Source organism: Puniceicoccus vermicola (assembly GCF_014230055.1).
Taxonomy (GTDB): domain Bacteria; phylum Verrucomicrobiota; class Verrucomicrobiia; order Opitutales; family Puniceicoccaceae; genus Puniceicoccus; species Puniceicoccus vermicola.
In genome coordinates this window covers 1-115065 of record NZ_JACHVA010000127.1, presented here as the reverse complement: position 1 = coordinate 115065, position 115065 = coordinate 1, and the positions used below count along the sequence as shown (strand labels likewise).

General features: G+C 55.4%; 104 protein-coding genes, 3 tRNA genes and 1 riboswitch (1 of these 108 only partly in view). Of the genes, 57 read left to right on the top strand and 50 right to left on the bottom strand.

The window, feature by feature from the left end; genetic code table 11:
- A protein-coding gene (locus H5P30_RS17375; RefSeq protein ID WP_185694180.1) for an efflux RND transporter permease subunit crosses the window boundary here: on the top strand, positions 1–2446 show its 3' portion. It extends 614 nt beyond the left edge of the window; the window shows 2446 of its 3060 coding nt (coding positions 615–3060); its start codon lies off the left edge, out of view; its stop codon occupies positions 2444–2446.
- A complete protein-coding gene (locus H5P30_RS17370) occupies positions 2443–4074 on the top strand; it encodes a TolC family protein (protein WP_185694179.1) in 1632 nt (543 codons plus the stop codon). Before H5P30_RS17375 ends, H5P30_RS17370 begins: the two co-directional genes overlap by 4 nt.
- A gap of 343 nt (positions 4075–4417) precedes the next feature.
- Here the strand turns inward: H5P30_RS17370 and H5P30_RS17365 are convergent, their stop codons facing one another.
- Positions 4418–4837 carry a hypothetical protein gene (locus H5P30_RS17365; protein ID WP_185694178.1) on the bottom strand — a complete coding sequence of 140 codons (420 nt, stop codon included), beginning with the start codon at positions 4835–4837 and terminating at the stop codon, positions 4418–4420.
- Between the two features lie 533 nt (positions 4838–5370).
- On the opposite strand from H5P30_RS17365, the gene H5P30_RS17360 reads away from it, so the two are divergent.
- From H5P30_RS17360 to H5P30_RS17330, 7 genes are all read left to right on the top strand, one after another.
- Positions 5371–5688: a contact-dependent growth inhibition system immunity protein gene (locus tag H5P30_RS17360; RefSeq protein WP_185694177.1), complete on the top strand. Its 318-nt coding sequence runs from the start codon at positions 5371–5373 to the stop codon at positions 5686–5688.
- A gap of 23 nt (positions 5689–5711) precedes the next feature.
- On the top strand, positions 5712–6347 hold the full coding sequence (locus H5P30_RS17355; protein WP_185694176.1) for a RipA family octameric membrane protein: 636 nt from the start codon (positions 5712–5714) through the stop codon (positions 6345–6347).
- Positions 6348–6390: 43 nt separating this feature from the next.
- On the top strand, positions 6391–6696 hold the full coding sequence (locus H5P30_RS17350; protein WP_185694175.1) for a hypothetical protein: 306 nt from the start codon (positions 6391–6393) through the stop codon (positions 6694–6696).
- A gap of 344 nt (positions 6697–7040) precedes the next feature.
- Positions 7041–8393, top strand: a complete 1353-nt coding sequence (locus tag H5P30_RS17345; protein WP_246459911.1) for an IS5 family transposase — start codon at positions 7041–7043, stop codon at positions 8391–8393.
- A gap of 16 nt (positions 8394–8409) precedes the next feature.
- Positions 8410–9051 (top strand): hypothetical protein, encoded by a 642-nt coding sequence (locus H5P30_RS17340; RefSeq protein WP_185694174.1) that lies wholly within the window; start codon positions 8410–8412, stop codon positions 9049–9051.
- Between the two features lie 477 nt (positions 9052–9528).
- On the top strand, positions 9529–9762 hold the full coding sequence (locus tag H5P30_RS17335) for a DUF4160 domain-containing protein (RefSeq protein WP_185694173.1): 234 nt from the start codon (positions 9529–9531) through the stop codon (positions 9760–9762).
- Positions 9746–9991, top strand: a complete 246-nt coding sequence (locus H5P30_RS17330) for a DUF2442 domain-containing protein (RefSeq protein ID WP_185694172.1) — start codon at positions 9746–9748, stop codon at positions 9989–9991. The genes H5P30_RS17335 and H5P30_RS17330 overlap by 17 nt, the downstream gene beginning before the upstream one ends.
- A 131-nt stretch (positions 9992–10122) precedes the next feature.
- On the opposite strand, the gene H5P30_RS17325 is transcribed toward H5P30_RS17330, so the two are convergent.
- The 3 genes from H5P30_RS17325 to H5P30_RS17315 form a co-directional block, all read right to left on the bottom strand.
- Positions 10123–10209 (bottom strand) — tRNA-Leu (locus H5P30_RS17325).
- 108 nt (positions 10210–10317) lie between these two features.
- Positions 10318–11553 carry an NnrS family protein gene (locus H5P30_RS17320; RefSeq protein ID WP_185694171.1) on the bottom strand — a complete coding sequence of 412 codons (1236 nt, stop codon included), beginning with the start codon at positions 11551–11553 and terminating at the stop codon, positions 10318–10320.
- A 49-nt stretch (positions 11554–11602) separates the two neighbouring features.
- A complete protein-coding gene (locus tag H5P30_RS17315) occupies positions 11603–11857 on the bottom strand; it encodes a YecH family metal-binding protein (RefSeq protein WP_185694170.1) in 255 nt (84 codons plus the stop codon).
- 162 nt (positions 11858–12019) lie between these two features.
- On the opposite strand from H5P30_RS17315, the gene H5P30_RS17310 reads away from it, so the two are divergent.
- The gene (locus tag H5P30_RS17310) at positions 12020–12451 is read left to right on the top strand and encodes an RrF2 family transcriptional regulator (protein ID WP_185694169.1); all 432 of its coding nucleotides are present in this window, start codon (positions 12020–12022) and stop codon (positions 12449–12451) included.
- 664 nt (positions 12452–13115) lie between these two features.
- On the opposite strand, the gene arsB is transcribed toward H5P30_RS17310, so the two are convergent.
- On the bottom strand, positions 13116–14111 hold the full coding sequence (arsB, locus tag H5P30_RS17305) for an ACR3 family arsenite efflux transporter (protein WP_246459941.1): 996 nt from the start codon (positions 14109–14111) through the stop codon (positions 13116–13118).
- Between the two features lie 367 nt (positions 14112–14478).
- A complete protein-coding gene (locus H5P30_RS17300) occupies positions 14479–14862 on the bottom strand; it encodes a S4 domain-containing protein (RefSeq protein ID WP_185694168.1) in 384 nt (127 codons plus the stop codon).
- Between the two features lie 103 nt (positions 14863–14965).
- Between H5P30_RS17300 and dtd the strand changes: the two genes are divergently transcribed.
- From dtd to H5P30_RS17220, 16 genes are all read left to right on the top strand, one after another.
- Positions 14966–15421: a D-aminoacyl-tRNA deacylase gene (dtd, locus tag H5P30_RS17295; protein ID WP_185694283.1), complete on the top strand. Its 456-nt coding sequence runs from the start codon at positions 14966–14968 to the stop codon at positions 15419–15421.
- A 380-nt stretch (positions 15422–15801) separates the two neighbouring features.
- Positions 15802–17247 (top strand): NAD(P)H-binding protein, encoded by a 1446-nt coding sequence (locus H5P30_RS17290; protein WP_185694167.1) that lies wholly within the window; start codon positions 15802–15804, stop codon positions 17245–17247.
- A 98-nt stretch (positions 17248–17345) separates the two neighbouring features.
- Complete coding sequence (locus H5P30_RS17285; RefSeq protein ID WP_185694166.1) at positions 17346–18899, top strand: bifunctional GNAT family N-acetyltransferase/carbon-nitrogen hydrolase family protein; 1554 nt, start codon at positions 17346–17348, stop codon at positions 18897–18899.
- 166 nt (positions 18900–19065) lie between these two features.
- A complete protein-coding gene (locus tag H5P30_RS17280; protein ID WP_246459908.1) occupies positions 19066–19473 on the top strand; it encodes a type II secretion system protein in 408 nt (135 codons plus the stop codon).
- Positions 19474–19548: 75 nt separating this feature from the next.
- Positions 19549–20328 carry a DeoR/GlpR family DNA-binding transcription regulator gene (locus H5P30_RS17275; RefSeq protein WP_185694165.1) on the top strand — a complete coding sequence of 260 codons (780 nt, stop codon included), beginning with the start codon at positions 19549–19551 and terminating at the stop codon, positions 20326–20328.
- Positions 20329–20898: 570 nt separating this feature from the next.
- Positions 20899–21582, top strand: coding sequence for a phosphate propanoyltransferase (pduL, locus tag H5P30_RS17270; protein WP_185694164.1), 684 nt, complete (start codon positions 20899–20901; stop codon positions 21580–21582).
- Between the two features lie 16 nt (positions 21583–21598).
- On the top strand, positions 21599–21868 hold the full coding sequence (locus H5P30_RS17265; RefSeq protein WP_185694163.1) for a BMC domain-containing protein: 270 nt from the start codon (positions 21599–21601) through the stop codon (positions 21866–21868).
- Positions 21869–21885: 17 nt separating this feature from the next.
- Positions 21886–22167, top strand: a complete 282-nt coding sequence (locus H5P30_RS17260; protein WP_185694162.1) for a BMC domain-containing protein — start codon at positions 21886–21888, stop codon at positions 22165–22167.
- Positions 22168–22206: 39 nt separating this feature from the next.
- Complete coding sequence (locus H5P30_RS17255) at positions 22207–23391, top strand: acetate/propionate family kinase (protein WP_185694161.1); 1185 nt, start codon at positions 22207–22209, stop codon at positions 23389–23391.
- A 101-nt stretch (positions 23392–23492) separates the two neighbouring features.
- Positions 23493–23801, top strand: a complete 309-nt coding sequence (locus H5P30_RS17250) for a BMC domain-containing protein (protein WP_185694160.1) — start codon at positions 23493–23495, stop codon at positions 23799–23801.
- 9 nt (positions 23802–23810) lie between these two features.
- Positions 23811–24140, top strand: a complete 330-nt coding sequence (locus H5P30_RS17245; RefSeq protein WP_185694159.1) for a EutN/CcmL family microcompartment protein — start codon at positions 23811–23813, stop codon at positions 24138–24140.
- Between the two features lie 13 nt (positions 24141–24153).
- Entirely contained in the window at positions 24154–25617 is a 1464-nt protein-coding gene (locus H5P30_RS17240; protein WP_185694158.1) for an aldehyde dehydrogenase, read from the top strand.
- A gap of 3 nt (positions 25618–25620) precedes the next feature.
- Positions 25621–25899, top strand: a complete 279-nt coding sequence (locus H5P30_RS17235) for a EutN/CcmL family microcompartment protein (RefSeq protein ID WP_185694157.1) — start codon at positions 25621–25623, stop codon at positions 25897–25899.
- A complete protein-coding gene (locus H5P30_RS17230) occupies positions 25896–26186 on the top strand; it encodes a EutN/CcmL family microcompartment protein (protein ID WP_185694156.1) in 291 nt (96 codons plus the stop codon). The genes H5P30_RS17235 and H5P30_RS17230 overlap by 4 nt, the downstream gene beginning before the upstream one ends.
- Positions 26187–26197: 11 nt before the next feature.
- Entirely contained in the window at positions 26198–27319 is a 1122-nt protein-coding gene (locus H5P30_RS17225; protein WP_185694155.1) for a class II aldolase/adducin family protein, read from the top strand.
- Between the two features lie 18 nt (positions 27320–27337).
- Positions 27338–28264, top strand: a complete 927-nt coding sequence (locus H5P30_RS17220; RefSeq protein ID WP_185694154.1) for a lactate/malate dehydrogenase family protein — start codon at positions 27338–27340, stop codon at positions 28262–28264.
- Positions 28265–28456: 192 nt separating this feature from the next.
- Here H5P30_RS17220 and H5P30_RS17215 read toward each other — a convergent pair whose 3' ends face one another.
- A complete protein-coding gene (locus H5P30_RS17215) occupies positions 28457–29527 on the bottom strand; it encodes a LacI family DNA-binding transcriptional regulator (protein WP_221774396.1) in 1071 nt (356 codons plus the stop codon).
- 83 nt (positions 29528–29610) lie between these two features.
- Here H5P30_RS17215 and H5P30_RS17210 point away from each other — a divergent pair, with 83 nt between their 5' ends.
- Genes H5P30_RS17210 through araD form a run of 3 tightly spaced genes read left to right on the top strand, consistent with a single transcriptional unit; the run spans position 29611 to position 33528 of the window.
- Positions 29611–31278: a ribulokinase gene (locus H5P30_RS17210; protein WP_185694153.1), complete on the top strand. Its 1668-nt coding sequence runs from the start codon at positions 29611–29613 to the stop codon at positions 31276–31278.
- A 37-nt stretch (positions 31279–31315) separates the two neighbouring features.
- The gene (araA, locus tag H5P30_RS17205) at positions 31316–32818 is read left to right on the top strand and encodes an L-arabinose isomerase (RefSeq protein WP_185694152.1); all 1503 of its coding nucleotides are present in this window, start codon (positions 31316–31318) and stop codon (positions 32816–32818) included.
- Between the two features lie 11 nt (positions 32819–32829).
- Entirely contained in the window at positions 32830–33528 is a 699-nt protein-coding gene (gene araD / locus H5P30_RS17200; RefSeq protein ID WP_185694151.1) for an L-ribulose-5-phosphate 4-epimerase AraD, read from the top strand.
- A gap of 193 nt (positions 33529–33721) precedes the next feature.
- Here araD and H5P30_RS17195 read toward each other — a convergent pair whose 3' ends face one another.
- From H5P30_RS17195 to guaB, 6 genes are read right to left on the bottom strand one after another with little or no spacing between them, the layout of a single operon-like run.
- Positions 33722–35002, bottom strand: coding sequence for a serine hydroxymethyltransferase (locus H5P30_RS17195; RefSeq protein ID WP_185694150.1), 1281 nt, complete (start codon positions 35000–35002; stop codon positions 33722–33724).
- A gap of 49 nt (positions 35003–35051) precedes the next feature.
- Positions 35052–35543 carry an arsenate reductase/protein-tyrosine-phosphatase family protein gene (locus H5P30_RS17190; RefSeq protein WP_185694149.1) on the bottom strand — a complete coding sequence of 164 codons (492 nt, stop codon included), beginning with the start codon at positions 35541–35543 and terminating at the stop codon, positions 35052–35054.
- 32 nt (positions 35544–35575) lie between these two features.
- A complete protein-coding gene (locus H5P30_RS17185) occupies positions 35576–36286 on the bottom strand; it encodes a ribonuclease HII (protein ID WP_185694148.1) in 711 nt (236 codons plus the stop codon).
- The gene (locus tag H5P30_RS17180) at positions 36286–37398 is read right to left on the bottom strand and encodes a helix-hairpin-helix domain-containing protein (protein ID WP_185694147.1); all 1113 of its coding nucleotides are present in this window, start codon (positions 37396–37398) and stop codon (positions 36286–36288) included. Before H5P30_RS17180 ends, H5P30_RS17185 begins: the two co-directional genes overlap by 1 nt.
- A gap of 17 nt (positions 37399–37415) precedes the next feature.
- A complete protein-coding gene (locus H5P30_RS17175) occupies positions 37416–38969 on the bottom strand; it encodes an adenylosuccinate synthetase (protein WP_185694146.1) in 1554 nt (517 codons plus the stop codon).
- 3 nt (positions 38970–38972) lie between these two features.
- A complete protein-coding gene (guaB, locus tag H5P30_RS17170; RefSeq protein WP_185694145.1) occupies positions 38973–40529 on the bottom strand; it encodes an IMP dehydrogenase in 1557 nt (518 codons plus the stop codon).
- Positions 40530–40675: 146 nt separating this feature from the next.
- Between guaB and H5P30_RS17165 the strand changes: the two genes are divergently transcribed.
- On the top strand, positions 40676–41635 hold the full coding sequence (locus H5P30_RS17165) for a transposase (RefSeq protein ID WP_185694144.1): 960 nt from the start codon (positions 40676–40678) through the stop codon (positions 41633–41635).
- Between the two features lie 69 nt (positions 41636–41704).
- Here H5P30_RS17165 and H5P30_RS17160 read toward each other — a convergent pair whose 3' ends face one another.
- The 3 genes from H5P30_RS17160 to H5P30_RS17150 all read right to left on the bottom strand — a co-directional run bounded on the left by H5P30_RS17160 (position 41705) and on the right by H5P30_RS17150 (position 45667).
- Positions 41705–44170: an FAD-dependent oxidoreductase gene (locus H5P30_RS17160; protein WP_185694143.1), complete on the bottom strand. Its 2466-nt coding sequence runs from the start codon at positions 44168–44170 to the stop codon at positions 41705–41707.
- Positions 44171–44229: 59 nt separating this feature from the next.
- Entirely contained in the window at positions 44230–44583 is a 354-nt protein-coding gene (locus H5P30_RS17155; RefSeq protein WP_185694142.1) for an ArsR/SmtB family transcription factor, read from the bottom strand.
- Positions 44584–44704: 121 nt separating this feature from the next.
- Complete coding sequence (locus H5P30_RS17150) at positions 44705–45667, bottom strand: alpha/beta fold hydrolase (protein WP_185694141.1); 963 nt, start codon at positions 45665–45667, stop codon at positions 44705–44707.
- A 238-nt stretch (positions 45668–45905) separates the two neighbouring features.
- Positions 45906–46020: riboswitch (TPP riboswitch) on the top strand.
- Positions 46021–46083: 63 nt separating this feature from the next.
- Between H5P30_RS17150 and thiC the strand changes: the two genes are divergently transcribed.
- From thiC to thiD, 8 genes are all read left to right on the top strand, one after another.
- Positions 46084–48018, top strand: coding sequence for a phosphomethylpyrimidine synthase ThiC (thiC, locus tag H5P30_RS17145; RefSeq protein WP_185694140.1), 1935 nt, complete (start codon positions 46084–46086; stop codon positions 48016–48018).
- Positions 48015–48218 (top strand): sulfur carrier protein ThiS, encoded by a 204-nt coding sequence (thiS, locus tag H5P30_RS17140; RefSeq protein ID WP_185694139.1) that lies wholly within the window; start codon positions 48015–48017, stop codon positions 48216–48218. Before thiC ends, thiS begins: the two co-directional genes overlap by 4 nt.
- A 124-nt stretch (positions 48219–48342) precedes the next feature.
- Positions 48343–48945, top strand: coding sequence for a thiamine phosphate synthase (locus H5P30_RS17135; protein ID WP_185694138.1), 603 nt, complete (start codon positions 48343–48345; stop codon positions 48943–48945).
- Positions 48942–49583: a thiamine phosphate synthase gene (gene thiE, locus H5P30_RS17130; RefSeq protein WP_185694137.1), complete on the top strand. Its 642-nt coding sequence runs from the start codon at positions 48942–48944 to the stop codon at positions 49581–49583. The genes H5P30_RS17135 and thiE overlap by 4 nt, the downstream gene beginning before the upstream one ends.
- 4 nt (positions 49584–49587) lie before the next feature.
- Entirely contained in the window at positions 49588–50367 is a 780-nt protein-coding gene (locus H5P30_RS17125) for a thiazole synthase (RefSeq protein ID WP_185694136.1), read from the top strand.
- Between the two features lie 24 nt (positions 50368–50391).
- Positions 50392–51546, top strand: coding sequence for a 2-iminoacetate synthase ThiH (gene thiH, locus H5P30_RS17120; protein WP_185694135.1), 1155 nt, complete (start codon positions 50392–50394; stop codon positions 51544–51546).
- A complete protein-coding gene (moeB, locus tag H5P30_RS17115) occupies positions 51543–52631 on the top strand; it encodes a HesA/MoeB/ThiF family protein (protein ID WP_185694134.1) in 1089 nt (362 codons plus the stop codon). The genes thiH and moeB overlap by 4 nt, the downstream gene beginning before the upstream one ends.
- A gap of 18 nt (positions 52632–52649) precedes the next feature.
- The gene (gene thiD / locus H5P30_RS17110; RefSeq protein WP_185694133.1) at positions 52650–53429 is read left to right on the top strand and encodes a bifunctional hydroxymethylpyrimidine kinase/phosphomethylpyrimidine kinase; all 780 of its coding nucleotides are present in this window, start codon (positions 52650–52652) and stop codon (positions 53427–53429) included.
- Positions 53430–53609: 180 nt separating this feature from the next.
- Here the strand turns inward: thiD and H5P30_RS17105 are convergent, their stop codons facing one another.
- The 18 genes from H5P30_RS17105 to argA all read right to left on the bottom strand — a co-directional run bounded on the left by H5P30_RS17105 (position 53610) and on the right by argA (position 72643).
- Positions 53610–53843, bottom strand: a complete 234-nt coding sequence (locus H5P30_RS17105; RefSeq protein ID WP_185694132.1) for a hypothetical protein — start codon at positions 53841–53843, stop codon at positions 53610–53612.
- 124 nt (positions 53844–53967) lie between these two features.
- Positions 53968–54600, bottom strand: coding sequence for a peptidase E (locus H5P30_RS17100; protein WP_185694131.1), 633 nt, complete (start codon positions 54598–54600; stop codon positions 53968–53970).
- A gap of 82 nt (positions 54601–54682) precedes the next feature.
- Complete coding sequence (locus tag H5P30_RS17095; protein ID WP_185694130.1) at positions 54683–55192, bottom strand: DUF7000 family protein; 510 nt, start codon at positions 55190–55192, stop codon at positions 54683–54685.
- Between the two features lie 1249 nt (positions 55193–56441).
- Positions 56442–56846 carry a hypothetical protein gene (locus tag H5P30_RS17090; protein WP_185694129.1) on the bottom strand — a complete coding sequence of 135 codons (405 nt, stop codon included), beginning with the start codon at positions 56844–56846 and terminating at the stop codon, positions 56442–56444.
- 256 nt (positions 56847–57102) lie between these two features.
- Positions 57103–58740 (bottom strand): ABC1 kinase family protein, encoded by a 1638-nt coding sequence (locus tag H5P30_RS17085; RefSeq protein ID WP_185694128.1) that lies wholly within the window; start codon positions 58738–58740, stop codon positions 57103–57105.
- A 755-nt stretch (positions 58741–59495) separates the two neighbouring features.
- On the bottom strand, positions 59496–59852 hold the full coding sequence (locus H5P30_RS17080) for a hypothetical protein (RefSeq protein WP_185694127.1): 357 nt from the start codon (positions 59850–59852) through the stop codon (positions 59496–59498).
- 426 nt (positions 59853–60278) lie between these two features.
- Entirely contained in the window at positions 60279–60848 is a 570-nt protein-coding gene (locus H5P30_RS17075; protein ID WP_185694126.1) for a hypothetical protein, read from the bottom strand.
- Positions 60849–61233: 385 nt separating this feature from the next.
- On the bottom strand, positions 61234–62091 hold the full coding sequence (locus tag H5P30_RS17070) for an aldo/keto reductase (RefSeq protein WP_185694125.1): 858 nt from the start codon (positions 62089–62091) through the stop codon (positions 61234–61236).
- 249 nt (positions 62092–62340) lie between these two features.
- Positions 62341–62826: a DUF5069 domain-containing protein gene (locus H5P30_RS17065; RefSeq protein ID WP_185694124.1), complete on the bottom strand. Its 486-nt coding sequence runs from the start codon at positions 62824–62826 to the stop codon at positions 62341–62343.
- Positions 62827–62832: 6 nt separating this feature from the next.
- Positions 62833–64821, bottom strand: a complete 1989-nt coding sequence (gene tkt / locus H5P30_RS17060; RefSeq protein WP_185694123.1) for a transketolase — start codon at positions 64819–64821, stop codon at positions 62833–62835.
- Positions 64822–65132: 311 nt separating this feature from the next.
- A complete protein-coding gene (locus H5P30_RS17055) occupies positions 65133–65654 on the bottom strand; it encodes a hypothetical protein (RefSeq protein WP_185694122.1) in 522 nt (173 codons plus the stop codon).
- A 425-nt stretch (positions 65655–66079) separates the two neighbouring features.
- Positions 66080–67120, bottom strand: coding sequence for a LacI family DNA-binding transcriptional regulator (locus tag H5P30_RS17050; protein WP_185694121.1), 1041 nt, complete (start codon positions 67118–67120; stop codon positions 66080–66082).
- Positions 67121–67230: 110 nt separating this feature from the next.
- Positions 67231–68235, bottom strand: coding sequence for a glycoside hydrolase family 130 protein (locus H5P30_RS17045; RefSeq protein ID WP_185694120.1), 1005 nt, complete (start codon positions 68233–68235; stop codon positions 67231–67233).
- Positions 68236–68447: 212 nt separating this feature from the next.
- Positions 68448–68666 carry a hypothetical protein gene (locus tag H5P30_RS17040; RefSeq protein ID WP_185694119.1) on the bottom strand — a complete coding sequence of 73 codons (219 nt, stop codon included), beginning with the start codon at positions 68664–68666 and terminating at the stop codon, positions 68448–68450.
- Between the two features lie 134 nt (positions 68667–68800).
- Complete coding sequence (locus H5P30_RS17035) at positions 68801–69409, bottom strand: YqgE/AlgH family protein (RefSeq protein WP_185694118.1); 609 nt, start codon at positions 69407–69409, stop codon at positions 68801–68803.
- Entirely contained in the window at positions 69393–69911 is a 519-nt protein-coding gene (locus H5P30_RS17030) for a deoxycytidylate deaminase (protein WP_185694117.1), read from the bottom strand. Before H5P30_RS17030 ends, H5P30_RS17035 begins: the two co-directional genes overlap by 17 nt.
- A gap of 6 nt (positions 69912–69917) precedes the next feature.
- Positions 69918–71279 carry an MBL fold metallo-hydrolase gene (locus H5P30_RS17025; RefSeq protein ID WP_185694116.1) on the bottom strand — a complete coding sequence of 454 codons (1362 nt, stop codon included), beginning with the start codon at positions 71277–71279 and terminating at the stop codon, positions 69918–69920.
- A 17-nt stretch (positions 71280–71296) separates the two neighbouring features.
- Positions 71297–72643, bottom strand: a complete 1347-nt coding sequence (argA, locus tag H5P30_RS17020; RefSeq protein ID WP_185694115.1) for an amino-acid N-acetyltransferase — start codon at positions 72641–72643, stop codon at positions 71297–71299.
- Between the two features lie 607 nt (positions 72644–73250).
- Between argA and H5P30_RS17015 the strand changes: the two genes are divergently transcribed.
- Positions 73251–73748, top strand: a complete 498-nt coding sequence (locus H5P30_RS17015) for a transposase (RefSeq protein WP_185694114.1) — start codon at positions 73251–73253, stop codon at positions 73746–73748.
- A gap of 336 nt (positions 73749–74084) precedes the next feature.
- Here H5P30_RS17015 and H5P30_RS17010 read toward each other — a convergent pair whose 3' ends face one another.
- The 6 genes from H5P30_RS17010 to H5P30_RS16985 form a co-directional block, all read right to left on the bottom strand.
- A complete protein-coding gene (locus H5P30_RS17010) occupies positions 74085–74513 on the bottom strand; it encodes a Fur family transcriptional regulator (RefSeq protein WP_185694113.1) in 429 nt (142 codons plus the stop codon).
- A gap of 73 nt (positions 74514–74586) precedes the next feature.
- Positions 74587–75306 (bottom strand): type II secretion system protein, encoded by a 720-nt coding sequence (locus tag H5P30_RS17005; RefSeq protein WP_281388092.1) that lies wholly within the window; start codon positions 75304–75306, stop codon positions 74587–74589.
- Positions 75307–75311: 5 nt separating this feature from the next.
- Entirely contained in the window at positions 75312–76067 is a 756-nt protein-coding gene (locus tag H5P30_RS17000; protein ID WP_185694111.1) for a choice-of-anchor M domain-containing protein, read from the bottom strand.
- Positions 76068–76451: 384 nt separating this feature from the next.
- Positions 76452–77351: a sugar phosphate isomerase/epimerase family protein gene (locus tag H5P30_RS16995; protein ID WP_185694110.1), complete on the bottom strand. Its 900-nt coding sequence runs from the start codon at positions 77349–77351 to the stop codon at positions 76452–76454.
- 2 nt (positions 77352–77353) lie between these two features.
- Complete coding sequence (locus H5P30_RS16990; protein ID WP_185694109.1) at positions 77354–78403, bottom strand: Gfo/Idh/MocA family protein; 1050 nt, start codon at positions 78401–78403, stop codon at positions 77354–77356.
- A gap of 130 nt (positions 78404–78533) precedes the next feature.
- Positions 78534–79619 (bottom strand): GntR family transcriptional regulator, encoded by a 1086-nt coding sequence (locus H5P30_RS16985; protein WP_185694108.1) that lies wholly within the window; start codon positions 79617–79619, stop codon positions 78534–78536.
- Positions 79620–79923: 304 nt separating this feature from the next.
- Between H5P30_RS16985 and tilS the strand changes: the two genes are divergently transcribed.
- The 3 genes from tilS to H5P30_RS16970 are packed head-to-tail and all read left to right on the top strand — an operon-like array spanning position 79924 to position 84440.
- Entirely contained in the window at positions 79924–81318 is a 1395-nt protein-coding gene (tilS, locus tag H5P30_RS16980) for a tRNA lysidine(34) synthetase TilS (protein WP_343075452.1), read from the top strand.
- Between the two features lie 44 nt (positions 81319–81362).
- Positions 81363–83393, top strand: coding sequence for an ATP-dependent zinc metalloprotease FtsH (gene ftsH / locus H5P30_RS16975; RefSeq protein ID WP_185694106.1), 2031 nt, complete (start codon positions 81363–81365; stop codon positions 83391–83393).
- Positions 83394–83438: 45 nt separating this feature from the next.
- Positions 83439–84440: an agmatine deiminase family protein gene (locus H5P30_RS16970; protein WP_185694105.1), complete on the top strand. Its 1002-nt coding sequence runs from the start codon at positions 83439–83441 to the stop codon at positions 84438–84440.
- Here H5P30_RS16970 and rlmF read toward each other — a convergent pair whose 3' ends face one another.
- Positions 84441–85313, bottom strand: coding sequence for a 23S rRNA (adenine(1618)-N(6))-methyltransferase RlmF (rlmF, locus tag H5P30_RS16965; protein WP_185694104.1), 873 nt, complete (start codon positions 85311–85313; stop codon positions 84441–84443).
- Between the two features lie 601 nt (positions 85314–85914).
- Here rlmF and H5P30_RS16960 point away from each other — a divergent pair.
- Positions 85915–86301, top strand: coding sequence for a pyridoxamine 5'-phosphate oxidase family protein (locus H5P30_RS16960; RefSeq protein ID WP_185694103.1), 387 nt, complete (start codon positions 85915–85917; stop codon positions 86299–86301).
- Between the two features lie 127 nt (positions 86302–86428).
- On the opposite strand, the gene H5P30_RS16955 is transcribed toward H5P30_RS16960, so the two are convergent.
- A complete protein-coding gene (locus H5P30_RS16955) occupies positions 86429–87448 on the bottom strand; it encodes a hypothetical protein (RefSeq protein ID WP_185694102.1) in 1020 nt (339 codons plus the stop codon).
- Between the two features lie 316 nt (positions 87449–87764).
- On the opposite strand from H5P30_RS16955, the gene H5P30_RS16950 reads away from it, so the two are divergent.
- A tRNA-Leu gene (locus tag H5P30_RS16950) sits at positions 87765–87849 on the top strand.
- An 888-nt stretch (positions 87850–88737) separates the two neighbouring features.
- Here H5P30_RS16950 and H5P30_RS16945 read toward each other — a convergent pair.
- Positions 88738–89130, bottom strand: coding sequence for a polysaccharide biosynthesis/export family protein (locus H5P30_RS16945; RefSeq protein ID WP_185694101.1), 393 nt, complete (start codon positions 89128–89130; stop codon positions 88738–88740).
- 298 nt (positions 89131–89428) lie between these two features.
- Positions 89429–89505: transfer RNA gene (locus H5P30_RS16940), tRNA-Val, on the bottom strand.
- 146 nt (positions 89506–89651) lie between these two features.
- Here H5P30_RS16940 and rplS point away from each other — a divergent pair.
- The 9 genes from rplS to H5P30_RS16895 all read left to right on the top strand — a co-directional run bounded on the left by rplS (position 89652) and on the right by H5P30_RS16895 (position 97304).
- Positions 89652–90017, top strand: coding sequence for a 50S ribosomal protein L19 (rplS, locus tag H5P30_RS16935; protein ID WP_185694280.1), 366 nt, complete (start codon positions 89652–89654; stop codon positions 90015–90017).
- A 203-nt stretch (positions 90018–90220) separates the two neighbouring features.
- Positions 90221–91048 carry a tryptophan synthase subunit alpha gene (gene trpA / locus H5P30_RS16930; protein ID WP_185694100.1) on the top strand — a complete coding sequence of 276 codons (828 nt, stop codon included), beginning with the start codon at positions 90221–90223 and terminating at the stop codon, positions 91046–91048.
- A 64-nt stretch (positions 91049–91112) separates the two neighbouring features.
- On the top strand, positions 91113–91943 hold the full coding sequence (locus H5P30_RS16925; RefSeq protein ID WP_185694099.1) for a hypothetical protein: 831 nt from the start codon (positions 91113–91115) through the stop codon (positions 91941–91943).
- On the top strand, positions 91940–92734 hold the full coding sequence (locus H5P30_RS16920; RefSeq protein WP_185694098.1) for a thymidylate synthase: 795 nt from the start codon (positions 91940–91942) through the stop codon (positions 92732–92734). Before H5P30_RS16925 ends, H5P30_RS16920 begins: the two co-directional genes overlap by 4 nt.
- A 62-nt stretch (positions 92735–92796) precedes the next feature.
- A complete protein-coding gene (locus tag H5P30_RS16915) occupies positions 92797–93234 on the top strand; it encodes a dihydrofolate reductase (protein ID WP_425504938.1) in 438 nt (145 codons plus the stop codon).
- Positions 93235–93843: 609 nt separating this feature from the next.
- Complete coding sequence (locus H5P30_RS16910) at positions 93844–94431, top strand: histidine phosphatase family protein (RefSeq protein ID WP_185694096.1); 588 nt, start codon at positions 93844–93846, stop codon at positions 94429–94431.
- Positions 94432–94549: 118 nt separating this feature from the next.
- On the top strand, positions 94550–96124 hold the full coding sequence (locus H5P30_RS16905) for an MFS transporter (RefSeq protein ID WP_185694095.1): 1575 nt from the start codon (positions 94550–94552) through the stop codon (positions 96122–96124).
- Between the two features lie 148 nt (positions 96125–96272).
- A complete protein-coding gene (locus H5P30_RS16900) occupies positions 96273–97049 on the top strand; it encodes a hypothetical protein (protein ID WP_185694094.1) in 777 nt (258 codons plus the stop codon).
- A 21-nt stretch (positions 97050–97070) separates the two neighbouring features.
- Positions 97071–97304, top strand: coding sequence for an FmdB family zinc ribbon protein (locus H5P30_RS16895; protein WP_185694093.1), 234 nt, complete (start codon positions 97071–97073; stop codon positions 97302–97304).
- A gap of 405 nt (positions 97305–97709) precedes the next feature.
- Here the strand turns inward: H5P30_RS16895 and uvrA are convergent, their stop codons facing one another.
- Positions 97710–103220 carry an excinuclease ABC subunit UvrA gene (gene uvrA / locus H5P30_RS16890; protein WP_185694092.1) on the bottom strand — a complete coding sequence of 1837 codons (5511 nt, stop codon included), beginning with the start codon at positions 103218–103220 and terminating at the stop codon, positions 97710–97712.
- A 235-nt stretch (positions 103221–103455) separates the two neighbouring features.
- On the opposite strand from uvrA, the gene H5P30_RS16885 reads away from it, so the two are divergent.
- Both H5P30_RS16885 and feoB read left to right on the top strand, forming a co-directional pair.
- Positions 103456–103737 carry a FeoA family protein gene (locus H5P30_RS16885; RefSeq protein ID WP_185694091.1) on the top strand — a complete coding sequence of 94 codons (282 nt, stop codon included), beginning with the start codon at positions 103456–103458 and terminating at the stop codon, positions 103735–103737.
- Positions 103727–105922: a ferrous iron transport protein B gene (gene feoB, locus H5P30_RS16880; protein ID WP_185694090.1), complete on the top strand. Its 2196-nt coding sequence runs from the start codon at positions 103727–103729 to the stop codon at positions 105920–105922. Before H5P30_RS16885 ends, feoB begins: the two co-directional genes overlap by 11 nt.
- Before the next feature lie 440 nt (positions 105923–106362).
- Here the strand turns inward: feoB and H5P30_RS16875 are convergent, their stop codons facing one another.
- Positions 106363–106953 (bottom strand): transposase, encoded by a 591-nt coding sequence (locus tag H5P30_RS16875; protein WP_185694089.1) that lies wholly within the window; start codon positions 106951–106953, stop codon positions 106363–106365.
- A 353-nt stretch (positions 106954–107306) separates the two neighbouring features.
- Complete coding sequence (clpB, locus tag H5P30_RS16870; protein WP_185694088.1) at positions 107307–109919, bottom strand: ATP-dependent chaperone ClpB; 2613 nt, start codon at positions 109917–109919, stop codon at positions 107307–107309.
- Between the two features lie 223 nt (positions 109920–110142).
- Here clpB and menD point away from each other — a divergent pair, with 223 nt between their 5' ends.
- Complete coding sequence (gene menD, locus H5P30_RS16865) at positions 110143–111939, top strand: 2-succinyl-5-enolpyruvyl-6-hydroxy-3-cyclohexene-1-carboxylic-acid synthase (RefSeq protein ID WP_185694087.1); 1797 nt, start codon at positions 110143–110145, stop codon at positions 111937–111939.
- Here the strand turns inward: menD and H5P30_RS16860 are convergent, their stop codons facing one another.
- The 3 genes from H5P30_RS16860 to H5P30_RS16850 all read right to left on the bottom strand — a co-directional run bounded on the left by H5P30_RS16860 (position 111940) and on the right by H5P30_RS16850 (position 114307).
- Positions 111940–112518 carry an MOSC domain-containing protein gene (locus H5P30_RS16860; protein ID WP_185694086.1) on the bottom strand — a complete coding sequence of 193 codons (579 nt, stop codon included), beginning with the start codon at positions 112516–112518 and terminating at the stop codon, positions 111940–111942.
- Between the two features lie 54 nt (positions 112519–112572).
- Positions 112573–113217, bottom strand: a complete 645-nt coding sequence (gene msrA, locus H5P30_RS16855) for a peptide-methionine (S)-S-oxide reductase MsrA (protein WP_185694085.1) — start codon at positions 113215–113217, stop codon at positions 112573–112575.
- Positions 113218–113305: 88 nt separating this feature from the next.
- The gene (locus tag H5P30_RS16850; RefSeq protein WP_185694084.1) at positions 113306–114307 is read right to left on the bottom strand and encodes a metal ABC transporter substrate-binding protein; all 1002 of its coding nucleotides are present in this window, start codon (positions 114305–114307) and stop codon (positions 113306–113308) included.
- 195 nt (positions 114308–114502) lie between these two features.
- Here H5P30_RS16850 and H5P30_RS16845 point away from each other — a divergent pair.
- The coding region (locus H5P30_RS16845) for a transposase (protein ID WP_185691332.1) at positions 114503–115065 on the top strand (563 nt) is incomplete at its 3' end.

Genomic DNA, 115065 nt, shown 5'->3' with positions numbered 1-115065 from the left:
CATTGAGCGGGCAAACCTCGATCTCCCGGCCGGAAAGATCGAGGAAGGGCGCTATGAAGTGACCTTGAGGGCTCCGGCCGAGTTTAAGGATTTGGAAGAAATCCGGCAAACCGTGATCGGCACGCCCGACGGGAGTTTCGTCCGGATCGGGCAGATCGCGGAAGTGAGCGACACCTTCAGCAAACTCACGCGAAACATTCGGATTAACGGGGAGCGGGGTATCCGGATTGCCATCCGGAAAAAGGCCGGGGCAAACACGGTGGAAGTCGCCCGCCAAATCCTTGATGAGATTGACGAACTCAACGAATCCTTCCCGCAGATCAAAATCATCCCGGTCATCAATCAGGGGAACTTCATTCAGCGTTCGATCGAGAATGTGGGGCGATCCGTTCTCTACGGGGGAGGATTGGCGATCCTCGTTCTTCTCTTTTTCCTTCGAAACTTCCGGAGTACGATCATCATTTCGCTCGCGATCCCCATCTCCATTCTCGCGACCTTTACCCTGATCTATTTTCTCGGGTTTACGATCAACTTGATGACTCTAGGAGGGCTGGCCCTCGGGGTGGGGATGATGGTCGATAGTTCGATCGTGGTCCTGGAGAACATCTTCCGCCGACGCGAGGAGGAGGGGGAGACCCGGCATGTGGCGGCGGCAGAGGGGACGATGGAAGTGGCCACGGCGATCGTCGCGAGCACGATCACGACTCTGGTCATCTTTCTCCCGGTCGTTTTTGTCCAAGGAGTTTCAGGGGTTCTTTTTCGGGACCTTGCTTCGGTCATCGTCTTTGCTCTCGTCTGTTCTTTGCTCGTTTCCCTGAGTCTGGTGCCGATGCTTTCCTCCCGGTTCCTCCGCAGTCGCGTGGAAGAAGCCGAGCGGCGGAAGGGATGGGTCGCGCGGATGGTCTCGGCTTCGGAAAAAGGATTGGGGTGGCTGGAGAGTCACTACAAAGGTTGCCTTGGCGGTGTCTTGCGTCATCGCTGGGGGGTGCTGGTGGTATCACTGCTCCTCCTCGGCGCCTCGCTATTTCTGGCACCTTTTCTCGGCACGGAGTTTCTCCCCTCAAGCGATGAGGGGGAGGTGCGAGTAACGGGTGAGATGGAGGTGGGCACTCGGCTGGAGCTGGTCGATCAACAGACTCGGAAGATGGAGGAGATCGTTTTCGGGGCGGTTCCGGAGAAGGTTTCCTCGGTGGTCAGCGTCAGTGAAGGCGAAGGGAGTATCCGAATTTCGCTGACTCCCGCGAGCGAAAGGGATCGGTCGAATGTCGAGATCGCGGAAGATTTGCGACAGCGGTTGGAGGGGCAGATCCCCGGTATGGAAATCCGTACCCGGGCTCCGCAGGGACAGTTCCTGCTCGACCGCCTGCTCGGTGGCGATGAAGGACTGACCGTGGAGATTCGCGGTTTCGACTTTCAAGTTTTAGCGGCCTTGGGGAGAGCTGTCGAAGACGCGGTAGAGGGAGTTGAGGGAATCACCGACGTCACCCGAAGCATCACCGAGGGGATTCCTCAACAGGAAATCTACATCGACCGGGAGAGGGTCGCGGACCTCGGTCTGAGCATCGAAGATGTGACCAGCCTGATTCGTACCGCCATTGCCGGGTCGGATGCCGGTGAGTTCCGTAGGGAGGGCAACTCCTTTCGGATTTTTGTTCAACTCGAGGACGCTGAGCATCGCAGCATCGAGGAAGTTTTGGACCTTACCCTTGCCACGCCGGATGGTGACGAAGTGGCCCTTCGCAGTGTGGTGGACACGACCTCGAACCGCGGTCCACAGGAAATCACTCGGAAAGATCAACAACGCATCGCCCGGGTCAGCTTGAACGTTGCGGGCAAGGATCTAGGGTCGGTCGCGGCTGAGGTCGAAGAGCGTCTCGCTACGATTCCCTTGCCCAATGGGTTCGATCTGAATGTCGCGGGTAGTTTCGAAGAGCAGCAAGAATCGTTTCGCGAGTTGGTGATCGCCCTGATGTTGGCCGTCTTGCTCGTTTACATGGTTTTGGCCTGTCAGTATGAATCCTTCATCAATCCCCTGGTGGTTATGTTCTCGGTGCCGATGGCCGCGATCGGCGTCCTTCTGACTCTCTTTTTGACTGGGACCACCCTCAACCTTCAATCCGGAATCGGCTGCATCATGCTGGGTGGGATCGTTGTCAATAATGCCATCCTTCTGGTCGACCAAGCCGGGCAATTGCAAAACGAGGGCATGCCGATCAATGCGGCGGTCCTCGAAGCCGGACGACGACGGCTTCGACCGATCTTGATGACCACTTGCACAACGGTCCTCGGACTTTTTCCGTTGGCTTTGGGAATCGGGGAGGGGGCCGATGCTCAAGCGCCGCTAGCTCGGGCCGTCGTAGGCGGACTCGTCGGCTCGACGGTCATCACCCTTTTCCTCGTTCCCGCTGTCTATTCGCTTTTTCACCGGGGAGGAAAGTCTGCATGAGTTCGCGCAAGTTTATGGGAAACGCCGCGCTGGTTTTTGCGGGAATCTTCTTTTTGAGTGGGTGTGCTTCGGTCGACGAGTGGTCGGTCTTTGAGCCGGATTACTCCGAGAAATTGGCCAAAGAGACCGATCGGGAGAAACCGGTCGAGACCGAGGAGTGGATCGCGCCGGAGAACCTGCCGACGAAGGTCGTTCGGGACGGAGAAGAGGTTTACGAGGTATCAGTGGAGGAAGCGGTTTTTCTTGCCCTCCAGAACAATCCGGAGCTGCGGGTGCAGACTCTCAATCCCGTCATTGCCGGGGCCTTTGTCCAGATCGAGCGCGGAGTCTTTGATCCGGAGTTGTATGCGCTCTTCGAATATCAGGAAGAGAACCTCATTGAAGCCTCGCGCTCGACGGAGGAAGAATTTTCCGTGGATGGCAGTTCACGTGCCGCCGAAGTCGGTATCCGGCAACGTCTTCCGACGGGAACGGATCTTGAGCTTGCCGCCGTGCAGGAGCAGTCGGTCTCCAATCGCACCCCGGAACAGAACGAAGCACGGCTCGGGCTGACGGTAACTCAGTCCCTGTTGAAAGGTTTCGGTCCGGTGGTGAACCTGGCCTCGATTCAGCTGGCCGAGTGGGATTCTCTGATCAGCCAGTATGAACTTTGGGGATACGGAGAAGCATTGATTGCCGATGTCGAGATTGCCTACTGGCGATGGGTTCTTGCTCGGCGGGAGATTGCGATTTTCGAACAATCCTTTGCCGTGGCCGAGCTGCAACGGGATGAAATCGAGCAGCGGATTGAGCTTGGAGCTCTTCCGGAGAACGATGCCGCTGCCGTGAGGGCGGAGGTGGCCCTGCGCCGACGGGATTTGATTGATGCGCAAAGCGCGTTGGAAGAGAGTCGCCTTCGACTTGCCCGCATGATCCTACCCGATGGATTTGTTCTTCAGGGGGGAGACGTCCTTCCCACCTCGGAACCGCAGTTGGAGGAACCCCCTCCGCTTGAGAACATTGATGAGCGCATTCAACTCGCGCTGGAGAGCCGTCCGGATTTGCGGGAAGCCGAATTGAGATTGGACCAAGCTCGATTGGAAACCATCGTTTCTCGAAACGGTCTTCTTCCCCGATTGGATTTCTTTCTCTCGCTCGGCAAAACCGGATACGCCTCCAGTTTCAGCGATTCCTTCCGGAACTTGGATGGCGATACTTACGATTGGTCCATCGGTGGCGAGTTCAGCTATCCCCTCGGGAACCGAGCCGGTAGGGGAGAGCAACTGGCAGCACGGGCCACCCGCGATCAAGCGTTGCAGTCCATCCGGAACCTAAGACGAGTGATTCGCACCGATGTTCTCCTCGCCGCGAATGAACTGGAGCGCACCCGCCGTCAAATCGGGGCCACGGCCGCGACCGTGGAGTTGCAGCGGCAATCGGTCGAAGCGGAGAAAGAGCGCCTCGAGGTGGGGATTGGAACCTCCTTGCAGCTCTCCCAAGTGCAGCGTGATCTGCTGGAAGCCGAGATCGAGCGAGTCCGTGCAATCGTCCAATACCGCATTGCTCAAGTGGAACTGTATCTGGCCGAGGGCTCGTTGCTCGAACGACGCGGTATCGTTCTCTCGCCGAGGTTTGGGGCGGGTCGATAGGGTAGCGCGCTAGAAACGGTTGATTATAGGAGCGCGGAATTCATTCCGCCCCAGATGCCTCTCAGACGATTCGCCGCATTTTTAGGCGGCTGCGATTTGAGAGGCAGACTCCAAAGTTCTTTTATCACCACGAAGAGCACAGAGAACGCGAAGCTCTCATATCGCAGGTGGATGCTTTCTCTTTTTATTTCTGACAAGTAATAGACTTCGAGCAGGCTCCCAATTGGTCCTTCGGAATAAAACGGGTGAACGTCTTTAATGTTGCGAACTCGAAGATCTATGTGGCCGGGGGGAACATGGCTTGGCGATTTGATGAGCCTAAAGTAGAGATTCGGCAACCAGTCTATGTGGCTCGATCGTCCGATTTATTTTTAGAATTTTCGGGCGAGTTCACTCGGCTGTCTTTTGCCGTCTTGTTCGAATTTGCAGACCTCGCTTCCTTTTTTAAGGCTTCGAGTTTTTCGTCAAAAGTCATCTTCGCGAATTCACTTTCGTCTGGAATCCTATCTGATTCCAGTTGGGCAAACTTTAATTTTTCATTTTTCGCTTTTGTTTCAGTCCACAGCCAAAGCGGTGCCAGTATCGGCCAGAAGCTCGCAGTAAGGAGCGCAAGGACGATACCTTCCAGTGAAGTGAAAAGCAGCCAGCGGGAGTCTTCACTGCCGAAAGTATCGATGTTCCGAATGCGAAAGTATCTGGGTGCAAGCACGAACAAAACAGTAATGCCTAGCGCTAGGTATAAAACTGTTAGAAATGTGATCATTCTCCGGTTTTACGAACAATAAGCACTATCGCGACTGAAGCGGGGAGCGCGAAAGAAGTAGATAGCTGCGGCTGGATCTATGCTTCATTCCGTCAATCAGTCTAGATTTTACTGTGCTGCTTTCCATATCTGCATTGTGAGAGGAGTCCACCAGATGAGTAAAGTCGCGTTTAAAATCACACACACAGCGGCCTTTTCTTTATTCCCCTTTTTTTAAGCAAAGACCTTCATGTTTCTGAATATCGTTTATTTACCGAACGCTACCACCGCATTGAGCCGTTTGAATTTTCCGGCATATCCCAAACTCGTTCAGAAGATTCCTCATCGGGTTGTGCATTTTCCGAGAAATCATTATTGCTTTCGGGGCAGACTCTCGCTTTGCTCCGCTAAAGACGGAATCTTATATCTACCTTGAAATCAGATGATTACAAGGATCCAACCTCTTTCGAAACCCGTGAGAATCATCCCGACCCGAATCACCACCCATCCCGGGATATCTCAAACTGAGTTTGAGATATAGCACTGATAGATAAATGAAAAATGGAATTACAGTTGAATCAATCGAAGGGGCTTGGGTAGATCCAGATTTTGAAAGCAGCCTGATCAAGCGTTGCCGAAATGCTTGGAAAAAAGAACTGAAAGAATTAACAAATGAGGAGATTTCTACGTTTCTAAGGCAGAAGATTGCAGTTGAAGCACTTATGCCGATTGCAAAAGAAAGAATAGAATCTGGAGTCGAGGACGGAACTGAGGCATGGGACGACGAACTCCAAGAGGCTTTGGCCTACGCGACAAAAGATCTATCCAGTCGCGGTGATCAACTCCGTTACGGCTCCGCCTCCACTACGTGATCACGCTTTACGTTCGACAAAAAATGAAACAGAACGAAAATACTGAGAGGAGATTTAGGATCGCCCTGGATTGTCGAAATAGCGAAATCGACCTGTTTTGGAGAAGATCGTCCCACTATTGGCTTTTTGTAGGTGCATCATTAGTTGCCTACGGTGCACTTAAATCTCAAGGAGCTGGGTATGCTTTCGTGGTGGCATCTTTTGGTCTCGTGTCATCGGCAGCTTGGATGGTTAGCACCGTGGGTTCAAAATGGTGGATTGAGAACTGGGAAAAGAAGTTGAGAAAAGAAGCAGAAGGTCTTGATATTCAAGATCTATTCATCCCTGAGCAGTCTATCGGCGAGCGTAGTGGATTTATAGATTGTCTGGTTCCGATTACTCGATACTCGCCCTCGCGACCGGCAGTTCTTGTAGCAATCTTTTCTACTATTCTTTGGGCTGTAATATTTTTCTCGGAAGCCTTTTGGGGAGCCGATCTGCTCGAGGATTCGGTAGGTTCACTCTCGCCCAACTCGAAAATCTGTATTGCGATATTCACAGGGTTAGCCGTTTTTCTCTTTTTCTTTTTCCGGGGAAAAGATCCTCGTTGGGTCGAACAAAACGACACAGACAACCCAGTGAACTCGCCCGGAAATCCTAAAAATCACAAGGAGGACTGAGCCTCGCAGGCTGGTTGTCTGGTCTATACGTTCTGAAGATAAAATGAGAATCCTCGCCTACAGCTTAATGTTCATCGGCTTTGCTGGCTGTCTTGCGGTTGGATTGTCCTCTTACCACCACACCGCATGGATTTGGCACACCCAACAACTAAAGGAAGGAGAAAATATTGAAAGGGAAGCGGTTGAATCAGAAATGAGAGCATTGTCTCTAGATCTGAATGAACGTTATAGGATCGCCATCCTACCAGCCTCGCTCATCCTGATTGGCGGAATACTGAACGGGACCCCCAAAAAAGAATCCAAAACCAAACGACACAGACAACCCAGTAAACTTGCCCGAAAATCCTAAAGATCAACCTGACGACTGAGCCTTCCGGGCTGGTTGTCTGGTCTCCACTTTCGCCAAGAAAAGAAGCCCACTACCACAAGGTGCCAGTTCCATTGACAGAGTTCGGACGTGCAGCGCTTAGTCGCCTATCGAGCGTCAATACCTTGTCGTTTTTCATTCCTTCCGACAATCGCGCATTCAATAGTCGGCTACATGAGGCTCACCTCAAGAGGAAGGAAGAGGCGTTATCTAGTCGCCCCTTAAAAACTCATAAGTATTCGAATTATTAGCGCTTTATGATTGTTTTGGTGCTGGATTTTGCCCAGAATACTGCTGAAAAGCGCAAAAAACTGGGCAAAACTCAAATGAAGTCGAAAAAGATAAAAGAGCCATCGAATGATTTATTTCTGCAGCGTCTGGATCTGATGTGTGATCCGCGGCAAGATCTTTTCAAGCTTTCGCATGTGATCCCCTGGGATTTTTTCGATGCTGAATTTGAGGTTTTTTATTCGACTGAGGGTCGGCCCTCGAAACCGATTCGATTAATGGTGGGTCTACTCTTGCTTAAGCAGTTGGAGAACCTATCGGATGAGCGAGTCTGCGAGGCATGGAGGCGTGAGTGCTACATGCAGTATTTTTGCGGAGAAGAGTTCTTTCGCTGGGAGCAACCGTGCACGCCGAGCGAGCTGGTTCACTTTCGTCACCGCATAGGGGAGAAAGGAGTGGAAAAGATCTTCGAGGCGAGCGTGAACTTGCACCGTGATGCCATTGAGAAAGAAGAGGAAGTGGTGGCAGACACGACGGTCCAGGAAGCGAACGTGACTTATCCAACGGATACAAAAATGCGTCGCAAGATCATCGAAAAGATGTGGTCGATGGGCGAAGAAGCCGGGGTAAAATGGAAGCGTTCCTATGTGCGCACGGTGCCGAAGCTTCTGGCCACATTGCGGACCCGTTCGAATCGCACGAAGAAGAACCGGCGTAAGGCTGAAAAACGGCTCAAGACGGTGGGAGGGAGCTTGATTCGGGAGTTTAGAAGGAAAGCATCTTCGGGTTATTTGACCATCTACCGGGAGGATCTGGAGCTTTTTGAAAAGGTTCTCAAGCAGGGCCGCACGGATAAGGGCAAGATTTACAGCCTCCACGATCCCGAGGTTTTGTGCATAGCCAAAGGCAAAGCGCACAAGAAATATGAGTTTGGAAAGAAGGCCTCGGTGGTGATAACAGCCAAGAGCGGAGTGATCGTGGGAGCCAAAAGTTTTGAAGAGAATCTTTACGACGGGGACACGCTCGAACCTGCGTTGCTTCAGGTGAGAGGGATTACCGGAAAATGGCCGGAAAACTGCCTGGTCGACAAGGGATACCGTGGACGAGCGCAAGTCGTCGATACGAAGATTGAGCTTCCTAAGCCAATACCCAAAAGTCTTACTTCTTACGAAAAAGCCAAAGAAAGAAAACGAAGAGGGAGAAGATCGGCGATTGAGCCGGTTATCGGGCATCTTAAAAGTGACTTCCGCATGGCTCGATGCTTCCTCAAAGGTGCCCTCGGAGCCAGCCAGAACGTAATGCTCGCGGCGGCGGCATGGAACTTACGCAAGTGGGTTCTTTTTGTCCTCATTTGGAGGCTTGTGCAAAGTCTACAGATACCGATGGCCAGACCTTTGATTCCAAGAAATCGACTCAGAGTCCTATCATCCTACCTGTTGCCTGCTTTTTAAGGGCCGACTATCTAGATTGCGAGCGCTTATAGAGCCCAACTTGGCGCCGGGCGAGAATGTGGATGATCGGATATCCTACACGGGAGAGGATGGATCTGATCAGAACGCGCCGTATACTTCGGCTCTTGAGAAGTTTGTTGCCGAGTCCGTATTGTGTTCATGCGTTGATACCTACCACTGGTATTTGCGGAGAGTGTTCCAGACAGCCCTGACGGCGGATATGTCACGCATTGACACCTGGAAGGGAACCCTAAAATTGTCAAAGAAGCGCATTCACGCGGTCAAAGATGCAACCGATTTAGGGCCAGCTATTTCGGCGATCTTCCGGGGTAGTGAAGAACCCTTCCGCGTTCTAGCACACGAGTTCCTCAATGTTCCCGATCTAGCGATCATTCCTAAGGCCGTCGTTGTCCGGAACTGTCTCGTCCATGAGTTGGGCGAGGATCGGTCTGGTAAGGTTGCCGCAGCTATTTCCGTAGAGAATGACCTCGGGGTGTCCATCCATAACAACATTGTGCCCCTTCCAATTCAGGAAGCCTATGAGATCTCCGGGCGTTTCATCTCAGACATTTCGATCATGGATCAGGCCTTAGCAAATGTGCTTCACCTACCTACTGATCGATCTCCACTTCCGACCTTTTCGCGCGCATACAGCTAGACCAATATCAACGCCGAGCAAGGCGTCGTTCTCAACACGTGTCCCGCCGCGAGTTCAATCCGCCATGATCATTCATCCTTTAATCCGCAGTCGGAGCCTCGCCCCCGGCAGGTGTGAGAGGACTTCGACGTTCGAGAAAAGATTGAATGGAAAGCGAAAGAAGGACGAAGAGAATTGAATCTCACAGAGGCACCCAGCCTTCGCGCAAGGCTACGGCGGGCAGGCCAGCGGCACAGAGAGAAGGCAAATCTTTGTGAGCTCAGTGGGCCCTGTGAGAGAATGCCTTTTCCGTCTGCCTCGCAGCTCAGCGGCTTCGCGTGAGATCGTTTCCCACACCGGTTCGAACCAGACGGGTATACAATCCGAGATTAACCGCCCGCCTTGTGATTGATTTCCTTGGCTCGGGTGCGTGCTCTCCACGTTCTCAACAGTAAAAAATGAAATTGAAGAATTTGGTCGACTGGCCACGCTGAAAATATGCCTTTAATTTTCGAACAGGATGGCTTCAAATTCTTCTTTTACAGCAATGACCACGAGCCGATCCACGTTCATGTCCGGTATTCTGGAGGAGAAGCTGTTTTCAACGTCAACGATCAGATAGAATTGAGAGAATCGCATGGGCTGAAGGTGAAGGAACTTTCCAAGGCACAAGAACTTGCGGAAGCGAATAAGACCCTCATAATAGAAAAGTGGAATGAACACCTTAGCTAACAGTCAAATACAGGCCTCTTATTCGGACGGATACATCTTCGTCTACATGGAATCTGGTGTCGAAATTAAGTTCCCGGTAGAAAAGAACCCCCGCCTGAAGCAGGGAACTCCTGAGCAACTGAATCATATTGAGATTTCACCCTTTGGGCTACACTGGCCGGACCTGGACGAAGACTTGTCTTTTGAAGGGCTCTCTCGGGGCGACTTTGGGCAGTTTTCTAAAGTCTGAAGAATAGTGAGAACCAGACGATAGTCACAATGTCATTCCGCCTCCGGCAAACAGCAACATCGGAGAGGCAGGGGTGGGGCGCTGAAGCAATCCCACTACGTCAGAGGGCGAAGCCAGCCGAAGGGTGGTGGTGGTGCCCGGAGAGGGGCTTGAACCCTCACTCCCTTACGGGAAACGGATTTTAAGTCCGCAGCGTCTACCGATTCCGCCATCCGGGCGATGGTCGTTCGATGGGAAAAACGTAGGTTGGGAGGATCTTTAGAGGGAGTCGATGAAGAAAATTTGAAACTTCGGTGCTAGGAAGGGTCTGAAGAGTCCAGTTTCTTTTATTCCTCTTTGTCTTCGCGACGAAGGAGAGGGGAGAACCGCATGAGCCAGATTACGGTGCCGACGATCCATGCCAGAGCGGCGTAGCCTAGGTGCGAGTTGCGGATGTGTGGCATCCAATCGGCGCTGACCCGGGTGAGCATGGCGAGGACAAGAAGTCCCGTGACCCCATAAATGGAAACGAGTTTGGCTTTGAAGAGATGGGAGCTTCCGCCATGCCCGAGGACCACCCGGCTGGCGACCGTAAAGGTGAGGAGGCTGAAGCCGGAGATGAAGACCACATGGATGAGTGCTCCTTGCCATTGAGGCCAGATCGCCATGAGGAGATAGCCGAGAGGGATGGAAAGAAGGGAAAGGCGCATCGCCAGCGCGAGAGCCCCTTGTCTCAGTTGAGCGCGATGCAGGGGAAGTTCGCGAGCGAAATAGAGGAATACGGCAAAGGCTCTAAGGCCGAACCCGCTGCGGTCGTAGTGAAGGGTCTCGAGGAGAAAACTGGCGATGACCAGGATCCCGCAAAAGAGGGCAAACGCGGCTCGGGGAATCCATCCCTTCGGAAGCGCGAGGGATTCGGGGAAATTCTGACGATTGGGGAGCCCGAAAAAACGGGGGATCAGGAAAGCGCCGATGCCCATAACCGGGAGGAGGAGATAGCCTTGGTTGAGTGCGAGTTTTGCGAATACGAACCAAGACTGAGAAATGGTTTCCGGGGTAATGGGTTCGAAGAGGAGGAGAATGCCGCCAACCCAGGCGCAGCTCAGGCCAAGGAGGACGAGGATGAATCCGGGTGGAGGTGTGTCCTGGCGCTTCCGAAAACGAACGAAGAGACTTCCCAGCAACAGAAGAAGGGATAGGGTGAAAAGGAAATCTCCCCAGGTTAAGCTCCCGAAAATATGGCATAGACTTCCGGCAACGAGAGCGGTGGTCCAACTCAGGGTTTCCTCCAACTGAAACCGTCGGACGCCGAGAAGACGGGGAAAGGCCGTGCCGAGGAAGCCGATGATAAAGCATGTGAGGAATCCCTGGATCATGATCCGGGAATGAATCGTCCCCGGGTAAAAGTCTATCTGGCCCCAGACATAGGCGGGCCAGAGAGAGACTCCGAGTATGCCAACGAGGGTTCCTACGGGAAAGAGCAGCCGGTAAGGTTCCCCAGCGGCCACGAGTTTCCAGTAGCGTTTCGGGGAAGCCGTTTCTTCCACCGGTTGACGGTTGCGGGATGGAAATGAAGACAACATCCGGGGGAGAGGTTGAAAAGAGGAGACCTTTACTCCCTCCGCTGGGGCATCAATGGTTGCACATTGTCCCCGTATCGAACTGGAAGGCTTCCTCCGTGCCAACAAATTTGCCTTTGGCGGCCAGGGTATCGACTAAAACCTCGGCGGTCATGTTTCCGCCAGAGCAAATAACGAAGCGGGCATCGTCGCCGAAGTTCTCCTTGATCTCTGCGATCAGGCTCGTGCGGGTGTAGGTGTGATCGGACTGGGCCATCATCTCAAGGACGGCATGGCCGTGAATTTGGTCGGGTGCTTGGGAAATCATATCTCGGTTGAGTGCTCTCAGGTTTCGGTGCGTGTGAATGATGAAAATACCGATGTATTCTCCCGAGGATGGAAATTCAATAATTAAATACCTTTTATTCTTTAATTGACGGGGGAAGCTTTCTCGCACTAGGTAGGAGGTGGAGTCCGAAGGGACCCGATCATGTTCAAATACGGAAAAACATCCCAGAACGCCATTTCGGCGATGAGTCATCTCGCGGAGGTCTATCCGGTCGAGGGGCGATTGAGTTCGCAGGACATTGCCTTGAAGCGCAATTTGCCGAAGCAGCTGGTTGCGAAGATTCTGGTGGTTCTTTCGCAAGCGAATTTGGTCTCCAGTGTGCCGGGGCCCGGAGGAGGCTATTGGTTGCGGAAGCCACCATCGGAGATTTCGCTTTTGGCGATTGTTTCCCTCTTTGAAAAGGGCGGTGATATGTTGATGTGCCCTTTTGGTCCCGATTGGTGTGGAAACGGCGACCCTTGTCCTCTCCACGATCAACTCGTCCAGCTAAATGAGCAGATGAATCGCTTTCTCTCGGAGACGACCTTGGACGTTTTTGCCCGTGGCGAGGTGAGTTTGCCGAGCGGTGGTTAGTCGATCTCGGGCGAACGGGATTGCGATGCCGTTGCTTTTCGAAATGGCTATCGTCATTCCGCTCCGGAATGTCGGTAAGACGGTCTCTCCCCATGGAGAGGAACGGCGAGAGCCGTTTCTACGGAACCTCCGCTAAATCCGATATTCTCGGACATCTACTCGAAATCGCTTTCGCGCTTCCGCTCCGGAATGTCGGAAAGACGATCTCTCCCCGTGGAGAGAAACGGCGAGAGCCGTTTCTACGGACCCTCCGCTAAATCCAATCTTCTCGGACACCTATTCGAAATCGCTCTCGCGCTTCCGCTCCGGAATGTCGGAAATGCGATCTCTCCCCAAGGAGAGGAACGGCGAGAGCCATTTCTACGGGCCCCTCCGATGAATCCAATCTTCTCGGGCATCTACTCGAAATCGCTCTCGCGCTTCCGCTCCGGAATTCCGGAAATGCGATCTCTCCTCATGGAGAGGAACGGCGAGAGCCGTTTCTACGGGCCCCTCCGATGAATCCAATCTTCTCGGGCATCTACTCGAAATCGCTCTCGCGCTTCTGCTCCGGAATGTCGGAAATGCAATCTCTCCTCGTGGAGAGGAACGGCGAGAGCCGTTTCTACGGTGGGTTTTTAGGGCGTCGGAAATTCTTCGAAATGGCTATCGCCATTCCGCTCCACTATTCCCCCGCGACTTCTTGCCTTTGAAAGAGCTTCCGGCGGAACCAGAAGGCCACGGAGACGAGGGCGATCATGACCGGGACCTCAACTAGGGGTCCAATGACGGCGGCGAAGGCGGCGCCGGAACCGATGCCGAAGACGGCGACGGCGACTGCGATGGCTAACTCGAAATTATTGCTGGCGGCCGTGAAACTCAGGGTCACACTCTGGCGGTAGTCGGCACCGACCCATTTGCCCATAAGGAAACTGACGACAAACATGATGGCAAAGTAGATCGTCAGTGGGATGGCGATCAGAAGGACATCGAAGGGAAGCTTCAGGATCTCGCTACCCTGGAAGCTAAACATCAGGACGATGGTGAAGAGCAGGGCGATGAGAGTGAGGGGGCTAATCTTGGGGATGAACGTTTGCTCATACCAGTCACGGCCTTTGAGTTTCACCCCGATAAAGCGGGTGAGCATGCCTCCGAAGAAAGGAATGCCGAGGTAGACGAGGACGCTTTTGGCGACCTCGCCCATGGTGATGGCGACGACACTGCCTTCGAGACCGAAGACTTCGGGGAGCCAGGTCATGAAGATCCAGGCGTAGACGCTGAAGAAAAGGATCTGAAATACGCTGTTGAAAGCGACCAGACCGGCGGCGTATTCGGAGTCTCCTTCAGCGAGTTCGTTCCAGACGATGACCATGGCGATGCAGCGCGCTAGACCGATGAGAATGACTCCGGTCATGTATTCCGGATGGCCGTGCAGGAAGAGAATCGCGAGGGCGAACATCAGGACCGGCCCAATGACCCAGTTCTGAATGAGCGAGAGAAGCAGCACCTTTACGTTCCGGAAGACTCGGGGCATTTCCTCATAGCGGACCTTGGCCAGGGGAGGATACATCATGAGGATGAGTCCGAGGGCGATCGGGACATTGGTCGTGCCAACTTGGAATCGATTGAGGAACTCATCGGCACCTCCCCAGAGAGAGCCAATCGCCACTCCGGCCGCCATGGCCAGAAAAATCCAAAGGGTGAGAAAGCGGTCGAGGAATCCGAGCTTTTTACGGCAGGGAGGGCAATCAGGTGCTGAGATAGTGCTCACGGAAATCGTTGTGGTTGAATAATGGTTGGTTTCAGATTGGTCCTTTATATTCACTTTGTGGAATATTCCGTCAATAGAATTTACGTGGCAAGTTTGTGACAATTTCCGGAGAGTTCCCGAGCTGAACGGTCCGGAGACCTCGTTCCTTTGAGACCGCTCCTTTGTTGAGGAATGCACTCCGCGTTCCGGCAAACCATAGGAGACGGACTGCTCGTATCCCGTTACCCGAAAATATTCGTAGCATTCCGCCGTGAGGCGGATGACGGTGGGTGGGTTCCTAAATTTGCGGACGGCCGAAAAACTTCTCCAGATCCCGGCGGTTCTTCTTGGTCGGACGTCCCAAGCCGCGGGGAATCTGCAAACGGGCGTTCTCCCGACGTTCTTTGGCGCGGGCATGTTCCTCTTCGGGAGTTTCGTCGACGATCAGTTCGGGAAGGACGCTGGCCCCGACTCGCTTGTCGGTGAGCTTTTGAACGAGGTAGGTGCGAGTGATGTCGCGCAGCGAGGTCTCGACCCGGTCACCCACGCGGACCTGGGATGACGGTTTCGTCGGGGCCCCATTGATTCGGACCTTGGACTTGCGGCAAGCCTCGGTCGCCTGTGAGCGAGTCTTGAACAATCGAACGGCCCAGAGCCATTTGTCGAGTCGGACGGTTTCCACTGGAGAAGAAACCTAGTGCGAAACGAGGACGTTGTCATCCCGAATTTGAGATTTAAGGCGAACGGTTCTCGACAGGGCAAGGGATGCTGTTTCGATGGGTTCTATGAGAGCAGTGGTGCAGCGAGTCTCCCGGGCGTCGGTGGAGGTAGAGAAGGAAATCGTCGGTTCGATCGGGGAGGGGCTCCTCGTTCTTCTTGGAGTATTCCGGGAGGATACGGAAGAGGATCGGGATTGGCTCGCGGGACGGCTGGCCAAGCTGAGAATCTTTGACGATGAGCAGGGGCGAATGAATCGGAGCTTGGTCGACGTAGAGGGCGAGGTGCTGGTGGTCAGCCAGTTTACTCTTTTCGGGACGATGAAAAAAGGATCACGCCCTTCGTACAATCGGGCAGCAGGTCCAGATTTGGCGATTCCTCTTTACGAGGGTTTTGCCCGGGAGATGGAAAGATTGACTGGTTTAAAGGTGCCCACCGGCGTCTTTGGGGCTGAGATGAAGGTGGACCTGGTGAATGACGGTCCGGTGACGATCATCATCGATAGTCGCGAGCGGGATTTTTAGGAAGATACGAGAACTTTGTTGCCGATTGACTTTAGTCATTCGGGAGAAGCGGTCTTCGGCGTTCGTGGTGGGAGGAGGTTGCGGCGTCGCGGAGCTGTTCGGTTTTGGGATTGTGCAGGAATCGCACGACTAAAGTCATGCGAGAACGGGGAGGTTGCCGACTGACTTTAGTCATTCGGTGGACGCGGTTTTTTGGTTTCCGCACTTCGAGGAGGGAACAGCGTAGCGGAGATGTGGAGTTTGGAGCGGTGCAGGAATCGCACGGCTGCATGCGACAAGCTCATGCCGAGAAAGTCATACGAGAACGGAGGTTTTCTTTTCCCGTAGGAGGAATGTGGTCGCTCGGTTGATTGTTTTCTTGTTTCGCGGAATAGTGACTTGTGGCCGATGAAAATCAAAATGCTTCACGCCCCTTAGTCGCCATTGCCGGTGCCAGTGGGTTTGTCGGAACGTTTGTTCGTTCGGAATTGCAGGATCATTTCCGCTTTAGAGGTCTGACGCGGAGCCCTACGGTGGCTGGACGGGAAACCGATGAGTCCGGGACGGAGTGGAAGCATTGTGACCTCTACAGCTTGCCCAAGGTGACTGAGGCCTTGGAAGGCTGTGACTACGCGGTCTATTTGGTCCACTCGATGAGCCCTTCCTCGCGGTTGGTGCAGGCGAATTTCGCCGATCTTGATTTGTTGCTGGCGGATAATTTTATCCGGGCGGCGGAAGCGGCGGGCGTGAAGCGGGTGGTCTATCTCGGTGGGCTTTTGCCGGAGGGGAAAGAGTCGATTTCCCCACATTTGAAGAGTCGGCTCGAGGTGGAGAAAGCGTTGCGGAGTCGAACGGTGCCGGTGGTGGCTCTCCGCGCCGGACTGGTTTTTGGCCCGGGAGGTTCTTCATTTACGATGTTAATTCGATTGGTTCAACGTCTGCCAATGATGATCCTCCCGCAATGGGTTCGCTCGAAGACCCATTCGATTGACATTCTCGACGTGGTTCGGGCTGTCGATCTTGGCTTGTCGGAGGAGCAGTTTGGCGAGGGGACTTACGATCTCGGAGGTCATGAGCCAATGACTTATCGACAATTGATTTTGGAAACGGGTCGGCTTCTGGGTAAGAAGGTGCGTTTCCTCGACTTTCCCTTAAATGCTTTCGGGCTCTCGCGCCATTGGGTGGCTTTGTTCGGAGGGGTGCCGACGGCTTTGGTCGGCCCGCTTCTCGAGAGTCTGGCGCATGATTTGCAGGCAAAGCCGAATCCACTGCTCGATCAGATCAAGGATGGGGCCGTTCCGTTTGAGGAATCTTTGCGGCGTTCGGTCGATGAGGAGGGGCGGCCGCGACCGAATCCGCGGAAGGACGTGCAGCGTTCCGATCGGCCGAAGATCAAAAAAGCCAAGCAGGTGCGCTCGGTCCAGAGAATGCCGCTTCCCGAGGGTTGGTCGGCGGAGCAGGTCGCCAAGGAGTATGGAGAGTGGCTGACAAAACGCTTTTGGGGGATGTTGACCGTTTCTCAAGGGAATGAGGGCCAGATCTACTTTGATTGGCGATGGCCTAAGATGCGCCTTTTGCGGTTGGAGCTGACTCCATACTCGAACAACGGGACTCGGCGCCGGGCCTTCTACATTACCGGGGGCGTCCTTTCTCGCTCGCCCGATCCTCCCGGACGCCTCGAATTTCGCATTTTTCCCGAGGAAGGATTTCTGGTGGCTGCGATTCACGGATTTGAGCCGAGTCTGCCATGGCGGATCTACTCGCTTACGCAGGCCAAGATCCATCTCTGGGTCATGCGGAGATTCGCGAAGCATTTGGGAAAGATCGGGGACTCGGATTCTCAGTGAGAAGGACCTTAGGGTGTGGGCGCGTTAAGCGAAAAAATTTATCGAATTAGCCTTCTGCAGTAGTGGACAAAAGTGTGCACTCGTGATTGCTTGACGGCATGATTCTCCAACGCCATGAAACTCCCGACGGTCTTTTGGTCGTGCGCAATGCCGAGCTGCGCGACATTAGCGAACTGATCAAGGTTTGCTGCCAGGTCTATCCTGGGTTTGCCGCCGCCGGATTTATGTGGTCCGAGGAGCAATTGAAGGTGCACCAAACGGTATTTCCGGATGGGCAGATTCTCGCGGAGATTAACGGTAAGATCGTCGGTGCGGTCGCATCGTTGATCGTCGAGATGGGGTCGAATCCCTATCGGCAGCATACCTATGCGGGGATCACCGATGCCGGTTATTTCCATAACCATAACCCACAAGGAGACACTCTCTACGGTGCCGAGGTTTTTGTTCATCCCGACCATCAGGGAAAGGGAATTGGAGGATTTCTGTATCAGTCCCGGCGCGATCTTTGCCAAAAGCTAAACCTCCGTCGGATTCTCGGGGGCGGGCGTTTGTCGGGCTATTCGAAATTCTCGGACAAGTTGACGCCGGAAGAATACGTTCGCGAGGTCGAGGAGGGAGATCGCAAGGATCCCGTTCTCTCGTTTCAGATGCGGGAGGGTTTTGTGGTTCGCGGAATTTTGCGGAACTACATGGACGATCCCGGTTCGTGCAATGCGGCGACACTGATCGAGTGGCTGAACCCCGATTTTAAGCCAGTCGATGGAGAGGGAACCAAGATGCGTGTGTCTTGCGTTCAGTATCAGGTGCGATCGGTCGAGACCTTTGAGGATTTTGCCGCCCAGGTGGAGTATTTTGTCGAGACGGCCGCGGACTATCGGTCGGACATGGTTGTCTTTCCCGAATTTTTCTCTGTCCAGCTTCTCTCTCAGAAAGGCATGCGACGTCTGCCTTCTTTGGAGGGGATCCGAAAGTTGGCCGAGATGGAGAAGCCTTTCATGGATCTGATGGTGTCTCTGGCGAAAGACTACGGTCTCCACATTGTCGCCGGAAGTCATCCGATGGAGAGGGACGGGGTGCTCTACAACATGAGTCCGATCATCTACCCGGATGGCACGTACGATTTGCAGCCCAAGATTCACATTACTCCGGCTGAAAAGCGGTATTGGGGAATCAGTGGGGGATCGACCCTTCAAGTGTTTCAGACGAACAAGGCCAAGGTCGGGATTCTCATTTGCTACGATTCAGAGTTCCCCGAAGCGGCTCGCTATCTCGCAGACCAGGGTGCGGAAGTGCTGATAGTGCCTTATTGCACGGACGATCGCCAAGCGTATCTGCGGGTCCGGTATTGTAGTCAGGCCCGCGCCATCGAGAATCAGGTCTACGTGGTGACGAGTGGTATTATCGGAAATCTTCCCTCCGTTCCGGCCATGGATATTCACTACGGACAAGCGGCGGTATTTTCTCCGTCTGATTTCGAGTTCGCACGAGATGGCATTCAGGCCCAAGCGGATAGTAATGTGGAAATGCTACTGGTTACCGATCTTGATATCGGAGATCTCTACCGCTCGAGGGCGGCCGGTAGTGTCACCCCGCGGTTGGATCGTCGTCTGGATCTTTTCGAGTTCCGCTCTCGGTTTGGACTGGAGTCTTAGAAAGTTCGCAGAACGACTGCTCTGAATTAGGGTTTCTTTTCGCAGCGTTCCATGATATAACTTGATGTTGGACAAATGTTAAAAATTTGTTTTGCATCGGCGGGTGGCTATGGAAGGTGCCCGATTTCAAAAGCCGCGAAGAGGCGGATTTACTCTAGTAGAGATAATGATTGTAGTGATCATTATCGGACTGCTGGCCTCTCTAGCGATCCCTGCGTTCTTGAGAGTTCGGGCGAGTTCCTATGCGTCTCGGATTGCCAATGACTATCGGCTCTACCGGGATGCGTTTGAGATTTATTATGTAGAAAATGGCGTCTGGCCAGCGGACAACAATCACGGCCATATTCCTCCCGAGATGGAGGGGAGGTTGCCAGGCTTTGACCAAGAGTCTCCCTCAGGTGATTTTTGGGATTGGGACCGAAATGCTGCCGGGGCAGTGGCCGGAGTGAGCCTCTACGGTGAGAAAACGGATGAAGCGGTAATGGTCCGCGTGGATGAGATTCTCGATGACGGTGATCTTTCAACCGGAAAATTCTATCACGGTCCCACCCGTTATACATTCGAGTTGGATTAGCGGATCCCTGATAAATCCCCGCCCAAGCTCCTTTTACGATTGCCCGCCTTTGCTTTGGTCGGTCTTTTTTAGGCCATGCTTCCGCGTCAACGCCACGAACAGATCCTCGAATTGTTAGATCAAAGTGGAGCGGTGCGTACCGTTGATCTGGCTACTCGATTTTCGGTGACGGATGAGACCATCCGCCGCGATTTGGAGTATTTACATGGGGAGGGACGTGTCGTTCGTACGCATGGAGGGGCGATTTCGACATCCCATCCGGGGAGGAGTGTCGGTATCCGCGAGCGGGAGGTCAGGAATCTGCCTCTCAAACAACAGATCGCCCGAGCGGCAGAACAGTTTTTGCAGCCACGTGACGTGATCTATCTGGACGGGAGCTCCACTGCACTGGAGTTTGCGAAAATCATCCCCTCGCTGGATCTAACCGTGTTGACGAACTCCCACGGTGTGATTGACGCGCTCAAAGGGAGAGAAGGGGTCGAAGTCATTGGTACGGGAGGGAAGTTCGATTCATTGAACGATTGCTACGGTGGAGCCATGGCCAGCCAGTCTCTGACCCGATATCGCATCAAGACGGCCTTTTTCTCGGGCAACGGCATCGATCTGAAGCGCGGGATCAGTGAGAGCGATGAGGACCAAGCGGATCTCAAGGCGTTTGCCCTCCGTTTTGTTGAGAGGGCGGTGTTTCTGGCCGATTCGACCAAAATCGGTCTCAAATCGACATACTTCTTCGCCGACTTGGATCGGATTGATACTTGGATCACCGATTCTGAGGCGACCGAAACCCAACTGAAGCCGTTTCGCCAATGGGTGCGTTCGGTCGTGGTGGCTTCGGATACAAAAGTCTCCGATTGACTCTGACCCTTTCGGCGGGGCGGTTTCTAGTTTCCGCCTTTCGGGACGGCAGAGGCGCCGCGGAGAGCTTGAGTTTGGAGCGGTGCGGGAATCGCACGACTAAAGTCATGCGAGAACGAAAAGTTGCCGATTGACTTTAGTCATTCGGTGGAGGCGGGTTTCTGGTTTCCGCATTTCGAGGAGGGAATGGCGTCGCCGAGATGTGGAGATTGCGGTGATACGGGAATCGCACGACTGCATTCGACAAGCCATGCTTGGAAAGTCATGCGAGAACGAAAAGTTGCCGATTGACTTTAGTCATTCGGTGGTGGCGGGTTTCTGGTTTCCGCATTTCGAGGAGGGAATGGCGTCGCCGAGATGTGGAGATTGGAGTGATGTGGGAATCGCACGACTGCATTCGACAAGCTCATGCCTGGAAAGGCATGCGAGAACGGAGGCAGGCATCCATTTCGTGGATTTGGGGATTTAGTTTGACTGAATGTGGGAAAATTTGGGTTTTGAAATAAATATTTGGGAAATTCTTCGAATAACCTTGCAAAATCCCACGGAAAAACAGAAATCTCGTTTCAGATGGCAACATTGAATTCCCCTGAAGCCCCGAATCGACACCAAATCGAGCACATTGTTCGGCGTGCGGTGTATGAGCGTATGGGACTCCCGCTTCCGAAGAGCGTAGAGGCACCGAATCCCCTCGTGGTCAATTCGAGTGCACGTCATTGCCACCTGACCCAAGAGGCCGTCGAGGCTCTCTTTGGACCGGGGCATCAGTTGACGCCGATGAAATGGCTCTACCAAGAAGGTCAGTATGCGGCGAAGGAAACGGTCACTCTGATCGGTCCCCGCAGCAAAGTGATCTCCAACCTTCGGATTCTCGGTCCTTGCCGGACGCTCAATCAAGTTGAGTTGGCTTTCACGGACGCGCGGGCCTTGGGATTTGATATCCCCGTTCGCCTATCCGGAAAAATCGAAGGCACTCCCGGTTGCATGCTGATGGGGCCCAAAGGCTTCTTCGAAATGCCTCAGGGAGTCATTCGCGCCGGTATTCACGTACACATGTCGCCCACCGATGCGAAATTCTACGGAGTGAAGCATGAGGAGATGATGAAGCTGCGTGTGCACGGTCCTTGTCAGACCGTTTTTGAGAAGGTGTTGGTCCGAATCGACCCCTCCTTCAAACTGGAAGTCCACATGGACACAGATGAATCGAACGGGTGTGGGCTCAATCCCTCCACCTACTGTGAACTCTTTCAATAATCGTTAACGAAATATCATGAATGAAGCACTCGGAATGATCGAAACCAAGGGTTTCGTCGGAAGCGTCGAATCAATCGACGCCATGGCGAAGGCTGCGGGTATCCAACTGGTCAAGCAAGTCCCGACCGGGGGCGGCTTTCTCACCATCATCGTAAAGGGTGATGTCGGCAGCGTAAAAGCAGCGGTAGACGTCGGAGCGGAAGCTGCGGCCAAAGCCGGTGAACTCGTGGGCGCCAACATCATCGCACGTCCACATCCGGAACTTTTGAAGTCCTACGGAATCTAATCCCTGGAGATAATATAATGGCAAACAAAGCAATTGGAATGATCGAAACGAAGGGCTTCGTGGCGCTCTTCTCCGGATGCGACGCCGCCCTCAAGGCAGCGGACGTATCCATGACTGGATGGGAATCCGTCGGGAGTGGAATGGTCACAGCTATCTTCGAAGGCGATGTCGCCTCGGTGAAAGCCGGTATCGAAGCCGCTGCGGAAGCAGCCAAAACCATTGGAGAAGTCGTCTCCGTCGAAGTCATCGCGCGTCCGCACGAAGATCTTGGCAAGATGGGCAGCTTCCTGCCTTCCTGATCGGGACGTCGATTTTCGTCTCTTAACGGTTCTGCCCCCATGCTGGTATTCGTCGCCAACCTCGGCTCGACGTCGTTCAAGTATTCTCTCTTCTCAATGAAGGGGGAGGCTCCCGAGCTTCTGGCTCGGGACGGCTACGAACGGGTTACCGATCACGCTGAAGTGATCGCTGATTCTCTCGAAAAATTGAAAGCGGATGGAGTGATCCAATCCGCCGACGATATTCAGGGGGTCGGGTTCAAAACCGTTCTCGGGGGAGAGGTCACTGGCTGCATTGCGGCTGACGACGTCTGCCTCAAGGCGCTTGAGGACAACAGCGATCTGGCACCGGCTCATAACCCTCCGTATGCTGCGGGAATCCGCGGATTTCAGCAGAAGCTGCCGAACGCGACTCTCGTGGCTCTCTTCGAAACGGCTTTTTATCAGTGGATGCCCGCCCGGCGCCGCCGATATGCTGTTCCTGAGGAATGGGCGGAAGCGGGCGTGAAGCGATACGGTTTTCACGGTGCGAGCCACAAGTTCATCGCGGAGCGCTCGGCGGAGTTGGCAGGTTATGATGATCTGGCCGATTCCATTCGTTCGCTCTACGTGAACGGGCCTTCGGAAAAAGGAGCCCGAAACTTTCGGGTCATCTCCTGTCACCTTGGTGGCAGCAGTTCCGTGACGGCCATGCGCGATGGGATCGCTCAAGGCAGTAGCATGGGGATGAGTCCACAGAGTGGGCTGCCTCAGAATAACCGGGTGGGCGATCTGGATTCGATGGCCATCCCTCTCGCGACCAAGCGACTGGGGCTCTCGATGGAAGAGATCGAGCGCGTCCTCACGAAAGAATCCGGACTTCTCGGACTCAGCGGCGTCAGCAATGACATCCGCGACATTCGGGAAGCGGCAGAGCAGGGGAATGACCGAGCGCAACTGGCTCGTGAGTTTCTTGCCGGCTCGGTCCGGGACTGGGTCGGGACCTACTTCTTCACCCTCGGCGGTGCCGAACGCATCGTCTTTACGGCGGGTATTGGTGAGAATGACGCTGCCCTGCGCGCTGAGGTTCTCACTGGGCTCGAAGATCTCGGCATCGTTCTCGACCCGATCAAAAATGAATCCGGCGAACGAGGTGAACGAAAGATCTCTGCCGACAACTCCAAGACGGAGGTCTGGGTCATCCCAGCGAACGAAGAGTGGGTTGTGGCCCGCGAAACCCGCCGCTTTATCGAAAACAACCAGTAACCCAAAAACCTCCCAACGTCCCAACCTCCCAACGTCCCAACCTCCCAACGTCTAAACGCCTAAACTTCAAATCTTCAAAACTTCCAAACAAAGAAAATATCATGTCACAACCATCTATCGGACTCCTCGAAACCAAGGGCCTTGTTCCCTTGATCTACGGCACGGACGCAATGCTGAAAGCTGCGGACGTTGAGCTCGCCGGCCCCATGAAGGGCGTTGGCAGCGGACTCGTTTCCACCACTGTGGTCGGCGATGTCGCAGCTGTGAAGGCTGCTCTCGACGCTGGTGCCGAAGCCGCTAACCAAATCGGCGAAGTCGTCAGTGCCCACGTGATTGCCCGTCCCCAAGCTGAAACCGTGAAGATCATTCCTTCAGCGGCGAAGACTGGCGGCGCTCGCAAATCCAGCTAAGGCACCCACATGTATCTTGCACGGGTAATCGGGCAGGTTGTCGCCTCGAAGAAAGAGGAAGACCTGCGCGGCCGACGGTTGTTGCTGCTGAGGCCTATGCTGGCTGATGCGGAGACTCCCTCGCGGCTGAAGCCTGGATCCAACACCCTCGTGGCAGTGGATCCGATTGGCGCCGGCACCGGTGAGATGGTCATGTTTGTCCAGGGAAGTTCCGCTCGCCAAGGGGCGGGACTCAAGTCGCTCCCCATCGACGCTTCGATCATTGGGATCGTCGATTCGGTTCAGATTGAGGGCGAAAACGTATTCCTCAGCAGTGAGGACGACAGCGGAAAGAAGTAAACGGAAGTAGATTATGGATTCGAGGGCAATTGAGGAAATCGTCGCAGAGGTGCTGAACAAGATGGGCGGAAACAGCCGCTCTCTTGCGGGCTCCTCCAAACCAGCGACGCCGACGCCGGCGATCAAAAAAGCCACGGCGGGCAATCGTAAAGGAGTTTTTCCCGACGCCGATTCGGCGGTGGAAGCAGCACGAGGCGGGTATGAGTCCCTGCGCAAAAAGGGCTTTGCGGCCCGGGCCAAGGTCATTGAGATCGTTAAGGCCATGTGCTCGGCCAAAGCTGAGGAGTGGGGGAAGATCGAACTCGAGGAGACTGGAATCGGTCGACTGGATCACAAGATCGAAAAGCTGCAGATCCTCAGCAAAGTTCCTGGAGTGGAATGGTTGAAGCCGTATGGCATGAGCGGCGATATGGGGATCTCGATGGAGGAGAATGCTCCTTTCGGGGTCATCGCTACCATCACTCCGGTCACTCACTCGATTCCGACGCTTTCCGGCAATATCGTCAATATGGTCGCCGCTGGAAATGCGATGGTGATCAACGCCCATCCAGGTGGTGCCAAGTGTGCTGCTATGGCGGTTGATGCTTTTAATCGCGAGATTGAGCGCGAAGTGGGTATCGAGAATTTGGTGACGATCATTGAGGAGCCTTCTCTGGAATCCTTTAACGCGCTCTGTGCTTCCTCCGGGATTGACTTGATCTGCGTGACCGGTGGTCCGGGGGTTGTGGCTGCGGCCATGAAGAGCGGGAAACGCGCCATCTGTGCGGGCCCCGGAAATCCTCCCGTCGTCGTCGACGTCTCCGCCGATCTCGACAAGGCCGCCACCGACATCATTACCGGGGGTGCCTATGATAACAACCTTCTCTGCATCGGGGAGAAGCAGGTCTTCATCCTTGAGCCGGTTTTTGACGATTTCGTGGCCGCCTTCAAACGGGCTGGCGGGCATCAATTGAATGCGAAACAGCTCGAAACGCTCACAAACGAAGCCTTCACAAATTCCAAGGATGCCGGCGGATGCTCGCATCCAGTCCTGAATCGTAAACTGGTTGGAGCCAGTCCCGAGATGCTTGCTTCGCATTGTGGAGCCCGAGTTGCAGCTGGAACGCCCATGCTCTTTGCCGAAACGGATGCGGCTCATCTCTTCGTTCAGAAAGAACAGATGATGCCGATGATTCCTCTCGTGCGAGTGCGGGACATGGACCAGGCGATTAAGTTGTCGGTGCAATCCGAGCACGGTTATCACCACTCGGCCATGATTCACACCAGCCATGTCGGTCATATGACACGCATGGGGCAGGCCATGAATAGCTCGATTTTTGTCAAGAACGGTCCTTGCACCGCCGGCCTGGGGCTGGGTGGAGAAGGATATCTGAGCTACTCCATCGCCACGACCACAGGCGAAGGCATCACCACCCCGCAAACCTTTACCCGTCGCCGACGTTGCGTCCTCGTGGACGCCCTGAACGTTGTTGGTTAACCTATGCTCGACGCCCGCGTCATCGGCTTCGGCCACAGCACCGTGAAGCATCCTTCGATGAAAGGCGTGCGCTTGGCGCTGTGCGAGGGGCTGACCGATACGGGGCAAGGAGACGGGAAGGTCTTTCTCGCTGCCGATTGGCAAGGGGCCGGAGTCGGGCAGCGTGTCTTTGTCACCACCGACGGCGAAGCCGCCTCGGTAAAAACCGGGTCGGCGAATACTCCGTTGCGGAATACCATTCTGGGGATTTGCGACGAGACCGAAGAGGAGGAGGCTCGATGAAAGTCGGCCGGGTGATTGGACGCGTGGTTCTCTCGGACCGGATTCCCGAGCTGCCGGTAGGGCGATGGCTTCTGGTTTCACCGCTGGGACGCAAAGAGGTTCTGGAGAGCGATAAGGAAATGATCTCGAGCCAGCCAAGCCCGGTTGTTTTCGATAATCTTGGGGCCACCCAGGGCGATCTAATCGGATATACCGAAGGGGGAGAAGCCACTAAGCCGTTCGATGGTCCTGTGCCAATCGATGCTTACAACGCCTGTATTTTAGATTCAGTAGAAATTTTAGACTAGTAATTGGACGCATGAAAAAGTTGCTTACACAAAAAGACGTAGAAGAGATGGTTGCCAGTGGCGCTTGCCCGGACCAAATCGCATCCTCCGGAGAGATTTTGACCCCGGGAGCCCGTGACTTCCTCCGCACCGCTTCCCGTGGGGGCGGAGTGCGCAAGGCCGCCTCAACGCCATCGGCCTCCGCCGCATCGGTTCCTGCTGAGCCGATCGTGCCTGACTACGAATATCATTGGACCGCCGGAAAGGATCCGAAGACTCCTCAAGAGATTCAGGCCTTCTTCACCTCGGCTCCCGTCGAAAAGCTAAAGAAGCAGATTTGCGACATGGGTCGCCGGATGTGGGAAAAGGGTTATACCGACGGAAACGGCGGAAACCTGACCATCCGTGTTGGCGACAATATGGTCCTCTGCACACCGACTCTGGTCAGCAAGGGCTTCCTCACCCCCGAACAGATTTGTCTCGTCGATATGAACGGTGACCAGCTCGCCGGGAAATACAAGCGCACCAGTGAGGTCAATACGCACATCGGGATTATGAAGCGTCAGCCGCAGGCAAAGGCTTGCTGCCACGCTCACCCGCCGCACGCAACGGCTTACGCCGTGGCCAAGGTCGTTCCTCCCACTTGTTTGATTCCTGAAGCCGAAGTTTTTCTCGGTGCGATCGGAACCGCTTCCTACCAGACCCCCGGTTCACCGGAGAATGCCAAGGTCGTTGGGGAAGTTGCCGTCGACCACCAAGCGGTTCTCATGGAAAACCATGGGGTCATTACTTGGGGCAAGGACATCGAGGATGCCTACTGGAAGATGGAGAACACTGATGCATACTGTCAGACGATTCTCCTCGCCTCAATGCTCGGTAAGGAGCTCAAGCCCATCAGCGGTAAGCAGGCCAAGGATTTGATCGGTATCCGCAAGCAGCTCGGGATGAGCGATTTCCGGGAAAACTGGGAAGAGTGTGAACTCTGCGATAACACCGAGTTTCGCCCCGGTTTTCACGCAGCTCCTGAGAAGGAATCCTGCTCCTGCCAACTCGGTGCCGGTTCAGCGGACGGCGGCCCGGTTCTCAATGAAGATGCCGAGCAGGTCGTTAAAGTCATTTCGGAGAGAATTCTCCAGACGCTCGAAAAAAAGTAGAACGATAAGGGAGAGATCATGAAGGTTACCATCATTGGAGGAGGCGGACGAGTCGGGTCGAATGCAGCATTCGCGCTGCAGTGCGCCGGGCTGGTGTCTGAGATTCAGATCCTGGACGCGAACACTGATCTTGCCGAAGGGGAAGCACTGGATCTTCTTCACGGTGCGTCGACCTTGGGCGACCAACGGATCTACGCGGGCGACTACGACCGGGCCAAAGATTCTGACATCTTTGTCATCACTGCTGGCCTACGCCGGAAGCCGGATGAGTCCCGGCTCGATCTGATCAACCGGAACGTTTCTCTCTTTCAGCAGATTCTTGCCAGCATCCAGTCCGCTGGATACTCGGATTCGGCACAGTTCTTCATTGTTTCCAATCCGGTCGACATCCTGACCCAGTTGGCCGCGCAGGCGTTGAATGTTCCCGAGAAGCAAGTGTACGGGCTCGGAACCATGCTCGACACGGCCCGATTCCGTTCTCTTTTGTCTGCCGACCTCGGACTGCCAGCGACGCAAGTGAAAGCCCTGATTCTCGGCGAACACGGGGATTCGATGGTGCCTATCTGGTCCTCAGCCACGGTCGCTGGTCATTTGCTCTCCTCGATGAAGGCGTGCAACCCGAACTTTCAGAAAACCATTTTTGAGCGCACCAAAGGTAGCGGTGCCGAAGTAATTCGCCGCAAAGGCGGAGCGGGCTGGGCCGTCGGGGCCACCATCGCCGAGACCGTCCACTCGGTCGTTCTCGACAAGCAACAGATCCTCCCCGTTTCGAGCGTTCAGAAGGGTGCTTACGGCCTCAAAAACGTCTCAATCAGTGTTCCGACCGTGCTCGGACGCGAAGGCGTGCTCTCGCACGTGGAATTCGACCTCTGGCCGAAAGAAATGCAGGGCTTGCGAAATTCCGCTCAGTCCCTCCGCGAAACCTTCGCGAAAGTCTCTCAATAGTACCACAGGCTGCCAGCCTGTGTATGCGACCTTTGTCAAGGTCCCCAAAAAGTAGCACAGGCTGCCAGCCTGTACTCCACCCGAGCAGATCAACCACCCAGAACCCCAAAAGCAAAGTAGTGAGAGCTTCCAGCTCTCTCCCATCGCAAAAGGAGAGCAGAGCACGGATCCCGAAAGGTCATTCTGAAGTTCTCAAGAGGCAGTTCCCAATTCGCTTTCAGAGACCTGACGGCGGACCGTAATTCCATCGACCCAAGATCCTCCAATCAGAGTGGCTCGGGGAAACGGCGGTGGACCGCTTTCCCCGCTGTGCAGAAGGCTGATGATCATGTCCACGGCGGCTTCCCCAACGAGGTCATTGTGCTGGTTCATCCCGGCCCAGTTGGGGCGGTCAGGACGCCATTCCAGCTGAATGAGACCGATGTCGTCGGGAGTCTTATAGCCGAGGGATTCGAGTTGGTCGCGGACGTCGTTATAGAGAGTGAAGATGACGTCGGGTCGCTCCTTCTTCAGCCATTTTTCAAAAGTTTTCAGCGTTCCTGAACCCTTGCGGTCTTCGATCAGAGGGTTGAGTCGCTCTTTCCGCGGGAGGGGTTCCTGGGCCGTGCGATATCCTGCGGAGAATCGACCTTCGACGAGAAGGTCAATGGTTCGGTCCAGAACCAGCCCGGGTCGACGGTAGCCGAGCTCCAAAGCGTGTTCAAAGGCCCGGAGGGTGATGATGTGATGGTCGGTTGATGCGAAGGAAATTGCGGGTTTACGGGTGCGCACGCCAGTGACAATGCAGGGGAAGCTCTCCCAGATTTCGGAGAACTCTTCCGGGAGGCGATTGCGGTTCATCAGCCCGACGATGAGAAGGCCGCGAATGCCCCGCGCGCGAAGGATGCGTTGAAGACGGGTCGCGTTAATCTCGGGATCATAGAGCCAGAAGGTGTCGAGGGAGTAACCGAGCTGACTGGCACGTCGACGGCAGCCTTCGACATAACGGGGGATGGTGGGGTGATTCGTAAAGGCATCACCCTTCTCGTTAGCATTGATCAATCCCAGTGTCGCTTTATTGCCCTCGGGCTCGCTGGTCGTTCGCAGACGGGCCATGAGCTGCGCTACAACGGGGTCTTTGCGATAGTCGAGGCGATCAGCGATCGCCTGGATCCGCTGACGCGTCTTTTCGGGGATCTGGGGATCGTTGCGTAGGGCGAGTGAAACGGCGTTCTTGGAAACGCCCGCTTCTCGTGCGATGTCCATCATGGTCACCCGCTTCATGAGAAAACTTTCTCCAAGACTGGCTTTACTGTCAAGCGAAGAGAATTTTGACCCGAAGTGGGCAAAGGTGGAGCATATTGACCATGACCCCATTCACCCTCGGAATCGATTACGGCACCAATTCGGTGCGAGCAGTAGTAGTGAATTGCCTCACCGGCGAAGAGATCGGAACCGGGGTTGTCAATTACCCGAGCGGCCATCAGGGCATCCTTCTCGATGAGCAGGACCCAAACCTCGCGCGCCAAAGCCCAAAGGATTACCTTTATGGCTTGGAAAGGTCGGTTCGTGACGCCTTGGAAGACGCGCAGAAGTTCGATGGATTCTCGGCCGATCAAGTGGCTGGGATTGGGGTCGATACCACGGGCTCAAGCCCGTTGCCGGTGGATGCGAAAAACCGAGCATTGGGGACTCTTGACCAGTGGGAGGATAACCTGAATGCGCAGTCTTGGCTCTGGAAGGATCACACGAGCCACCGCGAGGCGACCGAGATTACCGAGCTGGCGGCAGAGCATCGTCCGGAGTTCATCGCCAAGTGCGGCAACACGTATTCCTCGGAGTGGTGGTGGAGTAAGATCCTCCATTGCCGACGCATTGATTCGGCAGTGTCAGACGCTGCTCATAGCTGGGTCGAACTCTGTGACTACATCCCGTCTGTCCTTGCCGGTATTACGGATCCGTCGAAGATCGTTCGCGGGGTCTGTGCGGCGGGTCACAAAGCCTTGTATTCCGAAGATTGGGACGGTCTTCCCGATAAAGAGTTTCTGGCCATGCTGGATCCAGCGCTAGCTGACCCGCGGGACCGTCTCTACGAGAGAGCGGTGGACGTCTCTCACTCTGCTGGACAGCTCTGCCCGGAGTGGGCGGCGAAGCTTGGCCTCCCCGAGGGGATTGAGATCGCAGTCGGTGAGTTTGACGTGCACTACGGTGCGATCGGGTGTGGCGTCGAAGAAGGTACGTTGGTGAAGGTCATCGGGACTTCTACCTGCGACTGCGGGGTCGTCTCTCTGGAGAAGGACGTTCCGGACATTCCCGGAATCTGTGGAATTGTCAAAGGCGCCATCCTCCCTGGGTTTTATGGCATCGAAGCGGGTCAGAGTGCAGTCGGTGATTTGTTCAAGTGGTGGGTCGAAAAAGCCTGCGAAGGGAATGAAGAAGATCATCGAAGACTGACCGAAGAGGTCGCCAATCAAGCCCCCGGGGCGAGTGGTTTGCTCGCACTGGACTGGAACAATGGCAACCGGACCATTCTCGTCGACCAGCGCCTCACAGGACTTCTGGTTGGGCAGACGTTGCATACGACTCAGGCTGAAATTTATCGCGCCTTGATTGAGGCGACCGCGTTCGGTGCCCGGATGATCATCGAGAGGATTGTCGATTACGGCGTGCCGATTGATCGGATTGTCTGTGCCGGTGGGATCGCCGAGAAGAACGCAATGCTGATGCAGATCTACGCCGATGTTACCGGAAGGGAAATGCGGGTGTCCGGTTCTTCGCAGACTTGCGCCCTCGGGGCGGCAGTGGGAGCTTCGGTCAATGCTGGCGTTCACTCGGATTTTGCCTCGGCCCAGAAGGCTATGACTTTCCTGAAGGACGTTGTCTATACGCCGAACCCGGAATCCCACGCCGTCTATAACCAGATTTTTGAGCTCTACCGCGAGGTTCACGATGCTTTTGGCGGAGTGAAAGATCAGGTCGATCTCGGCTCGTTGATGAAGCAGTTACTCCTGATCAAGGAAGCGGCCCGGAGCTGATTCTCTTTTCCTCCATTTTTAAGAACCCCTGAAACCAATGAAAAATCTCCAATCCAAACAAATCTGGTTTGTTACCGGCAGCCAGCACCTTTATGGGCCTGAAACCTTGCAGCAGGTTTCTTCCCATGCAGAAGAGATCGCCAAGGGCCTGAATGCGGTCAATGCGATGCCGGTCGAAATCGTTTTCAAGCCCATCGTCACTACCTCTGAGGAGATTCGCAATCTCTGCAGCGAAGCGTCTAATGATCGCGATTGCATTGGGGTCATTACTTGGATGCATACGTTCTCCCCAGCGAAGATGTGGATCAACGGTCTCTCCATCCTAACCAAGCCGATCTGTCATCTTCATACCCAATACAATCAGTCCATCCCATGGGCGGAGATTGATATGGATTTCATGAATCTGAACCAGTCCGCTCATGGCGGTCGGGAGTTCGGCCATATGATGACGCGGATGCGCATTGCCCGGGAGGTGATTGTCGGTCATTGGCAGGATCCCAAGGTGCAATCCCGACTCCGGGACTGGGCTGGGGTGGCTGCTGGCTGGCACGAAATGAACAACCTGAAGGTCGTCCGGTTTGGGGACAATATGCGCTATGTGTCGGTGACCGATGGCGATAAGGTCGAGGCTGAGCAGGTCTTTGGGTTTGAGGTCAATACCCATGGAATCGGTGACCTTGTTGCCGTGATCTCTGAATCTTCCGATGCGGATATTGATTCTCTTTGTCAGGAATACGCCGATACCTATTCGTTGACGGAAGGTCTTCGAAAAGGAGGGGAGAGACACAGTTCTCTTCGGGAGGCTGCACGAATCGAAATCGGGATGCGTCGATTTCTCACCGAAGGCGGGTATGGAGCTTTTTCTGATACCTTTGAAGATCTCCATGGCATGGCGCAGTTGCCGGGCCTTCCGGTCCAGCGTTTGATGGCCGATGGTTATGGGTTTGCAGGAGAAGGCGATTGGAAACACGCCGTTCTCGTACGGGTCTTGAAAGCCATGTCCGGAAATCAGGGTAAGGGTACGTCGTTCATGGAAGACTACACCTATCACTTCGATCCTGCCGGTTCGCGCTGCCTCGGTTCTCATATGCTCGAGATTTGCCCAAGCATCAGCAACGGGAAGCCCAGTTGTGAGGTTCATCCTCTCGGGATCGGAGGCAAGGAGGATCCCGTCCGCTTGGTCTTCAATGGAAAGACCGGTTCGGCCATAAACGCTTCCCTTGTCGACCTCGGAGGACGGTTCCGTTTTCTCGTAAACGAAGTCGAAAGCGTCGAGATCCCTGAGCCGATGCCCAAGTTACCGGTCGCCCGCGTTCTCTGGGATGCCAAGCCGAGTCTGGAAATAGCGGCAGAAGCCTGGATCCTGGCCGGAGGCGCGCACCATACGGCATTCAGTTACGATGTGACCTCGTCCCAGATCGAAACGCTTGCCGAAATGGCAGGCGTCGAATGTGTGACCATTGATGAGGAAACAAACATTCGCCGTCTCAAGCAGGACTTGCGAATGGGTGAGGTGTATCACGGCATTCGGGGGCTTTGAGGAGCGGACTCATGAACTACCAATTGATACGAGAAGAGTGCTGCGAAGCCAACTTGGCCTTACCGAAGACGGGCCTGGTCGACCTCACCTTTGGGAATGTCAGTGTTCTCGACCCGGACAAAAGCGTTTTTGCCATTAAGCCGAGCGGCGTCGACTACGGAGAGTTGCGACCTGAGCAAATGGTCATCGTGGACCTCGAAGGAAAGATCGTGGAGGGCGAGCTTCGTCCTTCGTCGGATACCCCGACCCATCGGCGACTCTTTCTGGCGTTTGCGGAGTCGGGAATGCGATCGGTCGTGCATACGCATTCCCGGTCAGCCGTTGCCTTTGCCCAAGCGGGGCGGAGCATCCCGTGTCTCGGCACCACCCACGCCGATCATTTCTACGGATCAGTTCCGGTGACCCGGGCCATGACCGCTGAGGAAATCAACGGTGAGTATGAGTGGGAAACGGGCAATGTGATCGTCGAGACCTTTGGCCAGATGGATCCGATGGAGATCCCGGCAGTCCTGGTTCGGGGACACGGTCCCTTCGCCTGGAATGTTTCGGCCTCCAAGGCAGTGGAGTACGCGTTGGCATTGGAGATCGTCGCCGACATGGCCCTCAAGACCTTTTCCATCGCCGCGGATAGCCCTGGAATTGATCAAACGCTTCTCGATAAGCATTTCCTCCGCAAGCACGGAAAATCTGCCTACTACGGGCAGGGATAAGCTACCTTGGCAGGTCCTTGGCAGGTTGGAGGTCGCCGTAAAGCGTGGCCAAAGAGCGAAGGATCTGTGTAAGCCGAAGGATGCCCGAAGGCGGGAGGTCATCCGCCTAGACGGCGTGATGCTCCCTCGCTTCGTAAAATCGGTCGACTACGATGACTCTATCAACCGCGAGCCCTGAAACGCTCTAGGCGCTTCAGTAAGGCAGTGGGAACTTCGCGCAGAGATCGAGTGCGATTTCCTTGGCCTCGCGGACGGCGTCGTCGCTTTCCGGTGCGCGGAGGATCTTGTCGATTGCGATCCCGATTTGAACCATTTCGGCTTCGCCCATTCCCCGGCTGGTCACGGCGGGTGCGCCGAGACGGAGTCCACTGGTCTGGAAGGGGCTGCGGGTCTCACCGGGAACCGTGTTTCGGTTGGTGGTGATGTTGGCTTCGTCGAGACGGATCTGCGCCTTCTTTCCGGTCAATTCCGGATCGGTGCCGCGGAGGTCCAAGAGGCAGAGGTGATTGTCAGTGCCACCGCTCACGAGCTTGTGTCCTTTCTCAGTCAGAGTGTCAGCCAAGGCTTTGGCGTTGCGACGCACTTGGGCTTGGTAGCTCTTGAAATCATCCTTGAGGGCTTCGCCGAAGCAAACGGCCTTCGCGGCGATGATGTGCATAAGCGGTCCGCCTTGGGTGCCCGGGAAGACGGCCGAATCGATCTTCTTGGCAAACTCTTCTTTGCAGAGGATCAGTCCACCGCGGGGACCGCGGAGTGTTTTGTGGGTCGTCGTGGTGACGAAGTCGGCAAAGGGGACAGGGGAGGGATGCTCACCTGTGGCGACAAGACCAGCGATGTGGGCAATGTCCGCGAGGAGGAGAGCGCCGTTGTCGTGGGCGATCTTGGCCATGCGCTCGAAGTCAATGATGCGGGCGTAGGCCGAGGCCCCGACCGTGATCATCTTCGGCTTGAATTCCTTGGCCCGGGCTTCGACTTTATCGTAGTCGATGCGGCCGGTCTCCGGATCCACTCCGTAGTTTTCCACTTCGTAGAGCTTGCCGCTGAAGTTCATTGGGTGACCGTGGGTCAGGTGGCCACCGTCGGAAAGGTTCATGGTCAAAATACGGTCACCCGCGTCCAGGGAGGAGAGGTAGACCGCCGCGTTGGCCTGGCTGCCGGAGTGCGGCTGCACGTTGGCGTGGTCAGCTCCGAAAAGCTGTTTGGCGCGCTCAATAGCAAAGGTCTCCGCTTGGTCGACGATGCCGCAACCCCCGTAGTAGCGCTTTCCGGGGTATCCCTCGGCGTACTTATTCGTCAGGACGCTGCCAGCAGCTTCCATGACGGCGGGGAGGGTGAAATTCTCCGAGGCGATGAGCTCGATGTGGCACTGTTGGCGATCTTTCTCCTCCACGAGGATGTGGAAGATCTCAGGATCCAGTTTCGAGAGGGAGGTGCCTTGGATTGGCTTTACGGATGTTTCAGGACTGGTGCTCATTGGAAGTGTAAAATTGGAAAGGGACGGTTCTACCGTGTGTCAACGCGGTTTACGATTTCTGAGAGGGAAAGACTTCTTGATAGAGGTAGCGGAGAAGGCCCGGGATGGCGTCGAGGAGGCTATCGCGACAGTGGATATACTCGTCGATGGATCCACCATAGGGGTCCGGAACTTCCGGACTGCCGGAATCCGCAAATTCGCGGAAAAGGTGAAGGAACGGACCTTTCTGGGGGAAAAGGGTCTCGATCATTCGTTTGTGATCGGAAGTCATGCAGAAAATCGCGGTCGACCGGGCGATGCGTTCGGGCGTCAGCATTCGGCTCTGGTGTTTTTTGAGGTCGATGCCGACTTTTTTCATGGCAAGGACAGAGTTCTTCGAGGCGGCATCTCCGTCACGAGCCGCGACTCCGGCCGATTCGACCGAGAAAGGAGGCGGATTAACCTCTCCCTCCAGTGCATGCCGAAGGAGGCCTGCCGCCATCGGGCTTCGACAAATATTCGCCGTGCAGACGACGGTGATGATCGTGGGTTGTCCACTCATATTAAGGAGAAAAACGCAGAATGCATTTTGCGTCAACTGGAGACCCCATCTCGTGGGTGAGAGAGAATCTTTCGTAGGAAAAGTTTGCGATGGAGGCGGCAGGGGCCCGTTTCCTGAATTCCCCGTCGATGTTCGGCGGTGCCGTAGCCGCGGTTGCGGCTCCAACCATAGGCGGGAAACTGCTGGTGCGCCTCGACCATCCAGCGGTCTCGCTCTACCTTTGCCAGAACGGAGGCGAGGGCGATGGTCAGAGATTTGCCATCCCCTTGCACAAGGCCTTCGTGGGTGTAGGGGAGGCGCTTCACCGGACGCCCGTCAATGAGCACGGGTGGAGGTGGTTCATCCGCTGAGGCGGACCATAGGGGTAGTTCCGCCGATGCGAGACTCAGACCCAGGCCTTTCAGGGCCCGACCCATCGCGAGAGTGGTTGCTCCGAGAATGTTATGGGTATCGATTTCTTCGACATCTGCGGTGCCCACCGCCATGCGGACATTCTCTTGGTCGCGGAGGTTTTGGAGGAAGCGGAGGGCGGTGTTACGTTCTGCTTCGCTGAGCTTTTTCGAATCGTCAATCCGTGGAGCTTTGAAGGAAGACCAGCGCCGCGAAAAAATTGATTCGGGGAGATAGACCGCCGCGGCAAAAACGGGACCCGCCAGACAACCGCGTCCGGCTTCATCGACACCGACTAATCCGGCGCCTTGCCGCGGGTAGGTGCGATCGTGTTTCCAGAGAGTCGCGCTCATCAGTAGATCACCAGGATGATTTCTCCTTCGTAGTCGCGGAGCCAGGCGCGGACTTCGAGCGGTTGGCTCAGGGAGGCAAAACGCTCGAGAGCGAATTTCATTTTCTCGGAGGGGGCGAAGAGGCGCATTGTTCCCCCTGGAATTCCTTCGTAGGCGGTATCGGCCGAGGCCACGGAGAAGCCTTCGGGAGCCCAGTCGTCCAAGGGGGTGAGGGAGAGGATGCTCACGCGAACAGGAGCATTGACATGGTAGCGGGCGTTTTCCCGAAAATAGAGAGCTGTGTGAGGCTGGATCGGCGGCGGAACGACTGTGGCAAAGGCCCTCATTCCGTCGATGGTTTTAGTCGAGATACCGATGACTTGATCGAGCTCATTGAGGGTGAAGAAGGGACGGGCTTCCGTAATGCGGGAGGCGAGGACGGGGCCGATCCGGGGGAGGGTGTCGAGTTCTTCGAGGGTGGCGGTATTCAAGTCGATGAGTCCATCGGCATCCGATTCTTCAGGTGTGACTTCGGCGACTTCTTCCTCGGCCTTCTTGGAACGACCGGACATTGCCCAGCCACCGACTTCGTTTCGCTCGGCTTCGTCTTTGAGGCGGTTGAGATAATTCCGGTAATCCCAGACAGATTTCTTGTAGCCGGGCCAAGGAGTGTCGGGGACGAAACCCGAGGCGCGGGCGAGGCCGTTGCTCACCAGGGCTGCCCCGAGGTCTTCGCCGTCTTTCATAATGATCGCCCGATAGCGGGTGCCATAGCCCCAGCCGTCACTCCAGTCAGTGTAGACGGTAAAACTCCCGCGGAGAAAATCTTTGGCAAACTCAGCGGCCTCTTTGCCGAGCTCGATTGTCTGGTCCGCGGAGATGGAAAAGTACTTGGCCTGTCCTTTAATCCGTTCCGGGTATCGGGTATCGGTTTCGGGGGTATCTACATAGAAAAGGCGGAAGACATAATCCTTCCCCTTGTGGCGGATGTGGAACGAGTCGCCGTCGTAATACGCACTCTTGTCCAGACGGGCCCCTTCTAGAATCTCCCACTCTCCGGTTTTCGCGGAGAGCGGGAGGATTCCAAAAACGATCGACAGTATGAGGAAGAGAGGCTGTCGAAGTGGTCCCATGGATCTGGTGGATGAAGTCAGCTCTTGAAGAGCTCAATGATTGCGGCGGTTTCCGGGATGTCCTTGATGATTTCATCGGGATCGGGACCGACGCCGATGTAGCGCAGGTTCGGGAGTTTTTCCGGCCATTGCTCCGTGCCGTAAGCACTTGCCAAGGTGTAGTAGGTCATCGCGGCTACGTAGCGTTGCGCTTCAGCCGGAAGTGCGTCGAAGGAGCGGGCTTCGCAGATGTCCTCGTCCCATCCATCGAAATCTTCGTAGATCGCTTTGCATTCGCGGCGGACGACTTCGTTGCGCGGGACTCGGTTGTAGACCGTCCCGTCGGGAGCTTGGTAGCCAGTGCAGATCCGCAACTTTCCTTCCCAAGAATCGCCGCGTGTGAGTGCGTCGAGCTTGTTGATGACGAGGTCGTCGAATCCTCCATAGCGGAGGGCGGTTCCCTTCTCAACAGCGTCAAACCAGCCGACCATCCGCTGGCGTCCGGTCGAGGTGCCAAACTCCAGCTTCCGCAGCTTGATCGCCAGTGAGTCTTCCAAAGGCATTTCCGTGAGGAAGTCATGGGTGCCGACCTTAGTGTCGTAGGCCTTGCAGACCCCAAAGGTATGCAGCGGCTGAACCGGGATGCCCGCCGATTGGAAAAACTCCGGAGTGTAGGAGTGCGAAGCGGTGACGTTGGGGGCGAAGCCGTGGCGTTTGTCCAACCAGTAGGCTTGACCAAACTCCCCGATGACCGATTGACCATTCTCAATGGTGGTTAAGACCAGCTCGCGAATATCGGCGATGGCCTCGGCGAAGAGGTTTCCGGTCTCCCAGTAGGTTTCGAAGAGCGCGTCACGATCGAGCTCGAAGGGGCGTTCGCCACGGAAGCGACGGAAGTCGAACTCCTCGGGCGGAAAGGCGCCATCGGCGACTGCGGGTTCATTCGCCCGACTCTCGGCATTGCTGAGGGTCTCGAAAAAGTTGAACCATTCGTCTTCGGTGACTTGGCAGACTTCTTTGATCGTCAGCAAAGCCCGGTCGAGGCGGGAGTCGAACCGCTTCCGGAAGCGATCTGGACAGCCAAGGAAATCGGCATAGTAGATTTGCCACTGACCAACCTCATCGAGGTAGGAGGGGGTGATGCCACGACCCGTGGATCCCCGCGCCGGAAGCTTGAGCTGGTTCTCACGATATGATTCCCAAGCCAAATCGAGGAGGCGGTGACCGAGGTCACTGACCATGGTGCGCTCGTCAATCCGAAGCCGGGAGAGAACTTCGAAGCCCCGGGATTCCGTGGCTTTCGTTTCCCACCAGAGCTTACGAGGGTCGGCGACGACACCGCTGCCCAAGCCAAGGATCGGCACGCTCTCTTCAATGACTCCGCCTGGGAGAAGATTGAGCTTGAGGCCTCCTGCGGTGTGACCCGAGTTGGCTCCACCGTTGACCTTGAGCACGATGCGGACGGGATCGGGGCGTCCGGTCGAATCTTGCAATTCGCGAACGACCTCGGAGATGAGGCGGCCTTTGCCTTCATCTCCAAAGCTAATTCCGGTATCCGCAATAAGAGGACTGAGAAAAGGTTGCAAAGCCATCGTTCAACCTTCTTCAGAAGTTTCAGCCTTAACGACAATGACGTCGTGAGGGGAGGCCTCGCGCTGTCCCGCAGGAGAGACGCGAACGTAGAGCGCATTCTCTTTTAAGGCATCCAAGTCTTTCGCACCGAGATAGCCCATTCCGCTGCGGAGTCCACCGGCCAGACCGGAAATGACCTCTTCGACGGAACCGGAGATCTCTTTCAAAGCCTCGATCCCTTCGGAGGCTACCTTGCGGTTGAGATCCTTGACTGCGTGACCGTAGCGGGCCGCGGATCCGGCCTTCATCGCCGCTTCGCTGCCCATGCCTCGGTATTGCTTATAGAGCTTTCCTTTGATCTCCAAAATGGTTCCGGGTGCTTCCTTGCAGCCGGCCAAGAGTCCGCCACACATCACGGCATCGGCGAGAGTCAGAGCCTTGACGACATCGCCCGACTTGCTGATCCCGCCATCGGCGAGAATACGAACTCCCTTGGCTTTGGCTGCCTTCGAGCAAGCGTAAAGGGCGGTCAACTGGGGAATGCCCACTCCCGCGATCTGGCGGGTCGTGCATATGGATCCCGGACCTTGCCCAACCTTGATGATATCGGCCCCCGCGTCGGCGAGGTACTCAACCCCATCTCCGCTGGTGACATTCCCGGCAATGATGGTCAGATCGGGAAATTCGGAACGGAGAAGCCGAACCGACTCGCCAACCCCAGCACTAAAGCCGTGAGCGGTAGAGACGGCCAAAGCGTCCAGACCCTCTCCAACCAGATTACTTACGTGACCGATAATTCGATCGCGATCGAGAGAACCATCTGCCTTACGAACGGCACTGATGGCTGCCCCACAAAGCAACCGGAACCGATCATCCCGAGCCGGCCGGAGATTCGAACGAGCCTCTTCGCTGATGCGCTCAATGTCGCTCAGGGTAAAGAGACCCTTCAACCGATCCTCTTGATCGACGACCAAGAGCTTGTGAATGCCGAGATGGTCGCTGAAGAATTGATCAGCGGTCTCGACTGGATTTTCTCCAATCTCGCTTTCGGTAATCGTGTGAACCTGGCTGCGGACATGCATCGCTTCCTCAACCCGGTGAGAACGATACCGCTCCTTGACAACCCGTCCCGGGAGCAGGCCAACCAGCTTCTCATCCTGATCCACCACAGGAAAGGTGCGAAACTTCACATTCTTCCTCTCAACCAGTTCCAAAACATCCCCAATCGTCTGCTCGGGATGGGCCACAAATGGATCCTGAATTAACCCATTCACATAATTCTTCACCCGCGCCACCTCACGAACCTGCTGCTTCTCGCTCATATTGTAATGAACGATCCCCAGCCCGCCCTGAAGCGCCATGGCGATCGCCATATTGCTCTCAGTAACCGTGTCCATGTCTGATGAGACGATGGGGAGGTGGAGAGAGATTCTCTTCGAAAGGGTGAGGTTCAGACTCGCCTGGCGAGGAAGAACTTCGGAATAGCGCGTCGCCAGAGACACATCATCAAAGGTGAGCCCAGTTGGCAGCATCGAAGGGAAAAAATCGTCTGCGTTTAGATAGGGAGAAAAACTACTCATTGCTTGTCGTTTCGATTCAAACGGTGAACCTCCCATTCTCAAACCCGAGGAGCAAGAAAAAGCGCATTTCTCGATCCCAAGTGTGTTTTTATATAACAGAGATAAAATGACTTGCAAAGCCGGGTGGTTTTGGGTGGTCTGTGGCTATGGGCAGAATACGGAAAAAAGTTTTGGGCCAAACCGCTTACTACCATCTGATGAGCCGGACTGTGAACGGGGAGGCTTTGTTTGGAGCGCGGGAGAGAGAGGTTTTGCGGAAGATGATTTGGCAGGTATGTGACTTTTCCGGGGTTCGGGTGGTGACTTATGCGGTGATGAAGAATCACTTTCATATCTTGGTGGAGGTTCCCTCGGAAGGGACTGTTGTCTCGGATGAGGAGATTGTGCGTCGGTATCGCAGGCTTTATCCGAAGCCGACTCCCTGGCAGCCTCTACGGGCTGAGGTTTTGGCTGGAGAGTTGAAGCGGGACTCTTTGGAGGGTAGGGAGTTGCGGAAAGATTTGCTGCGGCGGATGCATGATATTTCCACCTTGATGAAGACGCTGAAGCAACGTTTCTCGCTTTGGTTCAACCGGTCTCGGGAGCGGTTTGGGCCGGTTTGGTCGGAGCGTTTTAAGAGTGTGCTGGTCGAGGGGGATCGTTGGGCCCTGCGGACTGTGGCGGCTTATATTGACTTGAATGCAGTGCGGGCGGGGTTGGTGTCTGATCCTAAAGATTACCGCTTCTGTGGATATGCAGAGGCGCTTGCGGGGAGTCGGATCGCGCGGGCTGGTTTGGGCGTGGTTGACAAGGATCTGGCTGGCTATCGGCAGACTTTGTATCGCTCAGGGGCTGCAGAGAAGGACGGGAAGGAGCCGATTAGCCGTGAGGAGGCGCTGCGGGTTCTTCAGGAGGAGAAAGGAAAATTGCCTTTGGCCGTGATTTTGCGGTGTCGGGTGCGGTATTTTACCGACGGGATGGTTTTGGGTTCGGAAAAATTTGTCGAGGAGCACCTGAAAACGATGAAAGACCGCGGGATTCGACCGCGCCGTTCGCATCCGATGTCTGGCGCGGACTGGCAGGGCCTTTCGGTGGGCACGGGACTTCGGAAGGATTTGTTCGGTTAAATTCTGCCGGGAGAATTGCGTTATTCGACGCAGGGGGACTGGGAGCACTCGCCCGCCCGTGCCGCGTGTTTAGATAAACAAATTCGCGTTCGTTTCGCTGGCTGCTCCGAGGAATTCGGCGACGCCGCCGAGCTCTACTCCGTCGATAAGCTCTTCTTCACGAATTCCCATTGCCTCCATCGACATGGTGCAGGCGACGAGGCGGACGCCGGCGCGTTGAGCCTCTTGCATGAGTCCGGGGAGGTTGGGGAGTTTTTTCGAGGCCATGCGATCTTTCATCATCCAGGTTCCCAGACCGGCCATGTGCATTTTGGATAGTGGGAGCTTTTTCGGTCCCCGGGGGAGCATCCAGCCAAAGACTTTGTCCATGAGGGTTTTGTCGGGAACTTGGGCTCCTTTGTCCTTTCGGAGGATATTGAGTCCCCAGAAGGTGAAAAAGAGAGTCGCTTTGCCTCCCATGGCAACGGCGCCATTGGCGATGATGAAAGATGCCATGGCGCGGTCGAGTTCTCCCGAGAAGACGACGATGGTGGATCCCTTTGCGGGGGGAGTCTGCCCGGAATTCGGTTGGGAGTCTGCCGGCCCGTCCATGGGTTTGCGAAGGCGTCCGGTGACAATTCCTTTGGATTTGTCGGCCCCGATAAATTCGTAGCCGTTGGCTTTGCAGAAGGCGGGGAGGTCGTTCATGAAGCCGGGGTCGGAGGCTGAAATCTCGAGTTCTTGGCCCGGTGCGAGGGTGGCCGCGGTTTCGCGGACTCGGAGAATGGGACCCGGGCAGGCCATGCCGGTGCAATCGAGCGAGGCGGTTTTCACTTCGGGGGATGGAGATTCCGTTTCGGGAGTCGCTTTGGAGGAGTTTTCCATGGGAGTTGTCTTTTCAGGTGCACTTGGCGTGGCAGCTACCTTCCAGCCACCGACATGGGCGGACACCTCGAAGCCATTTTGGGCGAGAATTCGAGCGGCGAAGTAGCTCATCTTACCGAGAGCGCACACTGTCGTCACCGGTTTTGAGCGGTCCAGCGAGTCCGACTGGCTTCGCAGGGAGGGGAAGGGAATGTTGATCGCTCCAGGAATCGGTTTCAGCTGGGCCATTTCAGCTGGCCGCACGTCGATCAACTGCTGGCTGTTGGGATCGGGTAACTCGTAGACCGGCTTCACTCTGCCGCTGCGAATGTTGTTGGCGGAAAACCCCGCCGTATTCAGAGGGTCCTTGGCCGCTCCGAACGGTGGTGCGTAGGCGAGCTCGAGATGCTCCAAGTCCTCAATGGTCAGTTGGCCTTTGATGGCGGTAGCGAGGACATCGAGGCGTTTGTCCACGCCTTCGATGCCATTGGCCTGTCCTCCGAGCAAACGGCCTGTCGACTTGTCCCAGAGAATCTTGAGAGTGAGATGGGTTGCGCCGGGGAAATAACTGGCGTGATTGTAGTCGGTGACGATGGTTTTCTCGTAGTCGATCCCCATCTGCTGCAGCCGTTTTTCGGTGTGTCCGGTAACCCCCGCAGCGACATCGAAGACGCGAACGATCGAAGTCCCAATGGAACCTGGATAGGGTCGGGCTTCGTCCCCGTACACGATGTGGTCGGCGGCAACACGACCTTGTCGGTTGGCCGGTCCTCCGAGGGCGATGGCGGTCGGACCGCCGAGAATGGGATCCATGGTTTCGCTGGCGTCCCCAACTGCATAGATGTCGGGGTCTGAAGTCTGCATGTGGCCGTTGGCCTTGATGTGTCCGCGGGCTCCGAGCTCGAGGCCAGCCTCTTGAGCGAGGCGGTTCTCGGGGCGAACCCCGATGGAAAGGATGACCATGTCCGCTTCCAGGTTTCGTCCGGACTTGAGAGAGGCGCGAATCCCTTGGTTCTCGGCGGAGGAAAAACCGTCGATTCCGTCTCCGAGAATCAGGTCGACTCCATGGTCGAGAAGTTCTTGTTCGACGGCCCGGGTCATTTCGGGGTCCATTTGCGGGAGGACCTGTTCTACGAGCTCGACGAGTTGGACCTCTTTGCCGAGTTGGACCAGCTGTTCGGCCATTTCGAGTCCAATGAAGCCCGCCCCAATGACCAGAACCCGGTTCGCAGAATTGGCGGCATCCTTGATGCGGTCCATATCCTGGAGGTTGCGGAGGGTGTAGATCCCGCCGAGATCGATTCCCGGTAGCGGTGGGCGCAGCGGGGAGGCTCCGGGGGAAAGGATGAGCTTGTCGTAGGCCAGTTCTTCGGTTGTCCCGGAGTCCACATTGCGGGTTACCACCGTTTTCTTTTCCCGATCAATGGACACAACCTCGGTTTTGGCTCTGACGTCAATTGCGAGTTGATTGCGGAGTGAATCCGGTGTTTGGACGGACAGCTTCTGGCGGTCAGTGATTTCTCCTCCAATATGATAAGGGAGTCCGCAATTGGCGAAGGAGACATCGGGGCCTCTCTCCAAAACGGTGATCTCGGCCTTTTCGTCGAGTCGACGAAGCCGTGCAGCTGCAGAGGCGCCGCCTGCGACGCCTCCGACGATAAGAATGCGATTGGGAGTGGATGAAGAGTTCATGAAGGTTGGAATCGTTTCGATGGTTTCAATGAATGGCGGGACGAAGGGACTGGTTCTACTTACTCGTCTTCGCAGCAATGGGATTCACGCGGGGGTGGAGGTTCCCCGGCGGTGCCCAGAGTGCATTGGAAACTGTGGCAGAAGCGGAGGACCTCCTCGCAATTGATGCTGTAGCAGATCTTCTTGCCGCAGGGCCTTTGATTCAGGAGTCCTGCCTTGCGAAGGGCGGTGAGGTGTTGGGAGACGGTTGCCTGCGCGAGAGGCATGGCATTGACGATCATCCCACTCGAAGCTTCTCCATTCTCCTGAAGGAAGCCAATGATGGCAATGCGAGCGGGATGAGCGAGAGCTCCAGCAAAAGCCGCAAGCGAAGATTGTTCTTCCGTGAAAAGATCTGTTTTGGAGGCGACCATAATCAATATTTAATATCGTATATCGTGGATATACGATAATAGTCAAGGCAGAAAAAGATTTCCATGAATCAGGACAGCTCAGGGTAGGGGGATTCCGGTCGGCGAGCTTACCCGTGAAGGGTCAAACCTTCAGGACAAACTGGAACATTGCTTCTCCCGCCCCCGGAAGGTTCTCGTGTCCGAAGTCCGGGTAGAGCATGTAAGATTTAGGGGACCGGATGGCGTTGTAGGCGGCGAACTGAGTTGAGGGCGGACAGATATTGTCCCGGAGGGTGATCGCCATGAGAACGTCGGCGCGGATGCGCGGGGTGAGGTTCTTAATATCGATGTAGCCGAGTTTCTCAAAGATCTCCTTTTCGCGTTTGTGGAGCGGATCGAAGCGCCGGAAATAATCCTTCAAACCGATGTAGGCGTCTTTATCGAGATCCATCTCCCAGACACGTTTGTAATCGGATAGAAAGGGGAAGTGGGACACCACGCGACGGATGCGGGGTTCGAGGGCAGCGCACACCAGAGCGAGTGCTCCTCCCTGACTCCCTCCGACCGAGGCCACCCGGTCTTCGTCGACCTGTTCCAATTCCATTACGATTCGCGCCAGCATGGCGGTGTCGAGGAAGACGTTGCGGTAGTACATCTTCTTGGGTTCATCATCGAGCCCCTTGATGACATGCCCGTGCAGGGTGTTTCCCCGGGTGGAAATCGTGTCATCGGAAAGACCTCCCTGGCCGCGGCAGTCCAGGCCGGCGACGGTGAAACCTGCGGCTACGTAGGGTAGCATTTGGACCCAATCGGGAGAAGACCCCGAGTAACCGTGGAAGAAGAGAAGAGCAGGCCCTGGCTTTTCGGCGGGTTGAAGCGGGGTGGCGATTCGCGCATGGACGCGCGCGCCTCCGGTTCCGGTGAAAAAGAGCGAGCGGCACTGAGCGTAGGGCACGGGAAAATCGACCTCCTCGTAGGCAATATCAGGGTCGATCTCGCGCATTTCCTGAAGGCCTTCATCCCAGAAATCGTCGAAATTCTGGGGACGGGGATTAGTTCCGTTGTAGCGTAAAAGGTCTTCGAGTGGTTTATCGAGGGCTGGCATGGTTCTTACTTTGAAGGATGAAAAGCTTGGTACGTTAGCAAGGCTCCTCAGGAAAAGCTGTCCTTTTTTCGCGGAAAAACTCAGTTGGCACAGGGGTTGATCGATTGGATTAGCAAAATGAATCCGGGGAAACTCTTGGACCATTGCGGTGGTTTGCGACGGAGCTTTTTCGACCGTCATCCCGAGGATTTTATTTTGAGAGTTGCGTCGGAACGGTTCTCTTGGTTTTCTTGCGTTTCCAATGATAGAGGAGAGCTTCCGGATGGAAGCTGAGATTAGGGCTACTTCCGCCCTTAGATCCTATGAACCTGATGCGTGTTAACACCGCCGTAGGGATTATCGAGTCGAGAATCGGTTATATTCTCGGCAAGGATTTTCACCCGGCGGAGTCGGGACGCATCGAAATCCACTGATGTATGCCAGAAAAATCCAAGAACTCCGAAGCTTCCCAACACACCCTTTTTGAACAATCCCGCCGCGTCTATCTCTCAGGCAGTCGACCCGACATTCGGGTGCCGATGCGCGAGATCGAGCTCTCGGATTCCCGCGAGATGGACGGGACGATGGTCCCGAACGATCCGGTTCGGGTTTACGACACCGCCGGCCCGTGGGGCGACCCGGACTTTCATGCCGATCCGCGAAAGGGACTTCCCCGCATGCGTGAAGCTTGGATTCGGGAGCGCGATGATGTGGAAGAATACGACGGCCGAGTGATTCAGCCAAAGGACGATGGATACATTTCGGAGTCGCACAAAGCGGGCGCTAAGAAGCGGGAAAATGCCCGCAAGCTGATCGAGTTTGAAAACCGTCCACCCCGTCCCCTGCGGGCGAAGGCTGGAAAATGCGTGACCCAGCTCCACTACGCGCGTCAGGGCATTATCACCCCGGAGATGGAGTTCATCGCCATCCGTGAGAACATGAAGCTTCAGACCGCCAAGCGGGAGTTGAAGATGTCTCCCGATGCCGAGCGAAATACTCTGGAGGTGCAGCATCCGGGGAACAGCTTTGGGGCTTCGATCCCGGACGAAATCACTCCGGAGTTTGTTCGTTCCGAAGTGGCTCGCGGTCGGGCGATCATTCCATCGAATATCAACCACCCGGAGCTGGAGCCGATGATCATCGGTCGAAACTTCCTGGTGAAGATCAACACCAACATCGGAAACTCGGCGGTGGCCTCCTCCATCGAGGAAGAAGTCGAGAAGATGCGTTGGTCGACAAAGTGGGGCGGTGACACTCTCATGGATCTTTCGACGGGGAAGAACATTCACCAGACCCGGGAATGGATCCTCCGCAACTGCCCGGTTCCCGTTGGGACGGTGCCGATTTACCAAGCTTTGGAAAAAGTGAACGGCAAGGCCGAAGACCTGACGTGGGAAATCTTCCGCGACACCCTCATCGAACAAGCGGAGCAGGGCGTCGATTATTTCACCATCCACGCTGGAGTCCTCTTGCGCTACGTGCCGCTCACGGCGAAGCGGATGACGGGAATCGTCAGCCGTGGTGGCTCGATCATGGCGAAGTGGTGCCTGTCTCACCACAAGGAGAGCTTTCTCTACACCCATTGGGACGAGATCTGTGAAATCATGGCCGCCTACGACATCTCTTTCTCGATCGGGGACGGACTCCGTCCGGGATCGATCGCGGATGCCAATGATGAGCCTCAATTCGCGGAACTGAAGACTCAGGGGGAGCTGACAAAGCGCGCTTGGGAGTTCGGAGTTCAGGTAATGAATGAAGGTCCGGGGCACGTGCCGATGCACATGATCCAAGAGAACATGCAGAAGCAGATAGAGTGGTGTCATGAGGCCCCGTTCTACACGCTTGGACCGCTCACGACTGACATCGCTCCTGCCTACGACCACATTACCAGTGGAATTGGTGCGGCGCTGATCGGTTGGTATGGGTGCGCGATGCTTTGCTACGTGACGCCGAAGGAGCACCTCGGCTTGCCGAACAAGGACGACGTCCGCGAGGGCGTCATCACCTACAAAATCGCCGCACACGCTGCGGACCTGGCGAAAGGCCATCCCGCGGCCCAGTATCGGGACAACGCTCTTTCGAAAGCGCGGTTCGAGTTCCGCTGGAACGATCAGTTCAACCTCTCGCTCGATCCGGAGAAGGCCCGATCCTTCCACGACGAAACCCTTCCTGCGGATTCGTCCAAGACTGCCCACTTCTGCTCGATGTGTGGACCGAACTTCTGCTCGATGAAGATCACCGAGGACGTACGCAAGTACGCCGCCGAGAAGGGGGTCTCCGCCGAGGAAGCTTTGGAAGAAGGGATGTCCGAAAAATCTGCCGAGTTTAAAGAAAAGGGCGGCGAAGTTTACGTTGGGGGGGCTGCTCAATGAAAGTGACGCTCAACAACGATTCTCACGAAGTGACCCCGGATACCACCTTGATCTCCTTTCTCCAAAAATTGGGGCAAGAACCGAAGGCAGGAATGGCGGTGGCTATCAATGATGAAGTCGTTCCCTCCAGTGAATGGTCGGAACGGCTTTTGGAAGACGGGGATCGGATCTTGTTGATTCAGGCTACGCAAGGAGGCTGATTGTGATAGTATCTGCTCCTTCGCAGCCGTTTGCTGAAGCTGCACGGTACGGTTTGTTTGGTGAATGTGGGATTCTTCCCCATCAATTGGGCATCCCGTTATCTTTCCGCTGTCTCGGGCCCCGATGAAGATCTACGCCATATCTCCCGAATCGGAAATCCCCGGAGAGATCGAGACGATCCAGTCTCTACTCGATGTGGGGTTGGTGGCCTATCATCTCCGCCGCCCGCAGGATTCGGTGGAAACGGCCTCGGATTTTCTCGACCGGTTGCCCGATGATGTGCGGTCGTCCGTAGTTCTGCATCAGGAGTATGGTTTGGTCGATTCGTATGGCCTCGGGGGATACCATTGGAAGGATCGAGATGATTTGGCGCATCGTTCGGAGGAATTGCAGGTTCAGCGAGGTTCGGGGAGGACCTTGAGCCGATCCGCGCATGGGCGTGATCGGCTCAAAAATTCACCGACCGATTGGGACTATATCTTTTTGAGCCCGGTCTTTCCCTCGATTTCGAAGGTGGGATATCAATCGGAGATCTCGGAAAGCGGTTGGGCGGAGATTACCGCCGAGTTTTCCTCGGATTCTTTGATGGCCTTGGGCGGTATTGATGCGGCATCCGCGGTGCGAGCCTGTGAATTGGGATTTTCCGGAGTGGTTTTGCACGGCTGTCTTTGGACTGCGGACGATCCGGTGAAAGCCTTCGAATCTGTCCGGAGGGTGTTCGCATGAAGGAGGTCTCGATTCAGTGCCTGACCCTCGACGGAATCTCGCTTTCGCATGAAGAGCAAGTGTCGGCTCTCTGTGAAGCAGGGGCGCATTGGATCCAGTTGCGGATGAAGTCGGCCACGGATGATGAGGTCGAGAAAACGGCAAAACGTTGTCTCGAAATCTGCCGGAAAAGGGGAGTGAAGTTGATCCTCAATGATCGGGCTGAGGTGGCTCAGCGAGTCGGGGCAGACGGGGTTCATCTCGGAAAACTGGACATGCCCTGGAACGAAGCAAGGGCTTTGCTCGGTGCGGATTTTCTGATTGGCGGTACGGTCAACTCGGTGGCAGATGCAAAACAGGCGGTCGAGTCCCGGGCGTTGGACTACGTGGGAGTCGGACCCTTCCGATTCACTCGAACCAAGAAGAATCTGGCACCGACCCTCACGGAAGAGCAGTGGCGGGAAATCGTTGCCGTGCTGGATGGACTTCCCGCCTATGCCATTGGAGGAATCGAAGCCACCGATCTCGGGCGAATCCGCGAACTCGGACTTCAGGGCTTTGCCATCAGTTCGGGATTATTCGTCGAACCGGGGGCTGGCGTTCACTATCCCCGCCTTCGTGAGGGATGGGATGTGAAACAGCTTGCCGAAAAGGAATGAATTTATGAATACGAAATCGCTCATTATTGCGGATCAAATCTTCAACTCCCGTCTGTTCGTCGGAACCGGGAAATATGCCTCTGGGACAGTGATGCGAGAGAGTATCGAAGCCAGCGGCAGTGAGATGGTCACGATGGCGATGAAGCGGGTGCAGCTGAATGGGCCCGACGACGGCATTATCAACTACCTTCCCCGTGATCGCTATCAGCTACTTCCGAACACCTCTGGCGTCCGTGATGCGAAAGAGGCGGTCTTTGCGGCGCATTTGGCCCGCGAGGCGCTTCAGACGAATTGGCTGAAACTCGAAATTCACCCGGACCCCAAGTATCTTCTTCCCGATCCGGTCGAGACGCTGGCGGCCGCGGAAGAGCTGGTGAAAGCCGGTTTCATCGTTCTGCCCTACGTTCACGCCGATCCGGTTCTCTGCAAACGGCTGGAAGAAGTCGGTGTGGCGGCGGTGATGCCACTGGGCGCTCCGATTGGAACGAATCTAGGACTGGAGACTCGCCGTTTTCTCGAAATTATTATCGATCAGGCCAACGTTCCGGTGGTGGTCGATGCGGGGTTGGGAGCTCCTTCGCATGCGGCTGAAGCCATGGAGATGGGTGCCGATGCCGTCCTCGTCAACACGGCCTTGGCCACGGCGGCCGATCCGGTGAAGATGGGACTTGCCTTTAAAATGGCAGTCGAGGCTGGACGGATCGCGTTCGAATCAGGGAAAGCGGTTTCGCGGCAGATTGAGGCTGAAGCTTCGTCGCCGTTGACGGCATTTTTAGACTCCTGAGGAAATCTACGAGAAGGGAACGACATGAGCTTTCTTCAACACTGGGAACAATTTTCGTGGGATCGGGTCTCCGGTTCCATTTACAGTAAGACCTCGGACGACGTCGAGCGGGCCCTGTCCCGGCCAACCGGGCGATTGACCCTGGGCGATTTTGAGGCGCTGATCTCTCCGGCTGCGGCCCCGTTTCTGGAACGCATGGCGGCCCTCAGTCATGAACGAACGGTGGAGCGTTTTGGATTCACGCAGCAAATGTACGCGCCGTTGTATTTGTCCAACGTCTGCAGCAACGTCTGCACCTACTGTGGTTTTAGTGCAACGAACCGAATTCCCCGCAAAGTCCTGAATGACGCCGAGATTGAGGTGGAGCTGGACGCGATCAAAAGCATGGGAATGGACCATGTGCTTTTCGTTACCGGAGAGGCGAACCGGAAAGTCGGGGTGCCGTATTTGCAAAGGGCCTTCGCACTGGCGAGGAAAAAATTCGCCAGTATCTCGATGGAAGTTCAGCCCCTCGACCAGGATGCGTACGAAGCCTTGATCCCTTCCGGGCTGAGCGCCGTTTTGGTCTACCAGGAGACCTACAACCGGGAGACCTACGCGGAGCATCACCTGTCGGGAAAAAAGAAGGATTTTGCATACCGTCTCGAGACTCCGGATCGACTGGGTCGGGCTGGAATTAAGAAGATCGGTCTGGGAGCGCTTTACGGACTTGATGAGTGGAGGGTCGATTCCTTTTTCGTCGCCGCCCACCTGCGGTATCTGGAAAGGACCTACTGGAAGTCCCGCTACAGCCTCTCATTCCCGCGGATCCGTCCGCACGAAGGTGAGGTGACGCCGAAATCCGTCATGACGGATCGTGACTTGGTGCAATTGATTTGTGCCTGTCGGCTCCTGAGTCCCGAAGTGGAGCTCTCTCTCTCAACCCGTGAGTCTGAGCACTTCCGGGATCATGTGCATCGGCTCGGAATTACGGCCATGAGCGCCGGATCGAAGACGAATCCGGGGGGATACTCGGTCGATCCGCAGACTCTGGAGCAGTTCGAGATTTCCGACGAGCGGAGTCCGGAGGTGGTGGCGGAGATGCTGCGCAGTGGAGGGTATGAAGTCGTTTGGAAAGACTGGGATTCGACATACGACGGATTTTCCTCTACGGCTTCTGGTCATCTCGCGCACGCATGACCGTATTATCTCCGAAAGAAACCCTACGTTATCAAAGACATTTAAGCCTGCCCGGATTTGGGCGGGAGGCTCAGCTTCGATTGAAGAAATCCCGAGTCCTCATGGTGGGGGCCGGGGGATTGGGCTGTCCAGCTCTTCAGTATTTGGTCGCTGCCGGAGTGGGGACCATCGGGATTGTCGACGACGACAAGGTCACGCGCTCCAATCTGCAGCGCCAAGTGCTCTTTACGGATGAAGACTTGGGCCGGTTGAAGGCTGAGGTGGCCGCCGATCGGTTGCGGGCGATGAATGGGGACATTACCTGCCATGCATATCCCGTTCGCCTTGATGCGGAGAGCGCGATTGATTTTATCGAAGAGTATGACCTGGTCGTCGATGGGACCGATAATTTTTCCACCCGGTATGTGATCAACGATGCCTGTGTCTTGACGGGGAAACCGTGGATCTTCGGCGCGCTTCATTCATTTCAAGGGCAGGTGAGCGTTCTGAACTGCGAAGGGGGACCGACCTACCGATGTCTATTCCCCGAACCTCCGGAAGCCGGAGATGCTCTCAATTGTGCGGAGAATGGGGTGTTAGGCGTTTTGCCGGGGATCATCGGAGCCTTTCAGGCGACTGAAGCCATCAAGGTCCTCACGGGGATCGGAACGCCTTTGATCGGGAAACTGCTCATCTTCGATGCGCTGGAGATGACCCAGCAAATGATCCGCTTCGAACGCGATCCCGAGCAGATCGATCGGGTTCATATGCAGGAAGAAGAGGCGATCAGCACAACCCGGACTGAAGAAATCGAACGAATCGCGATGGGACAGGCCGAGATTGAATCCGGGATCCGGAGTGGTGCTTTTCAGGTCATCGATGTTCGCGATTTGGGCGAACGGGTTCTCGGAGAAATCAAAGGAGCGGTTTCGCTGCCGCTGATCCAGATTGAAGAAGGTGGCTTGAACTGGAAGGAAATCGGGTTGGATCCCAGCGTCCCGACCTGTGTATTCTGCTCCGGAGGATTGCGGAGCGTTCGCGGGTCGAATCTCTTGCGCAATCAGTTTGGATTTCGGGATGTGAAAGTGCTGGAGTGGAATGAGTAGGGTGCGTAACCCGTTTGCATGAACCACCCACCTTACATTCTCACGATTTCCGGATCGGACAGTTCCGGTTGCGCGGGCATGCAGGCTGACAACAGGGCGATTCTCGCGAGCGGGGGCTTTCCCCTGAACGTCGTCACTGCGGTGACCCTTCAAACGCCTTCGGGGGTGGAGCGCGTCGAGCCCGCCTCTGCGGAATTTGTCGCAAAGCAACTGAGACGTCTCCTTGAGACCTTTCCGGTTGCTACGATCAAAAGTGGGATGTTGGCGACTGGGTCGATCGCGGGAGCGGTAGCCGAAGTCTTGGAGGACTTTCCTTCGATCCCCTATGTTCTGGACCCGGTCCTCGTTTCTACCAGCGGTAGCCGGCTACTGGAGGAGGAAGGAGTCGCAGTGGTGAGGGAACGATTGATGCCGCGTGCAACCGTGACGACTCCGAATTCCGATGAACTCTGGGTGCTTTCAGCGGAGGATGTTCGCAAGGGTCGAATTGAATCGTGCCGAATACTTGCGAAGGGGATCGGGCAGGCCGTTCTCCTGAAGGGTGGACACGAAGACGGGCAGACCTCCGAGGACTGGCTCTTGATGCCGGACGGAACTGAAACCAATTTTGCGAGTCCTCGAATCGAAACAGAGAATCTTCGGGGGACGGGTTGCGTTCTGAGTAGCGCGATTGCGGGCTTTCTCGGGCGTGGGGATTCCCTGATTCAGTCGGTTCATTCGGCAAAGGAACTTCTTACCGATGGGTTGAAGAAGGGGGCCCACTTCTCCTGGATCCAAAGCGGGCCCTCGTTGATCTAAGGGCTGGTTTGAATCCGGGTCGCCGATGGGGCGGTCAAGATTTGCTTTCTCTTCAGTGAGTTGAGTAGAAGGCCAGAGTTGCCTCCGAATGGGATCGCAAAAGATGCAAAGAATGTAGAACTGCCGCTGCTGAGAAATCTTGCGCTCCTCGCACTCATCATCAGAGCTGTAATACCGAATTTAGTAAGGTTTGGCTGTTATGGTGCAGCGCAGAATCGAAGCAGCGCAAGGCGCAGGGATCGGGTTCGTATCGAGATACGCTCCAATCCCTGCAACGCCGCGACCTTCGATTCTGGGCGCATCCCCTTGGGACGGACGGGAAATGAGCCTGAGCAGCGTTAGCCCAAATGGCACGGGTCGCAGACCCGCCTCCAATTGGGCCGCCTTGCTCAGACTCATTTCCCATTCCGCCATAACTATCAAAACTTCCTAAATTCGGTATAAGTCGCTTATCGAAATCGATGAACGGAGTTTTTGCGTAGCGCCTGATGGCAAAATGAAAATGGATCCATAAGTTATAGCTTACGATCAATACAGTCTACGCTTGCTGGGCGTCGCTGTCCCATACCTCGAATTTATCTCCGTTTACGATAATTGCCTGATTATTGCGAATCGGGCAGAGATCTAATTTTCCGCCATAAGTAGAAATTATCCGCTCAGCGGCTTCTTTGAAAGGAAAGTTCGTATGGTGAGGAACAGGGTAAAATTCCACTGCACCCAGTGATGAAAAAGATTCTATCTTTGGCGCGGCGGTGAAGTCGTCCATGTCTTTGATATATTCAATATTTGGAGAAAGAACAATGGATCCTGCAGATTCTCCAATATAGATTTTACCCGAATTGATTTGTTCGGTTATGATTCTACCTGCGCCGGTTCTTCGCAGCTCTTGAAGTAGAAAAAAAGTATTCCCACCCGTGATATAGATGTAGTCATTGTTTTGAAGCTTACTTTCTATTTCTTGAATTGTTGCGGTTGAGATCTCCAGCTCATCAACGGTTAGGCTCATCTTTTCGAGGGCCGCCTTCCCCGCCTCGACGTAAAAGGTGACATCTTCGACAAGGCTTGCCGTTGGAATAAATGTGACTCTTTTGCCCTCCTGTTTTTCCTCAGTGAATTTGAGAAATAGATCGGTTACATCGGCGAAAGAAGAAGATAGAAATATTTTTTTCATTTGTGTTTAGCGGTCAAGATCATGGGATTGTGAGAGGCTTAGTAGCCGTCGAGCTAGGAAACAGTTCTCGTTTGGAATGCTTCTATTCCGGCGTTTCCACTGCTTCAATCTGATTCAGTGACGCGAGGATTTTATCCGTAGTTTTGACTGTCCTCTGTTCGATCGTTTCTCTCAATGTGGAGAGGTCGTCGAAGTCCGGATTCTCGATCAAAATGTGCTCGAAAATAGAATACTTTGGGATTGTCTCTCCTTGAATCCATTTTGTCGATTTCAGTAGATTCCAATAGTGCTCCTGGACCGGCTTGGTTTGGCCGAGAAGCCAGATTTCGAACCGAATCTCTTCATGGTTCAGGACTAGACCAAACTTCAATTTCCTTTTCCGGCAATCGTCATTGGCAAAGTAAAAGTAGGTATAGTCCATGTAGCCCTGAAAAATCCCGCCGAAGGAAAACTGATCACTCAATGTGTTTGAAAATCGAGTTTTCAGCGCCATTACGAACTTTACCAACTGTGTGTAGGCAACCTGAATTTCGCCGATGTCGAGTTGCTTCTTGTAGGCGATGATCGATGAATTTAGGCCTGATTCTTTCATGGGATGTTTCGTTGATCGTTGTGCCGAGCGATGAGGTAAGAGGTGCAGCTGGTTCACATGATCTAACTCGATTTGTTCGACGATTCTTTTCGGTCTGCAAAGATCCTGCCTATCATGCTGTTCCCCTGGAAGCTTCGATTCCCGTCTTGGCGGATCGCATTTCTGCTGGAAGGAATGAAAATCGAGGTTTTGTTATTCGAATCTTCCCACTCTTCAGTCGTTTCGCGAGCTGAAAAGATAGGATTGGTAGCAAGATTGAGTTTCCAATCCAAGTGAATGGGGTGAATGGACCGATATATCCGAGAGGAGATGGCTAAAAGAACGAGAAAAAGCCTAACTGGCAACGTCAGCAATAGAACGAGGATTGTGACTTTTGTTTTCACTTCATTCCTGAATGCGGAACACCTTCAAAGGTGAAATTACCATAGAGCCTATGGCTTCGGGCTTTGCTGGTCAGACTTGAAAATGGTAGGTGTAAATGGATTTAGCTGAATATTGGAAAAATTTTCTCTGGGAATTTCGATTCCTAACGACCGTCTTTCTGGTTCTACGCCATTTTCATCGTATCTTTTGATTGCACTCCGATTCCTGATATTACTATCGAATGAATCCATAATCGAATCTGAAAGACTTGCTGTGTAAAGGCTCCCAATCGGGAAGCGGCTTCTGAGATCGGATTGATTCTCTGATTTCGTATCAACAAGTAGAGAAAATCCTCTGAACTCAATCGGGAAATGAACCAGGAGCCGGAGGGTTACCGTTCGTGAATTTTCCAATTCTAGGACATCGTATTGATCAACGGATACCAATACCCTCGGCTCTTCTGCATGAGTAGGCGCCGCCGGAAAAGCAAAAATGATGCAGACAATAATAGATGAGATCGAATGAAATACTGGCATAAAGGCTTCAATTGATTGGCCAAAATTAGAGCATCTTCGCGGATTATACGATAGCGAAGTTGGTGAATTCGGTTCGGGAAATCTGTATTGGTAATGGTTGTTCCCAGCTTGTGAGCTGGCCATTATTCAACAGAAGGGCCTTTCCCGACGATATCACCAATGCAGGTAGCAACCTGAGTGGGAGATTTGGGCGACGATCCACCGAGAGAGCGTGAGGGAACGCGGAGGGCGGAGTTTGATTTCCCTTTCTCTCTGGTCAGCCCAGACGCTTGAGAGAGCTGGAAGCTCTCACTACTTTGGCATTTGCCAGTTGTCGGCGGTTTCGGGATGACTTCTCCTATTGGGTTTTCCTAGGCCGAACAGTTCGATCTCTCTTTATCGTGGATTTTTTGGAGAATGGCTCCAACCGTTAGGCCGGTGAGTAGCCCCGCAAAAATAAATTTGTATTCGGCTGTTCCGAATTTGAAAAGTGCAGCTCCGAGGCCCATGAGAGTGGAGAGGAGTAAAAAAAGGATTTTCCTCTCTTTGATTTTACTTCCGACGAATTCCATGACGAAAGAGTAGATAATACTCGGAAGAAGCATCATGGGAAATGCATAGGTCAGGTAGAAAAGATATCCTGGAATGGCTCCCCTAAAGATCTCCCCGATTCCGGTATGTTTCTTCAGAGACTCGGAAGCGACAGCGACGAGGATGAATAAGGATCCTATGATGGGAGGAAGGATAATTCCGAGGATGATTCGAATTACTTTCATTTTTTATCCACTGCTGTCCGGGCTGCCTTTTCCCAAGCGTGTTCTCGTTTAGTATTTTCTTCGTTTTCTGCCCAAGCGCTTGAGAGAGCTGGAAGCTATCACTACTTTGGCTTTTGCCAGTTGTCGGAATTGTCGCCGTGACTTAATTTAGGGGTGTTCTTAAATCTCCTGCCGGATGCGGTTCGAGACCGTCTGTCTGGCTGGGGGCGAAGGTGAGGTCAGGGCTCTGGTTTCTCGTCTTAGCCCCTCTGGGGGCTCATCGATCGTTTCGGAGGATGCCTACGACCACAAATGCCCCGAAAATGGCAGCAACGGAGAAGAGGATCATGGCGAAACCTGAATAACCGAAGATCTGGAAGTTTGAGTCGATATTCATGATAAGGGCGGCGGCAATGACCATGGAGGCGACAATGACTCCCATGGTGATGCGGTTGGCAATCTTCTGGAATCCTTGAATCAGCGCAGTTTCATCAACTGCATCCACGTCGATGCGGAATTTGTTGTCCGCCAGGTTGTCGAGTATGTCGTTGATTCGTTTGGGGGAACGCTGCACCAACTCCTTCATCTGCTTCAGGGCCGAAAGAAGGTCTCCGGGCTTGAGGGCGTCCAGCGAACGCTTGGTCGCGATCTTGCTGAGGTGATTACGGATGCTCTCGGAGGGATTGAAGTCCGGTGCGAGGGTGATTCCGACACGGTCGAGGTTCAGCAAAACCTTGCCCACCATGGTAATTTCACGGGGCAAGATGATTCCGTGCTGGGTGCACATATCGACGATACGCATCACCACCGTTCCAAACTGCAGTTCCTTGACGGAAACATTCTGCGAGCGCGAGACGAGTACGGCGACTTCCGAGTTGAGACGCTGGCGATCAACGGTGTGGTTCTCCTGCAGGCCGATGTGCATGATGACTTCAACCACCCGCTCACTTTCGTTGTCGCATATTCCGGAGAAGAGGTCGAAGAGCTGTTCGCACATCTGGCCGCTCAGGCGGCCCACCATGCCGAGGTCGATGAAAGCGATTTTGTCGTCTTCGGTGAGAAACAGATTGCCCGGGTGCGGATCCGCGTGGAAGAAGCCAGTGACCAGAAATTGTTCCAAAAAGGCCTGCAGCAGCTGATCGACCAGAAAAGAGCCATCCAATTCGGTCAACTTGACTCCGGAGGTGTCCGTGATCTTTTGGCCGGATATGTGTTCCATCGTCAGGACCCGCTCCGAGCAGAAGGAGAGGTGAGGGGCCGGAACGCAGAGGCCTTTGAACTTCTTTATATCCTCCGCCAACTGGAGGAGGTTTTTGGCCTCCAGGTTGTAATTGAGCTCGTCCAGTAGGCTTTGGCGGAACTGATCGACCATATCGGAAAACCGATAGCGCTGGCCCACTTCCGAATGTTCATCGACAAAGCCCGCCAACGACTCGAGGGTGTCCAAGTCCTCCACGATCTGTTTGCGGATGCCCGGGCGCTGTACTTTGACCACAACCTCCTGACCTTCACGGGTCTTTGCCCGGTGCGTCTGGCCCAGCGAGGCGGATGCGATCGGGGTTTTATCGAATTCTGCAAACACCTTCGAGATGGAAACCTCAAGTTCCTCCTGAAAGACTTCTTCGATCGTTTCATAGGGCAGCTCCTCCACGCCGTCCTGCAAGCGCTCCAAGGCCTTGACGTAAGGCCCGGAGAGAATGTCGCTGCGGGTCGAGAGCAACTGGCCGAATTTTACATAGGTCGGCCCCATCGATTCCAAGCTCTCGGCGAAGGCCTCCGCTTGTTCCTTGTGTTTCTCCGGGTCTGTATTGATCTCGGAAAGCGGATCGCTGTGGTTGATGGCCGGACGCGCGTGCCACCAGAAAAAATTAGCGAGATCCGCGTAGCGGGAAAGACGACCGGGAAGCTTTTTCATTACCCGCTATAATTGCCCGTGTTTCCTCGTTTAACAAGCAATGTCTGCTAAAAAGAGCCATGCAAAATGCACGGTGAGTTGGCGGGTATTTGCACGATTGGCTGAGTTGAAATGACCAGATTACTATCCAATTATGACTCTAAGGGACGCAGTGATGGTCCTCGTTGCCAGCGCTTGGGTCCTGCTTGGATTGGCTCAGCGCAGCGTGACCAACCTGCTCGAATGTGAATAAAGATGATGCAGAAGACGGTTATCATCAATAAATAAGACGAGGAGTCAGATCCATAGCCTCGCGCGTAGTGTGAAACCATCTCCTCCTTCTCTGTAATCGTCATGAAGGACCTAATCTGAACAAGGAGCGGTAGTGCTAGAAGCGTCGGCCAAAGATCGCCGAATCGAAACATACGTTTAAAGGATGGGACGTGTATCCCTTTGTCCAAGCATCTTCGCATCGTTCGATATATCGACCAAACCATAAGAATCGAGAGGATCGTATACACAAAAGCGGTCACAGCAGGTCCGTCGATCGTGACGGAGGTGGTGGAGCTCATATCGTTAAACTCGTGTTCGGTTGTTCGTGACCAATGCCAATTCGTGACCACTGCGATAAATGCTAGAAGTGCGGAGGCTGCTGTTGGGTGTTTTTTCATTCTCATTGACGAAAGTGGAGCAGGATCATTCAGTCCTCGAGGCTGAATCGTTCTGAGTTTTGGGAATACCTGGCGGTGAATATAGATTGATCGCCGCGTTTGGATCTATGCATCATTTGCCTCGTTGGCCGTGGCTTGATTGCCTCTTGGATTTGATTTTCGAATGGGTCGATATACTCGAAAAACTTCCTTTAGTTTTTGAGGATCTTCCCAGTAGAAAATAATCGTCCTAATAATCTGAAGCGCAGATGCAGGGACAAGCAGTATGATCCATGCGCCTATACATTCTATGCTCGGGCGAAAAAGACATCCGTAGAATTCTGTTATCCATTCGGGATATGGGTCGATATATTCTGGTGTTTCTGAAATCAGAAACCAAAAGAGGCTTGGGAAGAACAAGACACTGGCCAGAAATGTATAGCCAGTAATCTTTGCTTCGTATTTCAGTTCTTCTTTTTTCAAATTCTATTCGGTAAGCGTGTAGGAAGTATCGTGAATGGCGTTGGAGCGCTACTTGGAATTGGCTCCTCTGAATGGTTCGTCGATCATTCTCAGCATAATTTGTTTAGCCTTTTCCTCCAAGATAATCTTCGGAGCAAGAGGATTGTGCCGGTCGTAAATGAGATGAGAATAATCGTGACTAAAATGGCGCTTTCGGGGAAGAAATTGGAGCGCATCGAGTAGGGTGGATGACTATTGGGTAGCACATTAGGATACTCTCGGAGACGCAAGAACCATGCTAAAGACGTCAGTGCTGCAATCAGAAACGAGGTGTTGCAGAGCACTAAATTCAGTATTTGAGCTGCGCGGATCATTTTTTCTGTTGAAGTCTGGAGCTGAGGTTCGTCCTTTAGGGAGCTTTCCCAAGCTTTGAGTTATTTTGTCTTTTCAATGAATCAAAAAGGCAGCGTCTTCTGAAACGATTGACCAAGACTCATCCTCTTTTTTCAGTTCGTATTTAGTGTGTCGCCCATTGATTTCCCCAGTCGTCGCGATGGCCAGGTTCGGGCCAATGACCTTCAATTTCTCAATCCCAACTCCATCTTCATTTCGTGGAATGGTGGCACTTATCTCTCCGATTTCCTCCAATGGTAGCCCAACGATCTTTCCATCGACTAGCAGGTGCTGAACTGTGATATATCGGTATATTTCGTAAATCTTTTCGGGATCAGCGTTTTTATCGAATAAAACATTTCCTTCGTAGAAAAGCCCATCGTCCACGAAATGAATGTTCTCTGGCATTTCACTTTTTCCCGAAAAGAAACCAGCCCCGAAAGCGATTGCTGCGATGATGATGTGCGAAAGAGCTAGGATGGGCTTAGATTTCATTTTCTTGGAAAACTCATTCTCAGCACTAAGCCCAGTGGCGGTCGACGAGTCGGGGTCCGTTTTCATTATCGGGAGATTTTGGGTGCTCCTAATTTTCAGAAGATGAGTAAGTTTTAAAAACTTCAGCAATGATATTTGCTCCGACTCCGAAAAGTCGAGGGGAAAGGAAATTCTGGCGGTTGCGCCATTCTTTGGTGGGGCGGAAGCTTGTGGCGGAGAGTCGCTGGGAGGACTTTTCCGCTCGCCTGGGCGCGGCGAGAGAGCTGGAAGCTCTCACTACTTTAGTGTTTTGAGGGTTGTTGGAGAGCCGGTTTAATGGCGGCCTTTAGAAGATGAGACCCGTCAATTGTTCGATTCCATCGGGCGGATTCAAATCCGTGGTCTGGATTTCCTTTGTTTTGAGCGTGTTCTTTGAGTGGTTGCTACTCGTTTTCTTCCGTTGCGCTTGAGAGAGCTGGAAGCTCTCACTACTTTGGCTTTTGGCGTATAACCGATTTCGTGGCGAGGGATATTCTTAGCCGTTGTCCCAATCGGGGGCGAAATCTGGGTCTACGATTCTCTGGCCCTTTTCCAAGCTGGCGATCTGGGCGCGGTCTCCGTCGTCGAGTTGGAAGTCGAAGACCTCGAAGTTGTTGGCGATGTGCTCGGGTGTGGAGGAGCGGGGGATGGCTGCTACGGAGTTCTGCTCGAGGAGCCAGCGGAGGGTGACCTGCTGGGCGTTCTTCCCGTGTTTCTGGGCGATGCTTTCGATGGCTTCGCAGCCGGAGACTTTTCCCTGCGCCAAGGGGGAGTAGGCGGTGACTAGAGCGTCATGAGCACGGGCGATGTGGATGTTCTCGCCCTGGCGGAGGAATGGGTGGTACTCAACCTGATTGCAAAAGATCGGGGCGAGGGAGATGGCTTGCCGGAAGAGGTTGGGTGGGAAGTTACTCACTCCGATGTGGCGGACTAAACCTTTCTCGCGATGCTTCATGAGCGCTTCGAGGGTTTCTTCCAGAGGATATTCGGGATTGGGCCAGTGGATGAGATAGAGATCCAGATAATCGAGATTCAGGAGCTTGAGGCTGGTTTTGATCTCCCGATCAACTCCTTCAGTGTCGAGGTCATCCCGCCAGATTTTACTGGTGACGAAGAGGTCGTCCCGGTCGATGCGGGATTCTGCGATGGCGCGGCCTACCTCTTCCTCATTTTCATACATACGCGCGGTGTCGATATGGCGGTAGCCGGTGCCGAGGGCTGCGTCAACGGCGCGGCGGCAGGTATCTCCTTCGAGCTCATAGGTTCCGAAACCGAGAGCGGGAATGTCCTGCCCGTGAACATTTTTGAGGCGGACTTGGTTGGAGTTTACGACGGTTTGTGGGTCCACTTTCATGAGAATCTCCTTTTTTTAATTTCAAAATTGCGGGGGATCAGACGGGGCCGTTCCACTGCGGCAGATTGAGAAAGGAGCAGTGAGGTTCTCCGTCTGGGGTTGGACCCTTACAGTATCATCGAATCCGGGGTTCATCAAATCCGCCGGGGATTTCAGTGCTCCAAAAATGAGAAAACCACCTCAGGTCGAGGTGGTTTTCTCAAGAAATCGTGAAATCCGGCTGGCCGGATCCTACTGGTTTTGCGGTTTTTAGGCTTTGCTGGGAGCTTTGCTTGGATCGTATCCGGGAATACGCCCTTCATCGATATCGATCATATCGGCAAAGGAGAGGATGTCGGTGCGATCGGAGATGCCCATATCGGCTTTGACCTCTTCCAACCGTTCCCGGCCCATTTCGCTCATTCCCATTTGCACAACCTTGCGGTTCCAGACGTGGACCTTGAGGTCGTCGGGGAATAGTTCTGCCAGCTTACTGTCCCGATCTGCCTCATTCTCACTGGAGCGGACGATCTCGACGACATCGTCGGGATCGATCTCCAAGTGGAGGCAAAGGAAGCCGTCGAAGCCCTTGCGGAAGTTCCGCTGATAAGACTTCGGAAGACCGCCGTTCAGGTGCTTCTCGCACTTGGCCAGAAAACGGGGCAAGTGGAGAAGACCGCAGGCGTGAGGGACGTAGGGGGAGGGGAGATCACGAAGGATGACTCCCGTTGGCCCCAGTGGTTGCTCGTCGCTCATCGGAGATTAGAGGGACTTGACCGTAGCGACCACGTTGGCGGCGGTCATGCCCAGTTTTTCCATGACCTCGTCGCCGGGGGCGCTGATTCCAAAGCGGTCGATTCCGACGATCTTGCCGTCGAGTCCAACATACTTGTACCAGGGTTGCGAAACTCCGGCTTCGATGGAAACGCGTTTGCGGCAGGAGGAAGGAAGCACTTCTTCGCGGTAGGATTCGTCTTGGCGGTCAAAGATTTCCATGCAGGGCATGGAGACGACGCGGACTCCGGCACCGAGCTCTTCAGCAGCGGCCATTGCGTGCTGCACTTCACTGCCGCTGGCGAGAATGATGGTGTCGAGATCGCCTTCTTCCTTCTTGAGGATGTAGCCACCTTTGAGAGTGCCCTTGCGCTTGACGTCCTTGTCGGCGGCCAAAGCGGGAAGGTTCTGGCGGCTGAAGATTAGACCGGAAGGTCCATCGTTGCGGCAGACTGCGGAGGTCAGGGCTCCCACAGCTTCCTCGGCATCGCCAGGACGGAGAACGTCGAGATTCGGGATGGCGCGGAGAGCGGCGTTGATTTCCACCGGTTGGTGGGTTGGGCCGTCTTCGCCCACACCGATGCTGTCGTGGGTCCAGATGTTGAAGTTGTGAAGACCGGAGAGTGCCGAGAGGCGTACTGATGGGCGCATGTAGTCGGCAAAGGTGGCGAAGGTCGCGCCACTGGCCAGGAAGAGACCATCGTAGGCGAGACCGTTGACGATGGCTCCCATGGCATGCTCGCGGATTCCGAAGCGAAGGTTGCGGCCGGAATGATTTTCGGCGCTGAAGTCTCCGAGATCGTCTAGGTAGTTCTTGGTCGAGCCATGAAGGTCGGCGCTCCCACTGATGAGATTCGGAACCTTGGCGGCGAGTGCGTTGAGGATCTTGCCTCCGGAAGCGCGAGTGGCGACGGCTTTTTCGGTGTCGAACTCGGGAATCGAGTCCATCAATTCTTCGGCGCTTGGGAAATCCTTGGCCACGGCTGTTTCGAGTTCAGCGGCGAGCTCGGGGTTGGCGGACTTCCACGCGGTGAAAGTCTTTTCCCATTCTTCGTAAGCGGCGATTTTCTCGGCTTTCTTCTCAGCGAAGAACTTCTGCACCTCATCAGAAACATAGAAGGTTTCATCGGGGAGGCCGAGCTTCTTGCGAGATTCAGCGGCAAACTTGGCACCGCCTTCGCCGTGACCTTTCGAGGTGCCTTCGACTTCGGAGATGCCCTTACCGATCAAGGTGCGGCAGAGAATGAACTTCGGATGACCGTTCTTGTCGGCTTTCGCCTCTTCCAAGGTGGCGGCAAAAGCTTGGGTGTCGTGACCGTCGACCTTGTAAACGTCGAAACCGTAAGCGGCGTAGCGCGCAGCGGTATCTTCGCTTTGGGTTTCGGCAGCCATGGCGTCGAGGGTGACGCGGTTGTCATCGTAAAGGAGGATGAAGTTGTCCAGACCGAGGTGACCCGCAAGAGCGGAGGCTTCGGAGGAAATCCCTTCTTGGAGGCAGCCGTCACCTGCGAGGCAGACAACGTTGTGACCAAAGATCTTGTGCTCATCCGTGTTGTATTTGGCGGCGGCCATTTTCCCGGAGATCGCGAGACCTACCGAGTTGCCCACGCCCTGACCGAGAGGGCCGGTTGTGCACTCTACGCCGGGAGTTTCGTGGAATTCCGGGTGACCCGGAGTGATGCTGCCCATCTGGCGGAAGTTCTTCACTTCCTCGATCGAGAGGTCGTAGCCGCTCAGGTGAAGCCAAGAATAGAGGAACATGCTTCCGTGACCAGCGGAGAGAACAAAACGGTCGCGGTTGAGCCAACGAGGCTCAGATGGATTGAAGGACAGGCCATCGCTGAAAAGGTAGGATCCCATGTCGGCGGCGCCGAGGGGAAGGCCAAGGTGCCCGGAATTGCAGGCGGCGACTGCGTCGATCGCGAGGCCGCGGGCTTGGGTGGCAGCTGTTGAGAGGATGTCGTGATTGATTGCCATGTTTTTCGTTCTTTCGTTTGTAAATTCGATTTCGTTTGTAAATTCGAAGCTCATCCGGAGGAGAGCGAACGTACCCACAAAGAGACAGGAGGGGGAAGGGGGCAATCCTTCTTTTTTTCGATCAAAACAAACAGGTGTTGGGTCTGGGCCGAAGTTGGCGGATTCTGCAGTGGGCAGAGGGGAATTCTGACCGAGAGGAGTGGGTGACAATCTTGTCACCGATGCCAGTGGATAGCCGAAGAGAGGAAAGGGGGGGAGCTCCACCAGAAACGGAACCGGGCAGGATGGGGAGTCCTCCCCGCTAGGCGATGCTACTGTGCAGGTGCCGGAACGGGCTTGGCAATCTCCGCGACGGCCGACTCGGCAAAGGTTTCCTCGATGTAGTTGATCGTGCGGAGGCCTTCCGAAGTCTCCACGGAAGCAAAGGAGAAGATAGCCTCTTTCTCTGCGTTGAGGATATTGACGATCGCGTACACGGCGCGCTCGTTAACGTCCTGCTTCATGTTGCGGACGGTGACCGTGAGGGTGAAGGCCTCCTCATTTTTCGGCTGGTAGAGGCTCTTCTTTTCGAGGTTGCTGATGAGGAGAGAGGTGACTCGGTCCGCGATATCTTTCTGTTTCTCTGCGTCGTCCTTATTCAGACCGGAGGTGTCGACCGTGACCTCGCGAATTGCGGTGATCGGTTCGGTCTTTTCGACGATGATGACGTTGTTGCTTTCGGAGCCTTTGACCGTCTTGGCGCTGGTCATTACCGCAGCGGCACAGCCGGAGAGCATGATGAAGGCGAGAGAGAGGAGGCTGAGCGAGAGAGTGCGGGAAGGGATATTATTCATAAGAGAAGTGGCTTGTTAAAAATGAGTTTAATCTTGAGGTTGGGGCTTTGGCGATCCCAATTCGTGTCTTACTTCCATGGGGCGGATGGGGGAGTATGCGTGGGGATTGGACTGATTTTAGAGGGCCGGTAGGATGGATGAAACCTACCCACCAGCTCCTACTCGTAGGAGGGGAGTCAGAAAATTGCAGAAAGACTCCTCCCCTGCTACAGGGCATATCCTTACACACAAATTCCTAGGCTAACGTTTTCCTGTAAAATCTTCGAATTGTCCTGTCGGAGTATGCCTAAAATGAATTACGCGCTCCCATGTTCTTGCGTTTTCGAGACCGTCCAGAGCCATAGGCTTGTGTGTAAGGCTATGTCTCATCGCAGGAGGGGAGTTTTGTTTTGAGCGGGGATTTAACCTCATTGGCGCCAAAGTATTCACGGATCGACTACTCGTGGTCGCAGCGTTTTTCCTTCTTCCCATTGTCCCGGGGTGAATACGGTTTGGGGAGAGTCGGGGACCCCGAAGACTCCGTTGTTGATGAGCTGCACCAGAAGCTCGACCGAGCGGAATCCGGCCATCTGGTTGTTCTGGCGAATCCCGCCGATGGTCGTTTTGTCCGGATGGATGGCTAAGCAGCCGAATCCAAAAAGGTCGGGTCTTTGAAGCAAATTTTCCGGGAGCTCTTCGTAATAGTTGTCCTGATCGGTGATGATGGCATCGAGACGGTTCTTCTTCAGGTAGGATCGAAAATCTTCTGAAGAGCAGTCGGGCGGTCGGAGGTTGATCGGGATCTGATCCGTTCGGGGCAATTTTGACTGATATTGAAAGTATTGGGCGGACCAGGCTTCCTCGATGCGTTGATTGATTCCCGAATCGATGGAGCAGCCGATTTTTTGATAGCCCCGTGCCTCCAGCTCCTCGATCAAAGTTCTCATTGAATGGCCATGATAGTGGGAGACCATGGAGATCTCTCGATTGAGGAGACTCTGACCCATACTTACGACGGCGAATGGGTCGATATTCATGGAGAGGTCCAGGCGGTCCTCTGGAGTTGGGGCGATGAGGACTCCGCGAATTCCCCGGGCGAGAAGGATTCGTCGCAGTCGGTCAAAGTTCATGCCCTCGGAGCGTAGGGAAAATTCCTCGAGGCTGTATCCTAATTCAGCGGCCCGTTGAAAGGCGCCGAGGACGGCAAGTCGGTTGTTGGGCATCTGACGCCATTGCTCGGGTTTCTCGTAATTGGAGACCAGAGCGAGGCCCGCTTGCTGAGGACGTACCTTCCCGCGCCGTACCTGACTGAGGAGAGACTGGACATAAGGGTTGGTGGTGTACCCCATCTTCGCCGCCAAAGACTGGATCGCGAGGCGGGTCTTTTCGGGAATCCGTGGGTGGTTGCGCAGAGCGAGGGAGACTGTGCTGTGAGAGCATCCCGCTTCACGAGCGATGTCCCGCAGAGTGACTGGTTTGCTTTCCACGTTGCGCAGAATGGGGAATTATTTTCCTGAGGACAAGGCAGGAAAAGGCCCCGAGCGATTGCCCGGGGCCTGGATCGTTGGGAAATGCTGTGGGGGCGGGCTTCTCCGCCTCAGGCTGGGAACGGTTTGCAGAGGGCAACGAGCTCTTCAACGGGGGCGGTGGCGAGGGCGACGAAGGTGTCCGAGGCTCCGTAGTAGATTTTCACTTCTCCATTATCCTCGAGGATCATTCCACCAGGGAAGATTACGCTCCCGCGGAATCCATCAATTTCGTAGGAAGTATCGGGGACCAGGAGAGGTTCGGAAGCGAGCCCGATCACCTTTTGCGGAATCTCCAAGTCGAGGAGCATCAAGCCCCCGTAGTAAGTCTTCGTCCAATTCTGTCCTCCCCAAGCCTTGAGTGGGTTGTCGGTGTCCTTCTTGACGGCATGAATGGTCGTCAGCCAGCCCGCATCAGTACGAATGGGAGGAGCGGCCGGTCCGATCTTGCAGTTGCTGAAAGGAACTTCTTCGCTGCCGAGAACGAGGCGGGTGTCCCCCCAGTAGCGGAGGTCAGGCGAGGCAGAGGACCAGATTTCAAAGGCTTCGGGCTGGCCCCGACCGTAGATGGGGAAAGGACGTTCGAGTCGGTAGTAGAGCCCATTGATCTTCTCTGGAAAGAGGACCATGTTGCGGTTGTCGGGAGTCGTCAGACTGAGAAGCTCGAATGAGCGGAAGTCCGGAGTTTTCAGGACTGCTCCGAGAACACCGTGGGGGGTATCCATTGCCGTGCACAGATAAATCTCGCCGTCAATGACGGTGATGCGGGGGTCATAGACTCGGCGGACCTCTTCAAGGCCGAAGCGGGCTTCATGGGAATCCTTGAAATATTCGCGCGCCTGTTCGTTGGTAAGGATCGGCTCGGGCTCGACCTTCCAGTCGATTCCATCGGCGCTGCGAGCCAGGCCGAGAGATGTTCCCGCGAAGGCTGCCTTGCCAAGGTAATCGAAGTCATTTCGGAAAATCATGATGTACTCGTCGCCAATCTTGGCGACTCCGGCGTTGAAAACGCAGCTGGCTTCGTAGGGGACTTGATCGGCAGTGAGAACTGGATTGGAGGGGTGTTTTTGAATCATGGGTAGAAAATCGTCGAAATTCGGGGTGGGGGCAAATTCTTGTGCAGTTTCCACGTTGACTAGGAAGCTGGGGCGAGGGTCTTGGATTGGGGGGCGTGTGATCCGATCTACTCGGTTCAGTTGCCGGAAGATCTGAAAATGCGCGATTCGTTCGGAACCGCTCCATCGGGGCAGAATGTATTCGGCGCTCCGGCAGATGCCTTATACTGAATTTAGTAAGTTTTGACGGTTATGGTGCAGCGCAGAATCGAAGCAGCGCAAGGCGCAGGGATCGGATTCGTATCGAGATACGCTTCGATTCCTGCAACGCCGCGACCTTCGATTCTGGGCGCATCCCCCTGGGACGGGCGGGCAATGCGCCTGAGCAGCGTTAGCCCAAATGGCACGGGTCGGAGACCCGCCTCCAATTGGGCCGCCTCGCTCAGGCTCATTTCTCATCCCGTCATAACTATCAAAACTTCCTAAATTCGGTATTACTTGCGCGACTTTATTAGAAGGAGATGTGGACGGAGAGCCTTTCCGCACCCTTCTGGCGAATGTGGCCAGAGAATCCCGCGACTGATCGTCAGTTGAAGTCCAGATCCTCCGGAGGCGGAGGGAGTGAGCCTTCAGGATCGATGGAATCGACTGGATTGGGGGTAGGCGGTGGAGCGGCCTCTGCGTCTTCGGCGAGCTGGTCCCAGAGTTCTGTGCCTTCTTCCTGGTCGAGGACCTCGGTGACGATGGGCTTGGTGATCCAGGCGTGAGCTTCGAGCTCTGCCTCGAGTTGCCCGGCGCTCCAACCCGCGTAGCCGAGGTAGGCGCGCACGGTCACGTCTTCACCACTTTCGATGAGGTTCAGTGCGTGCTCGCTGGAGATCCCGAAAAACATCTTGTGGGAATTCTCGTTCGCATCCCATTTCCAAGCCGTAAGAATGAGTTGGCTGTGATCGACGGGGCCGCCTTCAAAAATGCGGATGTTGGCGAGTTTGTCGAAGGCCTGATCGGGATACTTTTCCCCCAAGGTTTGGCCGGTGGGGCGATTCAGAATCACGCCGAGGGCACCGCCTTCGTCAGAGTGCATAGGCAGGAGAATGACCGTTTTCTCGAAGTTCGGATCCTGCAACGTTGGGTGGGCGACGAGGAGCGAACCGGAGAGACCGGACAGAGCCTGGAATCTAGGTGAGCTTTCCATCAGTGAGTAGACTTTCAAGTACGATACCGGACTCTTCAAGAATTTCCACCACCATCGGATCATTCCGGTAATTATGGTAATATTTGATCATCCGGATGCCGGCGGCGGCGAGGATCTTTGCGCACTGGATGCAGGGGAAGTGGGTTATGTAGGCGGTAGCTCCTTCGACGGAGATCCCGCGGCGGGCGGCATCGGCGATGGCATTTTGCTCAGCGTGGACGGTGCCCTGCTCGTGTCCTTCACGGACGCGGGAGAGGTGCGGAGAGCCGGGGAGGAATCCGTTGTAGCCGGCGGCAATGATCCGGTTGGGATGTTCTCCGGCGGAGACGAGGACGGAGCCGACATGGAGGCGTCCGCAGGCGGACCGGCTGGCGATGAGAAAGGCGGTCGCCATGAAATACTCGTCCCAGGAGGGGCGTTCACCGTGGTTCTCGACAACCCCGGCGACGCCGGAGAGGAAGTCGGAGGATAAGGAAGGGGAAGAGCTGGGTTCCTGGGTCATGAAATTCTAGCAATGAACCCGCTTCAGGGGTTCGGGATCGATGATGCGGCTGTCGAGGACACTGGCGTACAATTCCTCCTCAAACCATCCGCGGGCGTCGGGGTCGCCGTGGCTGAGAATGACGGTGCCCGGGTTCATGGCGATGGCGTAGTCGAGGAGCTCCTCGCGGTCGGCATGGCTGCTCAGGTCAAAGCGCTCAATGTTGGCGCGGGAGGTGGCTCGGTAATCGAGTGTCTCGAAGAGGATGGAGTCGCCGGGCTTGGAGCTCAGGACCTTGTAGCCGTGGGCGTCCGGATCGCAATAGCCCACGAAACAAATGGCATTGGAAGGCTCGCCGATCATGGCAGCCGCGAGTCGATAGGAGGGAGTGTTGGCGACCATCATTCCGCTACTGGCGACATAGATGGCCGGGCCAGGAGGATTCTTTCCCGGGAAAATGTCACGGGGCATCCTGCGGACATTGAGGTCTTTGAGGATCCGTTTGCGGAAGCGAAGAGGACTATTCTTTTTCGAGAGATAGTCGAAATAATTGGCCAGATCCATCCCGAGGCCGGAGGTGTAGACGGGGCACTCGGGGATGAGCTTTTCCTGAAATCCTTCGTGGAGGATGCTGAGAATCTCCTGCATGCGGCCGAGAGCGAACACCGGGAGTAGAACCGAACCGCCTTGGGAGATGGTATCGGCAATGGTATCGACCAGGCGCTCAATCTCCTCGTCGCGGCTTTGCCCCGGTTCGCGGCTGGTTCCGCCGCGGGTGGTTTCGAGAACCAGAGCGTTGACGTTTTTCGGAATGTCTCGCGAGGCGCCCGGCAGAATGTGTTGGTCGGTGAACAGCACGTCCCCCGAAAGCATGATCGACTCCTTCCCGTGGCGGAGGAGGACACTGACCGCGCCAGGCACGTGGCCCGCGTGATAGAATTCGACCTCGAGCACCTGGCCATTGACATGGAGTTGACTGGTGTGCCCGATCGGAATCGGTGTGAACCGCTCCTCCAGCGCCTTGACCTCTCCGTCGGTAAAAAGAGGGTATTCCGGGATGTCCGCTTCTTCGCGTTGGCGGCTCATGACCCGCACGGAATTCCGCATCATGCGGGGAGCGAGTACGGCGGATTCACGGGACATCCAAATCTCCGCGCCCGGATGTTCACGGGCTACCACCGGAAGGCTTCCGAGGTGATCCAGGTGACAGTGGGTGAGGATGATCAGATCGAGGGCGACATCGTCGAGCAGCTCGAAGCGGGGCATGGCCTCCCGGCCGACCGCTTTGGGATGCATGCCAGCGTCGACGAGAACCCGGAAGGGCCCGATTTCAACGAAAAGGCTATTGGCGCCGATACCACCGGCGCGGTTGAGGTCCGTTATGTACATGGATGAAGTGGGGGAGCTCAAGACGGTGTCCCCGAAGATTTTAGGTCTTTCATGAGGATCTTTGATCGTCGTCCAGAGTGTAAAAGGATTTCTTGGCGGGCCTGTGGCAGATCTTCCAGCGTTGCTTCACTGAAGTGGCAGACCTCCCGAAAAAAAGAAAAGGTTTGGGTGCTCAAGGCAAAGAGCTTGTCGAATCCTTTGGCGAAGGCTTCCCGTTCGGCGTAGTGGATCATCTTCAACCCGACGCCCCGACCCTGATAGAAGGGTTGGACGAAAACACTACCGACCTCAGCCACGTTTTCTTTCGGATAGGGGATGAGCGCGGCGCAGGCCACGAGACTACCATCAATTTCGTAGAGGAAGAAATCGCTCAAACTCTCCTGAATGGATTCGAAGGAGCGCTCGCGGACAGCATCACTGGAGGCCGCATTGCGAATAAGGTTGTAGAGGGAATGAAGGTCCGAAGGACGCGCCGGACGAATCTGATCATACTCGTTGCTGTGAATCATCGTCCCCAATCCCACCTTATCGAAAACCTCGGTGAGAAGGGCTCCGAAGATGCGTCCGTCGAGGATGTGGGCTCGCGGAGTTCCCTTAGCGAGAGCGCTGAGCGATGATTCCACTTTCGAGAGAAGCTCGGCCGGGATCGCCGAAGGATTGTCCGCCATCGTTCTCCGGAGATCTTCCGCAGGAACGTTGAGCAGAGATTGCCCATTGACTGGAAGCCCCGGATGAGAGGTGAGGAAAATCAACTTCGAGGCTTTGAGTTCGGCAGCGATCTCGGCAGCGATCGCGTCTGAATTGACCCGCAGGATCTGTCCACTCCGGTTCGCCGCGACAGGGCTGACCAGCGGAGTGATGCCCGCCGAAAGCAAATCCTCAAGGACCGGGGCGTCGACTTTCTCGACCTTACCGGTGAAAAGAAAATCTTCTCCGCGGATGATGCCCCGCTCGGTGGCCCGGATGGCATTCGGGATCGCGCAGCTGACGCCCAACTCGGTGAACTGGGAGAGAATCCGGGTGCTGACGTCACCGGATGATTCGATCGCCAGCTGAAGCACCTCCTCGTTTGTGGGGCCGGAGCCGTAGGCGTCGAGAATCGGGACGCCCCGTTTTTCGCCAAGGGAACGGATCTGTTGACCGACGCCGTGAACCAAGACCACCCGAATATTCAGGCTCCGGAAAACCGCCAAGTCCATGAGGAGATTGCGGAAACCCTCGTGGGCGACGACGCTGCCATCGACGGAGATGATAAAGGTCTGACCGCGGAACATGGGCACATACTTTAGGATCCCCCGCAAGTCCGTGGGCTTGATGGGAGATTCGCCGTCTGTTGAAGAGGATGTCCGTGTTTCCGTGCTCATTCTCGGTCTTAAATCCTTCACTCTACGCGAAATGCGGATGGGGAATCGAATCAATTTTTTCGGGGAATCGTTTTTCAAAGAGCGATTCCTCTCCCGTCCTCATATCACTCGAGTTGAGAGATCCCTGCGAACGAAACCTCGCGAGAAGTTCGGGAGGCTTATGTGGCGCGGAGATACTTCCGATGGGCGCGAGGCTGTGGGCGTGTCGACCGAATGACTGAAGTCAATCGGGAACGAAGAGTTGTGTCCCGCGTTCTCGCATGACTTGAGTCGTGCGATCCCTGCGAATGAAACCTCGGGAGAAGTTCGGGAGGCTTTTGTGGCGCGGAGATGCTTCCGGTGAGTGCGAGGTTGTGGGCGTGTCGACCGAATGACTGAAGTCAATCGGGAACGAAGAGTTTTCGCTTGGGAGGCACCATTCTACTTCACCCAATTTGAATTCGACCTTTCTATGAGGAGAGTTCATTTTAGGAGCACGGTCAGTCCTTGGCATGGTTCTCTAGTCGAGATTGCTTTTCGGGGGTTGCCTCACTGGGTGGTCGATTTCGGATGCTATTCGGTCACTTTTCGGTGTGAAGGTTCTCTCCCAGAGGCGGCTTTAGGCCAAATGAACGAAATTGCTGAGACCTTGAGCGCTCTTGAACCCCAATCGGAGGCGGCGGAAGCTCAACGCCGGAAACACTTCGCGATTCTCGAATCCTATTTGGATCGTGCGGAGGGGTTTGCCCCGCTTCGGCAAGCGGAGGTGGCCGAAGAACTCCAGATCCTCCTCGAAAAGTATCAGCGAGATGGGCTCGCCTTTGCGGGATGGGTGATCATGCCCAATCATCTACATCTGCTGACGGATCCTTTTTCGTGCGCGAATGCAGATCATTTCTTCAAGAGGTGGAATCATTTTAAACAAAAGACTGCCATTGCTCTAAACCAAAAACTGACGCGGCAAGGCCGATTTTGGCAGAAGAATGGGTATGACCGTTGGATACGGGGTCCCTCCGAATACCAAAGATGGGTGGAGTATTTCCGCATGAATCCGGTGAAAGCCGGATTGGTGCCCGAGGGGAGAGAGTATCCGTTTCAACGAATTCCCAAAGAAATTCCTCAATAGCCCCTCGTTCGCGCATGATCTTTCTCGCATGACTTTAGTCGTGCGATTCCTGCGTATGGAACCTTGCGAGAAGTTCGAGAGGGTTTTCGCGGCGCGGAGATGCTTCCGTTGAGCGTGAGGCTGTGGGCGTGTCGGCCGAATGACTAAAGTCAATCGGGAACGAAGAGTTGTGCACCGGGTTCTCGCATGACTTGAGTCGTGCGATTCCTGCGTATGAAACCTTGCGAGAAGTTCGGGAGGCTTTCGCGTCGCGGAGATGCTTCCGTTGAGCGCGAGGCTGTGGGCGTGTCGGCCGAATGACTAAAGTCAATCGGGAACGAAGAGTTGTGCGGATACTTATTGGCACTTCGGGCAGAGCCCGTAAACTTCCATGACGTGAGCGACCTTGGCGAAGCCGAGCGTTTTGGCCCGTTTCTCGAGCTCAGTGAAGAGGCACATTTCGAGTCGCTCCGCCTTGTGGCATTCCCGGCAGACGAAATGGTGGTGATGGTCGCCAGGCACGATCAGCTCAAACAAGTGTCCGCCGTTTTCGAGAGGAACTTTTTGAAGGATGCCGATCGATTCGAAGGCCTCCATGGTGCGGTAAACCGTGACGAGATCGGATTCGGGAAGGCTGGCACCTTCGCGGATTTCAACCGCCGTTTCGGGGCGGTCAAAGTTCAGAAGAGCCTCAAGGATTCGCCGCCGCTTCTTGGTGATTCGTAGCGAACTTGATTGGAGGCGCTCCGTTACTGCCTTTTTGAGATTGTCCGTAGATTGACCCATATCGAGATAACAAGGGATACCATTGTCAGAATTCCATAAAATGCAAGGTCGCCCTGAGAGCATCTTCGGGGGATCAGAACGGAACTTCTGCGGGGTTCTCGCCCCGATCGAATCGGCTTTTGAAATCGGCGGCTTCGATTACTTCGACATGGCCATCCGCGAAAAGGTAGGGTGCGGAACCTTTCGTACGGTCGGCTGATCGTTTCCCACTGCGGTGCCGATCCGGTTCGATGTCGTTTAGGGCTGCATACCAGTTTGTCCATTCCCCGCCATGGATGTGATCATTGGTCAGGCTCGGTGGGCGATCTTCGCTGAGTATAAAAAGGAGGAGCGTTCTAGAGGGTTCGGGAATCCAATGTTGTACATGGTATTGAGGGTCGTCGAAGACGAGATCGTTCAGGACATAGCTGGTCGCTCCACGGTCGAGAACTTGCTTTTGTCGTTCGGGAGGGTCGACCGGACAGACGCGGATCTCATCAATTTTGTTGGTGAAATACTGATTGAGAGCAAAGATCCAGCTTCGGTCTCGGCGGAAAGGGCCAGTCGAATGGGTCGAGGGCGGATAGATGCCCTTGTTGTCATTTGCGTATAGTTTTAGCGCCAGGCCGATCTGTCTTTGATTGGACGAACATTCGGCAAGGAGAGCGTGGGAGCGAACGCTACCTACTGCGGGAATGAGGATTGCCGCGAGGGTCGCCAGCACCGCGAGAACAAGAAGCATCTCGACGAGAGTAAATCCCGCCGAGATGCACTTGAGGTCAGATACCTCCTCCGAACCTCTCGATCTAACCAAATATCTCAAACGGAGGCTTTCTGTGGAGAGCGTCGCCGACGGCAGGCAACCGCCCCGACGGCAGCTACGACCATCGCTATCGCAGTCGTCTGCGCCGGCTCGGGAACGACTTGGAGGCTGAAGGTTTGCTCAGCGGAAACAATGCCATCGGTCACATGCTCCCCTGTCCATTTGAAGGTAACGTCAAAGTTTCCGAGGTCCGTGAATCCCCAGTTGAGGTGGAAATGATCTCCGGGAAGGAAGGTTACGCTATTGTTGTCGAAGGTAGATCCGCTGTTGAAGCTCGAGAAGGCAATATCCGCCACCGAGGTGTTGGCCAGGTTCATCGTGTAGAGCGAAATGTTTTCACCGGAAGGGGTGCTCCATCCGGTCAGGGTTAGCGTGATGGACCCAATCCAATCACTGGGGCTGAGCTCTTCGGCTCCGAATCCTAGGTTGGGTTGGTAGCCCGCGGTGCCAGCCGTGTAGATTTCAGTTCCGTCGGCGACGCCAATCCCGCTGGATAGACCCGAGGGAGAGGTCCGGACAGAAGAGACCTGCGCAATCAATTCGGAGGGCGCATATTCTTCTTCGGTGGCGAGAGGTGATCCGTCCACCATTGCGCCGCTCCCGACGTGCCAGTGTGGTTCGAGTTCTCCGTCTTCGTATGCGATCCCGATGTCGGCGTGACCGGCGGTATAAACCAATTGTGCCGAGGCCGCTCCGGCCGAGATGAGGAGAATGGAGGCGCTCGTGATGAGTGTACTTGCGTGAATCTTCATGATTCACGGTTTTGACTTAATGAAAGTTTCTTGCAATATAAAAATGAAAGTAACTTTCATTAAGTGGGTTGACAACCAGAGTTGCCGCCGGGATGGAGGCATAGCTTCAAAGGCGATCACTGGATCGCGAAAGCATGCAGCCCGCGTCGTCCGAATGACTAAAGTCAATCGGGAACGATTCTCGCGTTCTCGCATGACTTCAGTCGTGCGACTGCTGCGGTAGAAATCTGGCGAAAGGTTCAGAAGCTACTCCGCGGCGAGGTAACGTCCTCGTTGGGCTCGAGTCTGTAGGCCGCGTCGTCCGAATGACTAAAGTCAGTCGGGAACGATTCTCCCCCGTTCTAGCATGACTTTAGTCGTGCGATCCCTTCAACAGTCCGCCGATCAGAATCCTTCGGGGTTCGAGACGTAGGTGCCCCGGCATTCCTTGAGGTATTGCAATGCCCGGACTTGACCGGTCATTTCCAGCTCATCCTTGTAGACGGGATCGTGCCAGCCTTCGATGTCGATGGTGCTCGTGTATCCACCGCGTCGCAACTCGCTGATAATGTCAGTCCAGTTGCTGTCGCCGAAACCGGGGTGACGGTGTTCAATAACGGGTTGAGGGCCGAAAATTCCGGTCTCGCGGAGGACGTCTCCATGGATGGTTGCGTCTTTCCCGTGGATGTGGAAGATTTTTGGAAGGTATTTTTTAAGTTGGGGTAGAGGGTCGATGAGCTGGGTCATCTGGTGGCAGGGTTCCCACTCGAGGCCGATGTTCTTTGCCTCGAGTTCGTTGAACATCATGTCCCATGCCTTGGGGTTGAAGGCGATGTTCCAATCGCCGCTTTGCCAACTGCCTCCCATCGGGCAGTTCTCAAAGGCAATCCGGACGCCCTTGTCGGCAGCGCGTTGGGCTAAGGGGCCAAAGACTTCTTTGTAGCGTGATAGAGAATCCGGAACCGGGACATCGCGGACGCGCCCGGCAAATCCGCAGACGAGGTCCGTGCCGAACTCGTAGGCATGATCAATGCAGGCTTCCCATCCCTTGCGAGTGGCTTCCGCCTCGTCGTCGCTCTCCAAAGGATTTCCAAAAATGCCGAGGGAGGAGATGATGGCATCGTGGCCGTCGAGGACTTGAGAGACTTCAGTTGATAGGCGGTGCAAATCGACGTCGCCCAGTGTTTGCCAGAAATTGATCTGGAAGGACTCGAATCCGTGAGGGAGGATTTTGGCAATATAGTCGGGAGTCTGGTTTCCCTTGCCGGCGAGGGTGCCAATGCGGATGTCGTGTGAAGAAAGCATGGTCAGGAATGGATTTGGATCGTTTTATCGTTTTCGGCAGAAAGATGGCAGGCATCGAGAACGGATTGGATCTCGGCCCCGCGGGCGAAGTCGGGTTGGTCTTGGACCCCGGTTTGGATCGATTTGATGAAGCGTTCGAAATTGGTTGGGGTTTTTCCGCAGTCCAACGTTTCCCACTCCATTGCCGTGCGTCCAAGGATGCGGTTGATTTTGAGCTCGGTGCTGGAGGCATTGAGGTCGATCTCGATCGATGCCTTGTCGCCGTAGAGGTCGAGGCGGAGCGAGTTCTTGTGAGGGTAGGCCCAGCGAGTCGTGTGAATCGTTCCAAGGGCTCCGTTGGTGAACTCAGTTGTAATGACCGCGGAGTCGTTGGCGTCGAGTTTGTATTCGCCGATCTGATTCCCCTCAGCCTTGTCGAAGCATTTGAGCCGACAATGAACGGATGCGAGCGAGCCCAGAGGCATGGAGGCAAAATCCAGGATATGAATTCCGATGTCATTGATGACCCCGGCGCTGCCATGAGATTTCGAGAGCCGCCAGAGCCACGTTGGGGAGGTCGGCCAATGGCCCCAGTAGTCATGGACCAGCCAGCTCTGATGGTAGTAGGCGTGTACGTGCCGGATCGTCCCGAGGGCGCCTTGGGCGACGAGTTCAGTGGCTTTTTGAATGGCAGAGCTGTTGCGGTAGCTGAAGTTTACCATATTGATGACTCCCGCTTTTTGGGCGGCATCGCGCATCTCCAGGGCGTCGGCATGATTGAGAGCCAGGGGCTTTTCGCAGAGGATGTGTTTGCCCGCCGCGATGACTTTGAGGGCCAAGGGATGATGAAAGGGGTCGGGAGTGACGATCGTTACGGCATCAAGGTCCGACTGCGCTAGCATCTCATCGGCATCGGTGTAGACTTCGGGAATACCATGTTTCGCAGCGAAATCGTTCACCCGCTTGGAGTCGATGTCGCAGGCCGCGACAATTTTGCAACCGTCGATGGAGTTGAAAGCGTTGGCGTGGGCGAGGGCCATGCCTCCGGTTCCGAGTATTCCGAGTTTGATCATAGTTGGAAAAAGAAATGATTTAGGTGGAGAACCGCGGGGCGTTCAATTGGTACGGTTTCAATACGGAGCGGAATCTTCGAGTCGGAGGTTTTTGCCGGGCGTTGAGAATCCGTTTGGGCGCATTTTCGATTTAGGGGGTCGCTGGTTCATGGAGAGTCGGAATAACCGTAGTGCGTTTCTTCTTCAGGGTTTTTCCGCTCATCAGGACCTCCAGCATGGCAAACATCTTGTCGACGACCTCGGCTGGATCAAACTCAACACGAATGAGGCTGTCCTGCCAATATTCGAGAGCGAGGGATCCACGGTTGGCATGGGTGGCGATCTGGAGATCTTTTCCGATCACCAGCCCGGCCTTTTTCAGCGCGAGACAGGCACCTCGGGCGAGAACGTCATCGGTGACAATTAGACCGTCTGGAAGACCTTCGTTTTCTTCCAGGAGGTGGCTCATGAGTTCGATTCCCATGTCTTCGTGTCGATCAAATGGGGGATCGTTCTCGTCGTCGGGGCAGCCGATCCACGAGTCGACCAGTTTGAGGGAATATTTGGTGGCAGCTTGACGGACAACGGGGGTATGGCTACGAAGGATTCCGAGGAGGCCGATGGTCTTGCAACCCTTCTTCGCAAGGGCCCCTGCGGCGAGGTCGATCATCGTCTTCATGTCCATAATCACCGCTGGAGAGCCTTGGAAATTGAAAAGGGCCACGGTTTGGATCTCTTGTTCCCTGATCCATTTTCGGTGGGCCGGATCTTTCAAATCGCAGAGGAGGAGTCCGTCGAGTTTACCCTGCTTGAGGGACTCGCTTAGATCCTGATTCACGATCGTCTCAGCTGAGGTTTGGTCTTCGCCGGGCTGAAGCAGGAAAAACGTGAATCGTTCGTTTTGGTCGCGGGCACGTTTTTCGCAATGCTGGAGTAGGAGGAGGCAAAAGGCGGAGCTTCCGAACTGAAATAGATTCTGACCAAAGACCAATCCCACTCGTTTCTGGTTCAAATACTGCGAAACGTAAATGCCACTGCCTTGGCGCCGGTGAATCACTCCTTGGGTCTCCAGTTTCGCCAAAGCGCGGTCAAGAGTCGTCAGGGTGATCTCGTATTTTTTAGCGAGGTCCTGGGCGGTGGGGAGTTTTGTCCCCGGACCGAGGCGATGGGCCGTGAGGGTAAGGTCGGAGATGACATGCGCCTGCTTGTTTCGCGGAGATGGGCTGGGTTGGGTCATATAAGAGTACAGCAGTTTTTTATGGGCGGACCGCAGGGCTCGCGTTGAGGATCAGTATGGTAAGGTATTTAGGAGTTACTAGGTTTTTGTCTCGGGTCCATCCAGAAAATGTTTCCGTGAGCCGAGCTGGGGAACAGGGTGCATGGAGGCATTTTGCTGTTCCGTGGCTGAGAAACATGATGCCGTCTTTTCGATAAAAGCAATGAGTTCCCTACAGATTGCCGGTATGGAGCATTTTGATCGGGTGTTGTCGGAAGTCGATTTTTCCTCCTAGATTCACGTCTTGGAATCGACTTTGCAAAGAGTGCGCGACGAGTTTCCGGTTACTTCGTGTCCGGAAGATGTTTGTACGTTGCTTGAAAATGAGTCGGAATCGGGGCGAGTAGCGTTCGCTTTTTCCGGAGGGCCGGATTCCCTCTTTCTCCTGATCTGGCTCAGAGCACACTTTCCAAATCTGGCGAGCCGCTCATTGGCTTTGCATTTCAACCACCAGACACGGCCCGAAGAGAATGCGCGGGAAGCGGAAATCGCCCGGGAGTTTGCGGGAAGGTTGGGCTATCGTTTTTGCCTCGGGCATAGGGATGATAGGCTCGGGTCGTCGGAGGAGAGTCTTCGGCGAGCACGTTTTCTCTTTTTTCAACGGGAGATGAAGACTGCGGAAATCTCGGCTCTCCTTCTGGGTCATCAGGCGGACGATGTGGCCGAGACGATGCTGGCCCGACTTGCGAGGGGCTCGGGACCGGAGGGATTGGCGGCGCCACGGCCCATCAGTCTCCACGGTGGCGACTGGAAACATTCTCGGGTCCGTCCGCTGCTCCATTTTTCTGGCGATGCCATCCGATCTTTTCTACAGGAGGAGGGATTGGCCGCTGCTGAGGATCCTTCCAATCGATCGGATGCCTACCTGCGCAACCGGATTCGCTCCCAGGTAATACCGGCTTGGAAGGAAGCATCTGATCGGGATCTGCTGGGAGGGATCGAGCGGTCGCGGCGGCAATTTGCCGAGGTGGCCCAGTTTCTTGAGGAATCCGCTCGTCAGTTGGTTCCAGATGGCTGGGGATCGGATCGTATCGAGGCGAAGGCCTTGAAAGGACAATGTGCGGCCCCGGTTCGCTTTGCCATTCAACGCTGGCTCTACGCGCATGGAGGAGAGTTGGTCCCAGAGGCGGTCGATGCCGTCGTGCGAGCCTGTTTACACGGGGAGAATGGGCGCTGGAGCGTCGGAGTAGGGAAGTGGATTACCCTCGATTCAGAGGGCCTTCTTTGGGAGTCGGAATCGGAGCTCGTTGAATGGGATCCGTTGGAATGGTTGGCGGGGAAGACTCTATGTCTGCCGGATGGGAGTCGGTTGCAGCGGAAAACATTGGCCTCTGACCGGAAGCTTTATGAGCGCATCCGCAGCGGGGCGGTAGATCCCTGCCGGCACGTTTATCTTCAAGGTCCGATGGATCCTGACGCTCCGTTGATAGTGCGGCTGTGGCGGGCGGGTGATCGTTTTCGTCCCTTGGGATCTCCGGGAAGTCGTAAGTTGCAGGACTGGTTCACCGACCGAAAAATCTCCTCCGAACGGAGGAGGCAATTGCCGGTAATTGCGCACCAAGACCAGATTCTATGGGTTCCAGGCTTGCCACCGGCGCATAACTATCGGCTGACTTCTCCAGAAGAGAACCTTCTGAGTTTGACTTACGAACCGAGCTAACGAAATTTACTAGCTTGCGGCTAAAAAGGTCGCAACCACCGCTAATGAAAGAAGATAAAGATAGGAAGACGCCGCAGCGCCCGCCCCAACCCGATCGTTTCCAGCCGAAGGTCTTGATGATCTGGCTCGGAATCATCGCGGCCATATTTGCACTCTACGCTCTCAGTGACTCGCAGCGCGCCTCGATGGAGAAGCTCAGCGTTCCTGAGGTGATCCAAGCGGTCGAAGCGAACCAAATTGTCAGTGGGACGATTAAAAACGATCCGACGGGTGGCAGTGAATGGTACATCATCAGTGGGGAGATTGCTCCCGACGGGGATACTGCGAAGCAGGTGGAAGCCGACGCGAGCTTGAAGCCCGAGCGCTTTGAGGCCCGGGGACGGCTCACGGAAGACGATTACACGAAAATCCGTGCCGCTTTTCGTGAGGAGCCAGCCAGCACCTTTCTCACGGATCTGATTCTCAATATCGTTCCGTTTCTCCTCATCATCGGACTCCTTTATTTCCTCTTCATCCGCCAATTGCGCAATGCAGGGCGGGGAGCTATGAGCTTCGGCAAGAGCAAAGCGAAGATGCTTACCCGGGACCGCGAGAAAGTGGTTTTTCGGGACGTGGCGGGTTGCGATGAAGCCAAGGAAGAAGTCAGCGAGATTGTTGACTTCCTTAAGGATCCCAAGCGTTTCCAGCGCATCGGGGGTAAGATCCCGAAAGGCGTGCTCATGGTGGGCCCTCCGGGGACGGGGAAAACCCTTCTCGCCAAGGCCGTTGCTGGCGAGGCGGATGTTCCGTTTTTTACGATTTCCGGTTCAGACTTTGTGGAGATGTTCGTCGGAGTCGGGGCCGCTCGTGTCCGCGACATGTTCGAGCAAGCCCGCAAGAATTCTCCCTGCATCATCTTCATTGACGAAATCGACGCGGTCGGTCGCCAGCGGGGTGCAGGTCTTGGTGGTGGAAACGACGAGCGCGAGCAGACGCTGAATTCGCTCCTCGTCGAGATGGATGGTTTTGATGGTCACGAAGGCATCATTGTCATCGCCGCCACCAATCGTCCGGACGTCCTCGACCGCGCCCTCTTGCGCCCAGGCCGTTTCGACCGTCAGGTGATGATCGATCCTCCCGATCTGAACGGACGCGAAGAGATTCTTCAGGTCCATGCCCGGAAGATTAAGCTTTCGAAGGACATCGATTTGCACGTTATCGCTCGGGCAACTCCTGGATTTGCTGGGGCCGATCTGGCTAATCTTCTGAATGAAGGGGCGCTGATTGCCGCCCGCCGTTCCAAGAAGGAAGTGGAAATGAGCGACCTCGATGAGGCCCGCGAGAAGATCTCTTTCGGTCGGGAACGTCGTCGTCTTATGGATGACGAAGATAAGAAGATCACTGCTTACCACGAAGCGGGTCACGCCATTGTCCAAGCCGTCATCGACGACGGACACCTGCCCATTCACAAAGTGACCATCATCCCACGTGGCCAGAGCCTTGGGAGCACGATGTTTTCGCCGAAGAAGGATATTCTTAACCAAGCGAAAAAGCGTGCCCTGAACCAGATCTGCTGCGCGATGGGCGGCCGTATCGCCGAGGACATGGTTCTCGATGAAATCACCAGCGGAGCCTCCGGTGACATCAAGATGGCGACCAAGATGGCTCGCCGTATGGTTTGCGATTGGGGAATGAGTGAATTGGGGCCGATTGCCTTCGGTGACAATCAGGATCACATCTTCCTCGGGAAGGAAATCTCCCGCGATCAAAATTACAGTGAGGCCACCGCTCAGGCGATAGATAAGGCCATTCACGATATTGTCATCAAGCAGTATAAGCGCTGTCAGGAGATTCTCGAAGAGCACCTCGAGCACCTGCATACTTTGGCGGCGGCTCTCTTGGAGCACGAGACCGTCGAAGGCAAGCATGTGCATGAAATCATCGATACCGGTTCCATCCAGTCGGACGTCGTCCAGATCGAGCCTGTTCGTTTTCGGGGCAGCAAGGCCGAAAGCGATGAAGGTAAGGAAAAGAAGTCGGATGAAAAAAGCGAGGACATGGGCGGAGGACGTGAGCCCTCCGGTGCCCCCGCTTGATGAGCGGATCCGCTTTTTCGGTTTCAATTCTTTGAGATACGGCTCGTGAGCACGAGTGATAACACGCGCCGGATGCCGGCGGAGTGGGAACCTCACGCCGGGACGTGGATCTTTTGGCCGACTCGTCCGGAGCAGTACCTCTACGGTTCGGCTTCGGATTTTTCCACCGTTCGCGATGCTTTCCAGAAACTGGTCGATGTGCTTTGTTCCTTCGAGCCAGTCAAGGTAGGGGCGGATGCGTCGGTGCGTCAGGAGGCGGAGTCGATTCTCGGCCGTCGGGCGACGGTTCATGAGTTCCCCCTCGACGATGCTTGGGCCCGCGATGCGGCTCCCACCTTTATTTTCGAGAACAATGATCTCGCCGCTCTTTGCTGGCGCTTTACCGGATGGGGTGGGAGGTTCGGTCCCATTGAGGCCGATGCAAAAGCCAGCAGTCGCATTGCGGAGGGCATGGGTCTCCTGATCATCCGTTCAAAGTTGGCTTTGGAGGGAGGCGGTATTCATTCGAATGGGCAGGGCACCATTCTCACTACGACTCCGGTTCTCGAAGACCCCGGTCGCAATCCGGGAGTCCCTTCCAACGAATTGCAGGAACAGCTGGCCACAACTTTAGGGGCATCCCATATCGTGAGTCTTCCGCGTGCCTACGCTGGGGACGATACCGGCGGTCATATTGATGTCATCGCTGCTTTTGCACCCAGTGGAGCGGTGTTGATCAATGATTGCACGGATAGCTCCGACCCCAACGTGGAAGGATCTCGGGAAAATATTCGGACGCTGAAGGCGGCCGGGTTGGAGGTGATTTCGGTTCCTCAGCCGGAGGCTCGCTATGCCGGTGGTGATCGGCTGGCCTACAGTTACTTGAATTTCTATCTCTGCAATGGCGGAGTCATCGCTCCGATTTTTGGGGACAAGAAAGACGACTATTTTTGCGGACTCTTGGAAGAACACTTTCCGGATCGGGAAGTGGTTCCCATCGACGCCCGGCCCTTTTATCTCGGAGGCGGGGGGATTCACTGCGTGACCCAGCAAATTCCTCGAGCTTAGCTAAAACTTCCAAGCGAGGAGGCGGCTTTGTTTCTGTCCCTGCTCCATGGGGACGACCTTCACCTCTGCGGCTTTTGCTTGTTCAAGTTGTGACCGAAGGTAGGGCAAGTTTGCGCTTTTGGAGACCAGTGAAGTGAACCATCCGACCTGCCCGGCGAACTTCTGGCTCTCGGCGATCATTCGTTTCAGGAAGCCCACCTCGCCACCAACACACCAAAGTTCCCGGGGCTGCCCGCCAAAATTGAGGTTGGATGATTTTGGCGGAATTTTCGTTCGTTTCAGGTTTCTGGTTTTGCGTTGGTTCTGGCTGCGGGCTTCGTCCGGGGAGGGGTGGAAGGGTGGGTTGCACATTGTCGCAGCGAAGGAATCACTCGGTTTCAGAATTCCGGTGAAAATGGCGCCCTCATTCTTCTGTCGAACGATTCGGATGTTTTTTTGCAGGCAAGGATTGGCTTCGACGATGGCCCGCGCCGAGCGGAACGCCCTGAGCTCAACCTCTGTCCCCACGAAGTTCCATCCGTAGCTGCGGTTGCCAAGAATCGGATAGATGCAATTCGCGCCCGTGCCGATGTCGAAGATCCGTTTGCGCGAGTCCGCCGAACGGTCGACCCCGATCAAGTCTGCCAAATGATGAATGTAGTCCGCGCGTCCCGGAATCGGTGGGCAGAGATAACCTTGAGGGATGGCCCAATGGTGAACTTGGTACTGGTGAGAAAGGAGAGCGCGATTGAGACAGAGAACCGCCTCCGGATCGCTGAAATCGATCGTGCGGTCTCCTTTCGGATTCGGGCGCAGGAAGCCGGCTAACTCTGGACAAGCGTCGCAGAGGGCGTCGAAGTCGTACCGACCTTGGTGTGGATTCCTCGGATGCATGGAGAGGGAGGCTGAAAGGCAATCGAGCCAATGGCGAGCGGCGACTTCTTGTAGGGGTGCAGCTTCAGCTGCCCCCATCGCGTCTGCTTCGGAACGGCACCCGGAAAAACCTTCCGTAACCCCAAGACCGCGCAGCTAAAGCTGAGCGGCTACTTTTTGTGAACGCAGCTATGTCGTGACCTCTATTTCAAATCTCAGATGTCTCACCAGATCAGGGCGATCCATGCGCCTGACGCTGCCCCTCAGTCCTCGCCGGATCGGGAAAGGCGGTTTGCTGAAGCTGCACGGATGGAAGGAGAGCGGTTGACGGGTAAACTGGGACCGGCTGCTTAAGCTGCCGACGCTGCCCCTCAGTCCCCAGTTTCCCAGAAATACCCTTCTCTAAAACACTTCAGTACTCCGCCGGAATTCCACCGATTCTGATCCGCCAATCTTCCAGATTTCGGTCAGTCTCCGGCCAGAAAGCCTCTTTGGACTATTCAAGCTTCTTCAGGTAAACAGTCCCCATTCTAATACTCTGCTGCATATTGCGATGATGGCTGGGATCTCGCGGCAAATGGAGTGATTCTACGATTCTGCTGCCATCCTGGAATGAAGACTGATGAGTAAACTATCCGAAGAAGTTCTGACCGCCGTTGAAAAGACCATTCCGATGGGAGTGGCCACTGCCGATGTTCAAGGGAGACCGAATCTGGTCTACGTCTCCCTGATCAAAGCCATCGACAGCGACACCTTGGTCGTTGGAGATTGCGCCTTCTCGAAAACCAAGGCCAATCTGGCCGAAAATCCGGTCATGAGCGCCCTCGTCATGAATCCAGACACCAAGCGAGCCTTTCAGATCAAATGCCGAGCGGAAGAGGTGACGGAAGGCGAACGGTTCGAATCGGTCGCAGCTTGGGCACAGTCCCTCTGGCCGAATGTGCCGCTGCGGGCCGCTTATTACCTTCACGTGGAAGAAGTTTTCGCAGGGGCCGAGAGAATCGCCTAAGAGGCGAGGGCATTCGCAATAGGGTAGCGCGGGTTGGCCCAACCCGCACCCAAGCTTGGATTCAAGAAACCGATCCTTGAAGAACCGGGGGATGAGCCATGGGCCATGGCTCGCTACCGGATACTGGCTACTGATTCTTAAAGCAATCGTCGCCTTTCTCGCAAACGCCGTCGTCCCCGGATCCACAACTCCCACCGCTTCCGCAACCCGCGCAGGCTGAGCAGGCGTCCCGGAGGACTTGTGAGCGGATGAAGGTGGCAATGTCGGTTTCTTCGAGATTGTAGGCGTAGATGCGGTCGGCTTCGATTTGAACCAGTTCGCCGGTGAAATCGACCTGCATCGAGACGGTGCGCATCTCAAAAATATCGATGAGGCTGGGGGCTTCGACTGGCTCGATCTGCCGCAGGGATCCATCCTCCTCAATGACCTTGATCCCCGTATGCACTGTTTTTACGGAAATGAGGTTCCCTTCCGGATCGAACTGGACGGAATTTTGGTCGGCGTTCATCCCGATCATTTCCGGGTCGTAGGCGGCAATGACTCCAATCGGAGTTAAAAGGTTGGCTGGTTCGGCCGGCTCCAGCGAACGGAGGGACCCGTTTTCATAGAGGGCAAAGCCCGTGCGGGCGGATATCTCCCCGACAGGCGATTGGAGGACAATCTTTTCGCCCGGCCAAAGGGTAAGACTTTTGAGGGCTCCGGAAGGGTAGAAGTGAAGAGCGATGATCTTTGCCGAGAACTGGCCGACCGGAAGATCGAAATCGAAAACCTCGGCGAGCTCGCCTTCATTTTGTTCTGACCAGTAGCCGTCGATCTTTCCATTGAGAGGAAATACCCGATTCACGGCCCCATCCTCATAGAATGTAACCAGCTCCGCGTGAAAGACGCCGAGGGGCGTTTGCAACGGCGTCGAATCGTCGAGGGCCGCGCTCTTGATTTGACCATTTTCGAAGAAGCTCAACGAGCTCCGATACTTCTTTTGACGCTCACCCAGAACGGGCGGGCGGTATTGCGGAACCAGAGTCCCGGCGGAGGTGGTGACTTCGTTCCGGGTATCGACAATGCACGACTTCAAAGATCCGCTCTTGTAGGTCATGAAATTGGTGATCCCCCGCAACTCCCCATATTGGCATTCCATTGTTTTCATGATGCTCCGAAATGCTGCATAGATCGGGCCTGAGAGGTCTCGAAGGAAGAAATGGCGAGAAGGTATAACCGGAGGTAATGGAGTCGATTACGAAAAGATTTGGTTGCAGCGGGGAAGAGGATGCGAGCAACGGTCTATTTCGGCGCTTGCGGGTGATTTCCGTTTGGGCCGGGTACGGGCAGGACCGCTGTTCTACCGACAGAGAACTTGGCCAGTTTGGCGACGATCGAAAATTTCTTATCAATTCCCCTTGCTAATCGGTTGGGGCTCTCCTTATCTTCCCGAGCTTCGTTGAATGACGAAGGCTGACAAGCTTGCCTAGGTGGTGGAATTGGCAGACACGCTGGATTTAGGATCCAGTGCCGCAAGGCGTGAGGGTTCAAGTCCCTCCCTGGGCACCACAAGCCTTTCGTTTGACGAGATCCGTTCAGTTCGAGGGTTCTTGCTAATGCTTTTCCATTTGCACGATTTGCACGACAAAAGTCATGCGAGAACGGGAGACCAAAGTAGCGAGAGCTTCCAGCTCTCGATTTGGATCTTCGCTGGACAAGTCCAGCTCTCGAATCGCGATATGTTGGAAACTGGACCGACTGCCGAATCCTTGTGCCAGGCGGGCCGCTCCTACGTGTGAGAGAGCTGGAAGCTCTCACTACTTTGGATTTTGCTGTGGCAGTACTTTTTCGGATGGGGTGCCAGGGCACTTGACGGTCCGTGGTCGGGGAGAATCCTTCCAAGGAACGGCTGCTTCAGCTGCCGATTTCGGCGTTACGGGGGCCGCTCCTACGTGTGAGAGAGCTGGAAGCTCTCACTACTTTGGATTTTGCTGTGGCAGTACTTTTCGGATGGGGTGCCAGGGCACTTGACGGTCCGTGGTCGGGGAGAATCCTTCCAAGGAACGGCTGCTTCAGCTGCCGATTTCGGCGTTACGGGGGCCGCTCCTACGTGTGAGAGAGCTGGAAGCTCTCACTACTTTGGATTTTGCTGTGGCAGTACTTTTTCGGATGGGGTGCCAGGGCACTTGACGGTCCGTGGTCGGGGAGAATCCTTCCAAGGAACGGCTGCTTCAGCTGCCGATTTCGGCGTTACGGGGGCCGCTCCTACGGGTGAGAGAGCTGGAAGCTCTCACTACTTTGGTATTTTGCTGTGGCAGGACTTTTTCGAATGCGGTGTCAGGGCACATAATGGTCCATGGTCGGGGCGAATCCTCCAAGGACCGGCAGCTTTAGCTGCCGCGCTGCCTCTCCGCTCGTTGGTTGGCCCCGCGCGTTCAATTCGCATGACCATAGGTTTCATTCCTCCTTTTTCTGTTTCTCCAGATAAATCGGAAGCTGCTGGTTAAACTGTTTGATCTCTTCGAAACTTAAGTGGGAAATCATGTGAAACTGAGCCAGAATGAGATCCTTATCCTGAAGGGGGACGTCAGGTTTGTCTTCAAAGACAATCTTCCAGGCATCGACCGAGATCATTTTGACGCCCTCTTCGGTGTTTCTTCGAAGGTAGATGTGCTCGGGACAGCCGTCGCCGCGAATGCCGCCGGCGAGGTAGATTCCGCGGAGCAGACCCTCATCGCTGGGGATTTCGTATTGTCCGGGTTCGAAAACGCCTCCATAGATGCCGATTTTTAGGGGATCTCCGCAGAGGGAGGAGGCCGCAAGGGCTCCGAGCAGGATGAACTTTAACATTTATCAGGGAGGAGATCTTCGTGAGCTGGGTCGACTGGAAGAGGGGATCCTAATCCGGGATGAGGGAAATGGGAATCCCACACTCTGATAAAATGGTCGCGGAGAGACACTTCTGTTATGCACGTTCTCGTGCCTTTTGCCGGTAGTCGCCTCGAAGCGAGATTTCTCTAGCGGAATGGGAGCGGTACGATTGAATTCGAGCGGCTGCATCGGAGAGCCAAGGCCTAGTTCCGGAATCGGCCCAGTATGGCGGATTGCCGTGTTGTTGTTCCCGTAAATTTCACCATCGAACTGCGAATGGTGGACGGAGAGGGACTCGAACCCACGACCTACTGGGTGTAAACCAGTTGCTCTAACCAACTGAGCTACCCGTCCGGGAAAAGTAGGTAGGTTGAGGATGGTTTATGTGGAAGCAACCTCTTTTTCTTATTTTTGGAAGAAAAATTACTCTTCTTTCTCTTGACGAGGGACTAACGACCTTGTTTTCTCCACCGTTTACTTTTCATTCAAAGACCAGAGATATGAACGCGTTGATTTCCGAAATTTCCAAAGAGCAGCTGCAGGACGACCGCGCCAATTTTAAAGTTGGTGACGGGGTTAAGGTGCACACCCGTGTCCGTGAAGGTGAAAAGACCCGTATTCAGGTTTTTGCTGGTATCGTAATTGCCCGCAAGGGAACGGGGATCACCGAAACTTTCACGGTTCGCCGCATTGCTTCGGGTGTTGGCGTGGAACGCGTTTTCCCCGTGCACTCGCCCAACATCGAAAAGATCGAAGTCGATCGCGATAGTGTGGTCATGCGTGCCCGTATGTACTACATGCGTGAGCGTATCGGTAAGCGCGCCAGCCTCGTGAAGGAAAAGCGCCTCGCTGAACAAGGCAGTTAATCCGATCCGCGGAGACGGGGGATGGATCCAGAAAAACGGAGCCGTAACCTGTTTTGCGCCGTTCTGATTATCGCGGCAATCGCAGTCGGGCTCTTTAAGTTATACCTCTATCGCTCTGCGCTGGAGGAGAGTTTTCAGACGACTCCGGCAGAGGATTCCGCCGAAATTCAGAATTCAGATTCAGGAGAAGCTTCTACGGCACCATGAGTGATTCGGATCGCATTGCCCGGGCATTTGATGCCGAGCGTTTGAAGGCGGCGGGAAAGAAGTCGGCCTTCGTTTCCTATACCTGTGCCGGAGATCCGGATCTCGAAACTTCGGTCGAGATCTATCGTCATCTGATTGAATCGGGAGTCGATGTTCTCGAGATTGGCGTTCCTTTCAGCGACCCGTTGGCGGATGGTCCGACCAATCAACGCGCTGCCGAACGAGCTTTGGCAAACGGCGTGACCTCTGCCGACGTTTTTGCATTGGTGCGGAAGGTTCGTGAAATCTCCGACGAGGTTGCGATTGTTTTCTATACGTATTTTAACTTGGTCTTCTCGCGAGGGATCGAGAATTACGTCCTCGAAGCGAAGGCTGCTGGGGTCGATGGTCTCCTCGTTTTGGATCTTCCTCCGGAAGAGGGGGCTGACTATCTGGAGATCTGCAAAAAGCATGATCTGAAGACCGTTTTTATCGTGGCTCCGACGACCCCGAAATCGCGGATTCCGTTGATTGCGGACGCCGCTACTGGGTTTATCTACTATGTCTCGCGCGAGGGAGTTACTGGTGAGCGGACGGATATGGCTGAAGGCGTTGAGGAAGCCCTTTCGGCGATCCGGGAGCAGACCGAACTTCCGACGGTTGTCGGATTTGGAATTTCGGATCCGAGTCAAGTTCGTCAGACTGCACAGTGGGCCTCCGGGGTGGTGGTCGGTAGTGCGATCGTGAAGCGTTGCGCAGATCTTTCGGTGAATTCAACGGAAGGGTGGAGCGATTTTTCCGGGTTTTTGCGCGACATGGTCGCGGGCTGCACGATCGAGAGCTGATCGATTCGTTTCCGGCTGAATCGGGCTTGCTCCCCGCCTCGGGAAGTTCTTTTCTCGGGCGATCATGATTCTCCCAAATTCGCGATTTTTCTCTTCTTCCGTCCTGGGAGCCTTGGCGGGAATGGTTACCCTGATCCTTGCCTCCGGGTGTGCTTCGACCGCATCGCTAAGCCCGGATGAGACGGCCGCACAAGAGAAGACCTTGAAACTGGCTCTATCTGATCTAGCGAAAGATCCATTTGGTCCCTACAAGACAGTTTCCGACTTTCCCAAGCTGGAGGTGCGCACCAAAGTTTCCAATCAACGGGTGACCGGGGCTCCGCTGCAGCAGATTAGCGGTCTCACCTTTCCCGTGAGAGGGAATGTTGTTATCGGATATCCGGCGACTCTGGAGTTGAAAAATTCCGACTCCGTTGTGATCGAAATCACCGATCTGGAGATACGCCGTCGCACCCCAAATTTGATTGGGGATTTTCAGCCATTTCTCGGGGTTGATCCGATTGTTCTTCAAGCCGGAGAAACCTGGCAGGGCACGTTCATCGTCTCCCGCAAGCAGGGATGGTATCGCATGGAATCGAAGGCTTCGGCACCAGAAGGGTGGATGGCGATTCCCGGCCCTGCGACCCGCAACGTTTACTTTAAGGAATCGACGCAGCTGAAACTGAGCGAAGAGGGGTATATGGCCAATATCACCTTCTGGAATCTGAACGAAGAAGATGCATCTTTTTATTACTGGATCACCGATGGAGTTCCTCAAGGGCGGCCTGATTCTTCCATTGCCGAAGGCGTGGTCGAAGTCGGTGCCGGTGAAGCCCTGAAACTCGAAATTGATACGCCCGAGAAAAATTGGACCCTTGTCACCGCGCCTGCGGAAGACGAAGCTGAAAAGCCATGAAGGTCTATCTCGATTTAATGCGTTCGATCCTGGAAACGGGAAGTTTCCGCGATGACCGGACCGGAACGGGCACTTGGTCCCTTTTCGGGGCTCAATTGCGATTTCCCCTGAGCGAAGGATTTCCGTTGGTGACGACGAAGAAAGTTCACCTGAAATCGATCATTCATGAATTGCTCTGGTTCCTCCGAGGCGAAACGAACGCCCGTTCTCTGCAGGAAAACGGCGTAAAAATTTGGAACGAATGGGCCGCGCCCAATGGAGATCTGGGGCGCATCTATGGGGCCCAATGGCGGTCGTGGCAGGGGCCTGACGGGAAAAAAGTCGACCAGATTGCGGAAGTAGTCGAGTCGTTGCGCAAGAATCCGGCCAGTCGCCGGCACATGGTCTTGGCTTGGAACCCCGGGGAGATCGATCAGATGGCATTGCCCCCGTGCCATGCGCTTTTCCAATTCTACGTGGCCGATGGAAAGCTCAGCTGCCAGCTCTATCAGCGCAGCGCCGATATTTTTCTCGGAGTGCCCTTCAACATCGCTTCCTATGCCTTGCTCCTGCAAATGATGGCGCAAGTCTGTGATCTGGAGCCGGGCGATTTCGTTCACACTTTTGGAGACGTTCATCTCTATGCCAATCACCGGGAGCAGGCCGAGACTCAACTCGCCCGTGAGCCTAGACCTCTACCGCGGATGATCATCAATCCGGAACGGCGGGAGATCGACGAATTCGAGTACGAGGACTTCACGCTCGAGGGCTACGATCCTCATCCTGGCATTAAGGCTCCGGTCGCGGTGTGATGGAGACATCTTCCCAGCCCAAATCCGAAGAGTCGTCACACTCATGGATCGCAGTGGCCGCCATGGCGGATAACCGGGTCATCGGGCGCGACGGGCAATTGCCCTGGCATCTTCCCGGTGATTTGAAGTTTTTCAAAAACCTGACCAGCGGCGCCACGATTCTCATGGGAAGGAAAACCTATGAATCGATCGGACGCCCCTTGCCGAAGCGGCGCAACCTTGTCCTCAGTCGTTCGGATTTTGAAGCCCCGGGAATTGAAGTCTTCTCCTCGGTAAAGGCGCTTCAGTCAGCCTTGGCTCCGGATGAGAAGGTGTACGTGATCGGTGGGGCCGAGATCTACCGCCTGACCATGGATCTCTGGACCGAAGTCTACCTCACGCGCGTCAAACTCGCGTCCGAGGGCGACACCTTCTTCCCTCCATTCGAAGAACGATTTGCCGCCCCTGAGACGGTGCACGAAGAAGACGATTTCGCTGTAGAGCATTTTGCGCGTCGATAGTCGCCAGCAGTGGCGGTGCGGAGGCAATTCGGGGTCGAGGGAATTTCGGAGTTTTGGGGCGGGAATAGGCGGTCGCTCGGGGAGGGTGCTTTTCCTTGCGTGGGAATCGCACGACTAAAGTCATGCGAGAACGGGGAGCCGAAAGTAGAGCGAGAGCTTCCAGCTCTCGATTCGCGTCACAGGCTAGCAGCCTGTGGTTCAGGAGCAGGGCCGCGGCTTCAGCTGCGCCTTTCTCCTCAACTTGAAAAAGTCATGCAAGAGCGGAAGCCCAAAGTAGCGAGAGCTTCCAGCTCTCGATTCGCGTAACAGGCTAGCAGCCTGTGGTACGGGAGTAGGGACGCAGCTTCAGCTGCGCCTCTCTTCTCAACTTGAAAAAGTCATGCAAGAGCGGAAGCCCAAAGTAGCGAGAGCTTCCAGCTCTCGATTCGCGACACAGGCTAGCAGCCTGTGTTACAGGAGCAGGGCCGCAGCTTCAGTCTGTGCCATTCTCTTCTCAATGCGAAAAGTAACGCCAGAACGAGAGTGCGTTCTAGAAGATCCTTTGGCATTTGCCCAAAAAATGCATCTGGGTCTTGTGCTTCCGTGGGAAATGGTATCAATGCTTTCATCATGTCGGAGGATACTCAAAAAAAGGTATTTCTGTTTCGTCACGGGGAGACGGAGTGGAGTCGGTCTGGGCAGCATACTTCGATTACAGATTTACCCCTTACGGCGAACGGGAGGGACGACGCGAAAGCGCTCAAGCCCGTGGTCGAACTCTGCGACTTTTCCCTGATTTTGAGTAGTCCGCGGAAGCGGGCGAAGGAAACCGCTGAATTGGCGGGAGTCGGGGATCGGATGGAGATCGATGAGGACCTTGCGGAATGGTTTTACGGCGATTACGAAGGCATGACGACTTCTGAAATTCGGGAGAAAGTGCCCGGATGGAACATTTTCACCCATCCCGTTCCCGGTGGAGAGACGGGGGAAGAGGTGGCGGCCCGGTGCGACCGGGTAATTCAAAGAGTTTTGGAGGCCTCCGGGGATGTGGCCTTGTTTGCGCACGGTCATCTTCTGCGCGTGTTTACGGTTCGCTGGTTGAGGCTAGGGCCGAGTGAAGGGCGTCATTTCGTCATCCACACGGGTTCTTTGATCCGCCTCGGCTACGAGCACGAGAATCGTGCCATCGAGATCTGGAACGCTCCGGTAGACCGCTAGGGCAACGAGAGCGCCATTTGGGGCGCTCAGTTGGGGATCGGGGAATGGTCCCCGGTAAAAAGCAGATGAATTGTGGAATGGCCTCTGCTTAATTGGATGTAAGGGGAGATCTTTAATTTTGAGTTTATTTCAGCAAAAAGAAACCGTTTCAGAGAGTGAACTGCGCAGTGGAATGCGCCTTCTCAATTACGATGCGGTTTGTTCGCAGATCCTGGGGGTGCTCGGGGGAGGCGCATTCCTCGTCGCCTTCGCGCTCGAACTGAATGCCTCGAATCTCTTGATCGGTTTCTTGGCAGCGATCGGTCCGGCGAGCCAGATTTTGCAGATTCCTTCGATTTACGCGGTCGAGAAGTTGCGGAATCGAAAGGCTCTGGTTGTCTTGCCGGCTTTGATCGGCCGCTTTGCCTGGTTGTTCATCCCCTTCATTCCTTTTCTTCTCCCTCCGGATTACTGGTCCGGGGCGCTTCTTGGGCTCATCGTTTTCTATTTTGGGATCAGCGCCACCGCCGGGTGTGCCTTCAATTCGTGGATGCGGGATCTGATCCCTCAGAAGGAGTTTGGAGGTTTTTTCGGGAAGAGATTGTCGATCGCTTCTGCGGTCGGGGCAGCAGTGACCCTGGGTGCTGGTTGGGCCGTGACACCCTTGCTTGAGTGGAGCGGTGATCCATTTGTTCCTTACAGCCTCTTTTTTGTCATTGCCGGGCTGGTGGGCATTCTCGGGACCAAATTTCTGAACCAGGTGCCGGAGCCCAAGCCGGAACCTGCCGAATTGGCCCCTTTCTTATCTCTTCTCTTCGAACCCATTCGTTCGAAGCCCTTCCGGCAGCTTTTGATTTTTACGGTTTTCTGGAGCTTTGCGGCCAACATGGCCGGGGCGTTTTTCGGGGTCTACATGCTCCAGCGGTTGGAGATTCCGATGGGAATCGTCATTTCACTCAGCGTCCTCAGCCAGGTCGTGAATGTGCTCTTCTATCGAATCTGGGGAACCTTGGCCGATGCGTGGAGTAACCGTTCAGTCCTCCTCGTGGCAGGCCAGCTGTTCATGATCGCTACGCTCGTCTGGCCCTTCACAACCTTCCCGGAAAAGTATGCCCTAACCATTCCGCTCTTGATCCTGATCCACGTGTTGACCGGAATCTCGACGGCGGGGGTGATCCTCTCGACGGGAAATCTGGCGATGAAGAATGCCCCTAAAGGCAAGGCCACCGCTTTCTTGGCGAGCAATGCTCTGTTTAACGGAGCAGCGGCTACGATGGCTCCGATTGTTGGGGGGATCATCGCCGATGTTTTGGCGGGCAGTGAGTTTGCGGCCAATTTCTCTTTTACCGAAGTTCTCACCGACGGGGATCCGATCGTCTTTTCGGCGCTGAATCTTCGGGGGCTCGATTTTGTCTTTTTTCTCGCGGCCATTGTCGGGTTCTACGGACTCCACCGTCTGGCCTACGTGGAAGAGCCGGAATCCCGAACGGAGCGACTCCGCCTCGACACCGTGATCGCCGAAACCCGCAAGAGCCTGACGAGTATCTCCAACGTCGCGGGCTTACGGAAGTTGGCTTATTTCCCATTCTATCTTTTGGCTGCAATCCCATCCCGTAATGGGGGCGAAAAGAAGAATGGGAATCGGGAAACGGATTCGGCTGAGTCGCCGCTCGGTGAGCAGGAGGGGCAGGTCGAAAGCGAAGACCGGCCCTAGGATACCGGGGGTGCAACCAGAAATGCGGGGACTTCACCGCTCATTTGCAGCCGTTTTGTAAAATAACCCCGGAGAGGTTTCGAGGCGCGCGGTGCTTCTATGTCCGCAGAAGCCTGGGCATTTCTCCCGTACCACAGGCTGTCAGCCTGTGCTGCAAATCGAGAGCTGGAAGGTTTCGCTACTTTGGGCTTCCGTTCTCGCATGCCTTTTTCAAGTTGAGAAGAAAGGCGCAGCTGAAGCCCTGCGATTCCGAAATGCCGTGGAAAATGGGATCGTTTCGGTCCAAAACTCTTCCGCACGGGTAGCGACACCCGTCCGGGGTGCGGCCTTTCAGGATTCTTGCAATTCTGACAAAATTATCCTTCAATTCTGGGCAGTGAACCGTTTTCGCCAGATCATCCTTTGCGCTTTGGGGACCATCATCGCCTCGGCTCTTGGCGCACAGGTGACCCAAACGGATTTCTCGAAGCGAAACCGGAAAATCGAGAGTCAGCGTTACGATACCAAGGGCGAGATCCCGCAGCCCACCAACCGGTGGATGTCGAAACGGTTCGATACCACCCAGTTTTCCACGCAGCAGTATCGCTTTTCAGACGACAAGTTCAAGGTCCAGAAAATGGATTTGTACAAGTCGGACCGTTTCAGAACCAAAGAGCTAGACATGGAAATGGTCGAGCCAGTGGACTTCCGTGGCGGCGATCAACTCTTCTCGTCGAAGGAATTGGATCAGATCAAGTACAACACCCTCCACCACGACGTTAAAAAGAATTCGAGGTTGGTCGACGAGAATTCAGTGCGGGAAATCGACGACATGGCTGAGCGTCTTTCACTCGCCGACTTGAACCGGTATCAATTTCGACGGAGCCACTCGCGCGAACCGGGGATTCCGGTGCAACAAGCCGCGAGCGCCGAAGCGGCAGAATAACTCTTTTATCGAACCTCCATTATGCCCATCTACGAATACGAAACGGTCCCTTCGAAAAAGGGAGAAAAGGTGAAGCACTACGAAATCCGCCAAAGCATGTCGGACGAGCCCTTGACCCACCACCCGGAGACGGGGGAAAAGCTCAAGAAAGTCTTTACCGCCTTTGCCGTAGGCGGAGGATCCTCCTCCTCGGCGTCCGCTTCCTCGAGCGGCGGGGGTTGCTGTGGCGGGAGCTGCGGTTGCCATCACAACTAAGGCTTAGGCGACCGGGGGGAGGCTTCGGTAATCCGGAGTGCCTTCCGACCGTGGGAATCACACGACTAAAGTCATGCGAGAACGGGATACCAAAGTAGCGAGAGCTTCCAGCTCTCGATTCGCAGCACAGGCGAGCAGCCAGTGGTACGAGAGTAGGTCTGCAGCCTCTGCCTGCGTCACTCTTCTCAATCCGAAAAGTCACGGGATACTGGGAGACCAGAGTAGCGAGAGCTTCCAGCTCTCGATTCGCGTCACAGGCGAGCAGCCTGTGGTACGAGAGTAGACCTGCAGTCTTTGCCTCCGACACTCTTCTCAATCAAAAAAAAGCCATGGGAGAGCGGGAAAGGCCGTATCCCGACCAAGGCTCTCCGCATGAGCTCGTCGAATGCAGCCGTTCGGCCAATCTCAACCTTTCAGTAATGGCTTCAGGCAGGAGGCGGTTAGGCTTTGTTTGGATTTGAGCATCGCTTCGGGGATCCCTTCAAAAATGACCTGACCGCCGCGGTCTCCGCCTTCGGGACCGATTTCAATGAGGTAGTCGGCTTCGGCGAGTATGTCGGTCTGGTGCTCGACGACGACGACGGTATGGCCCTCGTCCACGAGTCGGTGGAGGAGTCCTGTCAATCGTTCGCAATCTTTGAGGTGGAGTCCGATTGTTGGCTCTTCAAGGAGATAGAGATTCTCGGATCCGATGGGTCCTGCCGTTCCTCCGGCTAGTTCGCTCACCAGCTTCAGCCGTTGGGCTTCTCCGCCACTGAGGGTGGGAGAGGGTTGCCCGAGGTTCAGGTAGCCGAGACCGGTCTCGACCATCAGGGCGAGGATTTGGTGGATGCGCTGGTCGAAGGAGAAAAATTCTGCAGCTTCTTCGAAGGACATCTCGAGGACATCGGCGATCGACTTTCCGCGCCAATGAATATCGAGAAGATCTCCCCGGTAGCGCTTGCCGCCACATTCTTCACAGACGACGGAAGCATCTGGGAGGAAGTTCATCTCCAGTTTGCGGACACCCGCGCCCTTACAAGCTTCGCAGCGGCCTCCTGCGGTGTTGAAAGAGAAGGCACTGGAGGTGAGACCGCGCATCTTGGCCTCCGGAAGGGCCGAGAAAGAGGCGCGAATCATATCAAAGACTCCGATGTAGGTGGCTGGAGTGGAGCGCGAGGTCTTCCCGATCGGAGATTGGTCGATCTCGATGACCTTGCGAATGCCGGCAAATCCGCTCACTTTAGCGATCGGATTTTTCTCTCCTGAGCCCGCAAAGAGTGAACGCAAAGCGGTGACACCGAGTTGGTTCTTTCCTGCTTTCAGCGCCCCGTCTACCGACCGCTGAAGTGCTTCGTGCACCAAGGTCGATTTTCCTGCCCCGGAAACTCCGCAAACCGCGGTTAGACGTCGGCGGGGAATGGCGACGGAGTCTCCTTGCCAATTGCGGAGGCGGACCTCATCGAGGCGAATCCATTCCTTGCCCGCTTTCGGCAGATCGCGGCGGTTTCCGCGCAGAGGATGGACGGCTTGGCGAGCCAAGTGTTTCCCGGTCACCGATGCTGCGTTGCGGATGATTTGCTTCGGAGTGCCCTCGGCGACGATCTCTCCCCCGTGCACACCTGCGCCGGGGCCCATGTCGATGACCCGATCTGCGTTGAGAATGACGTCGGCATCGTGTTCGACGACGAGAACGGTATTGCCGCGACGCTTCAATGTGTCGATGGACTGGAGAAGTCTTTCATTATCGCGGGCGTGGAGCCCGATGGTGGGTTCGTCCAGAACGTAGAGGACCCCTGTCAGATTCGAGCCGAGTTGCGAAGTGAGGCGAATGCGCTGGGCCTCCCCGCCGGATAGGGTGCGAGTGGAGCGATCCAAGGTGAGGTAATCGAGCCCAATTTGCTCCATGAGTTGGAGTCGTTCGCGAATTTCCGGAAAGATCTCTTTGAGAATGGCTCGGTCGCGTGGATTCCCCTGAACCTTTTCAATGGTCTGAATCAGTTGCGGGGCGTTCAACGCGAGCAAGTGGGGAAGGTTGACCCGATCCTTAGGGCCAGTTCGCAGGTAGACGTGGCGACTCAGTTCATTCAGTCGGGTGCCTTCGCAGTCTGGACAGATCGGTTCATCGCCACCTTCGACCGCTTCTTCAATGAGCGTTCCCCGCCCGCGGCAGGTGGGGCACCATCCGCGGGGTGAGTTCCACGAAAAGTGCTTGGGATCCAGCTCCGGAAAGGCTTCGCCCGTCTCGGGATCGACCCGGGAACTCGAAAAGTGATGCCGCTGGCCTGCTTTGCCGAGTTGAACGAAAGCGGTACCGTGTCCCAATTTGAGGGCGAGGCCGAAACGTTCGTGGGCCTCCGCTTTGTCAAGATCGGTCAGGTCTGCAAGAATGACGTCGACATCATGCTCACGGTAACGATCCAGTTTGGTGAACTCATTGGGGCGGACCCAGTTTCCGTCGCAGATCAAATAAGGATATTCCCGCGCTGCGGCCCAGTCGGCCAGCGGTTGGTGGTGTCCTTTGCGTCCTCGTATCAGTGGGGCTCCGACGAACGCTTTCCCTTTGGAACTTTGCAGATCTTTGCGAAGCTTTTCGAACAATCGGGTAAGCTCGGTTTCGGAGAGTCCGCTCACCGGGTTCCCGGTCACTGGATTATGCTGGATGCCGATTCTTGCAAAGAGCAGGCGCAGGTACTGAGCGACCTCCGTGATGGTGGCGACGGTTGATTTCGCGGTGCCGTGGGTTACTCGTTGTTCGATGGCTACACTCGGCGCGAGTCCGCTCAGCCGAGTCACCTCGGGCTTCGGCAGTTGCTCGACAAACTGACGGGCGTAGGCGGACATCGACTCCATGAAACGCCGCTGTCCCTCCGCGAAAATGATGTCGAAGGCCAGAGTCGATTTTCCACTTCCGGAAACTCCGGCAATGACCGTGGTTTTTCCGTGAGGGATTTGGACACTGATGTCCCGAAGGTTGTGCTCACGGGCGCCTTCGACAGCGATGGCCCGGGGCCGGTCGCCATAGGGAACCGCTGACTCGGCGACGAGCGCGACTTCCTCGCTCGACTCCGCGGAGGGAAATGGGATGATCTCGCCTTCGCTTCCAAACGCTTCGCGGAGAAACGGAGCGGATTCGGTTTGGCCTTGGGCAATTTCGAGGGGAGTTCCTTCGGCGACGATTTTGCCACCGGCCGATCCGGCGCCTGGGCCCATCTCGATCATCCAGTCGGCAGCGGTGAGCACATCCGGGTGATGCTCGACGACGACGAGGCTGTTGCCCGCCTTCACAAGTTCCTGAAAGACTTCGAGAAGATTGGCGATGTCGTGGCGGTGGAGACCGGTGGTCGGCTCATCGATCAGAATGAGCGCGGCGCCCCGGGGGGCTTTCGATTTCTTGTTGCCCATCTTGCCCAAGTGGCGCACCAGCTTTAGCCGTTGAGATTCGCCTCCGGAAAGTTGATTGAGCGGATGGCCCAAGGGAAGGTAGCCGAGACCGACCCGCTGGATCGGTTCGAGTTTTTCGACGATTTTCGGACGGTCCGCGAAGCGTTCAAGAGCGTCGTTTACCTCCATCTTGAGCAATTGGTCGACCGAGCAACCTTCCAGTTGAATCGCGAGGACCTCCGGCTTGAAACGGCGGCCTTCGCAGACCGGGCAGGGGAGGTAGAGGTCCGAGAGGAACTGCATCTCCACATGTTCGTAGCCAAGACCTTGGCAATGGTCGCAGCGGCCGTCTCCCGCATTGAAGGAAAAAGTTCCCGGAGTCATGCCGCTGCTGATCGCCTCTTCGGTCGCGGCAAAAGCCTTACGAAACTCTTCCCAGGCTCCGGTGAGGAGGGCAGGGTTGGAGCGCGGGGTTTTGCTCAGGCTGCTCTGGTCAATGCGAACGACCTCGCCAATGGACTCGCTGGAATCGATGTCACGAATCTGGGCGGGATCATCGACAGGTTGACCTCTTTGCCGGAGAAGGCCGTCGTAGATGACTTTTTGCAGGAGCGTAGATTTCCCAGACCCCGAAACTCCGCTGATGGCGACAAAGCGCTTGAGCGGAAGATGTAGGTTGATGTCGTTGAGGTTGTGTTTGGAGGCTCCGTAAATCGAGAGGCGCCCGCAGCTTTCCTTTTTGCGTTGATCCATCTCGACCGGGCGGCGTGATTCCGACGAAGCGGCACCCACTTCACCGGAAAGATACGAGCCAGTCAGACTTTTGCGAGAAGAGCAGATTTGAGCGGGCGTTCCTTCGAAGACGATTTCTCCTCCTCGGCGGCCGGGGTTGGGCCCGATCTCGAGGATGCGGTCTGCGGCGCGCATGATCCGTTCGTCGTGCTCGACGACGACGACGGTATTACCCTGGGCCGCGAGTCCGCGAAGAATTCCGATCAGGCGGTCAATATCACGGGGATGAAGTCCTACTGAAGGTTCGTCGAGGACGAACAGGGTGTCGACCATCGAGGTCCCGAGGCAGGTCGTGAGATTGACTCGTTCGGTCTCCCCGCCGCTGAGCGTGCGGGTGGCTCGATTGAGGGTTAGATAACCCAGCCCGACATCATCGAGGAAACGCAGGCGCTGAAGGATGGGTCCCAGGATATCCCCGGGGTCGAGGTCTTCTTGATGAGGTTCGATGAGGGCCCGGAGTTCGCCAACTTCTTTCTCGTAAAGGTCGGGCAGGGTGACCCCGTTCCATTTCCAGCAGAGAGATTCCTCGCCGAGGCGTTTTCCATTGCAATCGGGACAAGTGTCGTAGGCACGGTATTTCGACAGGAAAACCCGGACGTGCATCTTGTAGACATTTTTCTCGAGCCAGGCGAAAAAACGTTCGATTCCGTACCAGCGGCCGATCCAGGCCTCATCTTCTCCGCTGGGGTAGTCGGTATCACCTTCCCAGACAAAGCGCTTTTCCCGGTCGGTCAGGTCCTGCCAGGGGACGTCCATGCGCAGACCGAAATCTTTTGCCCGACGGCGCAGGTCGTCGAGGGAATTGGAATACACTTTGCCTTGAAACGGACGGATGGCTCCTTTGTTGAGAGAAAGAGTTTGATCCGGGATGACTAAGTCGCGGTTCAGGCCGATGACTCTTCCGAAACCGCGGCAGCTGGGACATGCCCCAATCGGTGAGTTGAACGAGAAGACTGCGGGCTGAGGAGGGCGGAAGGTGCGGCCGGTTTCCGGGGAGCGCAAACCCTCTGAAAAAGAGTGCAGGATCTCGCCCGAAGAATCGAAGATGAGCATCTCGCCGTGGCCGTGCTGGAAGGCGGTTGTCGCTGCCTCGAGAAAACGGTTTCGGTTGGTAGGGGCGATCTTGAGTCGATCCTGAACGACGAGGAGCGACTGGCTTCCCTTGAGGGCGTCGGGTTGGATCTCCCCGAGCCGGATGACTTCTCCTCCGTGAACTCCACGATTGTACCCCTGCTTTCCGAGCGACGAGAGAATCTCCTCCCAGTCGATGTTTTTGGGCTTTTCGATTCGGAAGCCGATGAGGCAGGGGTCGGTGCTTTCACTCGCAGCGAGCAGACGTTTCCAGACCGATTGCGGCGAATCGTCTCCGATAGGGTGCCCCGTGGCCGGATCGTACAGGGTGGCGACGGAGGGAAACCAGACTTTGAAGAAATCGCAAAGCTCCGTCATGGTTCCGACTGTGGAGCGAGAAGTCCGTACGGAGTTCTTCTGCTCAATGGCAATGGAGGGGCAGATGTTCTCAATCGAGTCCACGTCCGGACGCCCGATCGTTTCAAGAAATTGGCGGGTATAGGCGTTAAAGGTCTCTACATAGCGGCGCTGTCCCTCGGCGTGGAGGGTTTCGAAGACGAGGGATGATTTACCGGCTCCACTGAGCCCAGTTACGACCGTTACCTTACCGAGCGGGATATCGACGGAAAGGTTCTTTAAATTGTTTTGCCGGACTCCTCGGAGACGGATGGCTTTCGCTTTGCGGGACATTCTCGGGAGCTAACTAGGCTTCCCCATAGTTGCAATGAGGATAGGAGAATTTTTTCCAAATCCCCGAAATTCATGCAATTTGCAATTATTGGGCCGCAGGCTGAGTGGCTTGTGCGTTCGGAGTCCATCGGAAAGATCTTCTAATTCACTGAATAAGGAAGAAGCCTAGAGTGGGATTCAGTATCAAAAATGGTTGCTCATGAGTCTCAATTTTAGGAAAACAGGGGCAATGGAGATGAGTCACACAAACAAGGGGGAGGGGATATGCGGGTCGTTGGACCAACTTCCTCTGGGCTACGAATGTGAGATCAGTGAGGTCGATGATAACTGTCCCTCAGCATTGCGTCTAAGTTCGCTGGGGTTTCTCCCCGGGCAGATCCTACGTCTCGCCAGGGTTGCTCCTTTGGGGGACCCGATTGCGGTGGATCTTGGCGGACAACGGATTGGTCTTCGCAAAGTCGAAGCGAAAGCAGTTTTAGTGGGACAGTGGAGAAAATTCAGTGGTATTGGCGGCTGAGAAAAAGAAGACCGCTCGAGTCGGTCTCATCGGAAACCCCAACACGGGAAAATCGACCCTCTTCAATCGGCTGACTGGACTCCGGCAGCGTATCGCCAATTATCCGGGGATTACGGTAGAAGAACGCGTCGGGACCGCTTTTGCAGGGAATGATCCTCTGGAGCTCGTCGACTTGCCGGGGGCTTACAGTCTTTCGGCGACGACGGCGGACGAAAGGGCGGTATTGGATGCTCTGGCTGCCCGGTCGGGACGAGATGAACTCGACCTCCTGATTTGTGTAATCGATCCGACGAATTTGGAGCGGAATTTATTTCTTCCTCTGCAAGCGGCGGACTTCGGGCTCCCGATGATCCTGGTCCTGAACCAGTGGGACATTGCCCGGAAAAGAGGTCTGAACATCGATTGCGATAAACTCGCGGAGCGCTTCGGAGTTCCTGTCGTGCCGATCTCGGCCCGGTCGGGAGAGGGAATGGCGAAACTGGAAGAGACGATCCGCAAAAAGTTGGAGGTGCCTTCCTATATCAAGCCCACCGATTGGAATCTCGAAGTCGAGCAGACCCTGAACCAGCTTTGCGAGACCGTCTCTGGATTGCGGCGCGCCGAGGCTTTGCGTTTTCTTTTTGATCCACGGAGCGCTCTTTATGGCCGTTGGCCAGACCAACGCGAAGAAATTGGCCAGATTGTCGAAGAAGGTCGCCGGAAAATCGCGGCCGCTGGGCTCAATCCCGGACCGGCGGAGGCTCTGATCCAATACGGAAGGATCCGCGAGATTCTGGCCGACGTCTCGAACCAGAAAGAACGCCGTGCGGTGGGTGCTTCGGAGTCCATTGACCGGCTTTTGCTCCATCGTTTTTGGGGATCGATCATTTTCGTTGCGGTTATGTGGGTCGTATTCCAGTCGGTGTACAGCTGGGCCGGCCCGATCATGGACGGGCTGGATTTCTTGACGGGGGCGACCCAAGAGGCCTTGCGTCCCGTTCTATCCGGAACTCCGCTTCTGGAGAGCTTGGTCGTCGATGGAATTGTTGCCGGGGTCGGTGGCGTCATCATCTTCCTACCGCAGATCTTTGTTCTCTTTTTCTTTATCGGTCTCCTCGAGGATACGGGCTACATGGCCCGAGCAGCTTTCCTGATGGATAAAGCGCTCGGTTGGTGTGGTTTGAATGGGAAGAGTTTTGTCCCACTGCTTTCCAGCTATGCCTGCGCGATCCCGGGGATCATGGCCGCGCGAACCCTGGAAAGCCGCTGGTCCCGGACGACCACCATTCTCATGGCACCGTTCATGAGCTGCTCGGCGCGGTTGCCAGTCTATGTTCTCTTCATCGGTGCCTTTGTCGAGCCGACCTACGGCGCGGCAGCTGCCGGGTGGACGCTGTTCCTCCTTCACTTCGTTGGGCTCTTCATTGCCGCCTCTTTGGCTTGGGTGGCCCATCGGTTTTTCGCACCTTCGGGGGCTTCGCCGTTCATTCTCGAGATGCCGCACTACAAAGTGCCTCATCTCCGGAATCTTCTGCTGCGGATGTGGGAGAGTGGGCGAGAGTTTTTGATGCGGGCCGGGTCGGTGATTCTCGCTTTCTCGGTTTTGATCTGGGCCCTCCTTTACTTCCCTCGAAGTGAATCGGTCGAGACCGAGATACACGCACAATCAGTAGAGCGAATCACTCAGGCGCTCTCGGTGACCTCTGCAAAGGCAGATGAGCTACTTGCCGATCAGGAGAGTCCTTACTTCGCTGAATACGATAATCTTCTCGCGGCAGCCTATCTGGAAAATAGCTATCTGGGCCGTTTCGGCCAATGGGTGCAGCCAGTTTTTGCACCAGCGGGATTTGATTGGAAAATCACCGTCGGGGTGCTCTCCAGTTTTCCGGCCCGCGAACTCGTGATCTCGACCTTGGGAATCATCTATCAACTCGGTCCCGATGTGGATGAGGAGTCCTCGGGGTTGAGGGACCAGATCGCAAACGAGACCTGGCCCTCCGGGCCGAAGGCAGGCATGCCGGTCTTTACGCTACCCGTGGTTTTCTCGGTCTTGATCTTCTTCTGCCTTTGCCTGCAATGCGGTGCAACAGTGGCCTTGATTGCCAAGGAACTCAACGGCTGGTACGCTGCAGGTTCATTCTTCGGAATGACGGCCCTGGCCTGGGTGGCCGCCGTCCTCGTCTATCAAGTCGGAACCCTCCTTTAACCCAATTGGCAAAATGAGTCAGATCGTTGATTTCCTAGTGGTTCTCGGAGCCATTTTAGCCGCTTTCACGTATTTGTTCCTGCGCTGGCGCCGCAAGCGCAGGAATCGATCCTCTCTATGCGGAGGAGGAACCTGCGGCTGCTCCGCAGGTCGGAATTTGACGCGGACCGGGGGGAGTTGAAGCAAGTAGCCGCTCAGCTTCAGCTGCGCGGTCCTGCGGTTACGGAAGGTTTCCCTGGGTGCGGTCCGAAACATACGCGATGGGGGCAGCTAAAGCTGCGCCCCTACAGAGAAGTAGCCGCTCAGCTTCAGCTGCGCGGTCCTGTGGTTGCGGAAGGTTTTCTGGGTGCGATTCCGAACAGACGCGATTGGGGGCAGCTGAAGCCGCGCCCCGACGGCGAAATCTTCCTCCCTGGTCGATAACTTCGCGGAGAATGGCCTCACCGCTTCCGATAATTCGAGTTCCCTGGCCAGTCTTGCGATTGCTGGCAGAGTCTAGTCTTTGCTGGATTGCTTTCGACGTAGTTCTGCCAGTGGGCGAGTTCTGTGGGGGTGCGGATCCAGCGGTCGAACCAAGATCGCTGCCAGACCTTTCCCGTTCGGGATAGGTTCTGATTGAGTAGATGGGAGGCCCTCATCTTAAAACGAACCCAGATCGTTCGAAAGGTTTCGCAGGAATCGCAAAACAATGGCTGGGTGATCAGGTGAAGGTGATTGGGCATGACGCTCCAATCGGAAAAGCGAAGTCCGTCCTCATCGTAGGTCCTGAGCCATTCGGAGCAGATTCGGGCGAGAGTGGAGTCCGTGAACGGGGCGAAACCCGTACCTTGATCCAGATAGGTTTCGAGGATGCGGAAAAGATGCCGTTGTCGTTGCTCATAGACTTCGCTGGAAGGCGGACGTTCTTCCTCGGCCTCTCCATATTCCCGTAAGCGAAAAAGCACTTCGGCGGGCAAACTCCCGTGGCAGCGGAGAGTGACCGCATAACATCCCCGGTCCACAACCCAGTGAGGAAGAGTGTCCCGAAACACGCCAATAAAACGGCTCTGAAAATCGAACGAATCGATGGCAGAATGCTGAGAGTCTGCGAGATGATGGCAAGATCGGATTTCGCAAGTAGCCGCTCAGCTTCAGCTGCGCGGTCTTGGGGTTGCGGAAGGTCTTCCCGGGTGCGTTCCGGAACCGACGCGATGGGGGGCAGCTAAAGCTGCGCCCCTACAATGAGTAGCCGCTCAGCTTCAGCTGCGCGGTCTTGGGGTTACGGAAGGTCTTCCCGGGTGCCGGTCCGAAACCGACGCGATTGGGGGCAGCTGAAGCTGCGCCCCTACGGGCTCTCTCAAAAAAAAGAGGCGACCGGATTTCCGGTCGCCTCTGGAATTTCTCTTTAGGCATTCGCTTCTACGAATTCGCCTTCGGGGGTCAGTGTCGTTTCGCCGTTTTGATGGTCCAACTTCACGGCTTGGCCTTCTTGCACTTCGCCGGAGATCATGGCGCGGGCGAGATGGGTCTCGACTTGACGCTGGATGAAGCGGCGTAGTGGGCGGGCGCCGTAGACGGGATCGTAACCTTCGTCGGCGAGCCATTCGTAGGCCGCCTCGGTCGGTTGGACGACGATTCTTTGATCCTCGAGTCGACGGTTCAAGTCGTCGATCAGGAGTTTCGTGATCGAGCCGATTTCCTTTCGGGTCAATGGCTTGAAGAGAACCGTGTCATCGATCCGGTTGAGGAACTCGGGTCGGAAGGCTTGTCGTAGTTCGGCCATGACCGCCTCGTGAACCGCATCCGGAATCAGGTCTCCTTTTACCCCTTCTTGCAGGTGACGGCTGCCGATGTTCGAGGTCATGATGATCACGGTGTTCTTGAAGTCGACCGTGCGACCATGGGAATCGGTGATGTGTCCGTCGTCCATGACTTGAAGGAGGATGTTGAACACATCTGGATGCGCCTTTTCCACTTCGTCGAAGAGAAGGACGCTGTAGGGCTTGCGCCGAACGGATTCCGTCAACTGACCGCCTTCCTCGAATCCGACGTATCCCGGAGGTGCGCCGATGAGTCGAGCCACCGCGTGTTTCTCCATGTACTCGGACATGTCGATCCGCGTGAGATTGGCTTCGGTGTCGAAGAGGGTGCGGGCCAGGGTCTTCGCCAGCTCGGTCTTTCCGACCCCGGTCGGTCCGAGGAAGAGGAACGAACCAATCGGGCGCTTCGGGTCCTTAATTCCTGCACGGGCGCGGAGGATGGCTTCGGTGGTCCTTTGGACTGCTTCTTCCTGACCGACCACACGCTCGTGAAGGATGTCCTCGAGTCGTAAGAGCTTTTCCCGTTCTCCTTCGAGGAGGCGGGAAACCGGGATCCCGGTCCAGCGTCCGACAATTTCCGCGATTTCATCGGCGGAGACGACTTCCTTCAACAGGTGGGTCTTCGACTCGGCCTTCTCGAACTCTTTCAATTTGGCTTCGAGTTGCGGCAACTTCCCGTGACGCAGTTCGGCGAGAGTATTGAGATCATACTGGCGTTCGGCCGTTTCCATGGCGTGGCGCGTATCCTCAATCTCTTTACGAATCGAGCGAGCTTCGTTGATGACCTTTTTCTCGTTTTCCCATTCGGCTTTCAGTCCGCCGAGGTTTTCCCGGAGGTCCGAGAGTTCTTTGCCGAGCGATTGCCGTCGGCGCTGGCTGACTTCGTCTTTTTCATTCCGAAGGGCCGCCTCTTCAATTTCGAGTTGGAGGATGCGGCGGTTCAGCGAGTCCATATCACCGGGCATGCTGTCCATTTCGGTGCGGATCAGGGCGCAGGCTTCGTCGACGAGGTCGATGGCCTTGTCGGGAAGAAAACGATCGCTGATGTACCGATTGGAGAGGGTGGAGGCCTGCACCAAGGCGTTATCCTGAATGCGGACACCGTGGTGGACTTCGAAGCGCTCCCGCAAACCGCGGAGGATCGAGATCGTATCTTCGACGGAGGGTTGGTCAACTTGCACGGTCTGGAAGCGGCGCTCGAGAGCAGCGTCCTTTTCAATGTGCTGACGGTACTCGTCGAGGGTAGTTGCCCCGATACAGTGTAGCTCCCCGCGTGCGAGCATGGGCTTGAGCATGTTGCCCGCGTCCATGGCGCCTTCGGCCTTCCCGGCTCCGACAATCGTGTGCAGCTCATCGATGAAGAGAATGATGCGTCCGTCGCTTTGTTTCACTTCTTGGAGGACGGCCTTCAAGCGTTCTTCAAATTCACCCCGGTATTTCGCACCGGCGAGGAGCGATCCGAGATCGAGCGAGAAGATCGTGCGATTTTTCAAGCCATCGGGAACGTCGCCCCGAACGATGCGCTGGGCGAGGCCTTCGGCGATCGCGGTCTTCCCGACGCCAGGCTCCCCGATGAGAACCGGATTGTTCTTGGTCTTGCGCGAGAGAATGCGGATGACCCGGCGAATCTCTTCGTCGCGGCCGATGACTGGATCGAGCTTGTTGTCGCGCGCCTTCTGGACGAGGTCTTCCCCGTATTTGGCAAGCGCTTCGAACGAGGCTTCGGGGTTCTCCGAGGTGACCCGTTGATCACCGCGAAGGTCCTTGATGGCCTTCTCGAGGCGTTTTGCATCGAGATCAAAACTGTCGAATAGATCCTTTAGGGCTTTCGGGCGTCCCACGGTGAGGAGACCGAGAAGGAGGTGCTCCGTGCTGATGTATTCATCCTTCCGCTTGGATGTGACTTTCTCGGCCTCGGTGAATGCCGAAGCGAGATCGGAGCCCATGCCGGGCTGGCCGTTCGATCCGGAAATTTTCGGCAATTTGCCGACTTCCCGGTTGGCGGCAAGGACCAACGCATTGGGAGGAATTTGTAGATGGTTGAGTAAGCCCGGAACGATCCCATTCTCCTGATGGGCGAGAGTCGCCAAGAGGTGTACAGGCTCGATCTGAGCGTTTTGGTTTTCGCGTGCGAGCGCTTGTGCCTGCACAACCGCTTCGCGTGCCTTTTCTGTAAATCGGTTAAAATCTGGATTCATGGTTCCCTCTATTGCATAACGAATGCCGAGTTTTTAGACATAATGCCGGGTGGGCTGTTTTCGGTTATAAATCTCGTAAGACGCCGTTAGTCAGTAGGTAAGGGGATTGTCGAAAAGGTGGGGAGGTATCTTTTAACCAAAGTGATCGGCTTCGCTGTCGGGACAGAGAAGGGCAAATCTGGGACCGTGTGAGACAAATTGACTCGCCCGGATTTCTCTGCAGATGGAGGAATCGAATGTTCGCCCGGCGGATGATTCTTGTCGCCATTCCGGGATCACTCCAAGCTGGTTTATCGTGGATCAGAACCCGAACGAACCGAATGCATTAAAACCGGCTGAGAGTGCGCACCAGGCTCTTAGTTTCCTCGCAGCTCTGGTTGCCCGGGGGGTGAAGGAATTTGTCGTCAGTCCTGGTTCTCGCTCTACGCCGCTGGTCTTGGCTCTCCAGCATTTCTCGGAAGTCCGGGCGCGGGTTGTTCTTGATGAGCGCTCGGCGGTCTTCTTTGCCCTCGGGATTGCAGATCGTTCCCATTGTCCCGTCGCTCTGATTTGTACCTCTGGGACAGCGGCTGCGAATTACTATCCCGGGGTGATCGAGGCCTCGGAACGGGGGATTCCGTTGTTGCTGCTCACCGCGGATCGGCCCCCGGAGTTGCGGGACTGTGGAGCCGGGCAGACGATCGATCAGATTGGGATTTACGGGAAATTTGTTCGGTGGTCGATCGATGCAGAGGTGCCGCGTGGAGACGACGGTTGCCGTGAGTTGGAGCGAATCGCTGAAGCGGGTCTGAGTGAGGCGCTCGGGCAGAACCCGGGGCCCGTGCATTTCAATCTGCCTTTCCGGGAACCGTTTTTGCCAGCGGTGCCCAATGGTTCATTTGAAAAAGGTGAATTGAATGAACCCGCAGGTCCAGATCCAGAGGTTTCCGCTGACTGGGAATCGCTCCGCAATGCCGGGCCGGGATGGATTATAGTGGGCTCCGCGAATCCCCCGAATCCAAAGCGCTGGGCGGATGGTCTTTTTCGGCTGAGTGACTACCTCGGATGGCCCATTCTCGCAGACGTTCTGAATCCACTTCGGCAGATGCCCGGAGCGGGAGAACGGGTAGTGACTCAGTATGAGGGGCTCTTGTCTGCGGGATGGCTGGACCGACATTCTGATTTTGCGCCCCAAGCAATTCTGCAGGTGGGAATTCAACCGACCGCGAAGAGCCTTCGGCAGTGGTTGGCCCGGTTTGAAGGGCCTCGATGGCAGTGGTCAAGGCTCCCCGGAGGTTTGGACCCCGCGCGGAAGCCGTTTACTTGGATCGGTGGGACTCCTGAGGGATTGGGAGACCTTCCGGATGTTTTTCCCGAAGAGGCTTTCCGAGGAGCTTGGCTTGAGGCGGAAGCGAAGACGGTGGCTGTGGTCTCTGATTGGCTCGACTCGATGCCCGAAAATTTCGAAGGAAAAATTCACCATGAGATCGCAGTGAGCGCGCCTCGGAAAAGCCAGGTTTTGATCGCCAACAGCATGCCGGTTCGTGACGCGGAGCGCTTCTGGTTTGCCAATCGCCCGCGCGGTCCTCGGATCTTTTCGAATCGGGGAGCGAGCGGGATTGAGGGGCTGGTCTCGATGGCTGCGGGTATGGCAGACGGTGGCGATACGACTTTCGCAGTTCTCGGTGACTTGGCCTTCCTCCACGATGTGGGAGGATTGAAAGCGGCTTCGCAGATCGAGGGATCCTTGACCTTCGTTGTCATCGACAATGGGGGAGGGCGGATCTTTGGGCAGTTGCCGATTCGCTCCGAGGAGCAGGTCTTTGATGAGTTCTTCCTGACCCCGCAAGCGGTAGATCTAGCGAAAGTCTGCGAGGCACATGGGATCCCCGTGCAAACTCTATCGGGATCCGGTGGCTTTCAGGATTTGCTCTCGAAGCCTTTCCGCGGGGTGCGGGGCGTCATCGTGCAAACGGATCCGGCGGTCGATGATGAACGGCGGAGCGAATGGAGGAAACTCTTTCGCGAGATTGAGAGTTGATCAACTCTTCGTCACGGCATCGCCGATACGCACTTTGCCCGGTTTGACTACACGGCAGAAAATTCCGCGAAGTCGGCGATGGCTCTCGTCAGGATTGCTGACCCATTCGTAGGCGTCTCGACCGAAGCGTTGGGTGAATTTACTGCAGCCATCGTTGACTACGCCGCTCACTTCGAGAATGCATTCGCCAACCCGAACTTGGGTCCCGACTGGTAGGTTTTCTTCTGAAATATCGAAGTTAACGTAGAGGTTGTCGCCACACTCCTTTCCTGCCTCGAGGGAACCGGCGACCACCGACATGACTTGGCTGTTGGTCATCGCCACTTGCACCTGAGGGTCCGGCGACCCGTCTTCGAGAGACATCCAGCTTCCCTTAATCCAGCGGTCTCCGGAAACGCCGCCCTCGGGAGAGAGTGTGAGCTCTTCCCGTTCTTCGTGAACGCCTTGGGAGGGGCGCACGGCCAGCATTTCGACGGTTCCCATCTCGCTCGGCGAAGGCGGAAGGCTTTCAAACTTCTCAATCAGTTCCTCGCGGGAAAAAGCTGCGATTTTTCTCTTGCGAATGAAGGAGTCTCCCATGGCGGCTACTATGCTTATTCGTTGGATCCAAGAGGTAAATTCAAAAACAAGGAGTTAGTCCTTCCAGTGGGATTCGATGAATTGATCCCGTCCCGAGCCTTTGCGGTATCCGTAATACCGTTGGGGACTCTTCTTGTAGAAATCCTGGTGATATTCTTCGGCCGGGTAGAAGGAGACGAAATCCGTTACAGGGACGACGATCGCTTCATTGAATCGCCCGCTCTCTTCCAATTCTTTTCTGGATTCCTCGGCGACCTTTCGCTGCGCGGAGGAGTGAACAAAGATCTCAGGGCGATATTGCGGGCCGCGGTCGACGAATTGACCTTTCAGATCAGTCGGATCGATCTGTCGCCAATAGACCCCAAGAATTTCCTCGTAGGAGATGATCGAGGGGTCGAAATAAATTTGGACACTCTCCGTATGGCCAGTGCGCCCGTAGGCTACGTCCTGATAGGAAGGGTCGACTTCTTCGCCACCGGAGAATCCTGAGATTACGGCCTGGACGCCTTCGAGGTCTTCAAAGGGCGGTTCCATGCACCAAAAGCAACCTCCTGCCAGGGTGGCGACTTCATAGTTCTCGGTTAGCTCTGTCGGGATGGTGGCTTTGCTGGTGTCCTTGGCCGGACTCGAACAGGCTGCGAGAAGACTAAAGGCCGAGATGATCAGAGCGAGGAGGGGGGATTTGCGTGAAAATGCCATAGGGGAAAGAGATGTGCCCATCGATTTTCTGCAACCTTTCCCGAAAGAAACTCGCTTGGAGGTGCAGGGCTGCACCGGCTTAGGGAGATTAATCCGAAAGCCCCGTCACGATAGCGGTAACGTTGGAGCGCATCATTTCCTCATAGCCATCACCGGGAGCCATGCCCGTGCCGTCCGCGATGAGAGGTGGCCCGATGACCAGACCGGTATCCTGCGCGACAGATTGTAAAGACTTGGGATTGGAGCCGATCTCCGGGAAGAGGACGCGGACTTGATGGGTCCGAAGGAAATCAATCAATTCGGCAAGCTCCTGAGGAGAGGCGTTGTCCTCGCGGTTGTATCCCTGGATGGCGATCGCTTGAATTCCATAGGCGTGGCACAGGTAACCATAGGCGAGGTGGGAGGTTGCGAGAATCCGATCCGAAGGAGGGATCGTTTCGATCTGTTGGCGAATCCACCGTTTGAGAGAGCGCATCTCACGGGCATAGGCGAGAGCATTGGCATTGTAGGCTTCCGCATTCTCTGGATCGATCTCACCCATCTTCTGAGCGAGGACAAAGGCGGCCCGCCGCATGTTGTCGGGATCGTGCCACCAGTGAGGATCCACCGATCCGTGGTCGTGATGATGGTGGTGGCCGTCAGGGGCTTCCTCGCTCTCCTGGGAGGGATGCTCCTCATGCTCACTATGATCCTCGTGGCCATCGTGATCGTCATGATCCTCGTGCGGGTCTGCATTCGGAGAGGACAGGTTTTCTGCAAAGGTGAGGGTGTAGGCTCCTTCGCCCACGTCGAAGATCTCGGTATCCGGTCCGAGGTTGTCCGCGAGTTTTTCGAGGTAGGAGTCCTCGAGTCCTTTCCCGGAAATGAGGACTAGAGAGGCTTGGGAGGCAGCGGCGAAGGTTTGCGGATTTGGGTCGAAGTCGTGTGGATTGTTTCCCGGCTCGATCAGATCAATTACGGTTACCGAGTCCCCGCCTACCTCGCGGGCCAGTTCGCTGACGAGTGGATGAAGGCTCGCTACCTCGAGGGCGGCGACTGGACTCATTGCCAAGATGAGCCCGAAGAGCAGGTGGATAAACCGTGATTTCATTGGTGATGCATCGAACCCTCGACTCAACCAAAGTCAATTGAAGACCCGATTACGGGCCAGTTGGTCCGATCGAACGGGTGAGAGAGCTGGAAGCTCTCACGACTACATGCCGCAAAAAAAAAAGCGACTCGGCGTCGCTTTCACGGTCTTCCTCAAAGTTTGGGGACATGAGGGGCAAAGACCATCATGTCCCCAATGAATAACCTAACAGGAATAGCAGGCTACGAAGTGATCTCGCAGCGATGCAAATCGGATTTGGACGAGTTGGAGGCGGTTCTGGAGAGGGAGCCTGAGAGATGCCCTTACTGCGCGGCCCCGGGGCCGCGCAGTAAGGGCCGTTATCTTCGGAAGGTGCGTCATCGAAGTGGTTATGTTCGTTCAACTTTTTTGTTGGTGCACACCCGCCGTTTCTGGTGCTGGAGGTGCAAGCGGAGTTTCCTTCCCACGCTTCCGGGCATCCGTCCTTATCGCCAGAGCTCGGAGCTCTTTCGCAAGGAAGTCCACCAGCGCCACGAAGACGGGATCTGCGCGAGCACTTTGGCCAAGAGGGAGCGAATCGGGCAGGCTACGGTCGAACGGATTTATCACCAGCACACCGAGCTGGAGGTGCGCAAACGTTCCAACCGGGATTGCCCCCGGATGCTCGGAATCGACGAGCATACCCTGGGCAAAAAGAACCGCTTTTGCACCACCTTCTGCGACCTCGGCAACAATCGGGTCTTCGAGGTCAGGCCCGGTCGCAGCGAAAAGGAGCTCTC

Excerpts from the sequence above, each read along its gene's own strand:
- H5P30_RS17370 (WP_185694179.1), top strand. The coding sequence starts at position 2,443 with ATGAGTTCGCGCAAGTTTATGGGAAACGCCGCGCTGGTTTTTGCGGGA.
- H5P30_RS17365 (WP_185694178.1), bottom strand. The coding sequence starts at position 4,837 with ATGATCACATTTCTAACAGTTTTATACCTAGCGCTAGGCATTACTGTT.
- H5P30_RS17360 (WP_185694177.1), top strand. The coding sequence starts at position 5,371 with ATGAAAAATGGAATTACAGTTGAATCAATCGAAGGGGCTTGGGTAGAT.
- H5P30_RS17355 (WP_185694176.1), top strand. The coding sequence starts at position 5,712 with ATGAAACAGAACGAAAATACTGAGAGGAGATTTAGGATCGCCCTGGAT.
- H5P30_RS17350 (WP_185694175.1), top strand. The coding sequence starts at position 6,391 with ATGAGAATCCTCGCCTACAGCTTAATGTTCATCGGCTTTGCTGGCTGT.
- H5P30_RS17345 (WP_246459911.1), top strand. The coding sequence starts at position 7,041 with ATGAAGTCGAAAAAGATAAAAGAGCCATCGAATGATTTATTTCTGCAG.
- H5P30_RS17335 (WP_185694173.1), top strand. The coding sequence starts at position 9,529 with ATGCCTTTAATTTTCGAACAGGATGGCTTCAAATTCTTCTTTTACAGC.
- H5P30_RS17330 (WP_185694172.1), top strand. The coding sequence starts at position 9,746 with ATGAACACCTTAGCTAACAGTCAAATACAGGCCTCTTATTCGGACGGA.
- H5P30_RS17320 (WP_185694171.1), bottom strand. The coding sequence starts at position 11,553 with ATGTTGTCTTCATTTCCATCCCGCAACCGTCAACCGGTGGAAGAAACG.
- H5P30_RS17315 (WP_185694170.1), bottom strand. The coding sequence starts at position 11,857 with ATGATTTCCCAAGCACCCGACCAAATTCACGGCCATGCCGTCCTTGAG.
- H5P30_RS17310 (WP_185694169.1), top strand. The coding sequence starts at position 12,020 with ATGTTCAAATACGGAAAAACATCCCAGAACGCCATTTCGGCGATGAGT.
- arsB (WP_246459941.1), bottom strand. The coding sequence starts at position 14,111 with ATGGCGGCCGGAGTGGCGATTGGCTCTCTCTGGGGAGGTGCCGATGAG.
- dtd (WP_185694283.1), top strand. The coding sequence starts at position 14,966 with ATGAGAGCAGTGGTGCAGCGAGTCTCCCGGGCGTCGGTGGAGGTAGAG.
- H5P30_RS17285 (WP_185694166.1), top strand. The coding sequence starts at position 17,346 with ATGATTCTCCAACGCCATGAAACTCCCGACGGTCTTTTGGTCGTGCGC.
- H5P30_RS17280 (WP_246459908.1), top strand. The coding sequence starts at position 19,066 with ATGATTGTAGTGATCATTATCGGACTGCTGGCCTCTCTAGCGATCCCT.
- H5P30_RS17275 (WP_185694165.1), top strand. The coding sequence starts at position 19,549 with ATGCTTCCGCGTCAACGCCACGAACAGATCCTCGAATTGTTAGATCAA.
- pduL (WP_185694164.1), top strand. The coding sequence starts at position 20,899 with ATGGCAACATTGAATTCCCCTGAAGCCCCGAATCGACACCAAATCGAG.
- H5P30_RS17265 (WP_185694163.1), top strand. The coding sequence starts at position 21,599 with ATGAATGAAGCACTCGGAATGATCGAAACCAAGGGTTTCGTCGGAAGC.
- H5P30_RS17260 (WP_185694162.1), top strand. The coding sequence starts at position 21,886 with ATGGCAAACAAAGCAATTGGAATGATCGAAACGAAGGGCTTCGTGGCG.
- H5P30_RS17255 (WP_185694161.1), top strand. The coding sequence starts at position 22,207 with ATGCTGGTATTCGTCGCCAACCTCGGCTCGACGTCGTTCAAGTATTCT.
- H5P30_RS17250 (WP_185694160.1), top strand. The coding sequence starts at position 23,493 with ATGTCACAACCATCTATCGGACTCCTCGAAACCAAGGGCCTTGTTCCC.
- H5P30_RS17245 (WP_185694159.1), top strand. The coding sequence starts at position 23,811 with ATGTATCTTGCACGGGTAATCGGGCAGGTTGTCGCCTCGAAGAAAGAG.
- H5P30_RS17240 (WP_185694158.1), top strand. The coding sequence starts at position 24,154 with ATGGATTCGAGGGCAATTGAGGAAATCGTCGCAGAGGTGCTGAACAAG.
- H5P30_RS17235 (WP_185694157.1), top strand. The coding sequence starts at position 25,621 with ATGCTCGACGCCCGCGTCATCGGCTTCGGCCACAGCACCGTGAAGCAT.
- H5P30_RS17230 (WP_185694156.1), top strand. The coding sequence starts at position 25,896 with ATGAAAGTCGGCCGGGTGATTGGACGCGTGGTTCTCTCGGACCGGATT.
- H5P30_RS17225 (WP_185694155.1), top strand. The coding sequence starts at position 26,198 with ATGAAAAAGTTGCTTACACAAAAAGACGTAGAAGAGATGGTTGCCAGT.
- H5P30_RS17220 (WP_185694154.1), top strand. The coding sequence starts at position 27,338 with ATGAAGGTTACCATCATTGGAGGAGGCGGACGAGTCGGGTCGAATGCA.
- H5P30_RS17215 (WP_221774396.1), bottom strand. The coding sequence starts at position 29,527 with ATGAAGCGGGTGACCATGATGGACATCGCACGAGAAGCGGGCGTTTCC.
- H5P30_RS17210 (WP_185694153.1), top strand. The coding sequence starts at position 29,611 with ATGACCCCATTCACCCTCGGAATCGATTACGGCACCAATTCGGTGCGA.
- araA (WP_185694152.1), top strand. The coding sequence starts at position 31,316 with ATGAAAAATCTCCAATCCAAACAAATCTGGTTTGTTACCGGCAGCCAG.
- araD (WP_185694151.1), top strand. The coding sequence starts at position 32,830 with ATGAACTACCAATTGATACGAGAAGAGTGCTGCGAAGCCAACTTGGCC.
- H5P30_RS17195 (WP_185694150.1), bottom strand. The coding sequence starts at position 35,002 with ATGAGCACCAGTCCTGAAACATCCGTAAAGCCAATCCAAGGCACCTCC.
- H5P30_RS17190 (WP_185694149.1), bottom strand. The coding sequence starts at position 35,543 with ATGAGTGGACAACCCACGATCATCACCGTCGTCTGCACGGCGAATATT.
- H5P30_RS17185 (WP_185694148.1), bottom strand. The coding sequence starts at position 36,286 with ATGAGCGCGACTCTCTGGAAACACGATCGCACCTACCCGCGGCAAGGC.
- H5P30_RS17180 (WP_185694147.1), bottom strand. The coding sequence starts at position 37,398 with ATGGGACCACTTCGACAGCCTCTCTTCCTCATACTGTCGATCGTTTTT.
- H5P30_RS17175 (WP_185694146.1), bottom strand. The coding sequence starts at position 38,969 with ATGGCTTTGCAACCTTTTCTCAGTCCTCTTATTGCGGATACCGGAATT.
- guaB (WP_185694145.1), bottom strand. The coding sequence starts at position 40,529 with ATGAGTAGTTTTTCTCCCTATCTAAACGCAGACGATTTTTTCCCTTCG.
- H5P30_RS17165 (WP_185694144.1), top strand. The coding sequence starts at position 40,676 with ATGGGCAGAATACGGAAAAAAGTTTTGGGCCAAACCGCTTACTACCAT.
- H5P30_RS17160 (WP_185694143.1), bottom strand. The coding sequence starts at position 44,170 with ATGAACTCTTCATCCACTCCCAATCGCATTCTTATCGTCGGAGGCGTC.
- H5P30_RS17155 (WP_185694142.1), bottom strand. The coding sequence starts at position 44,583 with ATGGTCGCCTCCAAAACAGATCTTTTCACGGAAGAACAATCTTCGCTT.
- H5P30_RS17150 (WP_185694141.1), bottom strand. The coding sequence starts at position 45,667 with ATGCCAGCCCTCGATAAACCACTCGAAGACCTTTTACGCTACAACGGA.
- thiC (WP_185694140.1), top strand. The coding sequence starts at position 46,084 with ATGCCAGAAAAATCCAAGAACTCCGAAGCTTCCCAACACACCCTTTTT.
- thiS (WP_185694139.1), top strand. The coding sequence starts at position 48,015 with ATGAAAGTGACGCTCAACAACGATTCTCACGAAGTGACCCCGGATACC.
- H5P30_RS17135 (WP_185694138.1), top strand. The coding sequence starts at position 48,343 with ATGAAGATCTACGCCATATCTCCCGAATCGGAAATCCCCGGAGAGATC.
- thiE (WP_185694137.1), top strand. The coding sequence starts at position 48,942 with ATGAAGGAGGTCTCGATTCAGTGCCTGACCCTCGACGGAATCTCGCTT.
- H5P30_RS17125 (WP_185694136.1), top strand. The coding sequence starts at position 49,588 with ATGAATACGAAATCGCTCATTATTGCGGATCAAATCTTCAACTCCCGT.
- thiH (WP_185694135.1), top strand. The coding sequence starts at position 50,392 with ATGAGCTTTCTTCAACACTGGGAACAATTTTCGTGGGATCGGGTCTCC.
- moeB (WP_185694134.1), top strand. The coding sequence starts at position 51,543 with ATGACCGTATTATCTCCGAAAGAAACCCTACGTTATCAAAGACATTTA.
- thiD (WP_185694133.1), top strand. The coding sequence starts at position 52,650 with ATGAACCACCCACCTTACATTCTCACGATTTCCGGATCGGACAGTTCC.
- H5P30_RS17105 (WP_185694132.1), bottom strand. The coding sequence starts at position 53,843 with ATGGCGGAATGGGAAATGAGTCTGAGCAAGGCGGCCCAATTGGAGGCG.
- H5P30_RS17100 (WP_185694131.1), bottom strand. The coding sequence starts at position 54,600 with ATGAAAAAAATATTTCTATCTTCTTCTTTCGCCGATGTAACCGATCTA.
- H5P30_RS17095 (WP_185694130.1), bottom strand. The coding sequence starts at position 55,192 with ATGAAAGAATCAGGCCTAAATTCATCGATCATCGCCTACAAGAAGCAA.
- H5P30_RS17090 (WP_185694129.1), bottom strand. The coding sequence starts at position 56,846 with ATGAAAGTAATTCGAATCATCCTCGGAATTATCCTTCCTCCCATCATA.
- H5P30_RS17085 (WP_185694128.1), bottom strand. The coding sequence starts at position 58,740 with ATGAAAAAGCTTCCCGGTCGTCTTTCCCGCTACGCGGATCTCGCTAAT.
- H5P30_RS17070 (WP_185694125.1), bottom strand. The coding sequence starts at position 62,091 with ATGAAAGTGGACCCACAAACCGTCGTAAACTCCAACCAAGTCCGCCTC.
- H5P30_RS17065 (WP_185694124.1), bottom strand. The coding sequence starts at position 62,826 with ATGAGCGACGAGCAACCACTGGGGCCAACGGGAGTCATCCTTCGTGAT.
- tkt (WP_185694123.1), bottom strand. The coding sequence starts at position 64,821 with ATGGCAATCAATCACGACATCCTCTCAACAGCTGCCACCCAAGCCCGC.
- H5P30_RS17055 (WP_185694122.1), bottom strand. The coding sequence starts at position 65,654 with ATGAATAATATCCCTTCCCGCACTCTCTCGCTCAGCCTCCTCTCTCTC.
- H5P30_RS17045 (WP_185694120.1), bottom strand. The coding sequence starts at position 68,235 with ATGATTCAAAAACACCCCTCCAATCCAGTTCTCACTGCCGATCAAGTC.
- H5P30_RS17040 (WP_185694119.1), bottom strand. The coding sequence starts at position 68,666 with ATGAGCCTGAGCGAGGCGGCCCAATTGGAGGCGGGTCTCCGACCCGTG.
- H5P30_RS17035 (WP_185694118.1), bottom strand. The coding sequence starts at position 69,409 with ATGGAAAGCTCACCTAGATTCCAGGCTCTGTCCGGTCTCTCCGGTTCG.
- H5P30_RS17030 (WP_185694117.1), bottom strand. The coding sequence starts at position 69,911 with ATGACCCAGGAACCCAGCTCTTCCCCTTCCTTATCCTCCGACTTCCTC.
- H5P30_RS17025 (WP_185694116.1), bottom strand. The coding sequence starts at position 71,279 with ATGTACATAACGGACCTCAACCGCGCCGGTGGTATCGGCGCCAATAGC.
- argA (WP_185694115.1), bottom strand. The coding sequence starts at position 72,643 with ATGAGCACGGAAACACGGACATCCTCTTCAACAGACGGCGAATCTCCC.
- H5P30_RS17015 (WP_185694114.1), top strand. The coding sequence starts at position 73,251 with ATGAACGAAATTGCTGAGACCTTGAGCGCTCTTGAACCCCAATCGGAG.
- H5P30_RS17010 (WP_185694113.1), bottom strand. The coding sequence starts at position 74,513 with ATGGGTCAATCTACGGACAATCTCAAAAAGGCAGTAACGGAGCGCCTC.
- H5P30_RS17000 (WP_185694111.1), bottom strand. The coding sequence starts at position 76,067 with ATGAAGATTCACGCAAGTACACTCATCACGAGCGCCTCCATTCTCCTC.
- H5P30_RS16995 (WP_185694110.1), bottom strand. The coding sequence starts at position 77,351 with ATGCTTTCTTCACACGACATCCGCATTGGCACCCTCGCCGGCAAGGGA.
- H5P30_RS16990 (WP_185694109.1), bottom strand. The coding sequence starts at position 78,403 with ATGATCAAACTCGGAATACTCGGAACCGGAGGCATGGCCCTCGCCCAC.
- H5P30_RS16985 (WP_185694108.1), bottom strand. The coding sequence starts at position 79,619 with ATGACCCAACCCAGCCCATCTCCGCGAAACAAGCAGGCGCATGTCATC.
- ftsH (WP_185694106.1), top strand. The coding sequence starts at position 81,363 with ATGAAAGAAGATAAAGATAGGAAGACGCCGCAGCGCCCGCCCCAACCC.
- rlmF (WP_185694104.1), bottom strand. The coding sequence starts at position 85,313 with ATGCATCCGAGGAATCCACACCAAGGTCGGTACGACTTCGACGCCCTC.
- H5P30_RS16960 (WP_185694103.1), top strand. The coding sequence starts at position 85,915 with ATGAGTAAACTATCCGAAGAAGTTCTGACCGCCGTTGAAAAGACCATT.
- H5P30_RS16955 (WP_185694102.1), bottom strand. The coding sequence starts at position 87,448 with ATGAAAACAATGGAATGCCAATATGGGGAGTTGCGGGGGATCACCAAT.
- H5P30_RS16945 (WP_185694101.1), bottom strand. The coding sequence starts at position 89,130 with ATGTTAAAGTTCATCCTGCTCGGAGCCCTTGCGGCCTCCTCCCTCTGC.
- rplS (WP_185694280.1), top strand. The coding sequence starts at position 89,652 with ATGAACGCGTTGATTTCCGAAATTTCCAAAGAGCAGCTGCAGGACGAC.
- trpA (WP_185694100.1), top strand. The coding sequence starts at position 90,221 with ATGAGTGATTCGGATCGCATTGCCCGGGCATTTGATGCCGAGCGTTTG.
- H5P30_RS16925 (WP_185694099.1), top strand. The coding sequence starts at position 91,113 with ATGATTCTCCCAAATTCGCGATTTTTCTCTTCTTCCGTCCTGGGAGCC.
- H5P30_RS16920 (WP_185694098.1), top strand. The coding sequence starts at position 91,940 with ATGAAGGTCTATCTCGATTTAATGCGTTCGATCCTGGAAACGGGAAGT.
- H5P30_RS16915 (WP_425504938.1), top strand. The coding sequence starts at position 92,797 with ATGGCGGATAACCGGGTCATCGGGCGCGACGGGCAATTGCCCTGGCAT.
- H5P30_RS16910 (WP_185694096.1), top strand. The coding sequence starts at position 93,844 with ATGTCGGAGGATACTCAAAAAAAGGTATTTCTGTTTCGTCACGGGGAG.
- H5P30_RS16895 (WP_185694093.1), top strand. The coding sequence starts at position 97,071 with ATGCCCATCTACGAATACGAAACGGTCCCTTCGAAAAAGGGAGAAAAG.
- uvrA (WP_185694092.1), bottom strand. The coding sequence starts at position 103,220 with ATGTCCCGCAAAGCGAAAGCCATCCGTCTCCGAGGAGTCCGGCAAAAC.
- H5P30_RS16885 (WP_185694091.1), top strand. The coding sequence starts at position 103,456 with ATGAGTCACACAAACAAGGGGGAGGGGATATGCGGGTCGTTGGACCAA.
- clpB (WP_185694088.1), bottom strand. The coding sequence starts at position 109,919 with ATGAATCCAGATTTTAACCGATTTACAGAAAAGGCACGCGAAGCGGTT.
- menD (WP_185694087.1), top strand. The coding sequence starts at position 110,143 with ATGGAGGAATCGAATGTTCGCCCGGCGGATGATTCTTGTCGCCATTCC.
- H5P30_RS16860 (WP_185694086.1), bottom strand. The coding sequence starts at position 112,518 with ATGGGAGACTCCTTCATTCGCAAGAGAAAAATCGCAGCTTTTTCCCGC.
- msrA (WP_185694085.1), bottom strand. The coding sequence starts at position 113,217 with ATGGCATTTTCACGCAAATCCCCCCTCCTCGCTCTGATCATCTCGGCC.
- H5P30_RS16850 (WP_185694084.1), bottom strand. The coding sequence starts at position 114,307 with ATGAAATCACGGTTTATCCACCTGCTCTTCGGGCTCATCTTGGCAATG.